112 protein-coding genes, 1 tRNA gene and 2 pseudogenes are annotated in these 112,983 nt (G+C 69.9%); 54 read left to right on the top strand and 61 right to left on the bottom strand.

The annotated features are described in order from the left end of the window. The first annotated feature begins 27 nt into the window (after window positions 1–27). Both F9C11_RS15630 and F9C11_RS15625 read left to right on the top strand, forming a co-directional pair. Window positions 28–852 (top strand): class I SAM-dependent methyltransferase, encoded by an 825-nt coding sequence (locus F9C11_RS15630; protein ID WP_409185586.1) that lies wholly within the window; start codon window positions 28–30, stop codon window positions 850–852. Between the two features lie 79 nt (window positions 853–931). Continuing rightward, window positions 932–2,407: an alpha/beta hydrolase gene (locus F9C11_RS15625; RefSeq protein WP_409185585.1), complete on the top strand. Its 1,476-nt coding sequence runs from the start codon at window positions 932–934 to the stop codon at window positions 2,405–2,407. 60 nt (window positions 2,408–2,467) lie between these two features. Here F9C11_RS15625 and F9C11_RS15620 read toward each other — a convergent pair whose 3' ends face one another. The 3 genes from F9C11_RS15620 to F9C11_RS15610 form a co-directional block, all read right to left on the bottom strand. Further along, window positions 2,468–2,875: a hypothetical protein gene (locus tag F9C11_RS15620; RefSeq protein WP_409185584.1), complete on the bottom strand. Its 408-nt coding sequence runs from the start codon at window positions 2,873–2,875 to the stop codon at window positions 2,468–2,470. Between the two features lie 66 nt (window positions 2,876–2,941). Then, window positions 2,942–4,324: an aspartate aminotransferase family protein gene (locus F9C11_RS15615; protein WP_409185583.1), complete on the bottom strand. Its 1,383-nt coding sequence runs from the start codon at window positions 4,322–4,324 to the stop codon at window positions 2,942–2,944. 168 nt (window positions 4,325–4,492) lie between these two features. Next, window positions 4,493–4,978 (bottom strand): Lrp/AsnC family transcriptional regulator, encoded by a 486-nt coding sequence (locus F9C11_RS15610; RefSeq protein WP_409185582.1) that lies wholly within the window; start codon window positions 4,976–4,978, stop codon window positions 4,493–4,495. Between the two features lie 188 nt (window positions 4,979–5,166). On the opposite strand from F9C11_RS15610, the gene F9C11_RS15605 reads away from it, so the two are divergent. Continuing rightward, complete coding sequence (locus tag F9C11_RS15605) at window positions 5,167–6,537, top strand: APC family permease (protein ID WP_409185581.1); 1,371 nt, start codon at window positions 5,167–5,169, stop codon at window positions 6,535–6,537. A gap of 125 nt (window positions 6,538–6,662) precedes the next feature. Here the strand turns inward: F9C11_RS15605 and rho are convergent, their stop codons facing one another. The 4 genes from rho to F9C11_RS15585 form a co-directional block, all read right to left on the bottom strand. Next, a complete protein-coding gene (gene rho / locus F9C11_RS15600; protein WP_409185580.1) occupies window positions 6,663–7,730 on the bottom strand; it encodes a transcription termination factor Rho in 1,068 nt (355 codons plus the stop codon). A gap of 296 nt (window positions 7,731–8,026) precedes the next feature. Continuing rightward, window positions 8,027–8,791 carry an ArsR/SmtB family transcription factor gene (locus tag F9C11_RS15595; protein WP_409185579.1) on the bottom strand — a complete coding sequence of 255 codons (765 nt, stop codon included), beginning with the start codon at window positions 8,789–8,791 and terminating at the stop codon, window positions 8,027–8,029. A 107-nt stretch (window positions 8,792–8,898) separates the two neighbouring features. After that, window positions 8,899–10,353, bottom strand: a complete 1,455-nt coding sequence (locus F9C11_RS15590; RefSeq protein ID WP_409185578.1) for a M81 family metallopeptidase — start codon at window positions 10,351–10,353, stop codon at window positions 8,899–8,901. Next, on the bottom strand, window positions 10,350–11,495 hold the full coding sequence (locus F9C11_RS15585; protein WP_409185577.1) for an ROK family protein: 1,146 nt from the start codon (window positions 11,493–11,495) through the stop codon (window positions 10,350–10,352). Before F9C11_RS15585 ends, F9C11_RS15590 begins: the two co-directional genes overlap by 4 nt. Before the next feature lie 150 nt (window positions 11,496–11,645). Here F9C11_RS15585 and F9C11_RS15580 point away from each other — a divergent pair, with 150 nt between their 5' ends. The 6 genes from F9C11_RS15580 (at window position 11,646) to F9C11_RS15555 (ending at window position 18,943) form a co-directional block, all read left to right on the top strand. Beyond that, window positions 11,646–13,445, top strand: a complete 1,800-nt coding sequence (locus tag F9C11_RS15580) for a peptide ABC transporter substrate-binding protein (protein ID WP_409185576.1) — start codon at window positions 11,646–11,648, stop codon at window positions 13,443–13,445. A 4-nt stretch (window positions 13,446–13,449) separates the two neighbouring features. After that, window positions 13,450–14,409 (top strand): ABC transporter permease, encoded by a 960-nt coding sequence (locus F9C11_RS15575; RefSeq protein WP_409185575.1) that lies wholly within the window; start codon window positions 13,450–13,452, stop codon window positions 14,407–14,409. After that, entirely contained in the window at window positions 14,406–15,236 is an 831-nt protein-coding gene (locus F9C11_RS15570; RefSeq protein WP_409185574.1) for an ABC transporter permease, read from the top strand. Before F9C11_RS15575 ends, F9C11_RS15570 begins: the two co-directional genes overlap by 4 nt. Next, window positions 15,233–16,858, top strand: a complete 1,626-nt coding sequence (locus F9C11_RS15565) for a dipeptide ABC transporter ATP-binding protein (protein WP_409185573.1) — start codon at window positions 15,233–15,235, stop codon at window positions 16,856–16,858. The genes F9C11_RS15570 and F9C11_RS15565 overlap by 4 nt, the downstream gene beginning before the upstream one ends. Then, the gene (locus F9C11_RS15560; protein ID WP_409185572.1) at window positions 16,855–17,772 is read left to right on the top strand and encodes an ROK family protein; all 918 of its coding nucleotides are present in this window, start codon (window positions 16,855–16,857) and stop codon (window positions 17,770–17,772) included. Before F9C11_RS15565 ends, F9C11_RS15560 begins: the two co-directional genes overlap by 4 nt. Before the next feature lie 226 nt (window positions 17,773–17,998). Then, complete coding sequence (locus tag F9C11_RS15555) at window positions 17,999–18,943, top strand: MBL fold metallo-hydrolase (RefSeq protein WP_409185571.1); 945 nt, start codon at window positions 17,999–18,001, stop codon at window positions 18,941–18,943. A gap of 172 nt (window positions 18,944–19,115) precedes the next feature. Here the strand turns inward: F9C11_RS15555 and F9C11_RS15550 are convergent, their stop codons facing one another. The 4 genes from F9C11_RS15550 to F9C11_RS15535 form a co-directional block, all read right to left on the bottom strand. Continuing rightward, a complete protein-coding gene (locus F9C11_RS15550; RefSeq protein ID WP_009082354.1) occupies window positions 19,116–19,517 on the bottom strand; it encodes an Lsr2 family protein in 402 nt (133 codons plus the stop codon). Between the two features lie 287 nt (window positions 19,518–19,804). Beyond that, window positions 19,805–21,430, bottom strand: coding sequence for a phospholipase C (locus F9C11_RS15545; RefSeq protein ID WP_409185570.1), 1,626 nt, complete (start codon window positions 21,428–21,430; stop codon window positions 19,805–19,807). Between the two features lie 44 nt (window positions 21,431–21,474). Continuing rightward, window positions 21,475–22,671, bottom strand: coding sequence for a Dyp-type peroxidase (locus F9C11_RS15540; protein ID WP_409185569.1), 1,197 nt, complete (start codon window positions 22,669–22,671; stop codon window positions 21,475–21,477). Then, window positions 22,668–23,780 (bottom strand): EfeM/EfeO family lipoprotein, encoded by a 1,113-nt coding sequence (locus tag F9C11_RS15535; RefSeq protein WP_409185568.1) that lies wholly within the window; start codon window positions 23,778–23,780, stop codon window positions 22,668–22,670. The genes F9C11_RS15540 and F9C11_RS15535 overlap by 4 nt, the downstream gene beginning before the upstream one ends. Before the next feature lie 361 nt (window positions 23,781–24,141). On the opposite strand from F9C11_RS15535, the gene F9C11_RS15530 reads away from it, so the two are divergent. From F9C11_RS15530 to F9C11_RS15510, 5 genes are all read left to right on the top strand, one after another. Continuing rightward, window positions 24,142–24,945, top strand: a complete 804-nt coding sequence (locus tag F9C11_RS15530; protein ID WP_409185567.1) for an SDR family oxidoreductase — start codon at window positions 24,142–24,144, stop codon at window positions 24,943–24,945. A gap of 85 nt (window positions 24,946–25,030) precedes the next feature. Then, on the top strand, window positions 25,031–25,903 hold the full coding sequence (locus F9C11_RS15525; RefSeq protein WP_409185566.1) for a helix-turn-helix domain-containing protein: 873 nt from the start codon (window positions 25,031–25,033) through the stop codon (window positions 25,901–25,903). 92 nt (window positions 25,904–25,995) lie between these two features. Further along, complete coding sequence (locus F9C11_RS15520) at window positions 25,996–26,703, top strand: RraA family protein (protein WP_409185565.1); 708 nt, start codon at window positions 25,996–25,998, stop codon at window positions 26,701–26,703. Window positions 26,704–26,713: 10 nt separating this feature from the next. Then, window positions 26,714–27,394 (top strand): SDR family oxidoreductase, encoded by a 681-nt coding sequence (locus F9C11_RS15515; RefSeq protein ID WP_409185564.1) that lies wholly within the window; start codon window positions 26,714–26,716, stop codon window positions 27,392–27,394. A gap of 60 nt (window positions 27,395–27,454) precedes the next feature. Continuing rightward, on the top strand, window positions 27,455–27,784 hold the full coding sequence (locus tag F9C11_RS15510; RefSeq protein ID WP_409185563.1) for an NUDIX hydrolase: 330 nt from the start codon (window positions 27,455–27,457) through the stop codon (window positions 27,782–27,784). Here F9C11_RS15510 and F9C11_RS15505 read toward each other — a convergent pair. From F9C11_RS15505 to pucL, 5 genes are all read right to left on the bottom strand, one after another. Further along, the gene (locus tag F9C11_RS15505) at window positions 27,762–28,862 is read right to left on the bottom strand and encodes a glycerate kinase (protein WP_409185562.1); all 1,101 of its coding nucleotides are present in this window, start codon (window positions 28,860–28,862) and stop codon (window positions 27,762–27,764) included. The two genes, F9C11_RS15510 and F9C11_RS15505, sit on opposite strands and share 23 nt — an antisense overlap. Continuing rightward, window positions 28,859–29,236, bottom strand: coding sequence for a gamma-glutamylcyclotransferase (locus F9C11_RS15500; protein WP_409185561.1), 378 nt, complete (start codon window positions 29,234–29,236; stop codon window positions 28,859–28,861). Before F9C11_RS15500 ends, F9C11_RS15505 begins: the two co-directional genes overlap by 4 nt. Window positions 29,237–29,306: 70 nt before the next feature. Then, entirely contained in the window at window positions 29,307–30,749 is a 1,443-nt protein-coding gene (locus F9C11_RS15495; protein ID WP_409185560.1) for an NCS2 family permease, read from the bottom strand. A gap of 124 nt (window positions 30,750–30,873) precedes the next feature. Then, the gene (locus F9C11_RS15490; protein WP_409185559.1) at window positions 30,874–31,362 is read right to left on the bottom strand and encodes a nucleoside deaminase; all 489 of its coding nucleotides are present in this window, start codon (window positions 31,360–31,362) and stop codon (window positions 30,874–30,876) included. A gap of 37 nt (window positions 31,363–31,399) precedes the next feature. Beyond that, on the bottom strand, window positions 31,400–32,272 hold the full coding sequence (gene pucL / locus F9C11_RS15485; RefSeq protein ID WP_409185558.1) for a factor-independent urate hydroxylase: 873 nt from the start codon (window positions 32,270–32,272) through the stop codon (window positions 31,400–31,402). A gap of 161 nt (window positions 32,273–32,433) precedes the next feature. On the opposite strand from pucL, the gene F9C11_RS15480 reads away from it, so the two are divergent. The 6 genes and pseudogenes from F9C11_RS15480 (at window position 32,434) to F9C11_RS15455 (ending at window position 37,327) form a co-directional block, all read left to right on the top strand. Then, complete coding sequence (locus F9C11_RS15480) at window positions 32,434–33,954, top strand: PucR family transcriptional regulator (protein WP_409185557.1); 1,521 nt, start codon at window positions 32,434–32,436, stop codon at window positions 33,952–33,954. Between the two features lie 180 nt (window positions 33,955–34,134). Beyond that, on the top strand, window positions 34,135–34,434 hold the full coding sequence (locus F9C11_RS15475; protein ID WP_409185556.1) for a YciI family protein: 300 nt from the start codon (window positions 34,135–34,137) through the stop codon (window positions 34,432–34,434). Window positions 34,435–34,574: 140 nt separating this feature from the next. Further along, a complete protein-coding gene (gene folP / locus F9C11_RS15470; protein WP_409185555.1) occupies window positions 34,575–35,444 on the top strand; it encodes a dihydropteroate synthase in 870 nt (289 codons plus the stop codon). Beyond that, complete coding sequence (locus F9C11_RS15465; RefSeq protein ID WP_409185554.1) at window positions 35,444–36,256, top strand: dihydrofolate reductase family protein; 813 nt, start codon at window positions 35,444–35,446, stop codon at window positions 36,254–36,256. The genes folP and F9C11_RS15465 overlap by 1 nt, the downstream gene beginning before the upstream one ends. Window positions 36,257–36,270: 14 nt before the next feature. After that, window positions 36,271–36,999, top strand: a pseudogene (locus F9C11_RS15460) (amidohydrolase family protein); the annotation flags it as partial. Between the two features lie 145 nt (window positions 37,000–37,144). Further along, window positions 37,145–37,327, top strand: coding sequence for an amidohydrolase family protein (locus F9C11_RS15455; protein WP_409186914.1), 183 nt, complete (start codon window positions 37,145–37,147; stop codon window positions 37,325–37,327). Between the two features lie 316 nt (window positions 37,328–37,643). Here the strand turns inward: F9C11_RS15455 and F9C11_RS15450 are convergent, their stop codons facing one another. Then, window positions 37,644–38,399: a hypothetical protein gene (locus F9C11_RS15450; RefSeq protein ID WP_409185553.1), complete on the bottom strand. Its 756-nt coding sequence runs from the start codon at window positions 38,397–38,399 to the stop codon at window positions 37,644–37,646. A gap of 93 nt (window positions 38,400–38,492) precedes the next feature. On the opposite strand from F9C11_RS15450, the gene F9C11_RS15445 reads away from it, so the two are divergent. Both F9C11_RS15445 and F9C11_RS15440 read left to right on the top strand, forming a co-directional pair. Then, entirely contained in the window at window positions 38,493–39,311 is an 819-nt protein-coding gene (locus tag F9C11_RS15445) for a LuxR C-terminal-related transcriptional regulator (protein ID WP_409185552.1), read from the top strand. Window positions 39,312–39,466: 155 nt separating this feature from the next. Further along, window positions 39,467–40,993: an AMP-binding protein gene (locus F9C11_RS15440; protein ID WP_409185551.1), complete on the top strand. Its 1,527-nt coding sequence runs from the start codon at window positions 39,467–39,469 to the stop codon at window positions 40,991–40,993. An 84-nt stretch (window positions 40,994–41,077) separates the two neighbouring features. Here F9C11_RS15440 and F9C11_RS15435 read toward each other — a convergent pair whose 3' ends face one another. From F9C11_RS15435 to F9C11_RS15415, 5 genes are all read right to left on the bottom strand, one after another. Then, window positions 41,078–41,623, bottom strand: a complete 546-nt coding sequence (locus tag F9C11_RS15435; protein ID WP_409185550.1) for a dihydrofolate reductase family protein — start codon at window positions 41,621–41,623, stop codon at window positions 41,078–41,080. An 86-nt stretch (window positions 41,624–41,709) separates the two neighbouring features. Next, entirely contained in the window at window positions 41,710–42,747 is a 1,038-nt protein-coding gene (locus F9C11_RS15430; protein WP_409186913.1) for an LLM class flavin-dependent oxidoreductase, read from the bottom strand. Beyond that, window positions 42,747–43,259 carry an SRPBCC family protein gene (locus F9C11_RS15425; protein ID WP_409185549.1) on the bottom strand — a complete coding sequence of 171 codons (513 nt, stop codon included), beginning with the start codon at window positions 43,257–43,259 and terminating at the stop codon, window positions 42,747–42,749. The genes F9C11_RS15430 and F9C11_RS15425 overlap by 1 nt, the downstream gene beginning before the upstream one ends. Before the next feature lie 96 nt (window positions 43,260–43,355). Next, window positions 43,356–43,859: a winged helix-turn-helix transcriptional regulator gene (locus F9C11_RS15420; RefSeq protein WP_409185548.1), complete on the bottom strand. Its 504-nt coding sequence runs from the start codon at window positions 43,857–43,859 to the stop codon at window positions 43,356–43,358. Window positions 43,860–43,899: 40 nt separating this feature from the next. Then, a complete protein-coding gene (locus F9C11_RS15415; RefSeq protein WP_409185547.1) occupies window positions 43,900–44,289 on the bottom strand; it encodes a cupin domain-containing protein in 390 nt (129 codons plus the stop codon). Between the two features lie 51 nt (window positions 44,290–44,340). Between F9C11_RS15415 and F9C11_RS15410 the strand changes: the two genes are divergently transcribed. From F9C11_RS15410 to F9C11_RS15400, 3 genes are all read left to right on the top strand, one after another. Then, complete coding sequence (locus F9C11_RS15410; RefSeq protein ID WP_409185546.1) at window positions 44,341–45,306, top strand: helix-turn-helix domain-containing protein; 966 nt, start codon at window positions 44,341–44,343, stop codon at window positions 45,304–45,306. Between the two features lie 218 nt (window positions 45,307–45,524). Next, a complete protein-coding gene (locus tag F9C11_RS15405; RefSeq protein ID WP_409185545.1) occupies window positions 45,525–46,694 on the top strand; it encodes a lytic murein transglycosylase in 1,170 nt (389 codons plus the stop codon). A 51-nt stretch (window positions 46,695–46,745) separates the two neighbouring features. Beyond that, window positions 46,746–47,660 carry an SDR family NAD(P)-dependent oxidoreductase gene (locus F9C11_RS15400; RefSeq protein ID WP_409185544.1) on the top strand — a complete coding sequence of 305 codons (915 nt, stop codon included), beginning with the start codon at window positions 46,746–46,748 and terminating at the stop codon, window positions 47,658–47,660. Window positions 47,661–47,670: 10 nt separating this feature from the next. Here the strand turns inward: F9C11_RS15400 and F9C11_RS15395 are convergent, their stop codons facing one another. Next, window positions 47,671–48,465 carry a TetR/AcrR family transcriptional regulator gene (locus tag F9C11_RS15395; protein WP_409185543.1) on the bottom strand — a complete coding sequence of 265 codons (795 nt, stop codon included), beginning with the start codon at window positions 48,463–48,465 and terminating at the stop codon, window positions 47,671–47,673. 118 nt (window positions 48,466–48,583) lie between these two features. Between F9C11_RS15395 and F9C11_RS15390 the strand changes: the two genes are divergently transcribed. From F9C11_RS15390 to F9C11_RS15375, 4 genes are all read left to right on the top strand, one after another. Next, the gene (locus tag F9C11_RS15390; protein ID WP_409185542.1) at window positions 48,584–48,997 is read left to right on the top strand and encodes a DUF1992 domain-containing protein; all 414 of its coding nucleotides are present in this window, start codon (window positions 48,584–48,586) and stop codon (window positions 48,995–48,997) included. A gap of 554 nt (window positions 48,998–49,551) precedes the next feature. Then, complete coding sequence (locus F9C11_RS15385) at window positions 49,552–50,682, top strand: metallophosphoesterase (RefSeq protein WP_409185541.1); 1,131 nt, start codon at window positions 49,552–49,554, stop codon at window positions 50,680–50,682. Between the two features lie 122 nt (window positions 50,683–50,804). Further along, window positions 50,805–51,605: an alpha/beta fold hydrolase gene (locus F9C11_RS15380; RefSeq protein WP_409185540.1), complete on the top strand. Its 801-nt coding sequence runs from the start codon at window positions 50,805–50,807 to the stop codon at window positions 51,603–51,605. Window positions 51,606–51,641: 36 nt separating this feature from the next. Further along, entirely contained in the window at window positions 51,642–52,298 is a 657-nt protein-coding gene (locus F9C11_RS15375) for an HAD family hydrolase (protein WP_409185539.1), read from the top strand. A gap of 209 nt (window positions 52,299–52,507) precedes the next feature. Here the strand turns inward: F9C11_RS15375 and F9C11_RS15370 are convergent, their stop codons facing one another. Beyond that, a complete protein-coding gene (locus F9C11_RS15370) occupies window positions 52,508–52,963 on the bottom strand; it encodes an NUDIX domain-containing protein (protein ID WP_409185538.1) in 456 nt (151 codons plus the stop codon). A gap of 135 nt (window positions 52,964–53,098) precedes the next feature. On the opposite strand from F9C11_RS15370, the gene F9C11_RS15365 reads away from it, so the two are divergent. Beyond that, complete coding sequence (locus F9C11_RS15365) at window positions 53,099–53,557, top strand: DoxX family protein (protein ID WP_409185537.1); 459 nt, start codon at window positions 53,099–53,101, stop codon at window positions 53,555–53,557. A gap of 32 nt (window positions 53,558–53,589) precedes the next feature. Here F9C11_RS15365 and F9C11_RS15360 read toward each other — a convergent pair whose 3' ends face one another. From F9C11_RS15360 to kynU, 6 genes are all read right to left on the bottom strand, one after another. Then, a complete protein-coding gene (locus F9C11_RS15360) occupies window positions 53,590–54,189 on the bottom strand; it encodes a GTP-binding protein (protein WP_409185536.1) in 600 nt (199 codons plus the stop codon). Further along, a complete protein-coding gene (locus F9C11_RS15355; RefSeq protein WP_409185535.1) occupies window positions 54,170–54,544 on the bottom strand; it encodes a DUF742 domain-containing protein in 375 nt (124 codons plus the stop codon). Before F9C11_RS15355 ends, F9C11_RS15360 begins: the two co-directional genes overlap by 20 nt. After that, on the bottom strand, window positions 54,541–54,957 hold the full coding sequence (locus F9C11_RS15350) for a roadblock/LC7 domain-containing protein (RefSeq protein WP_409185534.1): 417 nt from the start codon (window positions 54,955–54,957) through the stop codon (window positions 54,541–54,543). The genes F9C11_RS15355 and F9C11_RS15350 overlap by 4 nt, the downstream gene beginning before the upstream one ends. Continuing rightward, entirely contained in the window at window positions 54,957–57,452 is a 2,496-nt protein-coding gene (locus F9C11_RS15345) for a nitrate- and nitrite sensing domain-containing protein (RefSeq protein ID WP_409185533.1), read from the bottom strand. Before F9C11_RS15345 ends, F9C11_RS15350 begins: the two co-directional genes overlap by 1 nt. A 377-nt stretch (window positions 57,453–57,829) precedes the next feature. After that, the gene (locus F9C11_RS15340) at window positions 57,830–58,120 is read right to left on the bottom strand and encodes a hypothetical protein (protein ID WP_409185532.1); all 291 of its coding nucleotides are present in this window, start codon (window positions 58,118–58,120) and stop codon (window positions 57,830–57,832) included. Between the two features lie 212 nt (window positions 58,121–58,332). Continuing rightward, a complete protein-coding gene (gene kynU / locus F9C11_RS15335; protein ID WP_409185531.1) occupies window positions 58,333–59,523 on the bottom strand; it encodes a kynureninase in 1,191 nt (396 codons plus the stop codon). 145 nt (window positions 59,524–59,668) lie between these two features. Here kynU and F9C11_RS15330 point away from each other — a divergent pair, with 145 nt between their 5' ends. After that, complete coding sequence (locus F9C11_RS15330) at window positions 59,669–61,492, top strand: AMP-dependent synthetase/ligase (RefSeq protein WP_409185530.1); 1,824 nt, start codon at window positions 59,669–59,671, stop codon at window positions 61,490–61,492. Window positions 61,493–61,566: 74 nt separating this feature from the next. Here F9C11_RS15330 and F9C11_RS15325 read toward each other — a convergent pair whose 3' ends face one another. Then, window positions 61,567–62,463 carry an SDR family NAD(P)-dependent oxidoreductase gene (locus F9C11_RS15325; RefSeq protein ID WP_409185529.1) on the bottom strand — a complete coding sequence of 299 codons (897 nt, stop codon included), beginning with the start codon at window positions 62,461–62,463 and terminating at the stop codon, window positions 61,567–61,569. A 352-nt stretch (window positions 62,464–62,815) separates the two neighbouring features. On the opposite strand from F9C11_RS15325, the gene F9C11_RS15320 reads away from it, so the two are divergent. The 5 genes from F9C11_RS15320 (at window position 62,816) to F9C11_RS15300 (ending at window position 71,090) form a co-directional block, all read left to right on the top strand. Then, complete coding sequence (locus F9C11_RS15320; protein WP_409185528.1) at window positions 62,816–64,024, top strand: MFS transporter; 1,209 nt, start codon at window positions 62,816–62,818, stop codon at window positions 64,022–64,024. 461 nt (window positions 64,025–64,485) lie between these two features. Then, window positions 64,486–65,850 carry a GGDEF domain-containing protein gene (locus tag F9C11_RS15315; RefSeq protein WP_409185527.1) on the top strand — a complete coding sequence of 455 codons (1,365 nt, stop codon included), beginning with the start codon at window positions 64,486–64,488 and terminating at the stop codon, window positions 65,848–65,850. A 518-nt stretch (window positions 65,851–66,368) separates the two neighbouring features. Next, window positions 66,369–68,546 carry a phospholipase A2 gene (locus F9C11_RS15310; protein ID WP_409185526.1) on the top strand — a complete coding sequence of 726 codons (2,178 nt, stop codon included), beginning with the start codon at window positions 66,369–66,371 and terminating at the stop codon, window positions 68,544–68,546. Between the two features lie 401 nt (window positions 68,547–68,947). Beyond that, entirely contained in the window at window positions 68,948–70,393 is a 1,446-nt protein-coding gene (locus F9C11_RS15305; RefSeq protein ID WP_409186912.1) for an LCP family protein, read from the top strand. Between the two features lie 124 nt (window positions 70,394–70,517). Then, window positions 70,518–71,090, top strand: coding sequence for a helix-turn-helix domain-containing protein (locus F9C11_RS15300; protein WP_409185525.1), 573 nt, complete (start codon window positions 70,518–70,520; stop codon window positions 71,088–71,090). An 877-nt stretch (window positions 71,091–71,967) separates the two neighbouring features. Here the strand turns inward: F9C11_RS15300 and F9C11_RS15295 are convergent. Further along, on the bottom strand, window positions 71,968–73,428 hold the full coding sequence (locus tag F9C11_RS15295) for a flavin-containing monooxygenase (RefSeq protein WP_409185524.1): 1,461 nt from the start codon (window positions 73,426–73,428) through the stop codon (window positions 71,968–71,970). A gap of 72 nt (window positions 73,429–73,500) precedes the next feature. Between F9C11_RS15295 and F9C11_RS15290 the strand changes: the two genes are divergently transcribed. Next, window positions 73,501–74,100 (top strand): TetR/AcrR family transcriptional regulator, encoded by a 600-nt coding sequence (locus F9C11_RS15290; RefSeq protein WP_409185523.1) that lies wholly within the window; start codon window positions 73,501–73,503, stop codon window positions 74,098–74,100. 220 nt (window positions 74,101–74,320) lie between these two features. Beyond that, window positions 74,321–74,806 carry a hypothetical protein gene (locus F9C11_RS15285; protein WP_409185522.1) on the top strand — a complete coding sequence of 162 codons (486 nt, stop codon included), beginning with the start codon at window positions 74,321–74,323 and terminating at the stop codon, window positions 74,804–74,806. Window positions 74,807–75,294: 488 nt separating this feature from the next. On the opposite strand, the gene F9C11_RS15280 is transcribed toward F9C11_RS15285, so the two are convergent. Further along, on the bottom strand, window positions 75,295–75,516 hold the full coding sequence (locus tag F9C11_RS15280; RefSeq protein WP_037358573.1) for a DUF3618 domain-containing protein: 222 nt from the start codon (window positions 75,514–75,516) through the stop codon (window positions 75,295–75,297). 124 nt (window positions 75,517–75,640) lie between these two features. Here F9C11_RS15280 and F9C11_RS15275 point away from each other — a divergent pair. Together F9C11_RS15275 and cutA are read left to right on the top strand one after the other, a co-directional pair. Then, window positions 75,641–75,714: transfer RNA gene (locus tag F9C11_RS15275), tRNA-Leu, on the top strand. A gap of 171 nt (window positions 75,715–75,885) precedes the next feature. Beyond that, window positions 75,886–76,029: pseudogene (gene cutA, locus F9C11_RS15270) on the top strand (divalent cation tolerance protein CutA); the annotation flags it as partial. 39 nt (window positions 76,030–76,068) lie between these two features. On the opposite strand, the gene F9C11_RS15265 reads toward cutA, so the two are convergent. The 5 genes from F9C11_RS15265 to F9C11_RS15245 all read right to left on the bottom strand — a co-directional run bounded on the left by F9C11_RS15265 (window position 76,069) and on the right by F9C11_RS15245 (window position 79,916). Beyond that, window positions 76,069–76,434 carry a MerR family transcriptional regulator gene (locus tag F9C11_RS15265; RefSeq protein WP_409185521.1) on the bottom strand — a complete coding sequence of 122 codons (366 nt, stop codon included), beginning with the start codon at window positions 76,432–76,434 and terminating at the stop codon, window positions 76,069–76,071. A gap of 18 nt (window positions 76,435–76,452) precedes the next feature. Further along, the gene (locus F9C11_RS15260; protein WP_409185520.1) at window positions 76,453–77,214 is read right to left on the bottom strand and encodes an SDR family NAD(P)-dependent oxidoreductase; all 762 of its coding nucleotides are present in this window, start codon (window positions 77,212–77,214) and stop codon (window positions 76,453–76,455) included. Between the two features lie 44 nt (window positions 77,215–77,258). Further along, window positions 77,259–77,849 (bottom strand): dihydrofolate reductase family protein, encoded by a 591-nt coding sequence (locus F9C11_RS15255; RefSeq protein WP_409185519.1) that lies wholly within the window; start codon window positions 77,847–77,849, stop codon window positions 77,259–77,261. After that, a complete protein-coding gene (locus F9C11_RS15250; RefSeq protein ID WP_409185518.1) occupies window positions 77,846–78,655 on the bottom strand; it encodes a metalloregulator ArsR/SmtB family transcription factor in 810 nt (269 codons plus the stop codon). Before F9C11_RS15250 ends, F9C11_RS15255 begins: the two co-directional genes overlap by 4 nt. A 361-nt stretch (window positions 78,656–79,016) precedes the next feature. Beyond that, window positions 79,017–79,916, bottom strand: a complete 900-nt coding sequence (locus F9C11_RS15245) for an MBL fold metallo-hydrolase (RefSeq protein WP_409185517.1) — start codon at window positions 79,914–79,916, stop codon at window positions 79,017–79,019. 115 nt (window positions 79,917–80,031) lie between these two features. Here F9C11_RS15245 and F9C11_RS15240 point away from each other — a divergent pair, with 115 nt between their 5' ends. From F9C11_RS15240 to bcp, 4 genes are all read left to right on the top strand, one after another. Continuing rightward, window positions 80,032–80,907, top strand: coding sequence for a LysR family transcriptional regulator (locus F9C11_RS15240; protein ID WP_409185516.1), 876 nt, complete (start codon window positions 80,032–80,034; stop codon window positions 80,905–80,907). A 33-nt stretch (window positions 80,908–80,940) separates the two neighbouring features. Next, a complete protein-coding gene (locus F9C11_RS15235) occupies window positions 80,941–81,123 on the top strand; it encodes a hypothetical protein (protein ID WP_037358542.1) in 183 nt (60 codons plus the stop codon). A 197-nt stretch (window positions 81,124–81,320) separates the two neighbouring features. Then, entirely contained in the window at window positions 81,321–81,860 is a 540-nt protein-coding gene (locus F9C11_RS15230) for a DUF4352 domain-containing protein (protein ID WP_409185515.1), read from the top strand. 15 nt (window positions 81,861–81,875) lie between these two features. Beyond that, window positions 81,876–82,352 (top strand): thioredoxin-dependent thiol peroxidase, encoded by a 477-nt coding sequence (gene bcp, locus F9C11_RS15225; RefSeq protein ID WP_409185514.1) that lies wholly within the window; start codon window positions 81,876–81,878, stop codon window positions 82,350–82,352. A 45-nt stretch (window positions 82,353–82,397) separates the two neighbouring features. Here bcp and F9C11_RS15220 read toward each other — a convergent pair whose 3' ends face one another. The 10 genes from F9C11_RS15220 to F9C11_RS15175 form a co-directional block, all read right to left on the bottom strand. After that, the gene (locus tag F9C11_RS15220) at window positions 82,398–82,976 is read right to left on the bottom strand and encodes a dihydrofolate reductase family protein (RefSeq protein WP_409185513.1); all 579 of its coding nucleotides are present in this window, start codon (window positions 82,974–82,976) and stop codon (window positions 82,398–82,400) included. Between the two features lie 65 nt (window positions 82,977–83,041). Further along, a complete protein-coding gene (locus F9C11_RS15215; protein WP_409185512.1) occupies window positions 83,042–83,881 on the bottom strand; it encodes a helix-turn-helix domain-containing protein in 840 nt (279 codons plus the stop codon). Between the two features lie 33 nt (window positions 83,882–83,914). Beyond that, window positions 83,915–85,660 (bottom strand): sensor histidine kinase, encoded by a 1,746-nt coding sequence (locus F9C11_RS15210; protein ID WP_409185511.1) that lies wholly within the window; start codon window positions 85,658–85,660, stop codon window positions 83,915–83,917. Next, on the bottom strand, window positions 85,650–86,339 hold the full coding sequence (locus F9C11_RS15205) for a response regulator transcription factor (protein WP_409185510.1): 690 nt from the start codon (window positions 86,337–86,339) through the stop codon (window positions 85,650–85,652). The genes F9C11_RS15210 and F9C11_RS15205 overlap by 11 nt, the downstream gene beginning before the upstream one ends. Window positions 86,340–86,394: 55 nt before the next feature. Next, window positions 86,395–87,003: an RdgB/HAM1 family non-canonical purine NTP pyrophosphatase gene (gene rdgB, locus F9C11_RS15200; protein ID WP_409185509.1), complete on the bottom strand. Its 609-nt coding sequence runs from the start codon at window positions 87,001–87,003 to the stop codon at window positions 86,395–86,397. Further along, window positions 87,000–87,776: a ribonuclease PH gene (rph, locus tag F9C11_RS15195; RefSeq protein ID WP_037358517.1), complete on the bottom strand. Its 777-nt coding sequence runs from the start codon at window positions 87,774–87,776 to the stop codon at window positions 87,000–87,002. The genes rdgB and rph overlap by 4 nt, the downstream gene beginning before the upstream one ends. A 38-nt stretch (window positions 87,777–87,814) precedes the next feature. After that, window positions 87,815–88,582 carry an MBL fold metallo-hydrolase gene (locus F9C11_RS15190; protein WP_409185508.1) on the bottom strand — a complete coding sequence of 256 codons (768 nt, stop codon included), beginning with the start codon at window positions 88,580–88,582 and terminating at the stop codon, window positions 87,815–87,817. 36 nt (window positions 88,583–88,618) lie between these two features. Next, a complete protein-coding gene (gene murI, locus F9C11_RS15185) occupies window positions 88,619–89,419 on the bottom strand; it encodes a glutamate racemase (RefSeq protein ID WP_409185507.1) in 801 nt (266 codons plus the stop codon). Continuing rightward, window positions 89,416–90,099, bottom strand: a complete 684-nt coding sequence (locus F9C11_RS15180) for a rhomboid family intramembrane serine protease (RefSeq protein WP_409185506.1) — start codon at window positions 90,097–90,099, stop codon at window positions 89,416–89,418. Before F9C11_RS15180 ends, murI begins: the two co-directional genes overlap by 4 nt. Window positions 90,100–90,171: 72 nt before the next feature. Continuing rightward, complete coding sequence (locus F9C11_RS15175) at window positions 90,172–91,494, bottom strand: MFS transporter (protein WP_409185505.1); 1,323 nt, start codon at window positions 91,492–91,494, stop codon at window positions 90,172–90,174. Between the two features lie 22 nt (window positions 91,495–91,516). On the opposite strand from F9C11_RS15175, the gene F9C11_RS15170 reads away from it, so the two are divergent. After that, window positions 91,517–92,161, top strand: coding sequence for a TetR/AcrR family transcriptional regulator (locus tag F9C11_RS15170; RefSeq protein WP_409185504.1), 645 nt, complete (start codon window positions 91,517–91,519; stop codon window positions 92,159–92,161). 40 nt (window positions 92,162–92,201) lie between these two features. On the opposite strand, the gene F9C11_RS15165 is transcribed toward F9C11_RS15170, so the two are convergent. The 3 genes from F9C11_RS15165 to F9C11_RS15155 form a co-directional block, all read right to left on the bottom strand. After that, on the bottom strand, window positions 92,202–93,152 hold the full coding sequence (locus F9C11_RS15165) for a PLP-dependent cysteine synthase family protein (RefSeq protein ID WP_009082493.1): 951 nt from the start codon (window positions 93,150–93,152) through the stop codon (window positions 92,202–92,204). Between the two features lie 4 nt (window positions 93,153–93,156). Beyond that, on the bottom strand, window positions 93,157–93,435 hold the full coding sequence (locus tag F9C11_RS15160) for a MoaD/ThiS family protein (protein ID WP_009082495.1): 279 nt from the start codon (window positions 93,433–93,435) through the stop codon (window positions 93,157–93,159). 65 nt (window positions 93,436–93,500) lie between these two features. Next, window positions 93,501–93,908 carry a Mov34/MPN/PAD-1 family protein gene (locus F9C11_RS15155; RefSeq protein WP_409185503.1) on the bottom strand — a complete coding sequence of 136 codons (408 nt, stop codon included), beginning with the start codon at window positions 93,906–93,908 and terminating at the stop codon, window positions 93,501–93,503. Between the two features lie 81 nt (window positions 93,909–93,989). Between F9C11_RS15155 and F9C11_RS15150 the strand changes: the two genes are divergently transcribed. Beyond that, the gene (locus F9C11_RS15150) at window positions 93,990–94,361 is read left to right on the top strand and encodes a hypothetical protein (protein ID WP_409185502.1); all 372 of its coding nucleotides are present in this window, start codon (window positions 93,990–93,992) and stop codon (window positions 94,359–94,361) included. On the opposite strand, the gene F9C11_RS15145 is transcribed toward F9C11_RS15150, so the two are convergent. From F9C11_RS15145 to clpS, 3 genes are read right to left on the bottom strand one after another with little or no spacing between them, the layout of a single operon-like run. Further along, window positions 94,345–95,397 (bottom strand): P1 family peptidase, encoded by a 1,053-nt coding sequence (locus F9C11_RS15145; RefSeq protein ID WP_409185501.1) that lies wholly within the window; start codon window positions 95,395–95,397, stop codon window positions 94,345–94,347. The genes F9C11_RS15150 and F9C11_RS15145 overlap by 17 nt on opposite strands. Beyond that, window positions 95,358–95,915 (bottom strand): DUF2017 domain-containing protein, encoded by a 558-nt coding sequence (locus F9C11_RS15140; RefSeq protein WP_037715369.1) that lies wholly within the window; start codon window positions 95,913–95,915, stop codon window positions 95,358–95,360. Before F9C11_RS15140 ends, F9C11_RS15145 begins: the two co-directional genes overlap by 40 nt. Next, window positions 95,912–96,211: an ATP-dependent Clp protease adapter ClpS gene (gene clpS, locus F9C11_RS15135; RefSeq protein ID WP_037718267.1), complete on the bottom strand. Its 300-nt coding sequence runs from the start codon at window positions 96,209–96,211 to the stop codon at window positions 95,912–95,914. The genes F9C11_RS15140 and clpS overlap by 4 nt, the downstream gene beginning before the upstream one ends. A gap of 74 nt (window positions 96,212–96,285) precedes the next feature. Here clpS and F9C11_RS15130 point away from each other — a divergent pair, with 74 nt between their 5' ends. Both F9C11_RS15130 and F9C11_RS15125 read left to right on the top strand, forming a co-directional pair. Then, entirely contained in the window at window positions 96,286–97,590 is a 1,305-nt protein-coding gene (locus F9C11_RS15130) for a nicotinate phosphoribosyltransferase (protein WP_409185500.1), read from the top strand. Between the two features lie 10 nt (window positions 97,591–97,600). Then, window positions 97,601–98,176, top strand: coding sequence for an isochorismatase family protein (locus tag F9C11_RS15125; protein WP_409185499.1), 576 nt, complete (start codon window positions 97,601–97,603; stop codon window positions 98,174–98,176). A 32-nt stretch (window positions 98,177–98,208) separates the two neighbouring features. On the opposite strand, the gene F9C11_RS15120 is transcribed toward F9C11_RS15125, so the two are convergent. Further along, window positions 98,209–98,865: a choice-of-anchor P family protein gene (locus F9C11_RS15120; RefSeq protein WP_409185498.1), complete on the bottom strand. Its 657-nt coding sequence runs from the start codon at window positions 98,863–98,865 to the stop codon at window positions 98,209–98,211. Window positions 98,866–99,052: 187 nt separating this feature from the next. Here F9C11_RS15120 and F9C11_RS15115 point away from each other — a divergent pair, with 187 nt between their 5' ends. The 3 genes from F9C11_RS15115 (at window position 99,053) to F9C11_RS15105 (ending at window position 102,176) form a co-directional block, all read left to right on the top strand. Next, window positions 99,053–99,643 (top strand): biotin transporter BioY, encoded by a 591-nt coding sequence (locus F9C11_RS15115; protein ID WP_409185497.1) that lies wholly within the window; start codon window positions 99,053–99,055, stop codon window positions 99,641–99,643. 91 nt (window positions 99,644–99,734) lie between these two features. Further along, the gene (locus tag F9C11_RS15110) at window positions 99,735–101,786 is read left to right on the top strand and encodes an ATP-dependent DNA helicase (protein ID WP_409185496.1); all 2,052 of its coding nucleotides are present in this window, start codon (window positions 99,735–99,737) and stop codon (window positions 101,784–101,786) included. Window positions 101,787–101,843: 57 nt separating this feature from the next. Next, entirely contained in the window at window positions 101,844–102,176 is a 333-nt protein-coding gene (locus F9C11_RS15105; protein ID WP_037815281.1) for a hypothetical protein, read from the top strand. Window positions 102,177–102,655: 479 nt separating this feature from the next. Here the strand turns inward: F9C11_RS15105 and F9C11_RS15100 are convergent, their stop codons facing one another. The 3 genes from F9C11_RS15100 to serB are packed head-to-tail and all read right to left on the bottom strand — an operon-like array spanning window position 102,656 to window position 105,111. Continuing rightward, entirely contained in the window at window positions 102,656–103,060 is a 405-nt protein-coding gene (locus F9C11_RS15100; protein WP_409185495.1) for an OsmC family protein, read from the bottom strand. A 51-nt stretch (window positions 103,061–103,111) separates the two neighbouring features. After that, complete coding sequence (locus F9C11_RS15095) at window positions 103,112–103,885, bottom strand: peptidyl-tRNA hydrolase (RefSeq protein ID WP_409185494.1); 774 nt, start codon at window positions 103,883–103,885, stop codon at window positions 103,112–103,114. Next, the gene (gene serB, locus F9C11_RS15090) at window positions 103,882–105,111 is read right to left on the bottom strand and encodes a phosphoserine phosphatase SerB (RefSeq protein ID WP_409185493.1); all 1,230 of its coding nucleotides are present in this window, start codon (window positions 105,109–105,111) and stop codon (window positions 103,882–103,884) included. The genes F9C11_RS15095 and serB overlap by 4 nt, the downstream gene beginning before the upstream one ends. Window positions 105,112–105,345: 234 nt before the next feature. Here serB and F9C11_RS15085 point away from each other — a divergent pair, with 234 nt between their 5' ends. Continuing rightward, complete coding sequence (locus F9C11_RS15085) at window positions 105,346–106,539, top strand: cytochrome P450 (protein ID WP_409185492.1); 1,194 nt, start codon at window positions 105,346–105,348, stop codon at window positions 106,537–106,539. Between the two features lie 256 nt (window positions 106,540–106,795). On the opposite strand, the gene ctaD is transcribed toward F9C11_RS15085, so the two are convergent. Beyond that, on the bottom strand, window positions 106,796–108,568 hold the full coding sequence (gene ctaD, locus F9C11_RS15080) for a cytochrome c oxidase subunit I (RefSeq protein WP_182891010.1): 1,773 nt from the start codon (window positions 108,566–108,568) through the stop codon (window positions 106,796–106,798). A gap of 135 nt (window positions 108,569–108,703) precedes the next feature. Here ctaD and F9C11_RS15075 point away from each other — a divergent pair, with 135 nt between their 5' ends. After that, entirely contained in the window at window positions 108,704–109,534 is an 831-nt protein-coding gene (locus tag F9C11_RS15075) for a phosphotransferase enzyme family protein (RefSeq protein WP_409185491.1), read from the top strand. Here F9C11_RS15075 and F9C11_RS15070 read toward each other — a convergent pair. Beyond that, window positions 109,527–110,264 carry an alpha/beta fold hydrolase gene (locus F9C11_RS15070; RefSeq protein ID WP_409185490.1) on the bottom strand — a complete coding sequence of 246 codons (738 nt, stop codon included), beginning with the start codon at window positions 110,262–110,264 and terminating at the stop codon, window positions 109,527–109,529. The genes F9C11_RS15075 and F9C11_RS15070 overlap by 8 nt on opposite strands. 64 nt (window positions 110,265–110,328) lie before the next feature. Here F9C11_RS15070 and F9C11_RS15065 point away from each other — a divergent pair, with 64 nt between their 5' ends. Then, window positions 110,329–110,841: a GNAT family N-acetyltransferase gene (locus tag F9C11_RS15065; RefSeq protein WP_409185489.1), complete on the top strand. Its 513-nt coding sequence runs from the start codon at window positions 110,329–110,331 to the stop codon at window positions 110,839–110,841. 699 nt (window positions 110,842–111,540) lie between these two features. Here F9C11_RS15065 and F9C11_RS15060 read toward each other — a convergent pair. Further along, window positions 111,541–112,947: an MFS transporter gene (locus F9C11_RS15060; protein WP_409185488.1), complete on the bottom strand. Its 1,407-nt coding sequence runs from the start codon at window positions 112,945–112,947 to the stop codon at window positions 111,541–111,543. Window positions 112,948–112,983 lie beyond the last annotated feature (36 nt).

Genomic DNA, 112,983 nt, shown 5'->3' with positions numbered 1-112,983 from the left:
TTTCGCGTCGGTGCGTAAGTTGGGAGAGTGACCAGGTCCGCGCAAGAAACCTTCTTTCGTGCCTTCCACGCGAGCCATCCGGCGGCTACGTCGCGAATCTTCAGCGGCGGTCAGAACACCGGCGGGCGATCGAGCTACGAGCTTCTCCGGGACGAGATCGCCGGTGCGGGACGCGTGCTCGACCTCGCCTGCGGCGACGGATTTCTGCTCGACCTCCTTGCCGCGGCGGGACATCAGGCCGTCGGGCTCGACCTGTCCAGTACCGATCTGGCCCTCGCCAAACAGCGTTCGGCGACAGTGGTGGAGGGGCGGGCGCAGCAACTGCCGTTCGCGGACCACGCTTTCGATGCCGGTGTCTCGCACATGGCGTTCATGCTGATGACTGACATCGACCAGGTGGCCGCGGAACTGGCTCGCGTACTGCGGCCGGGCGGGCAGCTCTCGCTTGTCCTCAGCGGCACCAGCGGCACCGCGGACAGAGGCGAAGCGCGCACGCTGTTCGGCAAGCTGTTGCGGGAAACCCTCTCCGAAGTCCCGGCTGAACAGCGGTTGTCTCCGCTCGGCGACAAGCGCACGAGGACGCGGGCCGGGCTGGACGAAATCCTCGGGGCGGCCGGGTTCGGCCCCGTTCAGTGGCGCACCGAGGAGATCGATTTCAGCGGTTCGCTCGATCAGGTCTGGGATTTCGTCTCGTCCGTCTACAACCTCTTCCCGCTGAGCGCAGCGGCTTCCAGCGCGCTGAAAACCGCCTTCTACACCGAAGCACCAGCACTGGCCCGGCCCGACGGACGAATTCCGCTTGTCTTCCCAATACATCTCGCCAGCACCCGAACAGTCCACAAAGGACAATGACCCGCCCTAGTGGCACCGGTCACCTTCTGGCAAGATCGAGGGCTCTGACGTCTCCAGTTCACGCCGAAGGGGCAGGGCATTGGGTCTGGGCAGGAAACTGGCCGTCGCCGCCGTCGCGGCGGTCACGTTGTTCACCGCGGCGCCGGCGAGCGCCGCGCCCGCCGCCATCGACTGGAAGCCGTGTCCTACCGCGCCGGGGGTCGAGTGCGGCAAGCTCACCGTGCCGCTCGACTGGGACCGTCCCGGCGACGGCACGATTCAGCTCGCGCTCGCGCGGCGCAAGGCCACCGATCCCGCGCACCGGATCGGTTCGGTGCTCATGGATCCCGGCGGGCCGGGCGGCGCGGGTGCGGGCGAGGTGCAGAGCGGCTGGTCGCTGTCGCCGAAGGTCGCCGCGCGGTTCGACACGGTCGGGTTCGATCCGCGCGGGGTCGGGGAAAGCACCGCGATCCAGTGCGGGCTCGACGAGATCACCGCGAAAAACCCGGTGCTGCCGAAGGATTCCGGCGAATTCCAGCAGCTGCTCGCGTACAACCGCGCGCTCGGCCGCAGCTGCGACCGGATCACCGGGCCGCTCGCCAGCCGCTCCGACACGCGCAGCGTGGTGCGCGACATGGACGCGATCCGCGCCGCGCTCGGCGACCAGAAGCTCACCTACTACGGCGTTTCCTACGGCACGCTGATGGGCCAGCAGTACGCCGAGGCGTATCCGGACCGGGTGCGCGCGCTGGTGCTCGACAGCAACATGGACCACTCCATCCGCGGCACCTGGGAATTCCTGCGGGCGGAAACCCAGGCCACGCAAGAGTTGTTCGAGCAGTTCACCGGCTGGTGCGACCGGACGACGTCGTGCGCGCTGCACGGCCAGAACGTCCGCGCGGTGGTGGCGGACCTGTACGCCCGCGCCGAACGCGGCGAACTCGGCACCCCGGACGACCGGCTCGACCCGATGGCGTTCGTCGGCCTCGTCTCGCGGAACTTCTACGGTCCTACCTGGGACAAGCTCGCGAAGAGCCTGGTCGACCTGCGCGCCGGGAAACCGGCCGCGGCGGCCTTCGCCAAGGACGACCTCCCCATCCCGGACCCGTTCGCCAGCATCTTCTGCTCCGACTGGCGGCTGCCGATCGACAGCTACTCGCAGCTCGAGCACTACCGGCGCGCGCTCTCCCGGGTCTCGCCCGACCTGCACTTCTCGCCGCTGGGCTGGACCGCGGCGGCCGGATGCGCCGGCTGGCCGAGCCCGGTGCGCAACCCGCAGCACCCGCTGTCGATCCGGCCGGGCGTGCCGATGCTGATCCTGAACAGCCGCTACGACCCGGCCACGCCGTACAGCTGGGCGGTGCGCGCGGCGCAGCAGTCCGGCGCGCCGCTGCTCACCTACGAGGGCTGGGGCCACGGCGCGTACTTCAAGAAGAGCCAGTGCGTCACCGACGCCGCGGACGCGTTCCTGATGGACGCCGCGTTCCCGGGCCGCGGCAAGCATTGCCCGGCGGTCGAGCCGGAAGTCCAGTCCAGGATGGACGGTGTGCGGCCGCCGATTACGCAGCTGTACTGAGCCGGCGGCAAGCGGGGCCCTGATCGGATCAGGGCCCCGCTTGTTCGCCGTTCCGCCAGCTCAGTAGTCGTCACGCCCGGTGAACTGCTGTTCCAGCAGCTCGGCCGAACCGGCGACGAGTTCGAGCGGATCGGTGAACTCGTTGAGGTCGAGGTTCAGCAGCGGCAGCGAATGCCGCAGCACGAGGTGCTCGCCCATCACCACGAGCCCGCCGACCACCAGCGTCTGGCCTACCTCGGTGAGCACGGTGAGCAGATCCACCTCGTCCACGCGGGCGAACGGGGTCGCGATCTGCACCCAGTCCTCGCGCTGGTCGAAAATCTCCCTGGCGATCACCACGACCTGCGCGCGTCCCGTCGTCTCCGCGTCGTCGCCGAACAGGACCCGGATCCGGATTTCGCCCGGGTCGTCCCGGATCACCCGGTAGGTCTGCCTGATGTAGGCGACCAGGTCATTCCACTCCGCCACGCGCTTTCCTCCCGTTGGTAGGCAACGAAGATCAGCGTAGCGGGACAACCCGCGCGGCAGCGGGCGTCAGAGCAACTTCCACGCTCCGGTGAGCGCCTCGCGCAGAATCTGCTCCATCTCGTCGAACTGCGGCTGGTCGCAGATCAACGGCGGCGACAGCTGGACCACTGGCTCGGCGCGGTCGTCGGCACGGCAGTAGAGACCGCCCTCGAACAGTGCGTTCGAGAGATAACCGCGCAGAATGCGTTCCGATTCCTCGGCGGTGAAGGTCTCCTTGGTCGATTTGTCCTTGACGAGTTCGATGCCGTAGAAGAAACCGGTGCCGCGGACGTCGCCGACGATCGGCAGATCGGCCAACCGGTCGAGGGTCGCCCGGAAGGCGGTTTCCTTTTCCAGCACATGGCCGTAAAGGTTTTCGCGCTCGATCAGGTCGAGGTTGGCCAGTGCGACCGCGCACGAAACCGGATGGCCGCCGTAGGTCGAGCCGTGCATGAAGGTCGCCTCGCCGCCGGCGAACGGCTCCATCAGCTTCTCGCTCGCCAGCACCGCGCCGAGCGGCGTGTAACCCGAGGTCAGCCCCTTGGCGGTGGTGATGAGGTCCGGCTGGTAGCCGTACCGTTTGGCCGCGAAATCGTAGCCGATCCGGCCGAACGCGCAGATCACCTCGTCGGAGACCAGCAGCACGTCGTGTTTGTCGCAGATCTCGCGGACTCGTTCGAAATACCCGGGCGGCGGGACAAAGCAGCCACCGGTGTTTTGCACGGGTTCGAGGAATACCGCGGCGACCGTGTCCGCGCCCTCGAATTCGATGGCCTGTTCGATTTGGTCGGCAGCCCAGCGGCCGTAAGCCTCGTAATCGTCGGCGTGCTCGGGTGCGCGATAGAAGTTCGTGTTCGGCACGCGCAGAGTGCTCGGCACGAGCGGTTCGAAATCGGCCTTCGCGCCCGGAATTCCGGTGATGGACAACGCGCCCTGCGAGGTGCCGTGATACGCCAGCGCGCGGCTGATCACCTTGTGCTTAGTGGGTTTTCCGGTCAGCTTGAAGTACTGCTTGGCGAGTTTCCACGCCGTTTCCACGGATTCGCCGCCGCTGACGGTGAAGAACACGCGGTTGAGGTCGCCCGGCGACGCGGCGGCCAGGCGTTCGGCCAGTTCGAGCGCGGGCGGATGCGCGTGCCCCCAGAGCGGGAAGTACGCGAGCTGTTTCGTTTGGCGCGCGGCGGCTTCGGCCAGTTCCTCGCGGCCGTGGCCGACCTGCACCGCGAACAGCCCGGCGAGACCGTCGAGGTAGCGCTTGCCGGTGTCGTCCCAGACGTAGGCGCCCTCGCCGCGCACGATCACCGGGAAGTGCTCGGCCTGGCTGTGCCGGGTGAAGTGCAGCCAGAGGTGGTCGGATGCGGCGGCGCCCTGGACGGTGGCGATCCCGGCGGGTTCGGCGGTCGTGGTCATGGCTCCTCGAAACGGGCCTCGAAGCTGCCGGCACGCACCATGGCGTACCGGCCGGACTTCTCGGTTATCGCACGAGCCGCCGCTGCTTGGCAAGCGGATCAGTCGTCGCTACCACCCACAACGACTAATTTCAGCAGTCTCATCGGGACAGACCTTCGGATTTCGTCGTCACCGCCGGTGCGTGCCCCACTGGTACGACTGTTTCCGCAGCTTGAGGTACACGAGCGTCTCCGCGGTGCGCACTCCGGGCAGCGTCCGGATGCGGTTGGAGATCACGTCGAGCAGCGCCTCGTCGTCGGCGCAGAGCACCTCGCACAGCACGTCGAAGCGGCCGGCGCAGAGCACGACGTAGTCGATCTCGTCCATTTCGGCCAGTGCGTCGGCGACCGGATCGAGCGGGCCGTCGACGGTGATCGCGACCATCGCCTGGCGGAAAAGCCCGACCTGCAAGGGATCCGACACCGCGACGATCTGGATGACGCCCGAATCGGACAGCCGCTGCACCCGCTGGCGGACCGCCGCCTCGGACAGTCCGACGGCCTTGCCGATCGTCGCGTACGGCCGCCGTCCGTCCTCTTGCAACTGGGCGATGATCTGCTTCGAGATGTCGTCGACCACCGGCGGCGCGGGCCGGTTCGGGTCCTGGCTCTGCATCCCGGGATCATCTCGGGTCGGCCCCCTCGCGGGCAACCGGGGGCGTGGCAGATCGTCGCGCTGAGTGTCCAGATGGGCCGTCTGCCCGCGGGTCCGACAACGGATTTCGTCGTCTTTCCGGCGTTGACAACGGCAAATCCGTCCTGTTCCATCCGTCGAACTCAAGCGCCGCCGACGGAGGGATCCCCATGCCGCCTCATCCGGTCCCCGTCCAGACCGACACTGCCGCCGGTTCGCCCGCGCGCCGCTCGCTGACCAGATCAATCGGGGTCGGCGGCGGAACTCTGCTGACGCTCAGCTGCGTGACCCCGGCGTCGTCGCTGTTCGTCCTCGTCCCGCCGTTGTTCGGCTCGCTCGGCACCGGCACCGCGCTGGCCATCGGGCTCGCCGTGCTGCTGTGCGTGGGAATCGCGTTCTGCTATTCCGAACTCGGCACGCTGGTCCCCAGTTCGGGCGGCGAGTACGCCATGGTGTCCACAGTGGTCAGCCGGTTCGCCGGGTGGATCACCTTCATGCTGTCGTTCATCGTGATCCTGGTGGTGCCGCCGATCATCGCGATTGGCGTCGCCGACTACCTGGCCGTGCTCGTGCACGTCGATCCGTCGGTGGCGGGAGCGCTGGTGATGCTGGCGTCCACCGGGATGGGCCTGGTGAACCTGCGCTCGAACGCCTGGCTGACCGGGATATTCCTGGTGATCGAGATCGTCGCGATCGTCGTGGTGTCGGTGCTCGGATTCGCGCACACGGACCGCCCGGCCGCGGTGCTCGTGCGGCCCAGCATGGACGGCGTGCACCCGATCGCGCTGGTCTCGGTGATCGCCGGGCTGGCGGTGGCGTTGTTCGTGGTGCAGGGGTTCTCGACCGCGGTGTATCTCGCGGAGGAAATGCGGGAGCCGCACAAGACGGTCTCGCGGACTGTGTTCTGGACGCTCGGGGTCAGCGCGGTGGTCATCCTGGTGCCGGTCGTGGCGATCACGCTGGGCGTGCCGGATCTGGCGACGCTCGGGAACCTCGATCTGACCGCGCTCGTGGTGAGCTGGAGCAGTTCGACGTTCGGCACGATCGTCAGCCTGTGCATCGCGGCGGCGATCGTGAACGCGGTGATCGTGATGGTGATCCAGAATTCGCGCGTGCTGTACGCGTCGGGCCGGGATCACGCCTGGCCGGAACCGGTGAATCGCGCGTTGAGCGTGGTGAGCCCGCGATTCGGCGCGCCGTGGGTGGCGACGCTCGTGGTCGGCGTTTCGGAAGCGGTGCTGTGTTTCGTGCCGGTGGAAACGCTGAGCGGCGTGACCGGGGTGGCTGTGGTGGCGCTGTACCTGGCGATCGCGGTGAGCGTGCTGTGGGCGCGGCGGCCGGCCCACCGACGTCCACACGTGTGGCGAATGCCCGGGTGGCCCGTGGTGCCGGTGGTCGTGGTGCTGGCGCTGGGGTACGTGCTGGTTTCGCAGAGCCTGCTCGACCTGGCGATCACGGCCGGGGTGCTGGTGGCTTCGGCGGGGTACTGGTGGGGGTACCTGCGTCGGCGGTCGGATCGGTGGCTGGTGACGGTTCCCTGATCCGAGGACGGACAGTTCGGTCGGGTGCCTTGAGGTCGAATCCGGCTCGGCCGAGGTGGTCGGTCAGCGCTGGGTCTTCCTCGAGATTGACCGCGACGAACGGGGTCCTGGTGCAGGCGTTCGCCTCAGGCGGCTTCGGCCGTCGGGACCGCCAGCGAAGCGTTCAGCCGGGCGATGAATTCCGCATTGGACTTCGTCGTGCGGACCTGTTCCAGGAACTGTTCCGCGGCCCGCTTAGGGTCCTGTGTGGACAGTGCGCGGCGGACCTCGTTCATCACCGCCAGCTCCTGCGGCGGGACGAGCAGCTCGTCGCGGCGGGTGCCGGAGCCGAAGAAATCTATTGCCGGGAACACGCGGTGGTCGGCGAGCATTCGGTCGAGGCGGAGCTCCGAGTTGCCGGTGCTTTTCAGTTCCTCGAAGAACACCGTGTCCGCCAGCGAGCCCGTGCCGACCAGTGCGGTGGCGATGATGGTGAGCGAGCCGCCGTCCTCGATGTTCCTTGCCGCGCCTAGGATTTTCTTCATCGGGTGCAGTGCGCTGGCGTCGACGCCGCCGGACAGGATGCGGCCGGAGGTGCGGGCGGCGAGGTTGTACGCGCGGCCGAGGCGGGTCAGGGAATCCAGCAGCAGCACGACGTCTCGGCCGGTTTCGACCAGGCGTTTCGCGCGTTCCAAGGCGAGTTCGGCGACGGCGGTGTGCTCGGCCGGTTTGCGGTCGAAAGTGGACGCGACTACCTCGCCGTGCACCGAGCGGGTCATGTCCGTGACTTCTTCGGGGCGTTCGTCGGCGAGCAGCACCATGAGGTGCGCCTCCGGGTGGTTGACCGCTACTGCTTGCGCGATCGCTTGCAGCACAGTGGTTTTCCCGGTGCGCGGCGGGGCGACGATCAGGGCGCGCTGGCCCTTGCCCAGCGGTGCCACGAGGTCGAGGACGCGCGTGGTGAGCTGGTGGCGGCTGGTTTCGAGGACCAGTCGCTGGTTCGGGTGAACAGGGGTGAGCTGGTCGAAATCGGGACGCTTTTCTCCGGGCGGGCGGCCGTTGACCGAGACGAGTTCGCCGTCGTCGAGGACGAGTTCGTCGCCGCGGCGCAGGCCGTGCGTGCGGATCAGGGACTGTGGCACGGACGGGCCGCCGGGGGCGTATCCCAAGGTGGCGGTCTTGCCGTGGAGGTCGAGAATTCCTTGCTGTGTCATGGTTTGGGCTCCTTGAGCGGGGACAGTCGACGCGGAACGCGGACCGCCGGATGAGACGAAGCGGGTCAGGCGACGAGCTTCGGGAAAGACGCCAATCCTCGTCGCGTGAACTCACGCTGGCGGAGGGGCGGAACCCCGGGGCGGCGGGGCCGACTTCCTGGGGTATGCGGTGAGAGTAGCGCATCGGTTCCGGCCGCACAAGCGAAAGGGGCCTCGTGAGCGTTTACGCCGGTGGGAACCGGCATCGCCACTCACAAGACCCCAACGCGCCCTGCCGCTGATCTATTCCGCGGCGGTCACAGCATCTCCCACGGAGCCTGCGGCAGCACGTGCCCGGTCTCCAGCAGCGACTTCAGGTTCGACAGCACCGCCGCCCAGCCGCCGGACACGTCCTGGTGCGCCTTCTCGTCCGGCAGGTCCTCGTGCGTCACCGTCAGCCGGACGATGCCCTCGTGCTGCTCGATGTCGAACGTCGCGCGGGACGGCTCCCGGCCCTTCGGGCCGTTCGGTTCGTGCCAAGTGGTGACCAGGCGCTTCGGCGGGACCGCCTCGAGCACCTCCCCCTCGACGTCGGCCACCCCGGACCCGTCGGCCCGCACGTGCGCCCACCGCGAACCCTTCTGCCAGTCGGATTCGTTGCGGTGGCCCCAGTACTGGGCGGTCAGCTCGGGGTCGGTGAGCGCCTGCCACACCTTCTCCGGCGTGCTCTCGATGTAGGTCACATACACAAAACTCGGCTTCATGGCTTCCTCTGCTCGACGTTTGACGGCACTGAGCATCCGCAGCCGCGGCTGCTCGAACCGGTTCACCCACCGCTCCTGCATTTCGTGCAGCGGCACCGGATTCAGGTAGTGCAGCTTTTCCCGGCCGCGGCGCACGCTGCTCACCAGATTCGCCGCCTCCAGCACGGCGAGGTGCTGGGTCGCGGACTGCCGCGTCATCTCCAGCCGGCGGCACAGCTCGCCCAGCGTCTGCCCGTTGTCCTCGCGCAGCTGGTCGAGCAGGTACCGGCGGGTCGGATCCGCCAGCGCCTTGAACACTTTGTCCAGGTCAGGTTGCACACATACAGTAAGGCAGGCAAATACCTGCCTGTCAAGCCAGCATCCTCGAAAGCAGGTCAGCGCCGAGGCGGGTTACGGACTGGCCCGACGCTGACTACTCAGAGTGCTCAGAAGATCTCGGGGATGAGCGAAGGAGCCGCCATGTCGGGGTCGAACGGGAACATCGGCCGGACGATGCCGGAGTGGCCCAGCCGGAGCAGGTCCTGGTCGACGCCGCCGGGGGTGAGGGCCAGCAGCCAGTCCTCGGCCATGTCGTACAGCTCCGGCTCGAGGTAGCCGATCTTCACGATCACCACGTCCGCCTCGCGCGGGCGCAGGCCGAGCGCGTGGAAGTCGGATTCGAGGTGATACGGCTTGCGCCGTGCGGTCACGATCACCCGCAGGCCGCCGACGGCTAGCACCACCGCGGTTCCGGCCACCGGATCGTCGGCGTCGATCGCCTCCACCCGCGCGGTGAGCGCGACCGGACCGTGCGGCCCGGAGTCGACCTTTCCGCCCAGTGCCACGGAAATCGTCGCCCCGACTCCGGCTTCCACGGCCGCCGCGACGGCTTCGGGGTCCACAATGGCCGCGTACAAAGTGGTCAGTGAAGAGTCCACAATGGCCGGTGTGTTGAGCAGGACGTCAAGGCTCCACGACGTGTCCCCGGCACCGCCAGCGGTCGGGTTGTCGCCGGAATCGCTGATGAAGAACGGCCTCGAGGCCGAAGCCACCGCCTGGGCAAGACATTCCGGCAGAGTGCCGGTCGGGGCGACGAAGGCGAAATCGTGCCGAGCGTCCCAATAGGACTGTGCGAGCCGCTCGGCTTCCTTGGTGATCAGCGGAACGTCGTCGCCCATCACCACCACCGCGGCCTGACAGCGCGGTTCGTCCGCCCACGCGTAGCCGACCCAGATCGCCGCGTCCAGCACTCCGTCCAGCGCTTCCACGGAATCCACTGCCGCGTAAACGCTCTTCGCCGGTTCGAGCCGGGTGCTGGTCTTCTCCCCCGGCAGCAGAACCGGAACCTGCACCCACGCCTTCTTCGGCCGGCCGCCGGACCGCAGCCGCGACACGAGATTCCGCGCGGCCCGCTCGCGGGTCTCCCACGCGTCCTCGTGCGGGGCCATCCGATAGCAGGTGATCAGGTCCAGCGCGGTGACCAGTTCCCGCGAAACGTTGCCGTGCAAGTCCATCGACGCCGACACCAGGACGTCCGGGCCGACAATGGACCGGATCTCCTGCGCGAGCGAAGCCTCCACATCGGACCGTCCGACGACGCTCATCGCACCGTGGATGTCGAAGAACAACCCGTCCAGCTCGCCCGCCGAACGCAGCCGGTCCAGGATTTCCCCGGACAGCTCGGCGTAAGCCTCCTCGGTGACCGCGCCGCCGGGAAGCGACCGAGCGTCGACCAGCGGCACCCACTCGACATCGCGCGCCCAGTCCGCGTCGAGAAAGTCGTAGCGGGCAAGCAAAGCGGAACCGCGCAGCACCCGGAAGTCGTCCACAGTGGACCGATGCGGCGAGAAGGTACTCGATTCGATGGCGATTCCGGTGATCCCGACCCGCAGCTTCTTCATCGTCCACTCCGTTTGATCGCTTGCTCGAACACCGCGTCCAGCGCGAGCGCGCCCGCGCCGTAAAGTCCCGCGTCCGCACCGAAGCGCACCCGGTCGATCCGCAGTTCCCGGGTAGCCAAGGGAAGACACCGTTCGTACAGCGCGCCGCGTACGGCCGCGACGAACGCTTCCGAACCGGACAACGCACCGCCGAGCAGCACTTCGTCCGGGTTGCTGAAGTTGACCACCGTGGCCAGCACCTCGCCGAGCCGCAGCCCGGCGCGTCGCACGGCCGTGGTCGCCTCGGGATGTCCGTCCTCGGCGGTGGCCATCACCTGCGCGGTGGTTTCCAGCTTCAATCCCTGCGCCCGCAGCTGTTCGACGAGCGCGGCGCCGCTGGCCACCACTTCCAGACAGCCGCGATTCCCGCAGGTGCACGGCTGGTCCTCGGCCGCGGGCACGCGGACATGGCTGATGTCGCCCGCGACCCCGGCCCGGCCGCGGTAAAGCTCGCCGCCCAGCACGATTCCCGACCCGATGCCGGTACCGGCCTTCACCACCAGCAACGTCCGGCCGGGCGCGCCGGAGACGGATTCGCCCAGCGCCAGCATGTTCGCGTCGTTGTCCACGACCACCGGCAGCTCGAAATGCCCGGCGAGCGCTTCCCGCACCGCGAAACCACGCCAGCCGGGCATCCGCGACGGCAGCGTGATGGTGCCCGCGTCGACGTCCACCGGACCGGGGAACGCGACGCCGAGACCGAGCGCGCGGCCCGGGCAATCCGCGCCTGCCATCACATCGCGCACCGCGGCCGCGAGCCCGGCGACCAGTTCGCGCGGCTCCTGGCTGATGTCCAGCGGCCGCTCGTGCACCTCGAGCAGGTGGCCCGCGATGTCGAGCGCGCCGATCCGCACGTGCCGCGAACCGACGTCGGCGGCCCAGACGTGGCCGAACTCCGCGTTGACCGACAGCAGCTTCGGCCGCCGCCCGCCCGCGGACCGGCCCTCGCCGGACTCGGTCAGCACCCCGGCGGACAGCAGCGCCTGCGTGCGCACCGACACCGTCGATTGCGGCAGCCCGAGCGCTCGCGCCAGGTCCATGCGCGACGTCGCGTGGCCGTGCGCGACCAGCCACAACAGCCGCAGCGGTCCGGCCGGATCCACCGCGTCACCTCTTTCATCAGGACTGATGTAACAAAACTGTGCGACCGGACTCTTGGCAATTCCCGTCTCTCATGCGAGATTACCCGACAGCCAGGACACCGCATAGCACCTGGCACTGGTCTTTCATCAGAGTTGTTGGAAGTGATGCGAATGGCTCGACGCCCGTGGCGCGCCGCGCTCGGGGTCACGCTCGCCGCCGCGCTGGCGCTGTCCGGCTGCGCGGCGGGCCGGGAACCGCACGGCGGCGGTTCCGGCACCCCGAAAACCGGCGGGACCGTGCGGTTCGCGATGCCCCCGTCGGCGACGCCGAACTGGATCATGCCGTTCTCGATTCCCGGCTACAGCGGGTCGTACAACGGCATGATCCGGTCCACCATGTACGTGCCCCTGTACAGCTACGACGCCAGTTCCGGCTCGGTCACCCTCGACGACGCCGCGAGCGCCGCGAACGCGCCGAGCTACTCCCCCGACGGCAAGACCGTGACCATCACGCTCAAGCCGCTGACCTGGTCCACCGGCGAGCCGATGACCAGCCGCGACGTCGAGTTCTGGCTCAACCTCGCCCGCGCGGGCAAGGACAACTGGAGCAAGTATTCGAAGGGCCTGATCCCGGACAGCATCACCGGCTTCCGCGCCGTGGACGACCGCACGTTCACGTTCACCCTGGACAAGGCGTACAACCCGGACTGGTTCACCGCCAACCAGCTCAGCCTGATCGTCCCGATGCCGCACGCGTGGGACCGCACCAGCGCCGCGGGCCCGGTCGGCGACCACGACCGCACGCCCGGCGGCGCGAAGAAGGTCTTCGATTTCCTGGTGAGCCAAGCGAAACAGCTCGGCACCTACGCGACTAATCCACTGTGGAGAGTCGGGAACGGACCGTTCACGCTGGCCGGGTTCACCACGTCCGGCGAGGTGACGCTGCGGAAGAACCCGAAGTACACCGGCCCGGACCCGGCGAAGATCGACACCGTCCGGTTCCTGACCTTCACCAGCTCCTCGGCGGAGTACAACGTGCTGCGCGCGGGCGGCGTCGATTACGGCTACCTGCCGACGTCGAACCTCGGCCAGCGTTCGAAGCTGGAGCAGCAGGGCTACCGGGTCGAACCGTGGAACGGCTGGTCCATCACGTATTCGCCGTACAACTTCAACAATCCGAAGCTGGGCAAGGTGTTCTCCCAGCTGTATGTCCGGCAGGCGATCCAGCACGCGGTCGACCAGGACGCCATCACCTCGGTGATCTGGCGCGGCGCCGCGCGCGTCGGCTACGGCCCGGTCCCGCAGGACAACGACACGAAGTACCTGTCGCCCAAGCAAAAAACCAATCCGTACCCGTTCGACCTGGACAAGTCGAGGCAGCTGCTCGCCGACCACGGCTGGAAACCCGGCTCGGACGGCGTCCTGCTCTGCGCGGACCCGGCGAAATGCGGTGAGGGCATCGCCCAAGGCACCCGCCTGTCGTTGACCATGCTGACCGAATCCGGTTCCGACGAGACCGACGGCACCATGCAGGAGCTGCGCTCGGAGCTGTCGAAGATCGGCATCGAGATGAAGATCAACGCGCAGCCGCTGAACACCGTGCTGGCCAACGGAACCACGTGCGAAGCGAAGGACCCGTCGTGCAGCTGGCAGCTGTCCTACTTCGGCACTCAGGGCAGCTGGTACTTCTCGGCGAACCCGAGCGGCGAGGAGCTGTTCGCGACCGGCGCGGGCACGAACTTCGGCGGCTACACCGATCCCAAGGCGGACAAGCTGATCGCGGCCACCAACCTGGCGTCGGACAACGGGGCGATGCTCGAGTACAGCGCTTACCTGGCCGAGCAGCTCCCGGTGCTGTGGCTGCCGAATCCGCCGTACCAGGTTTCGGCGATCGACACCGCGCTGCACGGCGTTTCCCAGGACCCGCTGGCCGGCCAGCTGCTTCCGCAACGCTGGTTCTGGACGAGGTGAGGACATGACGCGCTACATCCTCCGCCGGCTCGCGCTGGCCGTGGTGGTCGTGCTGCTGGTCACCGTGGTGACGTTCGTGCTGCTGCATTTGCTGCCCGGCGGCCCGGCCCGCGGCGTTCTCGGGGTGAAGGCCACCGAGGCGCAGATCGCCGCGTTCAACCACGCGCAAGGCTTCGACCAGCCGCTTCCGGTGCAGTACTGGGATTACCTGCTGCGCTTGCTGCGAGGCGACCTCGGCGAGTCGTACACGCAGAACTCGCCGGTCAGCACCCTGCTGGCCGAGCGGATGCCGAAAACCTTGCTGCTCACCGTCGTGTCCACCGCGCTCGCGATCCTCGTCGCGCTCCCGCTCGGGGTCTGGCAAGCGGTTCGCCGCGGCCGTACCGCGGATGTGCTCACCACGGCGATCACCTTCGTGCTCTACGCGACGCCGGTGTTTTTCCTGTCGCTAGTGCTGATCATCCTGTTCGCGCAGGTCTTGCCGTGGTTCCCGGCGCAGGCCGCGCAGGGCGAAACGATCGGCGAACTGCTGTCCCAACCAGGCGCGCTGGTCCTTCCAGTGCTCGCCGGGACCGGGGCCGCGCTCGCCGCGTTCAGCCGGTACATGCGGGCTTCCACTCTGGACAGTCTCGCTGAGGACTTCGTGCGCACCGCGCGAGCCAAGGGAACGCCGGAGCGCACGATCATCTGGCGGCACGTCTGGCCGAACTCGCTGACCTCGGTGGTTTCCATGCTCGGCTACTACGTGCCGGTGGTGTTCGGCGGTTCGCTGGTCGTCGAATCGATGTTCAACTACCCCGGCATCGGCCTGCTGTTCTGGACCGCGACCCGCACCGCCGATTTCCCGGTGCTGCTGGGCGTCGTGCTCGTGATCGCCGTGGCGACCGTGCTCGGCTCCCTGCTCGCGGACCTGATCCAGCTGGCGATCGACCCGCGGGTGCGGGTGAAGGGAGCGCGGTCGTGACTGTCCTTTCGCGGCTGGTTGCCCGCAAATCCGCCGTCGTCGGAGCGATCCTGCTGCTGCTCGTGGTGGCGTTCTGTTTCCTCGGGCCGGTGTTCTACGGCACCGACCAGTCCCACACCGACCTCGCCTCGGCCCGCCTCGGGCCGGGCGGTGGGCATCCGCTCGGCACCGACGACCTCGGCTACGACGTCCTCGGCAGGCTGATGGTCGCCGGCCGGACGTCGCTGGTCATCGGCGTGCTCGCCGGGCTCATCGCGACCGCGATCGGCGCGGTGTGGGGCGCGGTCGCCGGGTACACCGGCGGCTGGCTCGACACCGTGCTGATGCGGATCGTCGACACCGGCGTCGCGATCCCGGCGCTGTTCCTGCTGCTGGTGGCCGCGACGCTGGTCACCCCGAGCGTCGGCGTGCTGGCCCTGCTGATCGGCGCGGTGTCGTGGCTGGTGCCCGCGCGGCTGATGCGCGCGGAAACGGTGAGCCTGCGCGAACGCGACTACATCCGCGCGATCACCGTGCTCGGCGCGAGCCGCACGCGCGTGGTGTTCCGGCACATCATTCCGAATGCGATCGGCACCGTGGTGGTGAACGCGACGTTCCAGATCGCCGACGCGATCCTGCTCGTGGCGTACGTCAGTTTCCTCGGCCTCGGCGTGCCCGCCCCCAATACCGACTGGGGAGCGATGCTGTCCAAAGGAATTACCTACACCTTCGACGGCGCGTGGTGGCTGATTCTGCCGCCGGGCATCGCGATCGTCCTCGTGGTGTGCGCGATCAACTTCCTCGGCGACGGGCTGCGCGACGCGTTCGCGGTGAAGGGGCGACGATGAGCGAAGCAGTGCTGGACATTCGTGACCTGCGGGTGTCCTATTCCGACGGCGCGACGGCGGTCGACGGGCTGAGCCTGTCGGTCGCGCCCGGCGAGATCGTGGCGGTGGTCGGCGAGTCCGGCTCCGGCAAGAGCACGGCCGCGCTCGCGGTGCTCGGGCTGCTGCCGGGCTCCGCGCGGGTCGCCGGGTCGATCGAGCTGGCCGGGCAGAACGTGCTCGACCTGCGCGGCGAAGACCTGCGGAAACTGCGCGGGCCCGGTGCCGGGATGGTGTTCCAGGAGCCGATGACCGCGCTGAACCCGTTGCGGACCATCGGGTTCCAGCTCGCCGAGGCGATCCGCAACCACGACCCGGAGAAGCTGCGCCACCGCCGGTACTACGACCGGTGCGCCGAACTGCTCGACCGCGTCGGCGTGCCGGAACCGGCCGCGCGGCTCAAGCAGTACCCGCACGAGCTGTCCGGCGGGCTGCGGCAGCGCGTGATGATCGCGATCGCGCTCGCCGCCGGACCGAAGCTGATCATCGCGGACGAGCCGACCACCGCGCTCGACGTCACGGTGCAGCAGCAGATTCTCGACCTGCTGCGCGATATCCGCGACCGCGAAGGCACCGCGACGCTGCTGATCACGCACAACATGGGCGTGGTCGCCGATGTCGCGGACCGCGTCGCGGTGCTGCGGAACGGCAAGCTCGTCGAAGAAGCTCCGGCGGCAGAACTGTTCGAGGCGCCGAAGGCCGAATACACCCGGGAACTGCTGGCCGCGGTTCCGCAACTGGGTTCGTTCTCGCACGAACCGGCGGGCGAAGAAACCCGGAAGCCGGTGCTGGCGCTGTCGAAGGTGGTGGTCGAGTACGGCGGACGGCGGGTGGTGAACGACGTTTCCCTGTCCGTCTCACCCGGTGAGATCGTCGGGCTCGTCGGCGAATCCGGTTCGGGGAAAACCACGCTCGGGAACTGCGCGCTGGGCCTGGTCACACCGAAATCCGGCGCCGTCGAAGTGCTCGGCGGGCCGCTGCCGAAAGGCACCGGCCGTTCCGCGCGGGCGGTCCGGCGGCAGATCGGCGCGGTGTTCCAGGACCCGGCGTCGTCGCTCGACCCGCGGATGACGGTCGCGCAGACCGTCGCCGAACCGCTGGTGGTGCACACCTCGGCCGGCCGCGGCGAGCGCCGGCGGCGGGTGCGGGAACTCCTCGACGCGGTGGAGCTGCCGGAAAGCCTGCTCGACCGGTACGGGCACGAGCTGTCCGGCGGGCAGCGGCAGCGCGTGAGCCTCGCCCGCGCCCTGGTGCTGGGCCCGAAGCTGCTGATCGCCGACGAACCGACGAGCGCGCTGGACGTGTCGGTGCAGGCAGCGGTGCTGGAGGTGTTCCGGCGGCTGCACCGCGAGTTCGGCTTCGGCTGCCTGTTCGTCAGTCACGACCTGGCGGTGGTCGACAGCCTGTGCGACCGGGTGGCCGTGCTGCGCGCGGGCGAACTGGTGGAGGAAGGGCCGGCGGACACGGTGTTGCGCACTCCGGAACACCCATACACGCAGGCGTTGCTGCTTTCCTCGCCGGTGCCGGATCCGCAGCTGCAGCGAAGCCGGCGCGAGGCGCTGGCCGGCGCGGACCCCGCGGCGTGACGGGGTTGCGGGCCGGAGTCGACATCGGCGGGACGAAAACCCTGGTGGTGGTGTGCGACGAGGAAGGCAGGGAACTCGGGTCGGCGTCCGCGCCCTCGGAAGCGCACCGGGGCGGCGCGGCGATCCTCGACCGCGCGGCGGAGCTGGTCAGCTCGCTGGTGCCGGACCGCGCGGCGCTCGCCGGGGTCGGCGTCGGCGCGGCGGGCGTCGTCGACCCGGTGACCGGAACAGTGCTGGTCACCGGGGATTCGTTCACCGGATGGGCGGGCACGCCGGTCAACGCCGAGCTGTCCGCGCGGCTCGGCGGGGTGCCGGTGCGCACCGTCAACGACGTCGACGGCTTCCTGCTCGGCGAGCTGCTGCCGGGCGAGCGGAACGTGCTCGGCGTAGCGGTCGGGACCGGCGTCGGCGGCGCGTTGTTCGTGGACGGGCGGCTGCTGTACGGCGGCGCGACCGGGGCAGGCGAGATCGGGCACGTCGGCCGCTACGGGGAGGAACGCTGCACTTGCGGGCAGATCGGACACCTCGAGGCGTACGCGGCCGGACGGGCGTTGTCCCGCCGCTACGCCGAAGCGACCGGTCGAACCCGTCCCGCGGAGTCCGTCGCCGCGGAAGCGCTCGCCGGGGACCAGGCCGCGCAAGCGGTCTTCGCCGACGCGGGCCGGTTCCTCGGCCAGGCGATCGCGCACGCGGCCGGGCTGCTCGGCCTCTCGACCTGCGTGCTCGGCGGTTCGGTGGTCAAGTCCTGGGCCCTGCTGGAGAAACCGGTACGGGAAGCGCTGCGGGAACGGCCGCTGCTGTCCGGGGAACCGGTGTCGATCCGGCTCGCCCGGCACGGGGCGAAATCCGTGGCGCTGGGCGCGGCCGGCCTCACTGATGGTATCCGGCGGTCACCGGACGTGAGCAACCCCTAAACCAGTCCTCTGTGGACCATCGAGAAAACCGCGGCCTCGGGGTATACGCTGTCGGGCACCGACGGAGCCGGGGGCAACGATGCGCGCGAAGCTGGGCGGAACGGGACAGGCGAGAACTGCGCGGGACCACGCGCGTGAGCATGGTCTCCACCCCGCTGACAGCAGGTGACTTGGTCTATACCATTCCGGTGATCATTTCCCGTCCGGTGGCCAACGAGGGGATCCCATGCCCGTCATCAGGCGCAATATCGTCCCGCTCCGGTATTCCGACCCGAGCGTCGTGGCCTACGTGCGCAGCCCGAGCGACTGGATGGTGTCCAACTGCGGGTGGATCCGGGGCAGGGAAGGGGTTCTGCTCGTCGACACCTGCGGCACCGAACGCGACACGCTCGACCTGGTCAGCGACGTCCGCAAGTACTCGACCCGCGAAATGCCGCTCACGCTCGTGCTGACCCACGCGCACGGCACCCACCACAACGGAGCCGGGGTCGCGCTGCGCAACGGCGGCCGGATCCTGGCCGCGCCCGCCGCGGTGCCGATCATCCGCTCCGGACCGCAGTGCCACGAGGAGATCTTCGCCTGCGCGAACTGGGGCAAGCTCGAGGCGCCGCCGGCCGACGCGGTGCACGCGGTGATTGAACCGGTCGAGGTGGACCTCGGCGGAGTCGTCGTGGAGGTCGTCCCATTCCCCGGGACCGCGCACACCGACGGCGACCTCGTGCTGTTCGAACCGCGCACCGGCACGCTCTTCACCGGCGACCTGCTGTCGGTCGGGTCCACGCCGTTCGCCGTGCACGGCTCGATCCCGGGCTGGCTGACCGCATTGGACTGGCTCGACAAAATGTTCCCGGACGTCCGCACCTTCGTGCCCGGGCACGGCGGGCTCAGCCATCCGGGCAGTTTCCCGGTCGCGGTGCTGCGCACTTATCTGCACTGGCTGCTCGACGCGACCGCGGGCCCGGGCACGCCGGACTTTTCCGCGCTCGCCGCGATCGCCCGCCGCCGCTGGCCCACATGGACGGTTCCGGAACGGCATATCGGGAATCTGCTGCGCGCGCACGCCGACCAGCACGGGGAACAACTCTCGTCCGCCGACGCGATGCGCGCGATCCGCGACGCCGCCGGCGGCAAGATCGACCTGGACGCACTGCTCGGACTCGGCAAGTCTTAACCGCGGGAAATCGATTCCCCGGCCCGCCGCCACGCGCTTCCGGCACGGCCGCGCGGCGGGGAAACCGCTATTTCCCCCTGGCAGCCAGAAGGGCGCCGCCGGGAATCCCGGCGGCGCCCGCACCGCTGATCACTAGCCGCGGCCCCCGCGGCACAGCTGCCGAAAAGAACGCTCAGGCGCTGGCCTTCTTGCGCGTCGCGCGCTTGCGAGCCGGCTTGGCCGGAGCCTCGGTGTCGCGCTCCTCGTAGGCCTTCACGATCTCCGCCGGGAGCCGGCCCCGGTCGGACACGGTGAAACCGTTGGCCTCGGCCCACTCGCGCATCGCCTTGTTGCGCTCGCGGTCCGCGGCGGTCGAAGCCGGCCGCGGGGACTGCCCGGCGGCCATCCGGACCTTGCGGCCGCCGACCCGGCGCGAGGCGGCGACGTAACGGGCCAGCTCTTCCCGCAGTGCGGCAGCGTTCTCTTCGGACAGATCGATCTCGTAGCTCACGCCGTCGAGACTGAACGGGACGGTCTGCTCGGCGATGCTGCCGTCGATGTCGTCCACCATCTCGACATGGACTTTTTGCGCCATGATTCGCGTTCCTTCACCTTCTACAGGATGTGCCTGCGATTACCCTATCGTGTCGAGTGACGGACCGCGCAGCGCGACTCCATTCTTGTCCCGGATCCCGTCCTTTCCCGGGCGCCTTCGGCGCCCAATCCGCGACTGCGCGCACAGTTCCCGCGCACTGGAAAATTTCCAGCATCGCGGTATTCGCACGTCGTTTCCCGCTGAGCGGACGGGAGACCGGCCCGGAAACGGCCGAAGGCCACCGGGTCGAAACCCGATGGCCTTCGGTGCGCGAGGCGAAACGCGAGCTAGTGCCGCCCGGCCGGAGCCCCGGTCTCCGGGTCGAGCGGGAGCTTGCCCGCCTGCGGCCGCCAGAAGTTGAACATGTTCCAGAGTCCGCCCGCGCGAGTGTCGAACGAGCCGTTCCCGACCCGGCCGGAGAACCAGTTGTCCTCGATGAACCGAAGCACCGAGGTCTGGTCGGTCCGGGTGTGGTCGACGTAGTTCACCTTGCTGTAGGGCGAGACGACCAGCAGCGGCAGCCGCGGGCCGTAGCCGCAGCGGTCGGCGTGCCCGCCGAGCCCGGCCGGCTTACCGGTGCACACGGCCTGGTCCTGCGACGCGTCCTGCGAACCGTTGACGATCTTGGAGTTCTCGTGGTCGTACCAGCCGTCGGAGTCGTCGTAGGCGAGCACGATCGCCGTCGAACGCCACTCCGGCGACTGCTGGATCTTGTTGATCTCGTCCACGACGAACCGCTGCTCGTCGAGCGGGTCGGAATAGCCCGCGTGCCCGTCCTGGTACTCCGGGGCCTTGAGGAAGCTCACCGCGGGCATCGAACCGGCCTTGAGCGCGTCGTCGAAGTCGCTCGTGTCGTACTGGTGGTTGGCCCGGTCGGTCTGCCCGATCGCCCGCACCGACGACGGAGGCAGGTGGTGCGGGTTCGAAGTGGACTTGTAGTACTGGAAGGGCTGGTGGTGCGGGCTGTAGTCCACGGAGGACTGATTGCCGATGTTCGCGTGCTTCTGCCCGCAGACCGCGTAGCCGTTATCGGTGCCGGTCGGCTTGAAGCCGCCCTGGAACCAGCCCCACGTGACGTGCCGGTCGTTCAGCAGGTCGCCGATGTTGCGGCCCCGCATCGCGCCGAGGTTGTCCTTCGCGGTGTGGTTCTTGTCCGAGCAGTCGTCCCACGCCGGGTCCGGGTCGTTGATCACGGTGCCGACGCCGTTCTCGTCCGGCGACGCGACGACGTAGGAGTCGCTCTTCGGCTCGTGCGTGACCGGGTCGACCGCCTGGATCCCGTGCGTCTGGCCGGAGATCAGGTTGATCGCGCCCGGGGTGGACGGGCCGAAGACGGTGTTGAACGAGTTGTCGCTCAGCGCGTAGTGCTGCGCGTAGTTCCACATGCCGGTGACGGTGTTGCCGTCGTAGTAGTCCATGACCAGGCCCGGCTCGCCGAACAGGACCGGCTGGCCCTTGCACTTGTCGGTCTCGGTCTTCTCGACGAACTTGTCCATCTTGCCGCCGTCGAACGCGGCCTGCTCGGCGCCGTAGCTGTGGTTCTGGTCGCAGGTGAGCGCCTGGTCCGGCCCGAGCCGCTTCGGGTTGTAGGCGTTCGGATTCCGGGTGAGCAGCTTGTCGTCGAGGCCGTTCACCTTCGGCGTGTTCTTCGCCGCCTGGAACGGGGTGCCGTTCTCGTTGGTGGCGTTCGGGTACGTGCCGAAGTAGTGGTCGAACGAGATGTTCTCGCCGAAGATCACCACGACGTGCTTGATCGGGGTGAGCGTGGGCAGCCATGACGCCGGCAGCGGGTGCAGCGGCTGGGCCTGCGCGGACGACGCCGCGGACCCGGTGACGATCGCGAGCACGGCCGCCGAGGCGAGCGCGCCCGCGCCGAGCAGGCGACGGCGCCGCCTGCCGAATGCTGTGTCCACTGAGGATTCCTCCTGGTTTCGCGGGGTGGGGATCGGGACGCGCCTCAGGCGAGGAGCGCCCGGCCGAAGTGGTCGCTGGGACCGGTGACGCCGGGCAGCGCGAAGAAGTAGCCGCCGCCGAACGGGGAGAGGTAGTCGACGAGCGGTTCGTCGATCAGCCGCTTCTGCACGGTTTCGAACTGCCGCTCGAGATCCTGCTGGTAACAGGTGAAGACGAGACCCATGTCGAGGTTGCCGTTGGCGTCCACCCCGCGGTCGTAGTTGACCGAGCGGCGCAGGATCCGCTCTCCGTCGGTTTGCGGGGTGCGCGGGTTGGCCTTGCGGATGTGGCTGGTGAGCGGGATGACGGTGCCGATCGGATCGTCGGCGTACCGCGGTTCGTCCTGTTCGGACGCCCCGTCCAGCGGTGCGCCGGTGTCGCGGCGGCGGCCGAACATGTTCTCCTGCTCGGCGATCGACACCCGGTCCCAGAACTCCACCAGCATCCGGATCAGCCGGATCACCTGGTAACTGCCGCCGGTCGTCCACGCCGGCTCGCCCGCTCCGGACACCCACACCAGCCGGTCCATTTCGGACTCGCCCGGATTCGCGGTGCCGTCCTTGAACCCCATCAGGTTGCGCGGGGTGCCGGACGGCCGGGACGGAGAGCTGAAGCCGTTGATCTTCCAGCGCACCTGCATCCCGCCGCGGGTCGCCCGGGTCAGGTCGCGCAACGCGTGCAGCACGGTGTCGGTGTCGCTCGCGGACAACGTGAGCGACAGATCGCCGTGGCACTGCGCGGCGTCGAGCGCGTCGTTGGGGAACATGGTCATCGGCTTGAGCTTCTGGGGCTTGCGGTCGGCCAGCCCGTACCGTCCGTCGAAAAGGGACGATCCGACGCCGACGATCACGCCGAGGTCGCTGTGCGGCACCACCGGCCCGAGCACGCCGGAATCCGCGGGCGGGGCGGTAATGCCGAGCGAGGCCGGAGCACCGCCGTTCGCGAGAAACCGCGCGCGGTCGGTGATCTCCTGGAACAACTGGGTCAATTCGGCACGGTTCTCAGCGACCACGTCGAAGGACGCGACGATGCTCTGCGCGGGTGGCTGGCGGAGAATCGCTGCTTGCTTGGGCCCGTGGAACGGAACCGTGTTCTGGCTTTCGCTCGCGCTAGCAGTCACCCCGATCCCAGCCGCCGCGGTGATGCCCGCGCCGACGACGGTCCGGCGCAGGAAGGAGCGGCGAGAGGATTCCGTCGTCACGAGGTCCTCCTCGGCTCCGCGATCGCGGCGATCGGCGCGAGCAGCTCGGTCAATTCGCTGACGTCGGCATTGAGCTTCTGCCGCTGCGCCGCGGACAACTGCCGCACCGGCGTCCACGAGTTGTCCGGCTTCTTGGCGCTGTCGAGGGCAGCTTTGGTGCGCTCCATCCACTTGTCCACCTTGGACAGTGCCGGATAGCGCGGAGCGAGCACCGGACGCAGCACGTCGAGGACCGCCTGTGTCCCCTCGAGATTCGCGCGAGCGGTGGCGAGATTGGTGCCGCTGCCGTAATCGGTGCGAGCGGTCAGTTCGAATTGCAGGGTGTTCTCCACGATCTCGTGCGCGCGCAAGCCAAGGTCGTTCGGATCGACCTGACTGTCCGCAAAGGACTTGCAGAGCTTCTGCACGTCGCTGTCCAACTGCTCAGCCACCGGAACAAGGGCGGCGAGGTCTTCGTTGTGCCACAGCCCGGATTCGAGCCGATGAAACCCGGTGAACTCCGAACTCTTGACCCCGTCCGGCTTACCGTCAGCGGTCCCGTTGATGGCTTTGTCCGAGTCGCCGAAGGCGTTGTATGCCGCACCGAGCCGTTCGTAGTCAAGATGCGCCACGAGCCAAGCACCTTGACTCGCACCACGATCGTTGCCGCGAATGGCTTCCTTCACCTTGCCGACGTCAGCAGCCAACTGCTCGAGCCCGTGCGTCACCTGTGCTTGATAGGACTTCAACGGCCCGAGCAGATCATTCTGCGTCACCGGCGCGACCCCCGGCCCGCGCTCAGCCCCGCCGCTCACCGTGACCGCAGGCCCGACAATCGCCGCCGAATCCTCAGGAAGGCAACGGAATGCGTAGGACCCATTGCCAAGCGTCACCTGCAATGGCCGGATAGTCCCGCTTCCCAGCCCCTCGACCTCGCCGTAAACAACCCCGGTCGCCGGATCGATCAGATCCACCTCGGCGGTGACGGTCCCGGTGTTGTGCAGGCGAAAAGTCTGCACGCCCGGCCGCGGATCCGCCCAGCCCTGCCCGCACGCAGAACGGGAAATCTGAATCTCCGGATCCTGCGCCGAAGCCCCTTCGGGCCACACCGCGACCGCGACCCCCGTCACGACCGCGATCGCGATCCCACCGCCGACCAAGCGGGCACGCACAGACCCCGGCACTCTTTTTCCTTCCGGCACACGTTCGGGCTACCGGCCGGAATTATGCGTGCGGAAAGTGAAGAAACCCTGGTCGAGAACATCGCCTACCCGGGAATTCACCAGGACTTCAACCAAACAACGGAAGAAATCGGATATAGCCGCCAAAGCGTATGGCCATGAGCTGCCCGGTTCGCCGGGTATGACACTTTCGCTCGGCGGCCGGACAAGGGAGGTCTCCCAGTACCGGTATCACCAGGATCTCCCGCCGGTCCAGCGATCCCGGCAACCTGGGCGAGCACCTGCTTCCCCGGCGAAGGAACGAAGACCCATGACGGACAGCCAGTTCACCACTCACTCCGGCCTTTTCGACCTGAGCGGAAAACACGCGCTTGTCACCGGCGGCACCAGGGGAATCGGGATGATGATCGCGCGCGGCCTTCTGCGGGCGGGCGCCCGCGTGATCGTCAGCTCGCGCACGGCGGACGCGTGCGCGGAGGCACAGCGGCTGCTGTCCGAATTCGGCGACGTGCAAGCAATCCCCGCCGACCTGTCCAGGCACGACGAATGCCAGCGCCTCGCCGAGCTGGTCCAGACCGGTTCGGAACGCCTGGACATCCTCGTCAACAACGCCGGAGCGATGCGGCGCGCACCGCTGGAGACGTTCCCGGCGCAGGACTGGGACGACGTGCTCGACCTCAACCTCAAATCGCCGTTCTGGCTGGTGCAGGCGCTGCTCCCGGCTCTGCGCAGGGCGGGGACCGCCGCCGATCCCGCCCGGATCGTCAACATCGGCAGCATCGCCGCCGTCCACGTCGCCGAGGCCCCCAACTACTCGTACGCCGCCAGCAAAGCGGCACTCCATCAGCTCACCAGGGTGCTCGCCAGGGAACTGGGCCCGCAGCACATCACGGTTAACGCGGTGGCCCCGGGAGTGTTCCCGTCTCAGATGATGGCGGCCACGATCGACGCCATCGGCGACACGATCGCGGCGAAGACCCCGCTGCGTCGGCTCGGCCGCGCCGACGACATGGCGGGCGTCGCCGTGTTCCTCGCCAGCCGGGCCGGGTCTTACCTGACCGGCGCCATCGTCCCGGTCGACGGCGGCATCGCCACGACCGCCTCGGGCAGCTAGCCGTCACGGGCGCCGCACGGGTGCGCGGCCATCGGGGTACCGGCAGGGCCTCCCTCCGCGTTCGGGCAGGGCTTACCGTGAGGGGGTGGCCACGCTCGATCCGCGCACCGAGATCAAGGAGTTCCTGAGCTCCCGTCGCGCGAGGATCACGCCTGAGCAGGCCGGGCTGCCCGCTTACGGCGGCCACCGCCGGGTCAAAGGTCTGCGACGCGAAGAAGTCGCGCTGCTGGCCGGAGTGTCGGTCGACTACTACGTGCGCATGGAGCGCGGCAGCCTCGCCGGGGCCTCCGACGGAGTGCTCGACGCGGTGGCCGCCGCCCTGCACCTCACCGAGGCCGAGCGCGAGCACCTGTTCCAGCTCGCGCGCCGCTCGAGGACACCCGGCAGTCCCCGCCGCCGACCCGCCGCGACGGTGCGCCCGGCGCTGCGCCAAGTGCTCGCCGCCATCACCGACGCCCCGGCCTGGATCTGCAACGGCCGCTACGACGTACTGGCCACGAACCCCCTCGCCCGCGCACTGTATTCCCCAATGCTGACCGGCTCGCGGCAATCGGCGAACACCGCGCGATTCCTCTACCTGGAACCCGACGCGGCGAGAACGTTCTTCGTGGACTACGACCGCGTCACCTCCGACGTAGCCGCGAAACTGCGCATGGAAGCCGGCCGCGACCCGCACGACCAAGACCTGATCGCCCTGGTCGGCGAACTGTCCACCCGCAGCGAACTGTTCCGGCGGCAGTGGGCGTCCCAGAACGTCCGGCTCCACCGGTCCGGCCGCAAACGCCTGCACCACCCGGTCGTCGGCCGGCTCGACCTGGACGTCGAATCGATGGACCTGCCCACCGACCCCGGCCTGCTCCTGAACGTCTACACCGCACCCGCCGGCACCGCCGCCGCGGACAGCCTCGCCCTCCTGGCGTCCTGGGCGGCCGGCCGGGAGACTCAAGCGCTCAGCTGACCTTCCACCGGCGCGGCGGCGAGCCGAAAACCGGTGCCCCCGCAGCACGGATTCCGGCTAGCGTGAAGCAGTTCGCACGAAGGGCGGGAAGCATGAACCACACCGAACTGACCGACCGTTTCGCCACCCTGACCACCGCACACCTGGCCGACGGCTGCCTGCGCGCCCGCCTGACCGTCCGCTGCGCCCCAGCCGGAACCCGGGCAGTCATCCCAGGTCAGAAGCTCTGCGGCAGGGTCCTCCCCGCCCGGCACGCGGGCAGCGTCGACGTCTTCCTGGAAGCCCTCACCGCCGCGCAGCCGGGCGATGTCCTCGTAGTCGACAACCGAGGACGCCTCGACGAGAGCTGTGTCGGCGATCTCATCACCGCCGAAACAGCGGCGGCCGGCCTCAGCGGCATAGTGATCTGGGGCCTGCACCGAGACACCGCCGAACTACGCGAAATCGGCTTCCCGGTGTACAGCCTGGGCTCGCTGTCCACCGGTCCGCTGCACCTCTACGACCGCGCCGCCGACGCGCTGGAAGCCGCCACCGTCGGCGAGTGGACCGTGACCACCGACGACCTCGTGTTCGGCGACGACGACGGCGTGCTTTTCGTCCCCGCCGCGCAAGCCGCCGAGGTATTCCGGCTCGCCGAGTCCATTCGCGACACCGAACACCGGCAGGCGGCGAAAATCCGCGACGGCGTCACCCTCCGCGAGCAGGTCCGGTTCACCGAGTTCCTGACCCGCCGGGAAAGCGATCCGTCCTATACGTTCCGGCAGCACCTCCGCACGAAAGACAGCGCCATTGAAGAATAAGAAAACGGCCTTGATCACCGGGGTCGGCAGGCAAGCTGGAATCGGAGCCGCGATCGCCGCCCGGATGCGAGAAGACGGCTGGAACGTCATCACGACGCACTGGTCCGACTACGACCGCCGAATGCCCTGGGGAGCCGACGAAACCGTCCAGGGCATCGAAGCCGACCTAGCCGACCCGGGAACACCGGCGAGACTGTTCGACCAGATCGACGGTGACGTCCAGGCATTAGTGCTCGCGCATTGCGAGTCCGTGGATTCCAGCCTGCTCGACACCACAGTGGACAGTTTCGACCGGCACTTCGCGGTGAACGCCCGCGCGAGCTGGCTGTTGATCCGCGAGTTCGCGCAGCGCTACCGCGGACCGCACGGCGCTGGCCGGATCGTGGCACTCACCAGCGACGCCGTGGTGCACAACCTGCCGTACGGGGCAAGCAAAGGCGCACTCGACCGCATCATTCTCGCCGCAGCCGGGGAACTCGGTCGCCTCGGCATCACAGCGAACGCGGTAAACCCGGGCGCGACCGACACCGGCTGGATCCCCGACGCCCACCGAGAAGCCTTCGCACAGCACAATCCGCTAGGCCGGATCGGCACCCCACGCGACTGCGCCGGCCTAGTAGCGTTCCTGTGCGGCCCGGAAGGCGGCTGGGTGAACGGTCAGATCCTCGTCTCCAATGGAGGTGCGCCATAACCGACAAACATCTCGCCTACGTCCTGCTCCCCCGCGGCGAAACCGTGCTGCTGATCCGCCGTGCGCCGGACACTTTCCTCGGCGGGCATTGGGGATTTCCCCGGCGGCACAGTCGAACCCGGCGAAGCCCCGGAGGCCACCGCGGTACGGGAAGTCGCCGAGGAAACCGGGCTGCGCGTGCGGCTCGCCGGGGAACGGGCCCGCCAATCCTGGCCGGACCGCACCGGCAAGCCGTTCACCGTGCATGCCGCCTACTACGACGCGCATCCGGAATTCCTCGGCGACCTTCAGCTCAACCCGGCCGAACACGACGACCACCGCTGGCTGACTCCCGCCGACGCGGCCGGACTCCCCCTGTCCGACCACGTCAGGCAGGTACTGCTCGGCTGAAATCCCGCGCGAGCTGCACAGCCCGGTCCCGCAACAACGCACGGGCCTCCGCTACGCACCGGTGTTCGTCCGGTTCCACATCGGTCAGCGCGTACACCCCGGCGAAACCTGCTTCCCGCCACTCCGGCGCGGAAAGCAGGCATCGCCCGGCCAAGGCGACCACTGGCGTGCCGCCCGCGGCCCGGAGCACGCCCATCGGTGCTTTCCCGTGCAGTGACTGGGTATCCAGCGAACCCTCGCCGGTGATGACAAGCCGGGCATCGCGGGCGGCGGCCGGGAAACCCAGCAGCTCCAGCAACACCTCGATACCGGGCCGAAGGCGAGCGCCGAGTCCGGTGAGGACACCGAACCCGACGCCGCCTGCCGCGCCGGCGCCCGGGGTGGTGGCGTGCGCGGAGCCCACAACTTCGGCCCACCGAGCAAGTCCGCGTTCCAGCACCGCGACCTCGGCGGGACCAGCGCCCTTCTGCGGCCCGTAGACCGCGGCCGCGCCATCCACCCCCAGCAGCGGGTTGTCCACATCGGACGCCAGGACAATGTCCACTTCGGGCAGTCCAGACAGCTCCACTGTGGACAACTCCGTCAGCGCCGCACCGCCCGGTGGAAGCGGTTCGCCGGAAGCGTCGAGCAGTCGCGCGCCCAAGGCAGTCAGCAACCCAGCCCCGCCATCAGTGCAGGCGCTGCCGCCGACGCCGAGCACGATCTGCGTCGCCCCGGCGGCACGGGCGGCCGCGATCAGCTCGCCCGTGCCGTAGCTCGACGCTCTCAGCGGCTCCGGCCGGCCGCCGGGCAAGCGGTGGAGGCCGGACGCCTCCGCCAGCTCGACCACGGCGACCGTCCCGCGCAGCGCGTAGTACGCGGTGATCCGGCGGCCGGTCGGACCGGAAACCCGCACCGGAATCCGCCGGAACCCGGCGGCGACCGCGGCGGCGACCGTGCCGTCGCCGCCGTCCGCCACCGGCAGCTGCCGCACCGGCTCGCCCGGCGCGACCTCGGCGAACGCCGCGGCCACCACCTCCGCGACCTCCGCCGCGGTGAGCGAGCCCTTGAACTTGTCCGGGGCGACCAGAACCGTCACGCCGCGGCCTTGAACGCGCGCCAGTCGCCGATTTCCGTGATGTCCCGCAGCTGCACGTGCGAGGTCTGCGGCCGCCGCAGCAGCATCGCGAACGCCGAACTGCCGTCGGCCAGTTCGACCACGCCCAGCTCCAGCTCCGGCGGTTCGGACGGGAGCACCCGGTCGCGCAACTGGTCCAGCGTGAGGTCGTAGACCTCGCCGGAGATCGCCGCGCCGCCGTGCGCTACCGGGACCAGCGCCGGGCATTGCCCGCCCACCGAATAGAACCGGTACTTCGGGGCGGTGGTCGTTTCGGCCACCAGTGGAGCGCCGTCGAGCAGATGGTGCAGGGGTTCGCCGCGCATCGCGCCGCCGTTGAGGAACATCAGAGGCATTGTGGAATCCTTTCCGCGCGGCGCAGCCGCTCCGTTGAGGGTGGTGGTGGGGCGGTAGCCGGGCTTTCTGTCAGAGGATCGCCTTCACCACGTCGATTCCGAAATAGACGGTGAACACGAGCGCGAGCACGGTGAGGATCCAGCCTGCTTCACGCCACTTCCCGCGGAAGGTCTTGATCAGCACGAATGCGATGAGGCCCGCGCCGACGCCGTTGGTGATGGAGTAGGTGAACGGAATGAGCGCGACCGTCAGGAACACCGGAATCGTGTAATCCGGGTCGTTCCACGGGATATTGCGGCATTGCGCCACCATCATCCCGCCGATCACCACGAGCGCGGGCGCGGCGGCCTGCGCCGGGACAATGCCCGCGATCGGGGTGAACAGCAGCGTCGCCCCGAACAAGAGTCCCGTCACGACACTCGCCAGCCCGGTCCGCGCGCCCTCCCCGACGCCGGCCGCGGACTCCAGGAACACGGTGTTCGGCGACGAGCCGGACACCCCGCCCGCGATCGCCCCGGCCCCGTCCACGAACAGGATCCGGCCCATCCTCGGCACCCGGCCGTTCTTCGACAGCCCCGCCTCGGCCGACACGCTGGTGATCGTGCCCATCGCGTCGAAAAATCCGGACAGCACCAGGGTGAACAGGAAGATCGTCGCGGTCAGCGCGCCCGCCCTGGCGAATCCGCCGAACAGGTCGACGTGCCCGAGCAGCCCGAAATCAGGAGCCGCCACCACGGAATTCGGCAGCGTCGGCGTCGTCAACCCCCATTCGCCGACGCCGAATCCGTCGTGCAGCACCACCGCGAGCACGGTCGCCGCGGCGATGCTGATCAGCACCGCACCCGGCACCTTCCGCGACATCAGCACGGTCATCAGCAACAAGCCGAAGCAGAACACCGCGATCGGCCAGCCGTCGAGATGCCCGTCGAGCCCGAGTCGCACCGGGACAGTCGAATGCGCGGCGTCCGGGGTCCGCGTGACGAACCCCGCGCTCACCAGGCCGACGAGCGCGATATACAGCCCGATGCCGACGGTGATCGCGGTTTTCAACGGCCCGGGAATCGCGTTCATAATGCGTTCCCGGACCCCGCTGACCGCCATCAGCACAATGCAGACGCCTTCCAGCACCACGAGCCCGAAGGCCTGCGCCCACGTCATCGCCGGGGCCATCTGGAACGCGACGATGCCGTTGATGCCGAGTCCGGCGGCGAGCGCGAGCGGCGCGTTGCCGACGAGTCCCATGAGGACAGTCATCACCGCGGCGGCGAGCGCGGTCGCGGTGGTCACTTGCGCGGCACTGAGTTTCGCGCCGGTGATGTCGGCGGAAGCGCCGAGGATGAGCGGGTTGAGCAAAACGATGTAGGCCATCGCGACGAAGGTGGTCAAGCCGCCGCGTACTTCCCGGCCCACGGTAGTGTCGCGAGCGCGTATTTCGAACAGTCGCTCCACAATGGACTTGCGCTGCGGTCCGGGAGCCGAGGTCACCGCTTCGTCGAGGCGTACCTGGGTCATGCGTCCTCCCCTTGCCGGTGGGTGTGCCGAACCGCACCCCTGGCACAGGCAACGGGCGGCGCGGCGGGACGGTGGGTCGTGAGTGGCGATCCCGGTTAGAACCGGGATCGCCGCTCACGACGGCTCAGTACTCGATCCGGTCGGACCGGTTGAGCCAGGCGGAGAACGGGGCGAAAGCGTCCGGTGTGGACACTCGCGAAACCGGGGTCTGCCACGTTTCGCGCGGGTGTTCGAAAAGCTCGTAGAAGGCCCGGTCGTCGAAACCGGCGCGGGCGGCGTCGTCCCGGTCGGCCGCGTACAGCACGCGGTCCACGCGCGCCCACAGCGACGACGCGAGGCACATCGGGCACGGCTCGCACGAGGAGACGAGCACGCAGCCGGCCAGGCTGAACGTGCCGAGCGCCTGGCAGGCGGCGCGGATCGCGACCACCTCGGCGTGCGCGGTCGGGTCCAGCGACGGGGTGACACGGTTGACGCCGGTCGCGACGATCTCGCCGTCCTTCACCACGAGCGCGCCGAACGGGCCGCCGCCGTCGGCGACGTTCTTCTCGGCGATCCGCACGCATTCGGCGAGCCAGGCGCGTTCGACGTCGGCATCGATGGACACGGTCATGACAGTAGCGCTCCCAACAGCTCGGGTTTCGGTGTGCTCAGGACCAGGCCGGGCCGGCCGGCGGGGCGTCGTCGCGCAGGACGGTGCCCTCGATCAGCCCGTAGGGCCGGTCGGCGGCGTAGAAGACCTCGCCGGGGTTGTCGAGGCCGAACGGCTCGAGGTCGACGAGGAAATGGTGCTTGTTCGGCAGCGAGAACCGGATCTCCGCGATCTCCGGGACGGCCTCCAGCACCGCCTGGCCCATCGCGTACAGGGTCTGCTGCAGGGAGAGGCTGTGCGTGCCGCCGAACGCGTCGAGCAGCGTGGCGACCGCGGTTTCGTGCGCGTGCGCCCAGTCGGTCTCCTCGACGGAGAACCGCCAGGTCGCGGAGACCGCGGTGGCGAGAATCCGGTCCTTGACCTCGGCCAGCGTCGTGTATTCGTCGCGCGGGAAGCCCCAGAATTCCGATCCGGTGGAGTTGAGCACGGTCAGGTCCTCCACCCCGCCGAGCACCCAGGCCCGCTCGCCGTCGTAGGTGACGCGGGCGGTGCGCGTGCCCGCGCCGGAACGCACGAACGAATGGTGCGCCGGACGGCCGCCGACCCGCAGCCGCTCCCACGGATGGGCCACGATCCCGACGCGGGCGAGGTGGATGCTCTCCTGGCTGGACACGAAGTGCCGGGCCAGCCGCAGCGCGAAGTCCTCGATCTCGCCGATGCCGTCGCGGGCGAAGGCGAACACGGTGTTCTTCTGCGTGTCGGTGGCCAGCACCTTGTCGTTGGCCCCGGTCAGGTGGGTGTCGCTCAGGTCGCCCGACAGCGACACGCTCACGGTGAGGTCGGTGAGCCGGTGCTCGTCTCCGGCACGGTCGACGCGGACCAGCCGGTTCTCGGCCTTCCCGTAGCGGTTGTCGCCAAGAACGATCGCCATTGGTCATCCCTTCTCGTTCGCTCGCCGAGTGAGTACACCTGCCGCGGCGTGGCCCGGGCCACGGCAGATCCGCCGAAAGCGGCGGCGGCGAACGGCCGGTTTTTCGTAGTTTCCGCCAAACCCCTCTGGTGTGCGGTACTGATGGGCGGAAGGAGGCGCGCATGCGGCTGGGTGCACTGCTCGACACCCCGGAGCTGGGGTTGCGGCTGCTGGCGGGCGAGAAGGCGCGCGACCGGGAGTTCGGCCGCGTCTTCCAGGCGACCCTGCAGGATCCGACGCGGTATCTCGACGGCGGCGAGATCGTGCTGTGCGGCCTGCGCTGGCTGCCCGGTCCGGCGGACGCGGACGCGTTCGTCGGCAAACTCGCCGCGGCGGGCGTGACCGCGCTCGGGGCGGGCACCGCCGAGGTCGGCGGCCCGGTGCCGGACTACCTCGTGGCCGCCTGCGAACGCGTCGGCCTGCCGTTGTTCGAGGTGCCGGTGTCGGTTTCGTTCGCGACCGTGGCCGAACGGGTCATCCTGGGCCTGGCCGCGGAACGCTCGGCTCCCGCCCGCGATTCGCACCGGCGGCTGGTGGCCGCGGTGACCTCCGGCCACGGACTGTCCGCGCTGGTCAAGGCCGGCGAGGAGGAGCTGGGCGCCGGCTGTCTCGTGCTGAGCGCGACCGGGCGGCAGCTGGCCGGCGGACCCGAACTGCCCGCCGCGCGCCGCACCGCGCTGGCCCGGAAGTTCCTGCGCGCCGAACGGCTGCCGTGCCAGGACGGCCCGGTCACGCTGCTCGGCGCGGCCGGCCGCTCCGGGCACCGGATCGCGAGCTGGTTCCTGGTGGTGGACGGCGATCCGGCGCAGTGGCCGTCCGCGCGCCGGGAGCTGGCACTGGAACTCGCGGCGCTGGTCGGGCTCGAACGGTCCCGGGTCGACGAGGCCCGGCGGATCGAGAACCGGGCGGCCGAACCGCTGCTGCGGCTGGTGCTCTCCGACGACGCCGCGCCGGGCGAGCTGACGTCGCGGCTGGCCGCCGCCGGGTTCGCGCCGCAGGAACCGGTGACGACGCTGTCCGCCGAGGTCCGCGGCGGCGGGCCCGGGCTCGCGCAGGTGCTGGTGGAGGAACTGCTTTCGGCCACCGGACAGCCGATGCTGGTGGCGACCGTCGACGGCGAGACGTTCGGCCTCTTCTCCTCGCGCGACACCGAGGCGCTGCGGGAAGCGGTGCACACGATCGAGCCCGCGCTCGGGTCCGCGCGATTGACGCTCGGCCTCAGCCGGGCCGCGGACGCCGCCGGTCTCCGCGCCGGCGTGCAGGAGGCCCGGCACGCGCGCACCCTGGCCGCGCTGACCCCGGGCCGCGCGACGGTGCTGTCCGGCGACGAAGTGGCGTCGCATCTGCTGCTGCTCGCCGCCGTGCCGGAGGACTTGCGCCGGACATTCGGCGAAAAAGTACTGGGTCCGGTACTCGCGTACGACGCGGCACACGGTTCCGAATTGATAACGACGCTCAAGGCGTTCCTGGAACATTCGGGATCTTGGACGCGGACTTCGGCCACTCTGCACTTGCACGTGAACACTCTGCGATACCGGATCACCCGGATCGGCGAACTCACCGGACGCGATCCGAGCCGGTTCGCCGACCGCGTGGATCTTTATCTGGCCGGCTGCTTCACGCAGAACTGGGGGTGGTCTTGACCATCCGCCCGAAATGTCCTGCGGAAACGCCGGGCGGCAGCATTTTCCGTACCCGGCAACGGAAATCCCGGCAGTACGGTTATCCGTAAAGAGTTATTGGGAATACTTGACCATTCGATGAAGCTCGCCGGCACTCGGGAGGAGGATGCACCATCCGACCGAGCGTCCTACCCTGAGGCCATGTACATCGCATTGCTGTCCTACACAGCGCCTCGAAACGAAGTCGACTACGCGCTCGCGGAACACGCGGAGTGGCTGCGAAGCCAGTTCGCGCACGGATTGTTCCTCGTTTCCGGAAAAGGAAACGAGGACGCCGACCAGGTCATCATCACCCGCCCGTGCGCGCGCGGCAAGCTCGACGCCGTGCTCGCCACCGACCCGCTCGTGCTGCAACGGCTCGCGCGCTACCGCGTGATCGAATTCTCCGCCACCCGCACCGCCGACGAGTTCCTGACCGTCAACGAGGCGCTCGTCTCCTGATCGCACCGCTGTCCGCAGCTCGACCGAACGCCCGGACGCAGGTGGCCTCCGGACCTCTCCGCCCGCCACCTGCCGGACGTACTCCCGCCGCGAACTCGCCTATGATCACGCGAGATCTTCGTTCCGGCCCGGGAGACCGCATGCACACGCCCGACCTCGTGTTCCGAGGCCGTCGCCTCACCAGTGACCGCGCCCTGGTGATGGCCATCATCAACCGCACCCCCGACTCCTTCTACGACAACGGCGCGACCTTCGAAGAAGCACCCGCGCAGGCCGCCATCCGCCGCGCGCACGCCGAGGGAGCCGACCTGATCGACATCGGCGGCGTGCCCGCGGGCAAGGGCCCCGAGGTCACCGCGGCCGAGGAGATCCGGCGGGTGGTGCCGACCGTCGAATGGGCTCGCGAGAACTTCCCCGAGCTGGTGATCAGCGTGGACACCTACCGCGCCGAGGTCGCCGACGCCGTCTGCCGCGCGGGCGCGGACCTGGTCAACGACAACTGGGCCGCGGTGGAGCCGGAAATCCTCGACGTCGCCGCCGAACACGGCGCGGGCTACATCTGCTCGCACACCAACGGTCTCGTGCCGCGCACCGAAGCGCTCCGGCCGGTGTACGACGACGTGGTGGCCGCGGTGGTCGAAGGAACCACCGAGCTGGCCGAGCGCGCGCTCGCCGCGGGCGTGCCGCGCGAGGGCATCATGATCGACCCCTGCATCGACTTCGGGAAGAACTCCTACCAGTCGCTCGAGCTGCTGCGGCACGTCGACGTGCTGGTCGCGACCGGCTGGCCGGTGCTGATGGCGCTGTCGAACAAGGATGTGATCGGCGAAACGCTGGACCTCCCGGTCGGCGAACGAGTGATCGGCACGCTGGCCGCCACGGCGGTCTCCGCGATGCACGGCGCGGCGATGTTCCGCGCGCACCAGGTCCGCGAGACGCGGCAGGTCGCGGAGATGGTGGCGAGCATCGTCGGCACCCGGCCGCCGGCGAACGTTGTACGGTCGGTCTGATGCGCGAGATCTTTCCCGGAAACTCAGACCGCACCGAGGCCGACGTCGAGCGGCTGTACAGCTATCCGGACGTGCCGAAGTGGCTCGCGGTGAACTTCGTGTCGAGCGCCGACGGCGGGATCACCATCGACGGCCGCTCCGGCGGGCTGTCGACCCCCGCGGACCGGATCGTCTACCGGCTGGGCAACGACCTCGCCGACGTCCTGCTGGTCGGCGCGGGCACCGCGCTGGCCGAGGGATTCGAGGGCCTGCGCCCGGACGAGAAGACCGCGGAACGGCGGCGCAGGCACGGGCTGGCCCCGATCGCGCCGATCGCCGTGGTCAGCACCGGCCGTTCGCTGCCGCCGGACGCCCCGGTGATCACCAAGGCGCTGGTGCCGACGATCGTCATCACCAGCGCGGCGACCGACCCGGAGCTGCGCGCCGCGTGGGCGTCGGCCGGGGCGGACGTCCTGATCGCCGGGACCGGCGACCCAACGTTGCACGAAGCCACCGGCGACCCGGCCCTGCACGCGGACCCGGACGACCAGCGCCCGCGCCCCCGGCACGGCGACGTCGACCTGCGGGCCGCGGTGGAGGAGCTGGCCCGGCGAGGCCTCCGCCGGATCGACTGCGAGGGCGGACCACACCTGTTCGCGTCGCTGCTGGCCGCGGGCGTGGTGGACGAACTGCGCCTGACCGTCGCCCCGATGCTGATCGCCGGGGACGCACCCCGCGTCGCGATGGGCGCGGCCATCGACCCGCGGCAGCTTGAACTGCTTTCCGCACTGGTGGACGACAACTCAGTACTCTTGCGGTATCGCGTCCACTGACCCGGGGAGGGATCGTGGCCAAGACCGCTCTGCGCAACGCGCGCGTCTTCGACGGGCGAGGGCTCACCGAGCCGCGCACCGTCGTGATCGACGGGGCAGTGCTCGGCACCGATCCGGCCGGGGCCAGGGAAATCGACGCGGCCGGGGCGACGCTGCTGCCCGGGTTCATCGACTCGCACGTGCACCTGACCGAGCCCGCGCAGCTGGCCTCGCTCGCCGAGTGGGGGATCACGACCGGCCTGGACATGGCGTGTTTCCCCGCTTCTCGGGTGGCCGCTCTGCGCTCGGCGGGCCCGGCGGATTTCCGTAGCGCCGGCACGCCCGCGATCGGGCCCGGCGGCATGCACGTCCGGATCCCGGGGATGCCCGCTTCCGCCGTCGTGACGTCCGAGGAGGAGGCGGTCCGGTTCGTCGAGGAGCGGGTCGCGGACGGGGTCGACTACGTCAAGGGCGTCGCGGAGGCTCCCGGCGACGGCGGGCCGCCCGCCGAGGCGTTGCGGGCGCTGGTCGACACGGCGCGGAAACGCGGTCTGGACACCGTTCTGCACGCGGCGACTCCCGGCGCGTACCACCTGGCGGTGGCGACCGGCGCGCGGTTCGTGACGCATGTGCCGGTGCTCGGCCGGATCGCCCCCGAGGACGTCGCGGCGATGAAAGCCGCTGGGCAGACGGCGATTCCGACGCTCACCATGATGGAGGCTGCGCTGCCCTATTTCGCTGGCGCTGCCGGGGATTTCGTGGCCAACGTGGCGGCGCTGCGCGCGGCCGGGGTCGAGATCCTCGCCGGCACCGACAGCAACGCCGACCCCGGCGCCCCGGCCGCCGTCCCGCACGGATCGAGCCTGCACCACGAGTTCGAACTGCTGGCCGAGGCCGGGCTGACCACGGTTGGAGATCCTGCGTGCCGCCACGGTCGACCCGGCCCAGGCGTTCGGGCTGACCGACCGCGGCGAGATCCGGCCCGGGCTGCGGGCCGACCTGGTCTTGGTCGACGGCGATCCGGTGGCGGACCTGTCGGCGACGCGGGCGATTCGCGCGGTGTGGTGCGCGGGAACGGAAATCGCCCGGTAGCCGAGGGCTGCCCCGCCGCTCGCACCGTGAGGGGAACCGCCGGGAATCAGCTGGGGTTCTGGTGGTTGGTGCGACACCGGAGTTGTGTCGGGGTTGCAGTGTTCGAGGCTGGCGGCGGAATGCCGCCGGTATTTTGATCGGCCGAGCCGGGCGGGACGGCCCCGGCGAACTGCGCCGCACAACTCAACCGCCGCCCCCGCACAACACTCGACTGGGACACCCCAGCCGAACGCCTCGCCCACATCAAATAACCACCCGCGTTGCAACCACTCCTCGAATGCCCTCAGGGTTCCCCTCCCGGACGTTCGGGCCCGCCTCAAGACCGCTGGACGGCGTCGTCGGCTTCCTCGAAGGTCTTCTGCGCCTTGGCCAGTTCGTCGGCCGCCCGGGCGGCGCGGCGCTCCGCGTCGGCGAGCCGTTCCCGCAATTCGGTCACCCGGTCGTCGGCCTGCTCGGCCGTCCGTTCCGCGCGCTGCAGATTCCGTTCGGCCTCCGCCCGCGCCCGCACCGCCTGCCGCCGTTCCAGTGCGCGGACCCGGGCTTCCTCCTCGGCCTTCCGGTCCTTTTCGGACTGCCGGGTCTTCTTGGCGGGCGCGGGATTCGTCGGCAGCGACAGCCAGCGGTCGGCGTCCTGGCGGGCCTTCGACGTCAGCCGTCCGGCCAGGGCCAGCCGGGCGAGGTCGGCGTCCGCGACGATCGCCTCCAGCGTCTCCTCCACCTCGCGCTCGACGGTATCGCTCAGGCCGGTCGCGTCCCGGATGATCCGCTGCACCAGCTCGGCCCGCTGGTGCGCCAGTTCCCGCAGCCGGGAGCCGTCGAACTTCTCGTGCGCTTCGCGCAGTTTGTCGCCGAGCGAAGCCAGCTCGGCCAGCGGAGCGGACCCGTCGCGCGCCAGGCGGTTGACGTACGCCGCGGCCGCGGTCGGCTTGCGCAGCGCGCGGATCCGGCGCGCCAGCTCGACGTCGCCCGCTTCCTTCGCCGCGCGGGCGGCCGCGGTGCGCTCCGCGACGAAGTCGGCCGGTTCGCCCGCGTAGAGCCGGTCGGCGACGGTATCGAAATCCGAGGTTGCCACGTGTGCCACCGAACCACACGAGTAGTCCGAACGCGACGCAACGCGTAACGTGGACGTCCACCCCTCAAGGTCGAGTGAAGCGGGACGGTGCCCATGACGCCTCCGGGCCGGCTCGCGCTGACGGCCAGCCCCCTGGTCGCCGGCGCGCTCAAAGCACTGCAAATCGCCACTGAGCTGCCGGTGGCGATGGGCGGACCGGTCTCGACGGCTTCCCGTTCGCACGTGATCGACCAGCTGCGCGGCACCGACACCCGGTCGATGCAGCACCTTCGGGTGGACACCGGAGCCGGGCTCGGCGGCAAGGCGGTGGCGCTGGCGCGGCCGTCGACGGTGGTCGACTACCTGAGCGCGCAGGGCATCACGCACAAATACGACCACGCGGTGGCCCCCGAACGGCTGCGCGCGATGGTCGCGCTGCCGGTGCGCGTCGGCGAGACCACGCGCGCGGTGCTGTACGCGGCGTCCCGGGATTCGATCACGTTCGGCGACCGGCTGCTGCACGCGGCGACCGCGGTGGCGACGCGGCTGGGACGCGACATCGAGGTCGAAGAGGAAGTACAGCGCCGGCTGGCCGCGCCGGCGGTCGTCCCCGCCGCTGAACGCGGCGACCTGCACGCCGAACTGACCGCCATCGCCGGTTCGATCAACGACGAGAGCGCCCGGCAACGGCTGCTGGCCGTGTGCGAGCGGCTGCGTCCGGAGCTGGACCTGCCGGGCGTCGCGCTGACCCCGCGCGAGGTCGACGTGCTGCGGCTGGTCAGCGAGGGCTGCACGAACGACGAGATCTCCGACCGGCTCGGCCTGCTGCCGAACACCGTGAAGTCGTATCTGAAGCACGCGATGCGGAAGCTCGCGGTGTCCAACCGGATACAGGCGGTGAACCGGGCTCGGGCCGCCGGGCTGCTGCGGTAGGACTTGGCGACGGCCGATGCGGAGAAGTCCCGCCGCGGCGAGCCAGCGTCCAGCCCGCCTCGGAGCACCCTCCATGTGGGGTGGCTGGATGTGGTCCGCCGAGCGAAAATCACCCGCGCGGGCAGTGCGGCCCGCTGACGCGAAGGGATCGGCACGTGTTCTATGACCTCAGTGTCCGCGATTTCCTCGACCGCGCCGAAACGGTGTATCCGGACCGGATCGCGGTGGTGGACGAGCCCGCCCAGCCCGCGCAGTCCTGGGGCGAGGTGACCTACCGCGAACTCGCCCGCCGCGCCCGCGCGCAGGCGGCGAATCTCGACGCGCTCGGCGTTCCCGCCGGCGGCCGGGTCGCCATCGTCTCGCACAACTCCGCGCGGCTGCTGACGTCGTTTTTCGGCGTTTCCGCCTGGGGCCGCATCCTGGTGCCGGTGAACTTCCGCCTCGCGCCCGCCGAGGTGCGCTACATCGTCGAGCATTCCGGCGCCGAGGTCCTGCTGCTCGACCCCGAGCTGAAACCGTTGCTGGACAGCGTGACCGCGAAGCACGTGTTCGTCCTCGGCGAGGACGACGACAAGATCTGGGGCGGCGACGGCGAACCGCGGCCGTGGTCCGCCGACGAATCCGCGACCGCCACGATCAACTACACCTCCGGCACCACCGCGCGGCCGAAGGGCGTCCAGCTCACCCACCGCAATTTGTGGCTCAACGCCACCACTTTCGGCCTGCACACCACGCTCAGCGACAACGACGTCCTGCTCCACACACTGCCGATGTTCCACGCGAACGGCTGGGGCATGCCGTACGCGGTCACCGGTCTCGGCGGACGGCACATCGTGCTGCGCAAGGTGGACGGCACCGAGATCCTGCGCCGCGTGCAGGAACACGGCGTGACGATCATGTGCGCCGCCCCCGCCGTGGTCACCGCCGCGCTGGACGGCGCCGCCGCCTGGGACGGCGAAATCCCCGGCCGCGACCGGGTCCGCATCGTGGTGGCCGGCGCGCCGCCGCCGACCCGCACCATCGAACGCGTGCGCGCGGAACTCGGCTGGGAGTTCATCCAGATCTACGGCCTGACCGAGACCTCGCCGCTGGTCACGGTCAACCGCTTCCGCAGCGAATGGGCCGGCCTCGACCCGCACGAGCAGGCGAAGCTCCTCGGCCGCGCCGGCGCTCCCGCGCTGGGCGTCCGGGTCGCGATCGACGCGGACGGCGAGGTCCTCACCCAGAGCAACCACAACCTCGACGGCTACTGGGAAAACCCGGAGGAGACCGCACGGGTCCAGGAAGGCAACTGGTTCCACACCGGCGACGGCGGCACCTTCGCCGACGGCTACCTGACCATCGCCGACCGCAAGAAGGACGTCATCATCACCGGCGGCGAGAACGTGTCGTCGATCGAGGTGGAGGACGCGCTGAACTCGCATCCGGCCGTCCGGGAAGCCGCGGTCATCGGCATCCCGGACGAGAAATGGGGCGAGCTGGTCACGGCGCTGGTGGTGACGGACGGGACCGAGGTGACAGCGGACGACCTGATCACGCACTGCCGCCAGCACCTGGCCGGGTACAAATGCCCGAAGCGGGTGGAATTCCTCGCCGAACTGCCGCGGACGGCTACCGGGAAGATCCAGAAGTTCAAGCTGCGCCAGCCGTTCTGGGAGGGGCAGGAACGGCAGGTGAACTGAGGTCCGGGCGGGGAACCCCGAGGGACTCAGCGTCCCGGAGGGTTCCCCTCGCGAACCGCTGCGAAAGCCGGGGTTCGCAGCGGCCTAGTCGTCCGAAGGCTGATACACCAGCCGCAGCACGCCGTTGCGGAACGCCGTGGTCTCCGCCAGCCGGAAGTCCAGCTGTGGCCCGTCCGCCGGGAACAACCGCCGTCCCTTCCCGACGACCACCGGGTACTGCAGCAGGGTCAGCTCGTCCACCAGCCCGTGCGACAGGAGCCACCGCACCAGCGTCGTGCTCCCGCTGGTCATGATGTCGCCGCCCGCGCCGGATTTCAGGTCCGCGATCGCCTCGCCCAAGTCGCCGCGCAGCAGGGTCGTGTTGTGCCAGTCCGCCGCGGTCAGGGTGGTGGACGCGACGTACTTCGGCACGCTGTTCATGAATTCCGCGCCCGGGTCGTCCGTGCGGCCGGGCCAGGCCTCGGCGAACCCTTCGTAGGTCACGCGGCCCAGCAACATCGCGTCGGCGTCCGCCATGCCGTCGCCCACCGCGTGTTCCAGCTCGTCGTTCCAGTACGAGAGCGACCACTGGTCCGGTGCCTCGACCACGCCGTCAAGCGAAACGAACAACGTGGACACGATCTTGCGCATCGAGCGACTCCTTGCGGTTCGGGATCGCCGACACTATGGCGCAGCCGGACCCGCCGACGCAGCCGGTTGGCCCAATACTCGGTCTCTCAGGGCACTTCCGTTACCAACTCGAGTGCCCGGCCGAGCGTGGCCAGCCGCTTGTCCAGGGTGTCGCCCGCCGGATACAGCCGGACCGTGTCGACCCCAGCGGCGCGCCACACTTTCAGCCGCGCGCGGACCATGTCCTCGGTGCCGATCAGCGTCGTGGCGAGCACCATCTCGTCGGTCACCAGCCCGGCCGCGCCGTCGCGATCGCCGGACTGCCAGCGTTCCCGCACCTGCCCGGCGACCTCGGCCCAGCCTTGCCTGCGGTAGGCGTCGTGGTAGAAGTTCGTGCTCGCCGAACCCATGCCGCCCAGCGAAAACGCCAGTTCCTTCTTGCGCCCGGCGACCATGGTGCGCAGCTCGTCCTCATCGGACGCGAACGCGACCTCCGCGCCTTGGCACACCACGAGATCGGCGCGGCTGCGACCGGCTTTCGCGAGCCCGGCGTCGAGGTGGCGGAAGTAGGCTTCGGCCCCTTCCGGGACGAAGCTCGTGCCCAGCCAGCCGTCGGCGAGTTCGCCGGTAAGTTCCAGCATGCGCGGCGACAGCGTGGCCAGGTAGATCGGGATGTCCTCGTTCGGCGTCGCCGACAGCCGCATCGGACGGGATTCGCCGGGCAACGGAATCTTAAAAGCCTTGCCAGCAAAGGAAATCTTCTCGCCGGCGAACGCGCTGCGGATGATCTGCACCGTCTCGCGCATCCGCGTCAGCGGCCGCGCGAACGGCACCCCGTGCAGCCCCTCGATCACCTGCGGACCGGACGGTCCGAGCCCCAGCGAGAACCGTCCGCCGGACATCTCGGCGAGGGTGAGCGCGGCCTGCGCGGCCGCGACCGGTGTGCGCACGCCGAGCTGCATGATCCCGGAGCCGAGCCGGATCCGGTTCGTGCGCGCGGCGAGATAGCCGAGCACCGAAGGCCCGTCCGACCCCCACGCCTCGGCCACCCAGCATTCGCCGAGGCCCAGTTTTTCCGCCTCCAGCACGAAATCCCGGGTTTCCGGCCAGCCGGACGACGCCTCGACGGTGGTGGCCGTGCGCATCATCCGGCGACCTCCACGCGCTCCTTGATCGCGCCGAGCGTGGCGGCCATCGCGGCCTCGAACTCGGTCAGCCGGACGTGCACGATCTTCTGTTCCTTCTCCGGCATCCGCGCGATCACCTCGGTCACCCCGGACGGCCCCGGCCCCATCTGCGCCCACTGCGTGAGCCGCGTGCCGCCGTTCTCCGGGGCGAGGGTGAACCGCCAGACCGCCGTCGGATTGGCCGGATCGCCGACCGCCCAGGCGAAGACGCGCGGTTCCTCGCACTCGACGATGGAGGAGGTGGTTTCCCAGTCGCCGCGCAACTTGTGGTAATTGCGCCCGACGAAAGACCGGCCGAGCGCCGGCCCCGAACCCTCGTCGCACCACCGGACCGACTGCAGTTCACCGCTCAGCTCCGGCATGAGCGCGACGTCGGAGGCGAACCGCCAGACCTGCTCGGGCGAGCCGTCGATCCACTCGTCCACCTGCACGGTCGGGGCGTCCGCGTACCGCGCGCCGGTCCACTCCATCGCGAGTCCTCCTCCATTGGCGTCTCGACCAGCATAGTTGCGTAACTAGACTGACGCTGTCAATCGCCACCGGCCGCCCGGAAGCCGGGAGGACAGCTACTCCTGCGGAGCGAACCTCGCCTGCACGTCCGGCCGCTGCGCGAGCCGCTCCGGAAAGCCCGGCCCGCGCCGCATCCGGGTGTCGTCCGCGGACAACGGCTCGCCGCAATCCGCGCATACGACGGCCGCGGTCGTGTCGTGCCCGCAGGCGTCGTGGTGCAGCACGATCGGCGGGCCCGCCTCGGTGGCCAGCCATCGGTCGCCCCAGGCCGTCATCGCGGCCAGCACACCCCAGAAATCGCGGCCTTTCTCGGTGAGCACGTAGTCGTAGCGCACCGGTTCGGCCTGGTAGGCGCGCTTTTCCAGCAGACCCTCGTCGACCAGCCTGCGCAGCCGGTCGGCGAGGGTGTTGCGCGCGATGCCGAGCGCCTGCTGGAACTCGTCGAAGCGGCGGACGCCGTAGAAGGCGTCCCGCAGCACCAGCGGCGTCCACCAGTCCCCGAGCAGGTCCATGGTCCGGGCGATCGAGCACGGCCACTGCGCGAAGGAAGTGCGTTTCATGACGGCGAGGATACGCCGTCCCACAGTGCAACCCAGCAGGTCAGACGCGATGCCCGACGGTCACGTCGACAAGGTCGGGCACTTCTTCGTGCTCGTCGCCGACCGAAAGCGTGCCGGTCGGCTCCACGAGCAGCACCACCGCGCCCTCCTTCGAGGACGGCTTGTGGAACGTGCCGCGCGGGACCACGAACCCCTGCTCGCGGGTCAGCGTCACGGTCCGTTCGCCGTCGGCTTCGCGCAGGCCGAGTTCGATGCTGCCGTCGAGGACGAGGAAGAACTCGTCGGTGTTGTCGTGCTTGTGCCACACGTGTTCGCCGAGGAATCGCGCGAGGCGGATGTCGTAGTCGTTGACGTTCGCGACGATCCGCGGGCTCCACGGAGCGTCGAAACCGGCGAGCACGGCCCGCAGGTCAAGGGGCTGAGTTGGCATAGGTCGATCTTGAGCCTGGTCTCGCGCGACCGGGAGTGCTAGGAATCTCATATGTCGAAAGGATCCTCGCATCGCGTCGTGATGATCGTCGGCGACGGCTCGAATCCGTTCGAGATGGGGGTCGCGACGGAGTTGTTCGGCCTGCGCCGTCCGGAACTGCGGCGGCCGTGGTACGACTTCGCGCTCGCTGCCCCCGGCGGGCAAGCGCGGATGCACCTCGGCTTCTTCACCCTCGCCGACGTCGCCGGCCTCGACGCGGTGGACCGCGCGGACACGGTGATCGTCCCCAACCGGCCGGATCCGCACACTCCCGCCGACCCGGAAATCCTCGCCGCGATCCAGCGCGCGGACGCCCGCGGCGCGCGGTTGATGAGCTTCTGCACCGGCGCGTTCACCCTGGCCGAGGCGGGCGTGCTGGACAATCGCCGGGCCACCACGCACTGGCGATGGGCCGAGGCGTTCACCGCGCGCTATCCGGAGGTTCGACTGGAGCCGGACGTGCTGTTCGTCGAGGACGGCACAGTTTTCACCGCCGCCGGAAGCGCGGCCGCACTCGATTTGTCGCTGCACGTGATCCAACGCGACCACGGCGCGGAAATCGCCAACGCGGTCAGCCGCCGCCTCGTTTTCACCGGACATCGCGAAGGCGGCCAGCAGCAGTTCGTGGAACGCCCGATGCCGGAGATTCCCGACGCTTCGCTCGCCCCGGTACTGGAATGGGCCCGCCAGCGTCTTGACCAGCCGCTCACGGTCACCGACCTCGCCGCCCGCGCGTCGACCAGCGCCGCCACCCTGCACCGCCGGTTCCGCGCCGAACTCGGCACGACGCCGCTCGCCTGGCTCACCGCCGAGCGCGTGACGCTGGCCCGCAGGCTCATCGAACGCGGCGAAGCTGGTCTGGACCGCATCGCCGCCCGCAGCGGGCTCGGCACCGGCGCGAATCTCCGGCTGCAGCTGCGCAGGCACACCGGCCTGTCGCCGTCCGAATACCGCAAACGATTCGGCCCGGCGGCGTAATTCGGCTCGGGGTCCACTGTGGACCCGACGAAGAGATTGCTCCATTCGGCCTAATCGGCGAAGTTCCGGTTAAGCCCTGATGACCGGAACCCGCCAAAGGTTTTATGCCAGACGAACGAAAGTTGGCCGGAACGGACAGAATTCCGCCGAGCCCTCACCGGATCGCGGACGGATCCGCTAGCTTGGCCGCAGACGGCAGAACGAACGGGGAGACGAGCATGGCCAGACGCCGCCCGCAGGGACGGAACGCCCGGAGCCGGGCTTTCGCCGCCCTCGCCGGAGGCGCGCTCGTGGTGCTGCCGACGGTGACGTCGTCCGGCATCCCGGTGGCGTTGCGCGCCGCTGAGCCGCCGTCGGCCGCCCAGGCCGCGCCCAGCGTCCCCGGACTGCCCCCGGGCATCACGCTCCCGCCGATCGGCGTGGACGGCAGCCTCCCGCAGCCGCCGGTCCCGCAGGCGCTCGGCGTCCCCGGCTACCCGAACGGCCCCGGTTCGGCGACCACCGCCGGTCCGCTGGGCATCCCGGACAGCATGCTGCGCGCCTACCGCAACGCGGCCGACATCATGGCCCGCGAACAGCCCGGCTGCCACGTCGACTGGGCGCTGATCGCGGCCATCGGACGGGTCGAGTCGAACCACGCGCGCGGCGGCTACGTCGACGCCCGCGGCAACACCCTCGAACGCATTCTCGGCCCGGTCCTCGACGGTTCCGGCGCCTTCGCCGCGATCCGCGACACCGACCACGGCCGCTACGACGGCGACCCGGTGTGGGACCGCGCGGTCGGCGCGACCCAGTTCATCCCGTCGACCTGGGCGTCCTACGCCTCCGACGGCAACGGCGACGGCGTCTCCGACCCGAACAACGTCTACGACGAGACCCTCGCCACCGCGCGCTACCTGTGCTCGGGAGGTCTGGACCTCTCCAGCGACGCCAACCAGCGCCTCGCGGTGCGCCGGTACAACAACTCGCAGTCCTATGTGGACACCGTAATGGCCTACGCGTACGGCTACCGCAACGGCGTCTCGAAGCTGCCGGACAGCCAGGTCCCGATCGGGGCCCCGCCCGGCCCGGGCGCGGTCGAAGCCGCCGCGGGCAGCCCGGCGGGCGACGTCGCCCCGCCCCCGCCGCCGGTCGCCCCGGCCCCGCCGAGCCAGCAGCCCGGCACCCCGACGCAGCTTCCCGGCAGCAGCACCGCGCCGAGCAGCAGCTCCTCCCCGAAGCCGACCAGCACCACGCCGACCACCCCGTCGACGCCTTCCACGCCGACGAGCACCAGCCCCACCCCGACGACGAGCACGCCCCCGTCGTCCAGCTCCGCCCCGGCGAACCCGACCACCTCCAGCACCACGACTTCCAGCACCACCACCGGGGCCGCGCCGACGCACTGACCGCCGCGTTCGTATAGTCCGAACCGACAGCGGACTAGGCGGGGAGCGATCATGGCGTGGAATCCGCGAAACCTGCCTGACCTCACCGGCCGGTGCTACGCGGTGACCGGCGGAAACGCCGGAATCGGCTACTTCGTCACCGAGCAACTGGCCGCCGCCGGAGCCCACGTCGCGCTGCTGGGCCGCGATCCGTCCCGGCTGCGCGCGGCGGTCGAGATGGTGCGCACGCACGTCGGTTCGGCTTCGCTGAGCACGATCCCGCTGGACCTCGCCGACCTGGACTCGGTCCCGGCGGCCGTCGAGGCGCTGGGACGGCTGGACCGTGTGGACGCGTTGATCGAAAACGCGGGCATCACCGGGCCCGGCCCCGTGCGCCGAACCACGAAACAGGGCTTGGAACTGGCGGTCGGCACCAACCACTTCGGCCACTTCGCTCTCACCGCGCTGGCGATGCCGGTACTGACCGCCTCGGCCGCGCGCATGGTGTTGGCGGGCAGCCTGATCACCCGGATGTACCCGTACGACCTCGACGATCTGCAGAGTTCGCGCAAGTATTCGGACTTTCGCGCGTATGCGCTTTCGAAGCACGCCGTGCAATCGTTCGCGATGGAACTGGACCGACGCCTGCGCGCAGCGGGCTCCCCGGTGCAGGCGATCCTCGCGCATCCGGGGTTCAGTCTCGAACGCACCAGCCCCGCCCGGCCGGGAATCACCCAGCCGGTGCCGATAATGCGGCTGCTCGCGCCCGGCACCCAGGGCAAGGATCACGGCGCGTGGCCCATGGTCCGTGCCGCCGTCGATCCGGCTGCGACCGGCGGTTCCTGCTACGGCCCGGCCTTCGGCTCGGTGGGCCGCCCCCGGCCGGGCACGGTGCCGGGCGCTTCCCGGGATCCTTCCCGGGGCCGTCGATTGTGGACGCTTTCCGAGGAAGCCACCGGAATCGAGTTCTCCCTCGGGAATTCCTGACCGCCGGACCCTACTGACCGATCCGGGCCGCGATCCCGTCGAGAAGCCGGTCCAAGCCGAACTCCGACGCGTCCGACGCCTGCTCCGCGGAAGGCTTTTCGAATCCGCCGGCGAGCCAGGTCCGGTTTATCGCCGGATGTGATTCGACGTCGAAATACGTGTACCAGAACGAAGAACGCTGCCCCCACCAAGCGTCGTTGGACTGTCCGGTCGTCCGTTCCAAGTGGACACTCTCCGCCTCGGCCGCCGCGTTCGCGTCCACATAGCCCGCGACCGCGTTGGCCGCCGCGGCGACCTCGCGCGCGGGCAGGCCCAGACTCTCCATAATGGACAGAAGATATTCCTGCCCGGCCAGCTGCCCCGGACCGAGCGCGGGCCGGACCCGCGACCTCTCGCGCAGCCACGGATGCCTGCGGTAGATGTCGCGCGTCCGGTCGGCGTAAATCCGCACCTGCGCACGCCAGTCCTCCGGACGCGGCTCGCCGGGTCCGGGAAGATTCCGTTCGAGGAGAACGGTGTCGACCATGAGGTCGATCAGCTCGGTTTTGCCGGGAACGTAGGTATAGAGCGTCATCGTGCCCGCGCCGAGTTCCTTCGCGACGCGGTGCATCGACGTCGCGACAAGTCCTTCGGCGTCGGCCACCGCGATGGCGGCCACGATGATCCGTTCGATCGTGAGCGTCGGCCGCCTGCCCCGGGCGGAGGGTTCCGGGGCTCCCGCGCAGTCGCGCCACAGCAGCGCGAGCGTGCGCTCGACCTCCTCGCGCGCGGCCTCGGGACCGTCGCCCTCGTGCTCGACGATCATCGTGTCCCCTCCCGGCCGCGTACCGTCAGCGTGGGATCTTACCTGCCGTTTCAGGACCTTCGTCCCCTCCGCGCGGGCTGATCGGCCGCTACGCTGGGCAGTGAGGGAGGTGGTTCCGGTGACGGAGCGCAAACCACCGGGCGTGTCGTTCGGCACCTGGATCGACCGGCAAATCGCCTTCGCCGAAGCCCGCGGAGACTTCGAAGACCTTCCCGGAGCGGGAAAACCGCTGCCGCCCCCGACCGGCCGCGACGCCGCGACCGACTGGGCGCTCCGCCGCGCCCGGGAAGGCGACCTGGACGCGACCGCGTTCCTGCCGCCGTCGCTCGCCCTGCCGCGGGAAATCCAGGACCTGCCGGGAAAACTGGCGAAGGTCCGTTCGGAGGCGAAGGTGCGGGAGATCGTCGAGGACCTGAACGCCCGCATCCGCAAGGCACACGCACTTCCCCAGGACGGCCCGGTGCTGCGCGCCCGGCCACTGGACGTGGAGGAAACGGTGGCCAGCTGGCGAGCGGGGCGGGGAGAGTCCTGAACCAGGCGAGCTGATCCCGGGCTGCCCCGGCTCTGCTGCATCGGAACAGCCACGCGCGGCTCGGGCCGCCGTTGGCATCCTCGCGCCCGCCTCGCCGAACCTGGCCGCGCCGCCCCACGGCCGTCCCTTCACGCGCCAATCGCGCCGCCCCCGGACGCAGCTCCGGTCCACCGGCCGCCACCGGGATCCGCGCGCCCACACCGAACCCGACCACGTCACCCACTCGCAGGACCCTCCCCTCACGGGCCAACCCCGCCGCCCGCTCCACCGATCGCCGCCAGCACCTCACGCCCCCCACCAAACCCGACCGCGTCACCCACACGCGGAACTCCGCCCGACCGCTCCGCACACAACCGTCCCCGCACGCGCCAACCCGACCGCCCCGGACGCAGCTCCGCTCACCCCAGCCGCCGGGAACCGCATGCCCCACCCGTGCCGAATACCGCTCCACCCCCGCTGAAGCTCCGCGCACCATCCCGACGCGACCACACCACCCCTCCACGCTCCCCGGCTGCGGCTACGCTGGGTAGCACCTGGGCGAAGGGAAGAGAACCGTGGTCGGAGTTCGTCGGGCTGCCTTCGTGGTCGCCGCGGTGCTCTTGTTGTTCGGCGAGCCGTGGTCGGTGCTCGTGGTGCTGCCGGGCTGGCCGGTCGCCGTCACCGTCGTGAGCACGGTCGTTTTCGCCGGTGCCGCGCTGAGTTTTCCGGTGCTCATGGCGCTCGGGCACGGTCCGAAACAGAGCGACGCCGCCGCGCGGGTCGGGGACGTCACGCTCGGCATCGTCTGGGTGCTGTTCACCTGGAGCGTCCTCACGCAGCTGCTGCGGCTGGTCCTGCTGGTGTCCGGAGTGGACGATCCCGCGCGGCCACGGATCGTAGCCGCGGTCACGCTCGCGGTCTCGGCGGTGCTGCTCGTCAGCGGGAACCGGATCGCGATGCGGGTGCCGCCGGTGAAGCCGGTCGACGTCGTGCTGCCGAAGCTCGGTCCCGGGCTCGACGGGTTGCGCGTCGCGGTCGTCACCGACACCCACTACGGCCCGCTCGATCGCACCCGCTGGTCCGAGCAGCTGGTCGCGGAACTGAACCGGCTGCGGCCCGACGTCGTCTGCCACGCCGGGGACCTCGCCGACGGGCCGGTCGCCAAGCGGCGCAAGCAGGTCGACCCGCTCGGCGGCGTGCAGGCCCCGCTCGGCCGGTTCTACATCACCGGCAACCACGAGTACTTCGGCGAGGCCCAGGCGTGGCTGGACCACATGGCGAGCCTCGGCTGGGACACCCTGCACAACCGCTCGACCCTCCTCGAACGCGACGGCGCCCGCGTGCTCTTCGCCGGCATCGACGACCCCACCGGCGCCGCCTCCGGACTGCCCGGCCACGGCCCCGACCTGGCCGCCGCACTCGACGGCTCCGATCCGGACGTCCCCGTCGTCCTGCTCGCCCACCAGCCGAAACAGGTCGCTCAGGCCCGCGAGGAAAACGTCGACCTGCAGATCTCCGGCCACACCCACGGCGGTCAGATCTGGCCGTTCCACCTCCTCGTCCGCCTCGACCAGCCGACCCTCTCCGGCCTCACCCGGCACGGCCCGACCCAGCTGTACACCAGCCGCGGCTCCGGCTTCTGGGGCCCGCCGTTCCGGGTGTTCGCCCCCAACGAGATCGCCCTGCTGACCCTGCGCAGCGCCTGAACCCCCAGCCTCCCGCCCGCGGCCCACCGCCCGCCCTACCGAATAATTTTTTTGTCTTGACAACTCCGCTCGTCGGATGCGAAAGTTCTCCCCAACGGCACCACCCCTTCGAGGAGAACTCCATGCCCACCGTCACGTCCGCCGACGGCACCCAGATCGCCTACTCCCGCCTCGGCTCCGGCCCCGCTCTCGTCCTCGTCGACGGCGCGCTCTGCTACCGCACCTCGACGCCCAACGACGATCTCGCCAAGGCCCTCTCCGACCGCTTCACCGTCTACACGTTCGACCGCCGAGGCCGAGGCGAAAGCGGCGACACCGCCCCGTACGACGTCGAACGCGAGATCGAAGACATCACCGCACTGGCCAAGGAAGCCGGCGGCGAGATCGGCCTGTACGGCATCTCCTCCGGCGCCGCCCTGGTACTGGAGGCCGCCCACCGAGGCGTGCCAGTCAAGAAGGTCGCGGTATACGAACCGCCCTTCGTCGTCGACAACACCCGCAAGCGCGTGCCAGCCGACTATCAGGCGAAACTCGAAGCCGCCATCGCCGCCGGAAAACCAGGCGACGCGATCAAGACGTTCATGGTCGAAGGCGTCGGACTGCCGTCGCTGATGGTCACGATGATGCGCCTGATGCCCGCGTGGCCGCGCATGAAGCGGGTCGCCCCCACCCTCGCCTACGACGCCCAGATCATGGACGACAACCAGGCCGGCCGCCCGCTGCCGGAAAACCGCTGGTCCGGAATCACCGCCCCCACCCTCATCCTCGACGGAGGCAAGAGCCCGGAGTGGATGCGCAACGGCGTCGCAGCGGCCGCGGCCCAGCTCCCGAACGCCGAATACCGCACCCTGCCCGGCCAGACCCACCTGGTGAAAACCGCCGCCCTCGCCCCAGTCCTGGCGGAGTTTTTCGCCACGAACTGACCCCGCCGCCGGACCTGGTGAGGCAAGCTGCCGGACGTGGCCACGCGAGCATTGATCTTCGACTTCGACGGCACCCTGGCCGACACCGAAGCAGCGGTACTGCGTTCCTGGCAGGAAATGTTCGCCGAACACGGAGCAAAACTGCCGTTGGATGTCTGGCACACCGTCATCGGCACCCAGAACACCGCGACGACGATGTTCAAACTCCTGGCCGAACAAGCAGAAAACGTCGACCCGGAATCGCTGCGCCCAGCAATGCGCGCCCGAGTACACGAACTCCTAGCCGAAGACGGCCCCCGCGAAGGCGTACTCGCTTATCTGGAGGAAGCCGCCCACCACGGCCTGGCACTGGGCATCGCCTCCAGCTCCTCCAGCACCTGGGTACACGGCCAACTAGCCCGGCTAGGACTGGCCCACCACTTCACCGCGGTAGAAACCGGCGACCGGCACAACCCAAAACCAGACCCAGACACCTACCTGGCAGCCCTGCGCACCCTAGGCGTACCCGCGGAAGAAGCCCTGGCCTTCGAAGACTCCCCCCACGGAGTCAGCGCGGCAAAAGCAGCCGGAATCCCCACCATCGCAATCCCCAACCCCATCACCGCACCCCTGGACTTCGCCAAAGCAGACTTAGTCCTCCCCTCCTTCACCACCACAACGCTAACCAAGCTCCTGCAACACTTCAGCCAATAACAACCCGCAACCAGCGCACCCAACGAGCGAGGCACCCAGCCCCTCCCCCACACCCCGATACGAAGCCGCCCTGCGGTTCGGGGGTGCTTGTCAAGGCATCTTTCCCGCCTTGACAAGCACCCCCGAACCGTCAGCACAATCAAGCTTCGGGGTGCCCCACGCAACCCAAGACACGGCAATGTCGCCCGCCAGGGCGACGAGCCGAAACCTCACAACTCCGCAACCCGATCCAAAAACCCCCGCTGCCCCTTGACCAGCTTCTCCCGGGCGACCTCCAAGGAAAACCACTCCACCCGATCCACCTCAGGAAACTCCCGCATCACCCCAGACCGAGGCGGCCACTCCATCTCGAACACCCCCGGCACCACCTCCGCCGGATCAAGCTCCCCCTCCACCGCCCAAGCAGTCACGACCTTCCCCGACTGCCGGACCTCCCCCAGCGCCACCCATTCCCCGTCAGGCACCGGCACCCCCAGCTCCTCCGCGAACTCCCGCCGAGCAGCCACCTCAGCCGACTCCCCCTCCTCCACCTCCCCCTTGGGCAACGACCAAGCCGCCAAGTCCTTCTTGGCCCAAAACGGCCCGCCCATGTGCGCGAGCAACACCTCGACCCCACCCGCGCCCCGACGGAAAACCAACACCCCAGCACTACGCCTGACCACCATCCCCCCACCCTGCCAGCCCCGCTGACCAGCCCAAACACCACCCCGAAAAAACTTCCCGGCACTGTGTCGATCCAAGCCGGCGCCGTTCGACGCATCAGCAGAAGGCACCCCACAGCCACCCGGGAGGGACCCAAGATGACCACCGCCACCGCCCCCAAGACCAAGACCAAGACCAAGACCAAGACGACCGAAGCGGCCAAGTCCCTGGCAGACCGAGCCCGCCCCACCGTCCTGGCCCTCTTCCGCGCCGTGACGTCGTTCCTCTTCCTCTGCCACGGCCTGATGGGCTTCGGCCTCTTCGGCGGAATCGACAACGCGGGCGGCGCGGTCCCCTTCGGCCAGTGGCCCGGCTACTGGGCCAGCCTGATCGAGGTCGTCGGCGCGATCCTCGTCTTCGCCGGACTCTTCACCCGCGTCTCCGCGACCGTGCTGTCCGGCGTCATGGCCTACGCCTACTTCACCGTGCACGCCCCGGAAGGCCTGCTCCCCCTGCACAACATGGGCGAACCCGCCGCGCTGTACGCCTGGATCTTCCTCACCATCGCGGTAGTCGGCCCGGGCGCGGCCTCCCTGGACCAGCTGCGCCGCCGCTAAAACAACCGCGGAGAGCGGCAATCCCGGGAGAACTACCCGGGGTTGCCGCTCACCAGCATGGCCCGCCCGAGCGCGTGCTCCATCAACACCGTCAGCACCTGCTTGGTCGAATCCCGCTCCCGCGCGTCGCACAGCAGCAACGGCACCTGCGGATCCAGATCCAGCGCCGCGCGCACTTCCTCGGTCCCGTACCGGTAAGCGTCGTCGAAGCAGTTCACCCCGACCACGAACGGCAACCCGCGCTGCTCGAAGAAATCGACCGCGGGGAAACAGGATTCGAGCCGCCGCGTGTCCGCGAGCACCACCGCGCCGAGCGCGCCCTCGGCCAGTTCGTCCCACATGAACCAGAACCGGTCCTGTCCCGGCGTGCCGAACAGGTACAGGATCAGCTCCGGGTTGATGGTGATCCGGCCGAAGTCGAGCGCGACCGTCGTGGTGGTCTTGCCCTCGACGCCGGACAGGTCGTCCACGCCCTCGGACGCGGCGGTGATCACCTCTTCGGTGCGCAGCGGCGGCACCTCGCTGACCGAGCCGACCAGGGTCGTCTTGCCGACCCCGAAGCCTCCCGCGACGAGCACCTTCACCGCTTGCGCGGTGAGCGACCGGCGGGGCTCAGAGTTTCCGGATGCCATCGAGAACCGCCTGGAGTACGTGGGGGCTGGGGGCGTCGGTCACCGGCGTCGCGGTGCGGAACAGCACGAGATTGCGCTCTATCAAATCGCTCAGCAGCACCTTGACCACCGGCAGCGGCAGATCCACCCGCGCGGCCACCTCGGCCACCGAAACCGGGCGCTGGCACAGGGAAAGGATGCGCGAGTACTCCGGTTCGAGGTCGGGCGTCTCGCTCGCCGTGCGCAGCGCGACGACGAGCGTGATGAGGTCGAGCCCGCGGGTGTCGGAGCGGGTGCGCCCGCCGGTGACGGCGTAGGACCGCACCAGCGGACCGGCCTCGTCCTCGTACCAGGATTCGCGGCCCCGCACCGTCATGGCGAAGTCCGCTGGACCGCTCCGGCCCGCGGCGCCGCGGTGAGCACCGCGCCGACCCGCTTGACCATCAGGTTCATCTCGTAGGCGACGAGCCCCATGTCCGCGTCGACCCCGGCCAGCAGCGCGAGGCAGGCGCCTCGGCCGGCCCCGGTGACGAACAGGAACGCGTGGTCCATCTCGACCATCGTCTGCCGCACGTTGCCGCCGCCGAAATGCCGTCCGGTGCCGCGGGCGAGGCTCTGGAACGCCGACGCGACCGCGGACAGGTGCTCCGCGTCCGCCTCGGACAGATTGCCCGACCGGCCGATCAGCAAGCCGTCCGCGGACAGCACCACCGCGCGGTCCGCGCCGGCGACCCGCTGCACGAGGTCGTCGAGCAGCCAGTCGAGCTCGTTGACGCCGTTGTTCGCCATCAGTCGCGATCTCCGTACCTGTTGTCGTGCCCGGGATCGGCCTCGCGGGCCCGCCGGGTGCCCTGCTGGAACGCGCTGAGCCGGGAGCGGGCCTGCTCCGGCGAATCCTCGCGGACGTCCTCGGGTTCCGGCGCCGTCCGGTCGCCGCGCAACTGCGGAACCAGGTTCTGCTGCCGGCGCCGCTGCGGCAGCGGCGGACGCCCGGGCGGACGCGGCGGCGCGGCCCGGCCGTTCTCCACCGCCGGACGCGGCGCGCGGGCATTGTCCGCGGGCGGACGCGGCTCGCGGTTCTGCGGCGGACGCGGCGCACGCGGGGCCTCGGCCGCCGGACGCATCGCGCGACGCGTCGGCAACTCCGGCCGCTGCTGCTCCGGCGCGACCCGCGGTTCCGGCGCGACCCGCGACGGCTGCGGCAGTTCCGCCTGCTGCGGTTCCGGCCGTGTCTGCTTCCGCTGCGGCAATTCCGGTCGCTGCTCAGCCCGCTGCGGTTCCGGCGCGGGCCGCGAAGGCTCCACCGCGAGCCGGGAAAGCTGCGGCACGTCCGGCTCCGGACCGGCGTCCGCGTCCGAAGGCTCCGTCTCGCTGATCGGCGCGAGCAAATCCTTGCGCACCAGCACGATCGCCCGGGTGCCGCCGTACGCGGAGTCGCGCAGGTGCACCGAAATCCCGTGCCGGGAAGCCAGCCGCGCGACCACGAACAGCCCCAGCCGCGGTTCGTCGGACAGCGCCATGATCCCGAAGTCCGGCGGGTCGGCGAGCATCGCGTTGAACTCGTCGGCCTGGTCCTGCTCGATGCCGAGGCCCTGGTCCTCGACCTCGATCACGACACCCTTGCCGACCACGTTGCCGCGCAGTTCGACGCGCGATTCCGGCGGCGAGAACGACGTCGCGTTGTCGATCAGCTCGGCGAGCAGGTGCACGAGGTCGCCGACGACCGGCCCGCGCACGGCGACGTCGGGCAGCTTCGCCGTCTTCACCCGCGCGAAGTGCTCGGTTTCCGCCGCCGCGCCGCGGACGAGTTCCACCAGCGACACCGGATTGCGCCACTGCCGCCCGGGCTGGCCGCCGCCGAGGATGATCAGGTTCTCCGCGTTGCGCCGGGCGCGGGTGGAGAGGTGGTCGAGGCGGAACAGCGTGTCGAGCTGGTCCGGGTCCTCCTGCTTGCGCTCGGCCGCGTCGAGCACCTTCAGCTGCCGGTGCACGATCACCTGGCTGCGGTGCGCGATGTTGAGGAACACCGCCTTCGTGCCCTGCCGCGTCTTGGCCTCTTCGACGGCGGCGGCGATCGCGGACTGCTGTGCGAGGTTGAACGCCTCGGCCACCTCGCCGATCTCGTCCGTGCCGTGGTCGAGCAGGTGCCCGCCCGCGTCGAGGTCGACCGGTTCGCCGTCGCGCAGCCGGTCCATGAGCTCCGGCAGCCGCACCTCGGCCGCGTCGAGGGTGTCCTCGCGCAGCCGGGCGAGCCGGGCGATGAACCGGTTGGACAGCCGCAGCGCGACCAGCACCACGGCGAGCGCGAAGAGCACCGCCGCCGCGCCCGCGATGATCGAATTCCGCAGCGTGTCGTCCGCGTCGGCGATCGCCGCGTTGGTCGCGTGCGCGCTCTGCGCGGCGAACATCGTCATCAGCGTGGTGGCGACCTGTTTGGCGTCGGCGCGCCACTGTTCCAGCGGCACCGGAAGCTGTTTCGCGCCGGACAGCAACGCGTTCTCGACCTGCGTCACGGTCGTCCACGCGGGACTCGAGACGAGCTTGTCGTAGTTCGCCCGCACCTCGGGCACCATCTGCGGCACCGACTGTTCGAGCTGCGCGTGGTACGCGCCGATCTGGCCGAGGTACGCGCGCTGCTCGTCGCCGGACAGCCCGCCGGCGGCGAGACCGGCCGACGCCAGCGCGTCGCTGCGCTGCATTTCCTCGGCAGCGTTGAAAATCGGGATCGCGGACAGCCGGGCGTAGGCGTTGTCCGCGCCGCGCGCGGCCTGCGCGAGCCCGGCGACGCCCTGGGTGAACTGGTCGATGATCTGGTTGTAGAAGGAAAAAACCTCGAGCCGCGGCGCCTGCCCGGCGTCGACCCGCTGGCGCAGCTGCGGCAGTTTCGCTTCCAGCGCGGCGAACGTGGCGATGTTCTGCTTGACGCTCGCGGGCACGTTCGAGTCGGTGGCGAAGTTTTCCTGCAGCACCGAGGTGATCTGCGCGGCGGACGCGTCCGTCTTCGGCCGGGTGGCCAGCAGCGCGGCGCGCGCGGCGTCCTGTCCGGCGAGCACGCTCATCGACAGCTGCCGCTCTTGTTCGGCGGCGAGCAGGAACGGAATGCCGGGGCCTTCCGAACCGCGAATCTTCTGCGCGTAACCGCGCGCCTGCGCGGCGTCGAAAATCAGGTATCCGGCGAGCGCGATACCGACCACCAGCAACGCCACGCTCGGAATCAATGCGATCGCGAGCACGCGAGAGCGAATAGACGACCCGCGGCCGTTGCGCCCGGAATTCTGCTTCACCGTGATCCGTTTTCCTTCCGGCCCTGCCATGGTATTCGGGTCCGCGGTGTTTTCCTCGCACCGGTCCGACCAGCCGGATCACAGTTCACCGTGGTCTGCGTTGCCCGCGACGACGGTAAGCAACCTTCACGGGCGAGTCAAGTCCGGACCCGGGTTGCCGTCATCCTCTTGTTACCTGCTAGTAACCCGCTGTGGTGCTTGGAAAACTGATCACCACCGGACGTGACCTTGGTCGCACCGGCCCGGTCGTTGCCCGCCGGGCGCCCGCGCGTGAGGTCCGTCACGACCTCGCGCGCGCGAAAACTCGCCGGAAACTCATGCGCATTTCCGCATCGGCGGCGGAATCGCACGGCGGAACCGAGATCGATTTCCGGAATTCAGCGCCGGACGCCATTCGGCGGACGGTGCGCGGAAAGCCGCGGCCCGGGAGCCGTCCCGGTTTCCTCCGGAACGGCCGGGCGGTCGCGGCGGAGCAGGTCGTGCAGCATCTCCCGGCACGCCCAGGCGAGCACCGCCACGGACGCGACCAGCACCGCCACCAGCGCCGATTCGACCGGATAGCGCGCGACCACCCCGCCGAAACGCGCGAGCACGAAGCCGATCGCCACGCCGACGAGCAGGGTCACGACATACGAGAGCGGCACTTCCCGACCGCGGTTCTCGATCATTTCGGCCCCTTCCGCCCCGGATTCGCGTGGCGAGGCCGCTCCCCGATCAGCTTCGGTCCGCGAAAAAACAGGCACCGAGCATACCCGCCGGGCAGTGCGCGGCGCCCCCGTCGATCACCCGAAGGGGCGAGCAGGACACCGATTGTTCACCCAGGACCGGCGAATCCGGCCCCGGTCCGCGCGAATCCTCGCGGATATTGCGCGAATTCTTTTCAGCGCACCTCGCGCAGCACGGTGACCGCCCGCAGCACCTCGGCGTAAGTCGTGTACAGCGGGGCCAGCCCGAAACGCAGCACGTCCGGCGGCCGGAAATCCCCGAGCACCCCGCGTTCGTGCAGCGCGTTCATCGTCTGCTGCCCGCCCGCGTCGCGCACCGAAACCTGGTGTCCGCGGGTGTGCTCGCGCGGCGTCGGAATGTCGGCTCCCGGCAGCAGTTCGTCCGCACACCGGAAAAAGAAATCGCCCAGTGCCAAGCCTTTCGCGCGCAGCACGGAAAGGTCGACGCCGTCCCACACGTCCAGCGCGGCGTCGAGCGCCAGCATCGACAGGATGTCCGGCGTTCCGGCGCGGGCGCGCGCGATCCCCGCGCTGCCGCGGTATCCCGGTTCCATTCCGAACGGATCCGCGTGCCCGGCCCATCCGGCGAGCGGCTGATCGAATTCCGCCTGATGGCGTTGTGCCACATAGACGAACGCGGGCGAACCCGGTCCGCCGTTGAGGAATTTGTACGTACAGCCCACCGCGAAGTCGACGCCGCACGCGTCCAGCTGAACCGGGATCGCGCCGACGCTGTGGCAGAGGTCCCACACCGCGAGCGCGCCGGTCGCGTGCACCGCCTCGGTGACCGACGGCATGTCGTGCAGCCGCCCGCTGACGTAGTCGACGTGGTTCACGAGCACCGCGGCGGTCCGTTCGCTCACCGCGCCGGGCAGCTCCGCCACCGGCACGCGCCGCACGGTGTGCCCGGTGAGCCGGGCCGCCTGGTCGGCCACGTAGCCGTCGGTCGGGAAGGTTCCCGCGTCGACCAGGACCTCGTCGCGGCCGGGATTCGCCCGCACCGCCGCGACGAGCACCTTGAACAGGTCCACACTGGTCGAATCCGCCACCACGACCTGTCCGGCCGCGGCCCCGACCAGCGGCGCGATCCGCTCCCCGACCCGCTGCGGCGCTTCCCACCAGCCCTCGGTCCACGACCGGATCAGCCGCCGCCCCCACTGCTGCCGCACCGCCTGGCTCAGCCGCTCCGCGACGTGTTTCGGCGGCGCGCCAAGGGAATTCCCGTCGAAGTACGCGACTTCCGGGTCAAGGTCGAACTCCGCGCGTTTCGCGGCGAGCGGGTCGGCGGCGTCGAGTGCGGCGGCCTCGTCGGCAAGGCTCGCGCGGCGCACGGCGGATTCGGTCATCGACGCTCCTCAGGTCCTGGTCCGCCCCATTCATAACAGGCCCCGGGCGGTCTTATCGAGCACCGAGGCTGGCCGGGATTCTCTATCGAAGGCCGCTTCGACGACCTACAGTGACCTGACCAGGCACCACCGGAGGAGGTCAGCGTTGACCCAGTCGATCGCCGAACAGGCCGAGGGCCAAACCATCCCGCTGCTGCTGCGGCGCAACGCCGTCGAGTACGGGGACCGGCCAGCGCTCACCTCGCTCGATCTCGAGGGCAGGCCGACGCTCACCTGGAGCGAGTTCCGGACCGCGATCGCCGAGGTGTCCCGGGGGCTCGCCGGGCTCGGCCTCGCCGCGGGCGACCGGATGCTGATCATGGCCCCCAGTTCGCCGGACCACCTCGTCGCCGACCTCGCCGCGGTGCACCTGGCGGCCATCCCGTGCACGGCGTACGCGACGCTCAGCCCGGAGCAGATCCGCTACGTCGCCCGGCACAGCGCCGCCCCGGTCGTCGTCCTCGCCGGCGCCGACGAGCTGTCCCGCTGGCTGCCGGTGCTCGACGACCTGCCCGCGCTGCGCCGCGTCGTGGTGATGGACGAATCCGCGATCCCAGACGGCGACGACCGGTTCGTCGCGTACTCCGCGGTGCGCGAATCCGGCCGCGCCGCGCTCGCCGCCGACCCCGAGGCGTTCGACCGGGCGTGGCAGGCGATCCGCCCGGACGACCCGCTCGCGATGATCTACACCTCCGGCACCACCGGCGACCCCAAGGGCGTCGTGCTTTCCCACCGCAACGCGATCCACGAGGGCATCGCCGTGCACACGCTGCACAAGGCCCCGATGCACCCCACGAACATCGCGTACCTGCCGCTGGCGCACATCGCCGAACGCGAGTTGTCGATTTATCTGCCGATCGTCGCGGCGGGCCACGTGCACACGGTCGCCGATCCGTCCGGCGTCGTCGCGGCGCTCGGCCAGGTGCGTCCGCAGAGCTTCTTCGGCGTGCCGCGGGTGTGGGAAAAGATGGTGGCGGGCCTGAAGAACATGCTCGCCGGCGTGCCCGAGGACCGGCGCGAAGCGCTCCTCTCGGCCAACGAACTCCTGCAGGAGGGCTACAAACTCCGCAGCGCGGGCAAGGAGGTCCCGGCCGATCTCGCCGAGCGCATCGCGAAGACCGACGAGACCGTGCTCGCGCCGGTACGCGGGCTGCTCGGGCTCGACCAGCTGCACATCGCCTCCAGCGGCGCGGCCGCGTTGCCGCTGGAAGTGCTGTACTTCCTCGCCGGGCTGGGCGTGGAGCTCCGCGAGGTCTGGGGCCTGTCGGAGACCACCGGCGCGGCGACCGCGAACAGCGCCGACGCGTTCCGCGCGGGCACCGTCGGGCGGCCGATCGACGGCGTCGAGGTGAAGACCGGCGAGGACGGCGAACTGCTCGTCCGCGGTCCGATCGTGTTCCTCGGCTACCTGCAGCCGGACGGCACGATCGAACCGGCCACCGACGCCGACGGCTGGTTCGCCACCGGCGACATCGGCACGATCGACGACGACGGCTACGTCACGATCACCGACCGCAAGAAGGAACTGATCATCACCTCGAGCGGCAAGAACATCGCGCCGACCCGAATCGAGGGCTTGCTGAAAGAGCACCCGCTGATCGGCCAGGCGGTAGCGATCGGCGACGCGCGGCCGTACGTGACCGCGCTGATCGTGCTCGACGACGAAAGCGCCCCCGGCTGGGCAGCGGCGAACGGCATCGAAGCGGCCGGGATCGAAGCGCTCGCCGCGCACGAGGCGGTCCAGGCGGAGATCGCCCGAGCCGTCGAATCGGCCAACAGCAGGCTCGCGCGGGCCGAGCAAATCAAGAAGTACCACGTGATCACCACCGCGTGGACGCCCGAAACCGGCGAACTGACCCCCACACTCAAGCTCAAGCGCCGGGTGATCAACGACCGCTACGGCACCGACATCGCCGCCCTCTACGCCTGAAATCGGTGCGGCCGGGCGAATCCCGGCCGCACCGTTCTCTTACGCGCGACCGACCTGCCCCGCTGACCCCAGGGTCACGACGCCCGGATCGAGTTCTCCGTCCACTTGCGCAGCCGCGGCGGCACGCGCTTCTCCAGTCCGTAGTTCTCCAGGTGGGCGGAGAACACCTCGTCGAACGCCTGCTGCACGGTCTCGGTGTCCCAGTCCGGCCGCTCCAGGATCGGCTGCTTCAAGTACGGCTGCCCCATCACGTGCAGCTGCGGGCCGTTGCACCGGATCAGCTGCCCGGTGATCCCGTGCGAGCCCTCGCCGAGCAGGAACAGCACGAGCGGCGCGATCTTCGCCGGCGTGCGCTCCGGCGGGCAGGCGCGCAGCGCGCGTTCGGATTTCCAGACCATCCGGGTGTGCGCCACCGGGCACACCGCGTTCACCCTGATCCCGGAGTCCTCGAGGTCCAGCGCCCACGAATAGGTCAGCGACGCGACCGCGCCCTTGCTCGCCGAGTACACCCCGAGCTTGCGCTGCCCGAGCGACGCGCCCGAGGAGATGTTCACGATCGACCCGCCGCCGCCCGCGCCGACCATCGCCCGGATCGCGGCCAGCCCGGTGTACATCACGCCGAGCACGTTCACCTCGACCAGCTGGCGGGCCTGCTCCGCGTCGTCCTCCCAGGGGAGTGCCTCGTAGTTGAGCCCCGCGTTGTTGACCAGGCCGTCGATCCGGCCGAACTCGGCGACGCACTGGTCGACGATCGCCTGCGCCTGCCCCGGATCGGCCACGCTGTGTCCGTTCGCGACGGCGCGCCCGCCGTGGCCGCGGATCGTCGCGGCGGTGCGCTCGGCCAGTTCGGCGTCCACGTCGTTGACCACCACCGCGCCGCCCGCCCGCGCGACGTGCACGGCGAACGCCTCCCCGAGCCCGCGCCCGGCCCCGGTCACGACCACGGCCTTGTCCTGCAACAGTCTGTCCACGCTCACTCCCCGCTGGTGCGCCCGGCGCGAGGACGGCCGCTCCGCCGGGTCTCTCCCAGTGTTGGACCGTTCGGCCCAGTCGCACCGGACGATGGCGACGAACGGTGGTCGCGCTGCGCCGAACGAGGAAAGCTGATCAGTGCTACGGGTACCCCGCGGCAGGTCAGTCCGAACGGCTTCGCGTTCCGGCCACCGGATTCTTCCCGACTGTTCACCCTGGTGTGATCAGCGGCATACTGAACGTGCATGCCCTGGCCGGAGTAGTGACACTCGGGGCCAGGAGCGCATCAGGCGAAGGCACAATGCGGAGCACCCGCATTCACTCGATCGGGGAGGGGGCAGTGGTCATCTCGTGACGACCGAAGCGACCTCTCGGCTTACGGCGCCGCTGCGGAATGTCGAATACCGCGTGCTCTGGGCGGCGGAGGCCATCTCGAGCGCGGGCGACCAGCTGGCGAAGGTGGCGCTGTCCATCCTCGTCTACCACCGCACCGGTTCCGCGCTCTGGGCCGCGGTCGTCTACGCGCTGACCTTCCTGCCCGCGCTCGCCGGCGGGCTCGGGCTGTCCTTCCTCGCCGACCGCTACCCGCGCCGCGCCGTGCTGAGCGTGAGCGCCGCGGCGCAGGCGGTGCTGGTCGGGCTGATGAGCCTGCCCGGGATGCCGCTGGCCGCGCTGTGCCTGCTGCTGGTCGCGGTGCAACTGGCCGCGTCGCCGGCGAACGCGGCGCAGAACGCGATCACCCGCGAGGTGTTCACCGACGACCACCTGTACCTGCGCAGCCAGGACCTGCGCGGGATCACCACCAACACGGTGCAGCTGCTCGGCCTGGCCGGCGGCGGCGTGCTGGTGACCGCCGTGGGCACCTCGTGGGCGCTGGCGATCGACGCGGTGAGCTTCGCGGCGGCCTCGGTGCTCGTGCGGGTGTGGGTGCGCGACCGGCCCGCCGCCGGGGGCGAGCACAGCACCTGGTTCTCCGCCACGCGCTGGGTGTTCGGGCAGCGCAAACTGCGCGTGCTGATCGCGTTGTCGTGGCTCGTGGGGCTGGCCGTGGTGCCCGAAGGGCTGGCCGCGCCGCTGGCCCAGCAGCTGAACGCGCCGTCCGCGGCGGTCGGCTGGCTGCTCGCCGCCGACCCGCTCGGCTTCGTCGCCGGGGCCTATCTGCTGTCGAAATTCGCGTCCGCCGAGGTCCGGCAGCGGCTGCTCGGCGTGCTCGCGACGACCTCGCTGGCCCTGCTCGCGCTCTTCCTGCTGCGGCCGAATCTGGTCGTCGCGCTGGTGCTGCTCGCGCTCGCCGGTGCGATGGGCGCCTACATCATCACCGTGACCGCGACGTTCTCCACCTGGGTGCCGAACGAACTGCGCGGCGGCGCCGGCGGGCTCTACCGCACGGGACTGCGCGTCGCGCAGGGCATCGGGGTGGCTCTCGGCGGGGTGGTCGCACAGGCGACCGGGTCCGCGGTCACCGCCATCGCGCTGGCCGGGCTGGCCGGCGTGGCGCTGGCGATCCCCACCGCGTTCTCGTGGACCCGGGTGCGGCACGCGGTCGCGGCCGGGGCCTGATCGTGGGTTGCCGGAGGGAACGGCGGCCGGGGTCGAGGCACCGGCCGAATGGGTCCGGATACGCCGGACGGGAAGTCGTTTCACGCTTCACGGTCACGCACGGAACACACCTCCGTTCGCATTGTCACGAATCCGCTGTCGATCGGTCACGGAACTCACGCTTCACGGTCACGCACAGCTGTCCACCTCCGCTCGCTGACAATTCATCGGAAAATGACAACAGCTCGATTCACGCTTCGCGGTCGCGCACGGGAAAACACCTCACTCGGGGGGACGTCGGGGGCTCTCCTCCGCAATTTACTTCATGGATGCAGCAGTTGTCGCGGAAGGCGTCTCCGGGTTCGGAGACTACCGAATACAGCGTTCGAAGTCGGTGAGTGAGATGATACCGGCAACTGATAACGGCGCAGAACCGGGAACCGTCCGGGAACCGCATCCGACACCGGAGGAGGCACGGCCCGATGCCCGGAACCGAACCGGCGCGCGGTGAACGCCGCGGCCCCGGGGAGGAACCGCCCGCCGCGACGGGCTTCGCCGGACGGCTGCGCGCCGTGCTCGCCGCGAACCCCGTTTCCTCGTGGGATCTCTGGACGAAACCGCGCCGGATGGTCGCGTTCCTGCTCGCCTGGGACGCGATCGCGGCGGCGCTGCTGACCTTCGGCGTGATCGCGTCGCCGAGCCCGGATCTCGTGGACTGGGGCCGGTTCGCGATCCTCGCCGGGTGCGCGACGGTGCACATCCAGCTCACCCGGCGGCAGGAGGAACGGCGGCGCAACCGGGTCACCGCCGTCCACATCGACCTGACCGGCATCTGGGTGTTCCCGGCCGCGCTGCTGCTGCCGATCCCGCTGACGCTGCTGCTGATCGCGCTCCTGCGCGTGCAGCGGTGGTTCAACTCCCGGCGACCGCCGCACAAGTTCGTGTTCACCTCGTTCACGCATGCGGTGTCGGCACTGCTGGCACACCACCTGTACCAGACTTTCGCGTCCGCCGAACTGGCCCGGCTTTCGCCCGCGAACTCGTTGCAGGTCTTCGGGATCCTGATGCTCGTCGGCTTCAGCTACGCGGCGCTGCAGGCGATCGTGATCGGCGGCCTGCTCGCGCTCGGCGGCACGTCCGCGCCCACGCTGCGCAACGTGTTGGGCACCAAGGACGACAACCTGCTGGAGCTGTCGACGATCAGCCTCGGGACCATCGCGACGATCCTGCTGGTGAACATCCCGCCGGCGATCGTGATCCTCGTGCTGATCACGGTGCTCGGGAACCGGCTGGCGGAAATCAACCAACTGCAGTCCGAAGCGCGCACCGATCCGAAAACCGGGATCTTCAACGTGCGCGGGTGGTCGGAGTCCGCGGAACGCGCGCTGGCGCGGGCCGCGCGCGGCGGGGAAACCCTGGCACTGCTGATGATCGACCTCGACCACTTCAAGTGGATCAACGACACGTACGGCCATCCGGCGGGCGACGACGTGCTCCGCACGGTGGCGCAAACTCTCGACGAGATCACGCGCCCCAAGGACATCATCGGCCGCTTCGGCGGCGAGGAGTTCCTGATCCTGCTGCCCGATGTGGACAGTACGGCGGCGAAGGTGACCGCGGAACGGATCCGTACCGCAATCGCCGATCAGCGCATCGTGACGACCGACAAACGCGGCGGTTCCGCATTGATCACCGGCCGTACCGCTTCGATCGGCGTCGCATTGCTCGGCGTGAACGGAACGGAACTGGAACAGTTGCTGCAAGCCGCCGACGCGGCCGTCTACACCGCGAAGGAAGGCGGCCGGAACCAGGTGCGGTTCGCGGACGCGAATCTGCCGTCCGAGTGATCCACAATTCCGATCACCGGCACTGTTCGCGATTAATCGCGAAACCGATTCAGCAACTGTCCGCGACGACCGGTTCCCCGTTCCGCCGCCGGATTGAGCCGCCGGGTTAATTGTCGGCCGGACCGCTAACCGCACCGGCCGGTTTTCGGGACGGATCGACCGCCGCGAGGATTGCCGGACCCGGATGGCCGAGGACGGAAATCCCGTCCCGGCTCCCGCGGACTCGACCGCCGGGCCCGGATCGCCCAGCCCGCCGACGCACCCGGCGCACGAGGCCGAGGTCCGTGAGGGAGCCCGTCACGGACTCTGATTCCCTCAGGACCAGCTGCTGTCCGGAAGGGGACGGCGCCCGCACGGACTTCCCGCGAGAGCCGTCCGGCCCAGCCGGTGCACCCGAGGCGACTGCCGGGGCGCCCAGCGCGACCCGCCCAGGTCAGACCCTCTGGGGGTTATCCCCCACGGAGGTGAGGGGGACAGCCGCCTCCCGGATCGCGCGCCGGGCTGGCACCCTGGTGCGCATGCCAGCCACCGACGACCGTGCCCCGGCCGCCGTTCGCCTTCGCCGACCCTGGTCGACGTCCGGCTGGCTGCTGCTCGTCCTGCTCGTGGTGTTCGGGTTCGGCCTGATCGCCTCCCGGCCCGCGTCTCCGCCCGACCAGGGCCCGCCGACCGGCGGCGTGCTCGCGGCGCGGAACGCGGTCGACGCGCTCGCCCACCCGGACGGGCAAGCCACCGCGCTCGCGCTCCTGCCCAAGGACTTCACCGCGGTCACCGGCGTGAAGCCCGGCGCGCTGCCCGCCCGCGACGGCACCGTCCGCGCGGCGCATCTCGACGGCGGCTGCTCCGCCCCGTGGGGCGACGACAACACGAAGTGGGACTTCTCCGTCCCGTGCAAGGCCCACGACCTCGGCTACGACCTGCTCCGCTACGCCAACGACAAGGGCCATCCGCTCGACCAGTCCGCCCGGGCCGCGCTCGACGACCGGCTCGAGCAGGACATGCACCGCACCTGCGAGCTGAACCCGATGAACTCCGAGCGCACCTGCCAGCTGGTCGCGTCGGTGTTCACCGGCGGGCTGGTGGTCAACTCGTGGCATCAGCGCTGGGGTCCGCCGGTCGGCGACCCGATCGGCCCGATGGTCGCCGGGGTCCTGGTGATCGGCTGCCTGCTCGTGATGCGGCTGCGCGGCTGGCACACCGCCCGCCGCACGGCCCCGCGTCCGCGCCTGCCCCGCGGCGTCCCCCGGCCCTGGGCGGTGCTCGGCATCGCCGGAGCGGTGCTGCTCATGGTCGGCGAATCGGCGACCGCGCTGGCCGACTGGGCGGGCGCGCCGGAACCGACCTGGTGGCCGCTGACCTGGCTGGCGCAGCTCACCCCGCTGCTGTTCTTCGCCGGCGGGCTCGCCAACGCGGCGGGCTGGCGGGCCGAACGCGACCGCGGCTACCGGCATTACCTCGCCGAACGGTCCAGCCCGCTGCTGCGCCCGGCGCTGATCTTCGCCGTGGTCGCCCTCATCGTCCCGCTGGCACTGGAGCTGCTGGGCATCCCGGCCGGGACCAACGCCACCGTCATGCGGATCGCGCTGCACCCGCTGTGGCTGCTGGGCGTCTACCTGCTGACTGTCGTCGGCGCACCGCTGCTGCTCGCGCTCTACCGCCGTACGCGGCTGTGGTCGGTCGCGGCGCTGACCGCCGTCGTCGTAGCCGGTGAACTCGCCGCTAGCTGGACAGACGTGTCCTGGCCGCGCTACGCCGCCACGCTCGGCCTAGCGCTCCTCGCGCAACAAGTGGCGTTCGCGTACGCGGATGGAGTCCGGCTTCGCCGCCCAGTGCTCGCCGTCGCGGCCGTAAGCGGCGTCGCGGCCCTCGCGGTCGCAGTGTTCGCCTTCGACGCTTCGCCAGTACTACTGGGCAACCCGGGCGCGCCTGCTGCACTGTCCGCGCGGCCGTGGACCGTACTGCTGCTGGGCGTGTCGCAGCTCGGCCTCGTCGGGCTCCTCGCGACACCGCTGCGTCGCTGGGCCGCCCGCGACCGCGTCACCCGTACCGCCGCACTCATGCTGCGCGCGCCGATGAGCCTGTACCTAGCGTTCCTCGCCGCGATGCTGCTGCTCGTCGCCGTGGTCTACCTGCCCGGTCCGATCGCGGACGGCCTGAGCTGGCTGCTGCGGCCGCGGATGCTCGCCGCGGTGGCGCTGCTGCTCGTGCCCGCGGCGCTGGTGTTCTGGTGGTTCGAGCGGCACCCGGGCAAGTCCGCCAAGGCCGCCGAAGCACCCGTCGCCCCGCTTCCGCACCCTCCGACCGGCCGCCGTCAGGTGCTGCTCACGCAGGCCGCCGCCGCACTGGGCATCGGCTACGCGACGCTCGGCGTGTTCGGTCTCGCGCTGGCCCGCTTCGGAGCCGAAGCCGCGGACGCCGACGTGCTCGGCTTGCGGCTGGACCCGGTCCAGAGCCTCGTGCACCTGCTCCTCGGCGTCCTGCTGCTGCACGCGGTCCGCACCGGCGGCGCGGCGACCTCGGCCGCGACGTGGTTCGCCGCCGCGCTGACCTGCGTCCCGTCGCTGGTGGCCGCCGCGGGCGACGAGGCCCACGGTGCGGCGATCGTCGTCCTGCACCTCCTCACCGCGGTGTTCGCGCTGGCCGGAGCCGGTTCGTGCTTGGTGCCGGCGAAGCGGGCGGCCACCGCGGCGCCCTGACCGGCGACACGCGTACCGCCGACCGGGCGAAATTGCTTCGGATAACGGAATATGGGTGGTGCACACCACACCGCCCGGGGGAGGTGCGAATCCTTCGCAACCCCCGCCCGGCACCATGCGTCTCCAGAAGCGGACGACCAGAACGACGAGAAGGAGCCGGCCCCGTGGACTACCCGCCTCGGAACGGGCAAGGCGATCGCCGCCCCGCCCGCTCGTGGCAGGACCAGCCCGGCCGGGGACCGGCGCGGCGGCCCGGACCGCCGCCCCGCTCGCGACGCGAACCGCCTGCCCCGGGTCCGCCCCGGCGTTCCGGACCGCCCCCGCGCCGTCCGTACCGGGGGTCCCGCCGCGGCGGCCTGCGCGGCGCCAAAATCGCCCTCACCGTGGTGTCCCTGCTGGTCATGGGGCTCACCGGATACGCGTGGGCGTCGCTGCAGGGCCTGGTCAACGGGCTGAACTACTCCGACGTGATCGGCGAGGGCGGGGGCGGCGACAAGCCCGCCGACGGCGCCCGCGACATCCTTCTGGTCGGCCTCGACAGCCGCACCGACGCCCAGGGCAACCCGCTCTCCCCGGAACTGCTCGCCCAGCTGCGCGCGGGCGAATCGGACGGCGAGCTGAACACCGACACGCTGATCCTGGTGCACATCCCGAACGACGGCAGCAAGGCCGTCGCGCTCTCGCTGCCGCGCGATTCGTACGTGGACATCCCCGGCTACGGCAAGCACAAGATCAACTCGGCGTACGCCAGGGCGATGCTGCAGGCGCGCAAGGACCTGCAGGCCCAAGGCGTCACCGACCCGAAGGAACTCGACGTCAAGGCCAACCAGGCCGGGGCGCGGCTGCTGATCGCGACGATCCAGGAGCTGACCGGGTCCACGATCGACAACTACGCGGCGATCAACCTGCTCGGCTTCAGCGACATCACGAAGGCCGTCGGCGGCGTGGACGTCTGCCTGAAGAACAACGTCGACGACGAGTACTCCGGCGCGAACTTCACCAAGGGCCAGCACACCATCTCCGGGGTCGAGGCGCTGGAATTCGTCCGGCAGCGGCACGGCCTGCCGCGCGGCGACCTCGACCGGGTGGTACGCCAGCAGGTGTTCATGGCGGGCATGGCGCGCAAGGTCCTCTCCGCGGGAACGCTGACCGACCCGGGCAAGCTCAACGCTCTGGTGGACGCCATCAAGAAGTCCGTGGTGCTGAACCAGAACTGGGACATCTTCAACTTCGCCCAGCAGATGAAGGGCCTCACCGGCGGGCAGCTGGAGTTCCGCACCATCCCGGTCGACAACGTCGAGTACCGCACGCCGACCGACGGCGTCGCGGTGAAGGTCGACCCGGCGAAGGTGAAGGCGTTCGTGCAGAGCCTCGCCGGCCCGCAGGCCGGGGCCGACGGCGCACCGGCGCAGCAGCAGCCGCCCAAGCCGGACGAGTCGCATAAGGACACGACAGTCGACGTGCGCAACGCCTCGGACCGCACGGGTCTCGCGGCGAGCGTGTCCAAGCAGCTGGTGGAAAAGGGCTTCACCGCGGGCGACACGGACAACGCGTCTTCGCGCAAGACGACTGTGATCTGGGTCCCAACCGGCGGCGAGGCGGCCGGGCAGGCGGTCGCCGACGCGCTCGGCACCAAGGCGACGGTGCAGGAGGACAAGAGCGTGCCCAAGGGCCACGTGCGGGTCTTCCTCGGCGCGGACTACGAGCCGTCCGCCGGCGCGTCGAGCGGAACCGGTGCGGCACAAGCCCCTCCGGCGCAGCAGCAGGCCGCGCCCCCGTCGACGCCCACCGGTCCGGGCAGCGACGACCAGCCGATCACCGCCGACGGCGTGCCGTGCGTCAACTGACGCGTTGCTCCATTCGGGGCAAGTAGAAATTTCTCCCGAAACCCGCGTAATGAGCGGCCGCTTCGGCACTTTCACCACCGGGACGCAAGCCCGCGTCCGCGAAGTTGGTTGAGGGGCAGGGGCCGTGATCGACGCTGAGCACTACCAGCGGGTGCTGGGAGACGAGCTGCGCAAGCTCAGGCGTGGCCGGGGATGGACGCGCAAAGAGCTGAACGCGCATCTGCAGAGCGAAATCTCGCTGCAGACACTGGCGACGTACGAACTGGGCACGCGGCAGTGTTCCGTGGTGCGCCTGGTCGAACTGTGCGTGGCGATGGACGAGCTTCCGCAGGATCTGCTGGCGAAAGTGCACAGCCGGGTCTTCACCGAGGAACCAGGACGGGTCCGCGTGGACCTGCGCCGAGTCGTCGCGGAGGCCGGCCCGGAACTGACGCCGCTGCGGCGCTGGGCAGAAGGAAGGTTGCGGCAGAACGGAGTCGCGATGCCAGCCTCGCCCGCCCGGGCGAACGCTGCCGCTCCGGCACCCGGATCCGCAAGCACGCCAACCCCTTCCGCACCCGCGAGCCAACCCGCTTCGGCGACCGCCTCGGCCGACGAGGTGTCGTTCGACTTCGCGGCACTGGAACGAATGGCCGAACTGTGCGGCCTTCCGACCGCGGAGCTGGTTTCACACCTGCGCAAGCTCGCTCCGGCCTGACCCGCACCCACAGACCACGAGGGGGACCTTCGCGACTCCTCCCCTGCCGCGAAAGTCCCCCTCGTACTGCTTCACCGCCGCGCGTCCTTGGCGGGTGAGGTTCCGCTCGACCTTGGGGCGGACTGGTTCGGCGAAGTTCCTTCCGTTCGTCCGCAACGCGACCTCGGCTGCCGAAGTTTCTTCCGCCTGACCGTCGCTCGACCTCGCCCAGCGAAGTTTCTTCCACTCAACCGCAACACGACCTCGGCGGGTGAGGTTTCTTTCGCCGGACCACCACGCGACCTCGGCGGGCGAAGTTCCTTCCGCTCGCCCGCAACGCGACCTCGTCCACCGAAGCCCCTTTCGCCCGACCGCAACACGACCCCGGCTGGCGAAGCTTCCTCCGCCCGACCACCACCCGACCTCGACCGGCGAAGCTCCTTCCGCCCGACCACCACGCGACCTCGTCCAGCGAAATTCCTTCCGCTCAACCGCAACCCGACCTCGTCTGCCGAAGTTTCTCCGCCTGGCCACCGCTCAACCTCGTCCAGCGAAGGTCCTTCCGCCCGACCGCAACGCCACCTGGTCCGCCGAAGCTTCTTCGGCCCAACCACCGCACGACCCCGGCCGCCGAAGCCCCTTCCACCCAACCACCGCACAACCCCGACCACCCAAATCACCTTCCGCCCGACCGAAACCCCGCCCCCGCAGCGTCCACTGTGGAGCGACCCGCTCCGCGCCGAACGCCGCCCGCGCACTACGAGGGGAACCTTCGCGACTCCTCCCCTGCCGCGAAAGTCCCCCTCGTACTTGGCAGTCCACTGTGGACTGCCACACGGACCACGAGGGGGCCTTCGCGGCTCCATCCCCCGCCGCGAAAGTCCCCCTCGTGCCGGGGTCACCCGAGCAGTTCGTAGTCCTCCCGCCGGACCGTCCGGGTGTCGAGCCAGTACCGCCAGGTGAAGCCCGGCCACAGCGTCCGGTTCACGCCCTTCGCGTCCAGATACCAGCTCTTGCAGCCGCCTTGGGTCCAGATGCCCTTCTCCAGTTTCCGCTGCACCTGCGCGTTGAACCGCTCCTGCACGTCCTCGCGCGGGTCCAGCGCCCGGCCGCCGGCGAGCCGCAGTGCCTGCGCGATATAGGAAATCTGCGCCTCGATCATGAAGACCACCGAGTTGTGGCCCAGCCCGGTGTTCGGCCCGAGGAGGAAGAACAGGTTCGGGAAGCCGTTGACGGTGATCCCGAGGTGCGTCCGCATCCCCTCGCTCGCCCACTCCTTCGAGAGGTTCCGGCCGTCGCGGCCGACGATCTCCAGGCTGTCGAACGCGTCGGTCACGTGGAACCCGGTGCCGTAGACGATCGCGTCCACCTCGTGTTCGACGCCTGCCCGGTCGACGATGCTGTGCTCGCGCACCTCGGCGACGCCGTCGGTGACCACGTCGACGTTGTCGCGGGCCAGCGCCGGGTAGTAGTCGTTGGAGATGAGCACGCGTTTGCAGCCCATGGTGTAGTCCGGGGTCAGCTTGGCGCGCAGCTCCGGATCCTTCACCGCGCGGTCGATGTTGGCCTTCGCGAGCCGCTGCCCGATCTTCATGATCCACGGCTGGCCGTTGAAGCCGATCGCGCGCGCTTCCAGGGTCCAGTAAAGGAAATTCCGGTACAGCCGCTGCACCGGCGGCACCGCGCGGAACAGTCCGCGCAGCCAGCCTGGCATGTCGCGGTCGGCCTTCGGCATCACCCACGGCGGCGTGCGCTGGAACAGCGTCAGCTCGGCCACCTCCGGCGCGATCTTCGGCACGAACTGGACCGCGCTGGCCCCGGTGCCGACCACGGCGACGCGTTTGCCGGCGAAGTCGAAGTCGTGGTCCCACTCGGCGGAGTGGAAGGCGCGGCCCTGGAACCGCTCGATGCCCGGCAGATCGGGGATCATCGGCCGGTGCAGCGCGCCGACGCCCGCGACCAGCGCCGGAGCCACGAACTCGGCGCCGCCGCGGGTGCTGACGTGCCAGCGGTTCTCCTCGGCGTCCCAGCGCGCGCCGGTCATCTCCTGGCCGAAGCGGATGAAGCGGCGCAGGTCGTACTTGTCCGCGACCCCGCGCATGTACTCGTAAATCTCCGGCTGCGGCGAGTACGCGCGCGACCAGCCGGGGTTCTGCTCGAAGGAGAAGGAGTACATGTGCGACGGGATGTCGCACGCGCAACCGGGGTAGCTGTTGTCGCGCCAGGTCCCCCCGACGTCGTGCGCCTTCTCGAGCACCACGAAGTCGTCGCGGCCGTCCTTGCGCAGCTGGATCGCCATGCCGAGCCCGGAGAACCCGGTGCCGACCACGATCACGCCGGTCTCGGTGCGGTTGCCCATGCGTCCTCCCGTTTAACTGTTACCCGAAGTCCAGCTTACTCGGAGTAGGTTACTGGCGGTAGAGTGTGCGCCATGACCACCGCCAAGCGCAAGCGCATGCCCCGAGCCGAGCGGGAACGGCAGATGATCGAGGTCGCCGAGCAGGTCTTCGGCGAGCGCGGCTACGCGATGGCGTCGATGGACGAGATCGCCGAGCTGGTCGGCGTGTCCAAGCCGATGCTGTACGAGTACTTCAACTCGAAAGAGGGCCTGCTGCTGGCGTGCATCCGGCAGTCGCGCTCGGCGTTGCAGGAGGCCACCGAGCAGTCGATCGTCGGCGCGGAGTCCGCGCAGGAGGCGCTGCGCCGCGGGTTGCTGGCGTTCTTCGTCTTCATCCGCGAGCGCCGCCAGGCCTGGTCGCTGCTGCGGCACGAGATGGCGCTGATCGGCACCCCCGCCGCGGACGAGATCGAGGAAACCCGCCGCCAGCAGACCGACCTGATCACCGCGTTGATGAGCGGCTACTTCGACAACGAGGACACCCTGCGCGCCGAAGCGTCGGCCGAGTTCGTGGTCGGCGCCTGCGAGCGGCTGGCGATCTGGTGCGAGCGCTTCCCCGAGGTGACTCCGGAGAAGGCCACCGAGTACGCGATGGATCTGCTCTGGGCCGGGTTGTCACAGCGCGCGATCTAGTGTGCACGTGAAGACGACCGTGCATTAGGCCATTCGGTCGTCACTCAGCGCACATCTCGTCCCGTTACTTGTGACACAGAGTTTTCTTACGGTATCGATGACACGGTAGAAAGACACACTGAGTGTCGCGCCAGCGGCCGGCAGGCAGGAATCGCGTCATGAGTTTGCGGTGGCCGGGTCTCGACCTGTGACGCATGCTGATGACGAGAGGGGTGAGGCAGTGGTGGAAACGATCACGGCGACGTACAAGCACGACAACGACGACTGGACGATCACCGTCAGCGGCCGCGGCAAGGAGCTGACCGGCAAGGCGCCGGGCATCATCGCCGCCCGCGACCGGGCCGACCAGCTCGTGGAGAAGCTCGCCCCGAACGAGCGACCCACGGTCGTGCACCTGCTGAACGGCAACGCACTGGAGTTCACCAGCGCGTACATGGCCGCCCGCCTGACGCTGCCGGAGATCGAGCCGCTGGAAATCCCGCCGTCGGGCGGTGCCAAGGCGGCCAAGGACGCTTCCGCGGAGGCCAGCAAGGCTGAGCCGCCCGCGTCCGCCGCCGCCGCTGCGGAGAAGGACAAGGCCGCCAAGCCGGCGCTGCCGCCGAGCAAGCAGCTGCCGAAAGAGGTCGAGGACCGCAAGCCTGAAGAGCCGAACCGCCCCGGCGTGACGGCGGGCGCGTCGGCTACTCCGCCGGTCGCTCGGGCCTGACCCTTACTTGCGTTAGTTCCGCACCCGCTTCGCGGGCTGAGTCGCCCTGTGCGCGTCCCTGCTTGAGCGCGCCCTTTTGCCGCTTCGCGCACCCTCGCCCCGCGCGCATTGCTGCTTGAAGGTGACCTTTTCCGGCTGCCGTTGCCGCCTTGCGCGCCACTCGCCCCGTGCACATCGCTGCTGGAACGCGGCCTATTTCGGCTGTCTGCGCCGCGTTGCGCGCCGCTCGCGTGTTCACGCCTGCCGACACGTGGCCACGGCGGAAGAAACCGCCTCGTCACCCTCAAGGGGTAGCCCGATTCGGCGAACGTGATGCCCCCGACCGACCCAGATGAGCGACCACCAAACAGGTGACCCCTGGTTCAGTGGCACTTCTCACGAAGTTCACTTGGCGTAACGATCAGGGCAGGCCATCCGCCATCCAGGACGGAGCCGGCGAAGGGGCGCGGCAGCACCCGGCGTAACCGCGACGGCCCTTCAGCGAACCGTCAGCGGAACAGCTTCCGCACCAGCAGCACGGCCACCAGCACGCCAGCCCCGATGAGCGGGTACTTGACCTTCGGGTTGTCGAGCTTCGCGCGCACGCCGTCCTTCGCCTGCTCGGCGAGTTTCTGCGGATTGGCTTTCGTGCCCAGCTGGTCGAGGGTCGCCGCCAAAGCGGTCCTCGCCTGCTCGATCTCACGCTCGATGGTCTCGGGGTCGCGAGCCACGTGCCCTCCTCGCCGCAGTCGGACTGTAGGCGGTCCACGGTAGAGGACAACCCCCGCGCGACCGCGACTGGCCACGCCGAGCAGACCCGAACGTGGCGCGCGCTACGATCATCCCTGGTTCCTGGGGGCCGTAGCCCAATTGGCAGAGGCACACGGTTTAGGTCCGTGCCAGTGAGAGTTCGAGTCTCTCCGGCCCCACGCTTCCCACGCTGACCAGCGGCGCGGGAAGACGGGCCGAGGGTCCGCATCGACCGCGTGCAGCAGAAATGCAGCAAGGCGAAGGCCGAGCCGCGGCAGCCGTGACTGATCACCTGCTCGTCATGACGACCACCCGGATCGGGCCTCAGCCGCGCGGCTCGCCGTGACGACGAGCTTGAGGCACGCCTCATCGCCGAGCATCCATGGGACAACCCGGAAGTGACCGGCATCGACCTGGCACGCGGGTCCGCGGCCTACCTCGCCTGGCTGGACACCGCGACCGCGCCGGAAGGACTCACGCGCGGGCCAGGTTGAGGACCGCGGCGTCCGCAGCGGTGTCGCGGCACCAGCGCGTTACTCGCCAGCGACCCCGCCCCGCGAAGCAGCCGCCCGCGAGGACAGTTTCTCCCGGGCCCGGGTCAGCGCCTCGATCCGCTCGTCCAGCACCGCCAGCCGGCGGTCCACCAGGGCCACCGCGCTCGACGACAAGCGGCGGGAGGGCAAGTCGCCCTGCAGGCAGGAGCCCAGTGGGCGGATGTCGTCCATCGTGAGGCCCGAATCGAGCAGGTAGCGGATGTTCGCCACCCGCTCGATCGCGGACTCGTCGTAGTGCCGGTATCCGTTGTGGGAGCGGGCCGCGGTCAGCAAACCCTGCTCCTCGTAGAACCTCAGCGCCCTGGTCGTCACGCCGGTGGCTTTCGCCAGCTCTCCGATCCGCACCGACCCGAGGGTACGCCGTTAAGCGATCACTGCGCCGCCGTCGACGGGCAGCACCACGCCGGTCAGGTACTCGGCGCCAGCACCCGCCAGCTGGACGATCCAGTGCGCGACCTCCTCCGGCCGGGCCAGCCGCCGCAGGGGCACCATTTCCTGCAGGGCTTCGTGCTGGGCCTTGCCTTGTTCGGGGGTCAGGCCTTCGCGCGCGTAGATCTCGGTGGCGACCGGGCCGGGCGCGACGGCGGCGACTCGGATGCCGCGCGGGGCGAGTTGCACTGCCCAGCTTCGGGTCAGCGAGTCGAGTGCGGCTTTCGTCGCCGCGTAGAACTCGCGGCCCGGCATCGGCCAGCCGCGCTGCCCGATCGCGGTCGTCACGTTGACCACCGCGCCCTCGGTTTCGCTCAGGTGCGGCAGCGCGGCCTGCACGAGGTAGACCGGCGCGAGCAGGTTCGTCGCGACCACGGCGTCGAACGCACCGGGCTTGATCTCGCCGAGCGCGGCCGGTCCGACGATGCCCGCGTTGTTCACCAGCACGTCGATCCGGCCGAATTCGGCAAGCGCCGCGGCGACGATCTCCTCCGCGGCGCCCGCCTCGGTGAGGTCGGCGGCGAACGGGCGGATCCGCGGGAAGCCCTCCGCGGTTTCGGCGAGCCGCTCCGCCGTCCGGCCGGCCACGAGCACGTTCGCGCCTTGACTGGCGAACTCGCGTGCGGTGACCTGTCCGATGCCCGTTCCGCCGCCGGTGACGATCACGGCCTTGCCTGCGAACTGTCCTTCACTCATGTCCTCGACGCTAAAGATTGCCGTATGGGTGAAGGTCAAGCCGCTCAGCGCACGCGGTCGTAAACCAGGGCCACTTCGCCGAGATCGCCGGTCTCCTGGTGCGCGACTGTCCACTTGCTACCCGGCAGGCCGTCGTCGAACAACCGGGGTCCGCCGCCGGCGATTTGCGGGCAGATGGTCAGGTACAGCCGGTCGATCAGGTCCTCGGCGAGCAGCGCCTTGATCACGCTGACGCTGCTGTTGACCAGGATGTCGCCCTCGCCGTCGGCCTTGAGCGAGGCGACGACCTCGGCGGCGGGCGCGTTCACGATGCGCGTGCGCTCCCACGGCGATTCGGAGAGCGTGCTCGACAAGACCACCTTTTCCGTGTCCACCAGCCATTTCGCGTAGCCGCGGTCGCGCGGGTCGGCGTTCTCGTCGTTGGCGACGTTCGGCCAGAAACCGAGGAAGCCCTCCGCGTTGCGGCGGCCGAGCAGCGCGGTCGTCGCGTTCTCCCAGATGCGGGTCATCTGGTTGCGCGCGGTTTCGGTGGTCACGTACGGGATGATCGCGCTCATGTCGCCGGGGCCTTCCGGACCGTGGTAGCGGCCGTCGAGGGTGAGGGCGAGGTTGGCGGTGACACGACGCTCGGTCATGACTGGATGTCCTTTCGGGTGATGACTTCGGTGAGGTGGTCGAGGACCTGTCCCCAGCCGGTTTCGATTCCGGCGATGGCGGACACGGCCTCGACTGTCGTTGCGCTGATTTCCAGACCCAGCCGCAGCCGGGTGCCGCCGTTCGCCGCGGCGGCGAGGGCGAGGTCGTAGTGGCCGCTGAACGCGACGGCTCCGGCCGCGTCCAGCACCGACAGGTCGAACACGAGCCGCTCGGTTTCCTGAGCGGTCCGGACCTGCCCTTCCGAGCGGTACGTGCCCTCGGCGTCGCGGTAGGCGAGAACGACTCGCCCGCCCGGCTCCGGTTCGAGGACACACTCGGTGACAGTCAGGGACGGCGGGACCCACCACGACGCCAGCAGCCCGGCGTCCGTCCAGTACCGCCAGACCGTTTCCGGCGGCACCGGCAGCACGCGCTCGAAGGAGAACGCGCGGCCGTCGGCCCAGCGATCCCGGTCCGCCGCCGCGGTATCGGCTTCGATCGCGGCGCGGTAGCGGTCGAGCACGTCGCGCTCCCCCGCGTGCGCCTCGATCGTCGCGGCCAGCTGGTGGAGCTGATCCGCGAACTCCCGCAGCGGAGCCGCTTCGGCCGCGTAGACCCGCCGCTGCCCCAGCGGGGCCATGGTGACCAGGCCGGCGCGAGCGAGGGTCTGCAGATGCTTGGTGGTCTGCGGCTGCCGCAGCCCGGTCAGCTCAGCCAGCTCGCCGACCGACCGCGGCCGCTCCGCGAGCAGTGCGACCAGCTGCCACCTGGTGGTGTCTGCGAGTGCTGAGGCGATCCCGTCCATGCCTCGAAGTATTCACTACCGAGAATATTCGTGTCAAGGAATTCTTTTCGGTCGATCTCACCCGGGGAGCAACCGGGGCGGATCGACCGCGGCGAAGAACACGTCGTCCGCCGCCTCGAAGCGGACCAGCAACTCCGGGACCCGCCAGCCGAGACCGCGGTGAGCGGTGGGCACGATTTCCTTGCCCGGCCCGGGATTCTGCGCGCGGAAGTCCACGACAGTCGGTCGGAAACCGTTGCGCGCCAACCAGAACGCCCGACCGTGCTCGCCGCCCTCGCGAACCGTGTCCTTTCAGATCATCGGCAAGCTGACCCGCACGAAGCGACCCGACTGGCCATCCTGACGACGCCCGCGCCGCTGCTCAGGCGGGACTGACGTGCTCCGCGCACAGGCACGCCACCGCGGTGTCGATCCACTCGCGGCCTTCCCACTCCGGATGCCGCTTGATCAGCTCGGCCCGCACTTCCGCGGTCACGGTCGCCTCGTCCATCCCCGAATCGCGACGCCGCCAGGTCTCGTCGCGCAGCAGTTCGAGGTAGGCGCGCAGGTCGTCGAGCAGTTCCGGACCGCTGAGGTCGCCGTGGCCGGGCACGACGATTTCCGGCCGCTGTTCCGCGAGTTTCCGCATGACCTCGATCCAGCGGATCCCGGACACGTCGGTGTCGTGCGGCGGGAACCACGGGAAGATCGCGAACTGGCCGGTCTCGGCGAGGTCGCCGGTGAACAGGACGCCCGCGTCCGGGACGGTGACGACCTGGTCGCCCTTGCTGTGCGCGCGGCCGGTCGCCCGTAGCCGCACTACGCGACCGCCGAGGTCGAGGTCGTGCGACGAGTCGTAGACGACGTCTGGGGTCGCCAGTTCGACGCCCTCCAGCTGCCGCGCGACTGGCTCTCCCAGTCCGCGGAACATCCGCAGGTAGCCAGGGCCTTTCGCGGAGAGGTCGGTCGCCTGCGCGCGGTTGACCAGGTAGGTCGCGGCTCCGGCGAAGGTCTGCGCGCCGAACGCGTGCTCGGGGTGGAAATGCGTGGTGGTCAAGTAAATCCGGCGGCCGCGCGCGTACTCGGTGGCGAAGTTCAGCACGGTTTCCGCGTTGCGCGGCCCCATGCCGGTCTCGACGACGAGCACGGAATGCGACCCGCCGACGACGCCGACGTTCGGCACCAGCTGCACGCCCTGGTTCGGGAGCACGACGAGGTCGCGGGCGAGTTCGCGCGCCTGCGAGGTCTGCACGACGGGATCGGGATACGGGTAGTCGGCCATCGCCGGGGGCTCCTCAACGCGCGGAATCGGGGACCGTTCCAGTCCAGCGCCGGGCCCGCGCGGTGTCCAAGACCGATCCGCTTTTCCCGATACCGCACGGGTATCGTCGCTGGTCGTGGATCTCCGTTCGCTCCGGTACTTCGTCGCGGTCGCCGAGGAACGCCACTTCGGCCGGGCGGCGGCGCGGCTGCACATGACCCAGCCGCCGCTGAGCCGTGCGATCAAGCAGCTCGAAACCGACCTCGGCGCGACGCTGCTGGACCGCTCGCCGTCCGGAGTCACGCTCACCGCGGCCGGAAGCGCGCTTTACGACGAAGCCCGCACCCTGCTCGCGGGCGCGGACCAGGCGCGCGCGAGGGTCGCCGCGGCTGCCGGGCCGGGGACGCTCACGCTCGGCACTCTCGCCGACAGTTCGGAGCCGGTCGGAATCCGGCTCGCCAGCGAGTTCCGCGAGCGGCATCCGGGCGTGCGGATCACCGTCCGCGAGGCCGATCTCACCGACCCGACGACCGGTCTGCGCGCCGGGCTCGTGGACGTCGCGCTCACCCGGATTCCGTTCGACACCACCGGAATCCGCACGCACGTGCTGCGCTCCGACCCGATGGGCGTCGTCCTGCGCGCGGACGATCCGCTGGCCGGACGCGCCGAGGTGCGCCGGGAGGAACTCGCCGACCGGACGTGGTTCCGGTTCCCCGACGGCACCGATCCGCAATGGCAGGCCTTCTGGAGCGGCGGCACCGTGGGCGGCCCGGTCGTGCGGACGGTCCACGAATGCCTGCAAGCCGTGCTGTGGAACGGAACCGTCGGGCTCGCCCCACTCACGCACCCGTTTCCCGACGGCATCGCGACAGTCCCCCTGACCGGCTACCCGCCGAGCCAGCTCGTGGTCGCCTGGCGCGAAGACTCGACACCGCCGCTCGTCCGCTCCTTCGCCGAACTCGCCGTCCGCATCGCCGAGCTCGACCACCGCGAAACCTCCGCGAACCCGTAGGCTGGACCCCGGGACATCGGGGAGGTGCGAGCGGTGCCGGAACGCAATCCGCTGCGGATCCTGCGCAAATGCGCGGACTGGTTCGAAAACCGCGGCGTGTACATCCCCGGCGAGGAAAGCCGCGCGGTCGACCCGGTGCGCGACTTCGGCTGGCTCATGGTCGCCTGGGGCGCGGGCGTCGCGGTGTTCATCCTGTTGTTCGCGTTCGCGGTCTGAATCCCGACCGACGGCCGTTGACATCGGGGTGACGACTGTCACCCGGTGTGCTCTTTCGATCACGGATCGGCCACGGGTGTACACCAGGTCCGCGTCTTCCGCACCGTGACGGCAATAGTGCCGCCAGAGTGGAGCGGGTCCGCCCGGCAACTACGCCGAACGGCACACCGCCCCACCCCGACTGGAGTACCCCCGCGATGGCGCCCGCGCGCACCCCGAAACTGCTGTTGACCGCCTGCCTGCTGTTCTCCGCGGCAGCCTGCGGCGGCGTCAACGCTCGGGAAGGCTCCGCCGCGATGGGCGTCGGCAACCCGGCGGCGCAGCCCGCGGCCGCACAGGCCTCCGGCGACCTGCAGTTCGGCGCCAACCACCGCTTCGCCAGCGGGATCACGGTCTCGCTGTCCGCACCGCAGTCGTTCCAGCCGAGCCCGGCGGCGTACCCGCGCAGCGCCCGCGCGGCGGCGTTCTACATCCAGGTCACGAACAACGGCACCGACCCGTACCGGGTTTCCGGCCTCTCGGTCACCGCGACGGTCGACGGGAAACAGGCCAAGCAGGTCGTGGATGCCACGCAGGGCCTGGGCGGGGTCTCCGACGCGGGCCGGGATTTGCTGCCGGGCCGGTCCACGCAGGTCACGCTCGCGTTCGCGGTGCCCGCCGACAGCGCCCGGATGGCGGTGCAGGTGCGGCCGAGCACGGGCGAGCCCGCCGTCGTCACGTATTGCGGCGACGCCTGAATTACTCTCGTCCCCATGACCGACCAGCGACTTGCCGTGGGCGACGAAGCGCCCGAATTCACCCTGCCGGACAGCACCGGCAAGAACGTCTCGCTCAGCGACTTCCGCGGCCAGGCCGTGGTGGTGTACTTCTACCCGGCCGCGGGCACGCCGGGGTGCACCAAGCAGGCCTGCGACTTCCGGGACAATCTCGCGGAGCTGAACGACGCGGGGTACCAGGTGCTGGGGATTTCCCCGGACAAGCCGGAGAAGCTGGCCAAGTTCGTCGAGGCGGAGAAGCTGACCTTCCCGTTGCTGTCCGATGTGGACAAGACCGTGCTGACCGAATGGGGCGCGTTCGGGGAGAAGAAGAATTACGGGCGGATCGTGCAGGGCGTGATCCGGTCGACGTTCATCGTGGACGCGGAGGGGAAGATCGCCAAGGCCGCCTACAACGTGCGGGCGACCGGGCATGTGGCCAAGCTGATCCGGGATTTGGGGATCGCTTCCTGACTTGCCCCGGAGCGCGGAGAGGCGGCCGGGCCTCTCCGCGCTCGGTCAGCGCCGCACCTGATAACGCAGGTGAAGCACCCGATCGCCCTGGACCACGTCGGGGTTCTCCAGCAAGTGCGGTGCGTCGACTGAGCCGAAGTAGCGTTTGCCGGAGCCGAAGACAGCCGGGACGACGTCCATCCGCACCTCGTCTACCAGGCCTGCGGCGAAAATCTGGCCGCCGACGTCGCCAGCCGCGACCTCCACGACACGGTCGCCCGCCAGCTCCTGCGCCTTCGCCACGGCGGCCTGGACGCCGTCGACGAAGTGGAACGGCGCCTCGGGATTCCAGCCCTCGGGCGCGGGACGGTGGGTCACGACGACCACGTGGTCGATTCCGCTCGGCGGCGTTCCGTCCCAGCCGTCTGTCAGGTCGAAGACGTGGCGGCCGACGATGGTCACCCCGATCTGGTCCCAGTACGCCCGGGTGTAGTCGTAGGACGCCTGCGACACCTTCAACGCGCCACTTTCGTCCAGCGGGACCTCGCCGCTGGACAGCCAGTCGAACAGGGGGCCGGGCTGGTCGTCGTGGTCGGCGATGAAGCCGTCCGCCGACACCGAGCTGTACATGACGACCTTGCCCACGAGGCTCTCCTCTGCTTCCGATGGGCCCAAGTTAGCGGGTTGGGCGCGGTCGCTCTTGTAAGAAATCAATCGGCGGGCAGCGACCAGCCGTCCAGGGTGTGGCCGGGATGTTCGCGCAGGAATCGGCGCCGGACTTCGAGGTACTGGGTCGGCGTGCAGCCGGTGAAAGCCCGGAACTCGTGGCCGAAGTGGGCCTGGTCGAAATAGCCCGCGCGGGCGGCGAGGGCGGCCCAGTCGACCGGTCCGGCGGGGTCGATCCCGAGCACGGTGGCGGTGAAGCGGTGGGTGCGGGCCAACCGCTTCGGCGTGACGCCGACGAGGGTCTTGAACCGCTGTGCCAGATGGGTGCTGCTGACCCCGGCCGCCTCGCTCAGTTCGCCGATCGCCACCGAGCCGCGGGTCGCCGCGATGACGCTGCTCGCGTGGCGGACCAGGCCCAGGCCGGTGGTTTCGCGCAGCCGTCGCCGCAGCTCTTTCTCGAGCAGCGTCAGCATCTGGTGCGGGGCTGCGGCGGTGGCCAAGCGGTCTCGCAGTTCGGCGACGGCGGGTCGGCCCCAGACCTGCTCGATCGTCACCGGCCGGTCGCATAGTTCGGCGGCGGGCATCGGCAGGAACGGCGCCAAGCCCCATGGTTTGAAGTGGACGCCGACGGACCGGGTCCGGGGCGGGTAGCCGAAGTCGTACGCGCGGGTGGGCGTGGTGATCACGCAGCCGTCGGCGTACTCCGCCGTTGCGCGGTCGGTGCCGCCGCGGATGCGGAACGGCGGCCCGAGGTTGACGATGAGCAGCGCCGACGGTGCCGGCGGCAACGTCAACCGGGCGTACGGCGACGGACCCGCCAGGTAGTAAAGGTCGTCGATCAGCTCGTCCAGCGGCGGCCGCGGCGCTCTGGACACATACTCCACGTCCCCAGCATCGCCGATGCGCGCCAGCGAGCGCTACTGCGCGGGAAAACGCAGGGTGAAGGTGGTGCCTTCGCCGAGAGTGCTGGCGGCGGTGACTTCTCCGCCGTGGGCTTCGGCCAATTTGCGGACGATCGCCAAGCCCAAGCCGCTCCCGCCGGAGGTTCGGCTTCGCGACGGGTCGGCGCGCCAGAAACGGTCGAACACGCGGGGCAGGTCTTCGGGCGCGATGCCGGTTCCGGTGTCGGTTACTTCGAAGACCGCGTCGTTTTCGCGCCGGCTCGCGGCGACGGTGACCGAACCGCCGGGCGGGGTGTGCCGGATCGCGTTCGAGACCAGGTTGTCCAGGGCTTGGCGCAGGCGCACCGGATCCGCGGTGATGGCCGGGTTTTCCATGGGCGGGACGGAAAGGCGGACGCCGGCGGATTCCGCGCGCGGAGCGTGCGCGGCGGCCAGGTGGGCCAGCAGGATGTTGGCGTCGACGGGTTCGGGGTGGACGCGCAGCGCACCGGCGTCGGCCAGGGCCAGGTCCTGCAGGTCGTCCACGATGTGCTGCAGGTGGACCGCTTCTTCCAGCAGGGAGGCGACGAGGTCGTCGTCGAGCTGGCTGATGCCGTCCTGAGCCGCTTCCAGCCAGCCTCGGATGGTGGCCAGCGGGGTGCGCAGTTCGTGCGCGACGTCGCTGACCATGGCCTTGCGGGCGTTCTCCAGTTCTTCCCGCGCCCGCGCCATTTCGTTGAACGCGGTGGCCAGGCGGGCGATTTCGTCCTTGCCTTTGACGCGGACCCGGGCGCCAGTCTCGCCTGCTTTCAGGCGTTGCGCCGCACCGGTCAACGCGCGGAGGGGGCGGATCAGGCGGATCGACGCCAGCCCGGTGACGACGACGGTCAGCAGGAGGATGGCGGCGGTGACGGCGATGAGTTTCGTGCGGTTTTCCGCGGAGAGGGTGAAGCCGGTCGGGGGCTGGTCGGTGCCCTTTTCGGTGATGTAGAGCCAGGCCGCCGGGGCCACGTAAGGGGTCAGCTGCTCTTTGCGGGCCGACGTGACGCAGTTGGTGATGGTCTGGTCGGTGGCCTGCGCGACCGGGCCGTCGAAGGTCCAGGACAGGGCCAGTTTGGCGACCGGGACGGTGCTGTCGTTCCGGCCGAGGCAGGCGTCGATCAGACCGGACAGCTTGTCCAGGGCGGCTCGTTCGGTCGCGGTGGGGCGTTCCAGGAGGCCGGTGCCGCATTGGGCGGTGCCGGCCGGGGCGATCACCCTGGGGTGGCCGCTCGGGGAGATTTCCAGGCTGCCCAACCCGGTTCTGCGCTGGGTGCAGGACAGGACCTTGTCGGCTATTTCCTGAAGCTCTTCGCGTTCTTCCGGGGGAAGGCGGTAGGGGCCGACCGCGTCGGGGTCGATCCGGTCCGGGGTGGATTTGACGCCCAGCCGGGCGTCGACCGCCAGCGGGTCGATCACCGCGGACGGCTGGGGCGGCAGTTTTCCCGGGTTTTCCTCCGAGCTGGCGATCAGCTTGCCCTGCGGGGTGGTCAGGACGATTTTGCGGCCGGTTTTCTCCGCGTAGTCGTCGATGGTTCTGGTCGCGCCGGACCACGTCGGATGGGTCGCCGCGTACGAAAGCAGGGCCTGGTAAATCGTGCCGTCGTCGGCGAAGAGCTGGCCCTGTTCCCGTTCGATGGCACCGGAAGTGGTCCGGGAGGCCAGCCACGCGGTCGCGGCGATGGCGCACACCGCGATGGCCGCGGTGACCGCGAAAAGGCGGAAGAGAAGGCTACGGGGCATCGGACTTCGCGGTCAGTTTGTAGCCGACGCCGTACACCGTCAGCAGTTTCGCCGGTTTTCTGGGATTTGTTTCGATTTTCTTCCGGAGATTCATGATGTGCACGTCAATGGCGCGCTGAGTGATGTAGCGGTCGAAGCCGTGCAGGTGTTCCAGAAGCTGCGCCCTGGTGAAAACCTGGTCCGGCCGCGCGGCCATCACCTCCAGGATGCGGAATTCCCCGGGGGTCGTTTCTATCGGGTTTCCGCTTACCGTGACCTCGTGTTTTTCCTTGTCGACGGTCAGCGTGCCGACTTTGCGGGGACCGTCTTTGGCCGCTTTCGTCCTCCGGAGGAGGGTCCGCACCCGCGCCATGAGTTCCCGCGGGCTGTAGGGCTTGGTGACGTAGTCGTCCGCGCCCAGGTCGAGGCCCTGGAGCAGGTCGTCCTCGGTCGAGCGGGCCGTGAGCATGAGGATCGGCAGGTCGGAGGAGGCCCGGACGGTCCGGCAGACGGTCAGGCCGTTCATGCCGGGGAGCATGACGTCCAGGATCAGGAGATCGGGTTCCGCGGTGCGAAGATGCGCCAGCGCGGCCTCGCCGGTGGACGCGACGGTGACGGTGTGCTGTTCGTGTTCCAGATAGCGGCGGACCAGTTCCGCTTGTTTCGGATCGTCTTCGGCCAGGACGATATTGGCGCACATGCCTGCCGAGACTAGCCGCCGGCCTGCCCCGGAGCCACCAGGGCAGGCCGCGACGTTATCCGTCGGCCAGTTTTCGCAAGGCCGGCAGAAGTGCGCGCAGGGCCTTGCCGCGGTGGGAAGCGGCGTCTTTTTCCGCCGGGCTCAGTTCCGCGCTGGTTTTCGTTTCGTTTTCCGGCACGAAGATCGGGTCGTAGCCGAAACCGTTCGTTCCGCGCTTTTCCCGCGTCAGCGTGCCACGCCATTCGGCCCGGACCGTGGTGGTCTCGCCGGACGGGAGAGCCAGCACGGCGGCGCAGACGAACGCCGCTCCCCGGCGCTCGTCCGGGGTGTCCGTCAGCTGGGCCAGCACGAGGTTCAGGTTCGCTTCGTCGTCGCCGTGTTTGCCGGACCAGCGGGCCGACAGGACGCCCGGCATGCCGTTCAGCGCGTCGACGGACAGCCCCGAATCGTCTGCGATGGCGGGCAATCCGGTGGCGGCCACCGCGTCCCGGGCCTTGGCCGCGGCGTTGCCTTCGAAGTCGGGGGCGGTTTCCGGGGCCTCTGGGAACTCCTCGACGTCGTTCAGGCCGAGCACCTCGACGCCCTGGATGCCTTCCGCCTCCAGGATCCGGCGCAGTTCGCCCAGTTTCTTCGCGTTCCGGGTGGCCAGCAGCAGTTTGGTCACTTCTGGCCCTTCTTCTTGTCCGGACGCGGTTCCGGCAGCTCGCCCGGATACGGCAGCGCCAGCGCTTCGTTCTGCAGCCGCGTCAGTTCCGCGCAGCCGGCCAGCGCCAGGTCCAGCATGGTGTCCAAAGTGGACCTCGCGAAGGTGGCTCCTTCGCCGGTGCCCTGCACCTCGATGAGGGTTCCGGCGTCGGTGGCGACCACGTTCATGTCGACCTCGGCGCGCGAGTCCTCCTCGTACGGCAGGTCGAGGCGCACCCGGCCGTCCACGACGCCGACGCTCACCGCGGCCACCGAGGACGACAGCGGCTGCGGGTCGTTGAGCCGGTTCGCCGCGCCCAGCCAGGTGATCGCGTCCGCCAGCGCCACGTAGCCGCCGGTGACCGCGGCGGTGCGGGTGCCGCCGTCGGCCTGGAGCACGTCGCAGTCGATGACGATGGTGTTCTCGCCGAGCGCGGCCAGGTCGATGCAGGCGCGCAGGGAGCGGCCGATCAACCGGGAGATCTCGTGCGTGCGGCCGCCGATCCGGCCCTTGACCGCTTCCCGGTCGCTGCGGGTGTTGGTCGCGGACGGGAGCATCGCGTACTCCGCGGTCACCCAGCCGAGACCGGACCCGGCACGCCAGCGCGGCACGCCCTCGGTCACGCTCGCCGCGCACAGCACCCTGGTGTTGCCGAACTCGACGAGCACCGACCCGGCAGGCCACTTCTGGAACCCGCGGGTGAGCTTCACTTCGCGGAGCTGGTCGTCGTTCCTGCCATCTTTTCTAGCCACGGGAAGCACTCTAGGACGTCACCCTGACACTTTCGCGATCAGAGGTCGTACACCGCGCCCTGCGTCACCAGCTCGGCGTCCGGGAACACCGCTTTGGCCTCGGCCAGGACCGCGTTCCGGTCCGTCCACGGCGCGACATGGGTCAGCAGCAGACGGCCGACCCCGGCGTCCTTGGCCAGTTCACCTGCTTCTTTCCCGGAGAGATGCACGCCTTGCGGACGGTCGGCGGCGTCGGTCCACGAAGCTTCGGAAAGCAGCACATCGACACCGTCGGCCAGTTCGCCGAGGCCGCGGCACAACCCCGTGTCGCCGGTGTACGCGAGGATGGTGCCGCCGTACGCGATGCGCAGGCCGAAAGCGGGCGTCGGGTGGTACACGGCGACGGCGGTCACGTCGAAGGGCCCGATCTGGACTGTCTCTTCGCGCAGCTCGTGGAACTCGTACACGTCCGACAGATCCGCGCCAGCGCGCTCCGCCGCGTCGGCTGCGTACGCGTGCGCAAGGCGCGAAGGAGCTTCCGCTGGCGCGTACAGCGGCAACCGTCGCGGGCGCGCGGGATACGGCGGCGCGGGGTGGTAGCGACGAAGCACGGTCAGGGAGTTGACGTCGGCGCAGTGGTCGGCGTGCAGGTGCGAAAGAACCAGCGCGTCCAGGTCGAACGGGTCCAGCACGGTCTGCAATTGGGCGAACGTGCCGGTGCCCAGCTCGAGCCCGAGCCGATAGCCTTCCGCCTCCAGGAGATATCCGGACGCGGCGGCGTTCGGCCCGGGGATGCTGCCCGAACACCCGAGGATCGTCAGTCGCACCCGGTAACCCTAACTCTGCTCCGCGCCGCCGCAGTGTCACGCACTGACCGGAGCCAGCGCACCCGGCGCGAAGCCCATGAACCGCTGCGCCAAGCGGGCGAACGGCTCCGGCGAACCAGTGGCGAGGAACTCGTGCCGCGGCGGCTCGTCGCGCTCGGCGAGCAGGTCGAGTTCGGTCAGCACGCGGTAAAGGTCCTTGGCGGTTTCGTCGGCGCTGGAGACGAGCGTGACGTCCTGTCCCATCACAATCTGCAGGACACCGGACAGCAGCGGATAGTGCGTGCAGCCGAGGATGAGCGTGTCGACGTCAGCTTCGAGCAACGGCTGCAGATACCCCTGTGCCAGACCGAGAATCTGTCGGCCGGTCGTGATGCCGCGCTCCACGAAGTCCACGAAGCGCGGGCAGGCGACGCTAGTGAGGCGTACGTCGGGCGCGGCGGCGAAGGCGTCGTCGTACGCCCTCGAACGCACAGTGCCCTCAGTGCCGATCAGACCGACCCGCCCGCTGTGCGTTGCGACCGCGGCCCGGCGCGCGGCCGGAAGGACCACTTCGATCACAGGCACGTCGTAGCGTTCGCGCGCGTCGCGAAGGCAGGCTGCGGACGCTGTGTTGCACGCGATCACCAACGCCTTCACCCCGCTCTCGACCATGTCGTCGAGAGCGGCCAACGCGTACTCGCGGGCAGTGGCGATGGGCAGCGGGCCGTACGGGTTGCGCGCGGTGTCGCCTACGTAGCGCAGCTGCTCGGCAGGAAGCAGTTCGAGAATCGAGCGTGCGACGGTGAGCCCGCCGACGCCGGAATCGAAGACACCGATGGGCGCGTCAGGAGAACTCACAAGCCGAGGTTACCCGGGGCCTGCGGAGCGATCTTCGGGGATTTGACGCGTTCGCCCCGTGAGGTCAGCCACGCGGCGAGGATGCCGGCCAGCGCGCCGAAGAGGTGGCCCTGCCAGGAGATCCCGGGGTTGCCGGGCAGCAGGCCCCAGAGCATCCCGCTCCAGATGCCGAGCAGCACGACGGCGACCGCGATCTGCGCGAGCGACCGGTGGAACAGGCCGCGCACCAGCAGGTACGCGAGCCAGCCGAAGGCCAGCCCGGAAGCGCCCACGGTGTAGGCGTTCGCCGGTCCGACCAGCCACACGCCGAGCCCGGAAACCAGCCAGATGATCCCGGTGACCACGGCGAACCGGCCGATGCCCGCCGCCATCGCGAGGAAGGAGAAGACCAGCACCGGCACCGTGTTGGAGAACAGGTGCGACCAGCCCGCGTGCAGCAGCGGCGCCCAGAGGATGCCGTCGAGGCTGGACGCCTCCCGCGACAGGATCCCGCCGTGGGTGAACTCGCCCGGCAGGATCACGTCGAGCAGTTCCACGAGGTACAGCACCGCCACGAACCCCAGCGCGACGAACGCCGCGGCCTTGGGATGGGGCGGCAGGATGCGCTTCGCGGCGTCGACCGGCTTGCCGCTGCCAGCAGGCGGCGGCGACGTCGGCGGGAGGGGAGGCAGTGTGCTCACGCCCTCAGGCTACGTCGGGGCCGGGCGAGCGGCCTCGGGAGAAATCCCTGAACTTCGCCTCCGGGTGAGCGGTCAGGCCATCGCGGGCTTCCGGAGCAAGTTTCCGTAGCCGGCGGCGAACACCGCCGACAGCAGCGCGGCCACCGCCGCCACCACGAAGCTCCATCCCGGACCGCCGGCCGACAACACCACCGCGCCAACGGCTCCGGCAAGGCTGCTGCCCACCACGCGAACCAGCGCGTTGATCCCGCCAGCCGCGGCCGTTTTCGCGGGTTCGACATGCTCGACCGCCATCGTCCCCAACGCGGCGTATCCCAGCCCGATCCCCAGCCCCAGCACAGCCGCGACGGCGTAAAGCGCAAGCCCGTCCCCCGGCAACGCTGTCAGCCACAACGCGGCCGCCAGGACCACCACCGAACCGCCTGCGACCAGCGCGGGCGCGCTGAACCGGCGCATCAACGAACCGGCCAGCACCGAAACCACCAGCATCAGGATCGTCGTCGGCAGAAGGTAAAGCCCCACCTGCAAAACCGACGCCCCGAGCACGCCCTGCGCATACGCCGACAGCGTCATGATCGTGGAGAACAACGCGAAGCCCAGCAGGAACGACGCCACCGTCGCGCCGACCGTTTTTCGGTGCAGCAGCATCGGAATCTCGATCAACGGCGTTTTCGCGCGCCGCGCCGTCACCACCCACGCCGCCGCCAGCACCACGGCCGCGGCCAGCAACCCGACGGTCGCCCAGCCCCATTCGGCCCCCTTGCTGATCGCCAGCAGCAGGCAGATCAGCCAGCCCGACACCAGCACCGCGCCCAGCAGGTCCGGCGAACCGCTCCGCACCGCCGCCGTCCGGTCCTCCCGAACCGCCGCGACCAGCGCGAACGCCACCACGCCGAGCGCCGCCAGCACCCAGAACACCAGCCGATGGTCACCGCCGGCGAGTCCGGCCAGGATCATCCCGCCGCCGCTGCCCGCCCCGATCGTCGCGCTCAGCACCCCGATCGCGGTCGGCAACGACCGGGGCGGCACCACGTTCCTGGCCTGGCCGATCGCGAGCGGCAGCAACGGCGCGGCCGTGCCCTGCAGGATCCGGCCGGCGACCAGCAACGGCAGCGAATCCGCCACCGCCGCCAGCACCGATCCCCCGACCAGCAACCCGAGCACGACCAGCGACATCGTGCGCCGGCCGTAGAGGTCGCCCAGCTGCGCGACCAGCGGAATCGCGACCGCGCCCGCCAGCAGCCCGGCGGTCAGCGCCCACGACACCGAACTGAGCGGCACCCCGAGCTTGAGCTGCAGCCGCGGCAGCAACGGCACCACCACGGTCATCTGCAAGGTCCCGACCGCCACCGCGAACGCCAGCGCGGCGACCGTCCCCCAGTAGTTTTTGTACATGTATAAAAAGTAGCATGGCGACATGCCAGCGCGCACCGGCCGGCCGCCGAAGATCTCCAAGGCCGACATCGTGGCCGCCGCCCACCGGGTCATCGATTCCGAAGGCGTCGACGCGTTGACCATGCGCAGGCTCGCCCGGGAGGTCGGCAGCACGGCGATGGCGCTCTACCACCACGTGCGCGACAAAGAGGGGCTGCTGCTTCTGCTGCTGGACGACTACGCGCACCGCGAAATGCCTCGGCCGGAGAACCTCCCCGAGGAACCGGAAGACCGGATCGTGGCGGTCGCGAAGGCGATGCGGGACGGGCTGGCGGGCTGCCCGTGGATCGTGGAGGTACTGCGCTCGGACGACCTGCTGTCGGTCGGAGGGCTGTGGTACCCGGAGAAAATCGTTGCCGCGGCGGGAAAAGCCGGTCTGCCGCTGGAAGCGGCGGTGGAGGTCTACCGAGCGGTGTGGCACTACACGCTCGGCGAGATCAGCTCACGCGCGGCGGCCGCGCGGCGACGGGACCAGGGCGGCGACACCTACCGCGAGCGAGTCTTCGCGGACCTGGACGCGACGGAATTCCCCACGCTCGCCGAGATCGGGCCGCGCTGGGAAAGCCTTACCGCACAAGACAGTTACGAACGAGGCGTACGCGCACTCGTCAAGGGATTGCTGCCGTGAGGGGAACCCGGCCGGATTCCCCTCACGAGCGAGCGTCCGGTCAGGCCCAGAGCTGACCGTCGAGCCGTTCTGCCGCTTCGTCCAGCGACCCGGAATACGCGCCGGTCGACAGGTACTTCCAGCCGGCGTCCGCGACCACGAAAGCCACGTCCGCCTTCTCGCCGCGAGCCGCGGCCTTCTCCGCGACCCCGAGCGCGGCGTGCAGCACCGCGCCCGTGGAGATCCCGGCGAAGATGCCCTCGTGCTCCAGCAACTCCCGCGTCCGCCGAAGAGCGTCGTACGCCCCCACCGAATAGCGTCCGTTGAGCACGCTCTCGTCGTACAGCTCGGGAACGAATCCCTCGTCGAGGTTCCGCAGGCCGTACACCAGCTCGCCGTACCGGGGCTCCGCCGCGATGACCTGGACGTCCGGCTTGTGCTCGTGCAGGTACCGGCCCACGCCCACCAGCGTCCCGGTCGTCCCGAGCCCGCCGACGAAATGCGTCAGCGTCGGCAGGTCCTTCAGCAGCTCCGGTCCGGTCCCGCGGTAGTGCGCGTCCGCGTTGGCCGGGTTGCCGTACTGGTAGAGCATCACCCAGTCCGGGTTCTGCTTCGCCAGCTCCTTGGCCCGCCGCACGGCCTCGTTCGAGCCGCCCGCGGCCGGCGAGAACACGATCCGCGCGCCGTAGGCCTGCAGCAGCTGCTTGCGTTCGGCGGAGGTGTTCTCCGGCATCACGCACACCAGGCCGTAGCCCTTCAGCTTCGCGGCCATGGCCAGCGAGATCCCGGTGTTGCCCGAGGTCGGTTCGAGGATCGTGGACCCGCGGCGCAGGATGCCGTCCCGCTCCGCCGCCTCGATCATGGCCAGCGCGGGCCGGTCCTTGATCGAGCCGGTCGGATTGCGGTCCTCGAGCTTCGCCCACAGCCGCACCTCGTCGGTCGGCGACAGCCGGGGCAGGCCGACCAGCGGGGTGCCGCCGAGCGCGTCGAGGAGGGACTCGTAGCGAGCCATCGGCTCAGCGCGCGCCGCCCGCGACGGCGGGCAGGATGGTGAGGGTGTCGCCGTCCTTGACCTCGGCGTCGAGCCCGCCGGAGAAGCGCACGTCCTCGTCGTTGACGTAGACGTTGATGAAGCGGTGCAGCTTCTCCTCCTTGACCAGGCGGGCCTTCAGCCCGGCGTGCCGCGACTCGACGTCGTCGATGATCTCGAGGACAGTCTTGCCCGACGCCTCGACGGACTTCTCGCCGCCGGTGTGGGTGCGCAGGATGGTCGGGATGGACACGGTCACGGCCATGGTTTTCTACCTCCGGGTGGGTTCCTACACGCTGACGTATCGGACGCCGCGCTTTATTCCGGCAGTCAGTCGATGATCTCGACCGGCTCCTCGGTGATCTCGGCGTCCACGATCCGGTACGAGCGGAACTCGTGCGAATCGGGCTCTCTGGTCGAGACGAGCACGTAGTGCGCGTCGGGTTCGGCGGCGATGTTCGCGTCGGTGCGCGACGGGTAGGCCTCGGTCGCAGTGTGCGAGTGGTAGATGACCACCGGGACCTCGTCGTTCGCTTCCATCTCGCGGTAGAGCTTGAGCAGGTCGCCCGAGTCGAACTCGTAGAACGTCGGCGAGCGGGCCGCGTTCAGCATCGGGATGAACCGCTCGGGGCGGTCCGAGCCGGCAGGACCGGCCACCACCCCGCACGCTTCGTCGGGGTGGTCGCGGCGGGCGTGGGCGACGATCTCGTCGACGAGTTCACGGCGGATCCGGAGCACACGGACATCTTAGTTCGTGGACCGAACGAGTCCACACTGTGAGAGCTACCGCTCAACCGCAGGTCAGGGCACAATTACCGGATGCCGGTGTCCTCGAAGATCCGCGAACGCTGCCGTGGCCTGCTGGCCGAAGGGGACGTCGTCCAGTACGTGTTCCCCGCCACATCGCTGATGGTCACGATGATGGCCGCGCACCGGAACTTCCTCGTCGTGGTCACCGACCGGCACGTCACCGTGCTCGCCTGCAGCGCTTTCCGCCGGTGGAAGCCGGTTTCGGTGTGGGCGCAGCTGCCGCGTTCCACCGAGCTGGGCCCGGTGGAGACCCATCCCTCGCTCGGGCCGACCGTGTCGTTCGGCGACCTGGTGCTGGAGATCGACGAGGAGTACGTGGCCGTCGTGCGCGCCGCCGACCTCGAGCGGAGCGAGGACTGCCTGCCTAAGGACCCGTTCTGACCTCCAGCGCCTCCGGCCACACGTCGCGATAAGCCGGGACGCCGGCCGCGGAGGTCGCGGACAGCAGCCCGTGCACCATCGCCCGCGCGAACACCCGCGCCGCCGCCGCGCAGAGCGCGTCCAGCGCACCCGCTCGCGCCGCCAGCGCGAACGACCCGGGCTCCCCCGGCAGCTGCTGCGCGCCCGTCGCCAGCGCGAACACGGTGTCGCCGTCGAACATCGAGTGCGCCGGACGCACCGCGCGCGCCAGCCCGTCCTGCGCGGCCACCGTCAACCGGCGTGCCTCGGCCTTCGTCAGCGCCGCGTCGCAAGCCACTACGCCAATCGTGGTGTTCAGGTCGGTCCGCTGGCTCGGCGCCTCGCCGGGGCGATCCGGCCAGCGGACACCGAACTCGCCGTCGACTTCGTGATCAGCGGCGAACGCCCGTCCGGTCGCGAAATCCACCGCCTGGCCGGCCGCGTTCACCGCGGCGATCGCGCCGACGGTCACGTCTCCGACGACCTCGCTCGCCGTTCCGATGCCGCCCTTCAGCGACCCGACCACCGCGCCCGAGCCCGCGCCGACGGTGCCCATCGCGACGGCTTCCCCGGCTGCTTCGCAAGCGGCGTAACCGAAATCGGCATCCGGCCGATTGCCCCACGCGCTGCGCGGCAGGTCGAACAGCACCGCGGCGGGCACGATCGGCACCACCTCATACGGCTGCGCGCCAACGGGAAACCCGTAGTTCCGCTCGGAAAGCCACCGCATCACGCCGTCCGCCGCCGCGAGCCCGTACGCGCTTCCGCCGGAAAGACAGACCGCATTCACCTGCTGCACCAGGTTTTCCGGCTCCAGCAGGTTGGTTTCGCGCGTGCCGGGCGCGCCGCCCCGCTGATCGACCGCGCCGGTCGCGCCGTCGGGGACGAGCACGACAGTGGTTCCGGAAGCCCAGCCGTCGCCGAGCCGTTGGTGATGGCCCACGAGCACGCCGGGGACGTCGGTGATTTTCCCGCCGGTCAGCCGGTCAGCGCCTGGATCAGCGTCTCCTGCACCCATGTCAGCCAATGGTAGACGCCGAGATGGGGTGCGCGGGGGTCGTCTTCCGGCAGCTCGTCGGGCATGTCCTCGGTGACGTCGAGCGCGGTGCCGAGCGCCAGCCGGACGTCGTTCAGCGCGCCGAGCCAGGCGTCGGCCTGCTCGAAGGTCAGCTTCACCGAACCGCCGTCGCGCGGGAGCGTGTCGAGCACGATCTTCGCGACGCCGACCTTCTTCTCCAGCAGCTCCGGCTCGTGCAGCGACCGCATCGCCGCCGCCGAATCGAGGTCCTCGCGGCTCGGGTTGTCCGGGTCGAGCCGGTGGAAGTCCGGCAGCAGCCGCGACAGCACCGGGTCGTCCGGCGATTCGGCGGGCCCGGTGCGGATCCCGGTCAGCTCGGCCAGTTCGTCCTGCGGGGCCTCCTCGGCCCGGGCGGTGAGCATGTCCTCGAGCTGCCCGACCAGCCCGCGCAGCACCGCGGCCTCCTGCTGCTCGAACCCGGCGAGGATGGCGTCCCCCTTGCGCCGCCAGGCCTTCACGAGGGCTGTTCCATGGTCGCCCACAGGCCCGCCGCGTGCAGCTTCGCCACGTCGGTCTCCACCTTCTCCTTCGAACCGGACGACACGATCGCCCTGCCCTTGTTGTGCACGTCGAGCATCAGCTTCGTGGCGTGGTCCCGGCTGTAGCCGAACAGCTTCTGGAAGACGTACGTCACGTACGACATCAGGTTGACCGGATCGTTCCAGACGATCGTCCGCCAGGGCTGGTCGGATTCGGCCAGCTCGGCCCCGAGTGGATCGACCTGCGTCTGTTCGGATGCGACAGGCGTGGACATGCACCCCATGGTGTCACGGGGCCATCCCGGTACGCCGCGCCAGGTCCGTCCATGTGAGTGAATAGGCTGCTCCCATGGGTTCCCCCGAGCCGGTCACCAGCGCCAGCACGGCGCTGCTCACCGACCACTACGAGCTGACCATGCTGGCGAGCGCGCTCGCGGACGGGACGGCCGACCGGCCGTGCGTGTTCGAAGTCTTCGCGCGCCGGCTTCCCGACGGCCGCCGCTACGGCGTCGTCGCGGGCACCGCGCGCGTGCTCGACGCGATCGCCGACTTCCGGTTCACCGACGCCGAACTGGCCATGCTGGAGCAGACCGCGGTCGTCGACCCGGAAACGCTGGCGTGGCTGGCGGACTACGAATTCCGCGGCGACATCGACGGCTACCGCGAAGGCGACCTGTACTTCCCCGGTTCGCCGATCCTCACCGTGACCGGCAGTTTCGCCGAAGCGGTGGTGCTGGAGACGGTGGTGCTGTCGATCCTCAACCACGACAGCGCGATCGCGTCCGCGGCGGCGCGGATGTCCGGCGCGGCGCACGGCAGGCCGATCATCGAGATGGGCGGACGGCGCACGCACGAGTACGCCGCGGTCGCCGCCGCGCGCGCCGCCTACCTGGCAGGATTCGCCACCACGTCGAATCTCGAAGCGGGCCGCCGCTACGGGATCCCGACCCGCGGCACGGTCGCGCACGCGTTCATGCTGCTGCACGACAGCGAGGAAGCCGCGTTCCGCGCCCAGGTCAGCAAAATGGGTGCGGATACCACTCTCCTGGTGGACACCTACGACATCACCGCGGGCATCGAGGCGGCGGTGCGCGTCGCCGGACCGGAGCTGGGCGCGATCCGGATCGACTCCGGCGACGTCGGCCCGCTCGCCCGCAAGGCCCGCGACCAGCTCGACGCGCTCGGCGCGAAGGACACCCGGATCGTGGTGTCCGGCGACCTCGACGAGCACGCGATCGCGGCGCTGCGCGCGGAGCCGGTGGACGCCTACGGCGTCGGCACCTCGGTGGTCACCGGTTCCGGCGCGCCGACCGCCGGGATGGTGTACAAGCTGGTCGAGGTCGACGGACGGCCGGTCGCGAAACGCAGTGCGCACAAGGAATCCCGCGGCGGGCGCAAGCACGCGCTGCGCCGGCACCGGAGCACCGGCACGGCGGTCGAGGAAGTGGTCTGGACCGCCGCCGGCGGCCGCCCGGAGCCCGGCGAGAACGATCTCGAGCTGCAGATCCCCCTGGTGCGCGGCGGCGTGCCGGTGGATGATCTGCCCACGCTGGACGACGCGCGCGCCCGCTTGCGGCGCGCGCAGGTGAGCCTGCCGTGGGAGGGCCTCAAGCTCTCGCACGGCGAGCCCGCGATACCGACGACTTTTTTGTAGGGAGCCGACCATGACAACCGCGCTGATCGTGGTGGATGTGCAGAACGACTTCTGCGAGGGAGGCTCGCTCGGCCTGCCGGGCGGGGCGGCCGCCGCGGCCGCCATCTCGCGGCGGATGGCCGAGGGCGGCTACGCGCACGTCGTCGCCACCCGCGACCACCACATCGACCCGGGCGACCACTTCAGCGACACGCCCGACTTCAACACCAGCTGGCCGCCGCACTGCGTCGCGGGCACGGCGGGCGCGTCCTTCCACGACGCGCTGGACGTGGTGCCGGTCGAGGCGGTGTTCTCGAAGGGCGAGTACAGCGCGGCGTACTCCGGTTTCGAGGGCAAGTCCGGCGACGGCAAGACGCTCGAGGAGTGGCTTCGCGCGCACGAGGTGACCGACGTCGACGTGGTCGGCATCGCGACCGACTTCTGCGTGCGCGCGACCGCCCTCGACGCCGCGCGGGCCGGGTTCAACGTGCAGGTGCTGCTGGACCTGACCGTCGGCGGTTCGCAGCCGACGGTGGACGCGACGCTGAAGGACTTCGACGAGGCGGGGGTGCGCTACACCGGCACGCCCGCCCTGCCGCCCTCGTGAGTGTTAATCCCGGTTAGAACCGGCATTGCCGCTCACGAGGCCGGCGCGCCGCCCTTGCCGTACGGATCGCACGCCGCGGTGCCGAGGTAGATGTCCCCGCTCGCCGGACCGCCCTGCGGGAACAGCTTCACGTGCACCGCGTGCGTGACCAGGCTGCCGTCGGCGGGCTGCGGCGTCACGGTCTCGTTCAGCGTGATCGTGGCCAGCGCGGTGCCCGCCGCGCCGCCGGGGATGGTGATCCGGTAGTTCGCCGGGATCGACGACGGCACGGTGAAGCCGGAGACCTCGCCGATCGACATCGATCCGGTGCTGCCCGAATCCGTCGTGGTGGCGCAGCCTGCCGAGTACGTGCGGACCTTCAGCTCCGGCCCGCCGTACCGGGTGAGCAGGTCGGATTCGAACCGCTGCCCGCCGGTCTGCACCTTGGCGACCGGGCCGTTCCGCTCGCAGGTGGCTCCGCCGAAGCCGAACATCGCGACCTCGCCCGCCGCGCCGCCGGCGGTGCGCGCGGAAGCCGGGCCGTCGGCGTCGCAACGCGCCAGTTCCCCGGTGACCACGTGCTCGTTGTCCACCATGACGTCGAGGCTGCCCGCGGAACCCCAGCCGGTGGACGTCGGCGGATCGGCGTGCGCCGCCGTCGGAGCCGCAGCCAGGAAAACCCCGGTGACCAGCAGGATCCGTCCGCGCATTCGACCTGTCTCCCTTCGCCCGTGCTTCGACATCGGCGCCGCGGCGGGGGTCCCAAACGTCGACGGTCGCAGCTCACCCGGACGTGTGGCGGGAGACAGGGGTGGTGAGGAACGCAACTTGTCTCGTTCCGTCCGGTCCCTCGGCGATAACCTGCCCGGACGTCCGTTTTCCGTGGTTGGAGGTCCCGTGTCGTCACTGTCTCTCCCGGCCCGCCGTCAGGTGCTGGCCGACCTCGTGCCCGGCACCCTGGTGCGCGACCTGGCGCTGGCCGCCGGCGGCGCCGTGCTCACCGGCGCGGCCGCGCAGCTGATCATCCCGATTCCGGGCACGCCGGTTCCGATGACCGGCCAGACTTTCGCCGCGCTGCTCGTCGGCGCGACGCTCGGCATGCGCCGCGGCGCCGCCTCGCTGCTGCTGTACTTGCTCGTCGGCGCGGCCGGCGTGCCGTGGTTCCAGGGCGGCACCTCCGGGCTGTCCGGCGCCTCGGCGGGTTACATCGTCGGGTTCGTGGCCGCCGGCGCGGTCGTGGGCGCGCTCGCCCGCCGCGGCGGCGACCGCACTCCGCTGCGCACGGCGGGGACCATGGTGCTCGGCAATGTCGTGATCTACGCCTTCGGCGTGCCGTGGCTGATGGCCGCCACCGGATTCGATCTCGCCACCGCGTTCGACAAGGGCGTCACGCCGTTTCTCGTCGGCGACGTGCTGAAGACCGTGGTCGCGGCCGGGGTGCTGCCGCTCGCGTGGGCCGCGGTTTCGCGGTTCCGCAAGGAAGACTGAGCCGGATTTCCGGGATCTTCGGTCCGGCGCGAGGGGTCCGTTCGCGCCGGATCGAAGATCCTGTCGTACCTGGCGGCTATCGTGTCTCGCTGTGCCCGCCCGAACCGATTTCCCCGGCGTCCTCGAACTCCTCACCCACGCGGTGGAGTCCGTCGGCGGCGCTGAACGCCCCGGCCAGGTGAAGATGGCCGATGCCGTCGGCCACGCCATCCGCACCGGCGAACACCTCGCCGTGCAAGCGGGAACGGGCACCGGCAAATCGCTGGCGTACCTGGTGCCCGCGATCCGGCACGCGGTGGAGAAAGACACCACCGTCGTCGTCTCCACGGCCACCATCGCGTTGCAGCGCCAGCTGGTCGACCGCGATCTCCCGCGCCTGGCGAAGGCGCTCAAGAAGCCGCTCGGGCGCGAACCGACCTTCGCGATCCTCAAGGGCCGCCGCAACTACCTGTGCCTGCACCGGCTCGACACCGGTCCGGCCGACGAGCCCGAGGACGCGCAGCTGTTCGACCCGTTCGCGGTGTCCCGCCTCGGCAAGGAAGTCACGCGGCTGCACGAGTGGGTGTCGGACACCGAAACCGGCGACCGCGACGAGCTGGTGCCCGGCGTGTCCGATCAGGCGTGGCGGCAGGTTTCGGTCACCGCGAGGGAATGCCTCGGGGCCGCGAAGTGCCCGGTCGGCACCGATTGTTTCGCCGAACGCGCGCGAGCCGAGGCCGGCAAAGCCGACGTCGTGGTCACCAACCACGCGCTGCTGGCCATCGACGCGCTGCAGGGCTATCAGGTGCTGCCGGACCACGACCTGGTGATCATCGACGAGGCGCACGACCTGGTCGACCGGGTCACCTCGGTCGCGACCGGCGAACTCACCAGCGCCATGGTGTCGGCCGCCGCGCGCCGCTGCGGCAAGCTGATCGACGCGGGAATCGCGGACCGGCTGCTGGAGTCGTCGGACGGGCTCGCGCTGATCCTCGACGACATCCCGGCCGGAAGGCTCGACGCGCTGCCCCGTCCGTTGCAGGGCGCGATCCCGGCGGTGCGCGACGCGGCGAAGGAATGCCTCACCGCGCTGGGGTCGGATCGCAAGGAAGACGTCGGCGAAGCCACCGCGCGCAAGCTGGCGCGGTCGCTGCTCGAGGAAGTGCACGACACCGCGGTTCGGCTGCTCGACGCGTACGACGAGGATCTGGCGCACCAGCGCGACGTCGTCTGGGTGACCGGAGACAAGTACTCGGCGAACCCGCGCCCGCCCGCGTTGAAGGTCGCTCCGCTCGGTGTCGCCGGGTTGTTGCGGGAGCGCGTGTTCAACCAGCACACCACCGTGCTGACCTCCGCGACGCTCACCCTCGGCGGCGAATTCGACACCATGGCACGGCAATGGGGCCTCCCGCCGAGCGGCGCGCGCGTGGTGAAGTCGCCGGGCACGGCCACCGACAAGGAAGCGCCGTCGGACGAGGAGACCGGCCCGAAGTGGACCGGCTTGGACGTCGGTTCGCCGTTCGACCATCGCCGCAACGGCATCCTCTACCTCGCCAAACACCTGCCGCCGCCGGGCCGCGACGGGCTCGCCGAGTCCACAATGGACGAACTGGCCGAACTGGTCGAAGCCGCGGGCGGCCGGACGCTGGGCCTGTTCTCCTCGATGCGCGCGGCGAAACAGGCCGCGGAAGCCATGCGGGAACGGCTCGATTACCCGATCCTCTGCCAGGGCGACGACGCGACACCGTTGCTGGTGCGGCAGTTCGCCGAAGACGCGCGCACCTGCCTGTTCGGCACGCTGACGCTGTGGCAGGGCGTGGACGTGCCCGGGCCGTCGCTGCAGCTCGTGGTGGTGGACCGGATCCCGTTCCCCCGCCCGGACGACCCGGTGTCGTCGGCTCGCCAACGCGCGGTGGAAGCCCGGGGCGGCAACGGATTCCTCACCGTCGCCGCGACCCACGCGGCGTTGTTGCTGGCCCAGGGCACCGGCCGCCTGCACCGCTCAGTCACCGACCGCGGCGTAGTGGCGGTGCTGGACTCCCGCCTGGCCACCGCCCGCTACGGCGGTTTCCTGCGCGCGTCGCTGCCGCCGTTCTGGCCGACCACAGATCCGCAAGTCGCCCGCGCCGCGCTGAAGCGACTCGACGCCGCCGCGCCCGCCTGACCGAGCGAACCGGACAGGCGGGTACGGTGAGTGGAACGAACACGACAGGGAGCACCGTTGACCCAGGATTCGTCCAGCGCCCAATCCCGGACCGTCAGTGTTGACGACACCGGGGTCCGGCGCCGGCTCGCCGATGGCAGCGAAGAAGCTGTGACGTGGTCGGACCTGCAATCGGTCATGGTGAGAGTCATCCCGGACGGCCCCTGGAACGAAGACGTCTTCTTCATGCTGGTCGGCAACGACGGCAAAGGCACCGCAGTCCCCAGCGGCGACCCGGCCGCGGACGCCCTCATCGAACGCCTGCAGACCTTGCCGGGGTTCGACAACGAGAAGTTCATCGAGGCGATGACCACGGACGCCGACCAGGCGTACGTGGTGTGGCAAAGCTGAGCCGGGCTCGTTCGACAGTGCCGGGTCGCTGACCACTATCCGGCTGGAAAGCCTTGGCGGACAAGGGTTCGCGGACGCGCGCTGCTGTTCGGTTCGATGGGGGCGAGTTGGCAGCGGCGTGGGGTGCCCGCCGGTCTCGTTCGGCGCGGTCTGGCGACCGCTTCACAAGTCCGCTACGCGGCTCCGCTTGCGAGAGACCCCGGCAACCCGGCAACCGACGATGAAACGCCCGCCACCGCAAGAACCACCCGCCGCCATTGCCGCTCCGCAGCCCCGCCGCTAACGTCGCCCGCCGACTGGATCGGCGGCCCGCGCACCACCTCGCACCGCAGCCTGGCAGCCCGGCGACGGAACAGCCGCCACAGCGACTCCGCCACCGCCGCGCAGCAGCCCTACCGCACACCGAGGCCGCCGCTCCGCAGCTTCACCACAAACCGCCCCCGGCCCCGGATCGGCGGCTCGCACCCCGCAGCGAGAACTCAAGCGGTCGGGAAGGTCTCCGTAACCGGAATGCCCTTCTTCAGCGTCCGGCTCACCGTGCACAGCCGCTCGATCGCCCGGTCCACCGCGCCCGCCAGGGCTTCTCGCTGGTCCTCGTCCAGGGCCGAGACGTCGACGTCGAACGCGACGTGCACCGCGTCCAGTTCCGATGCTCCCTCGCGCCGGTCGGCGGTCACCGCGACCCGGAATTTCGAATCCTCGCCCACCCGGCGCGTGATCAGCTGCTCCGCCGTCACCGCGGAGCAGCCCGCCGCCGCGATCTGCAGGAGTTCCGCCGGGGAGAACGCGCCCTCCGCGCCGGCCCGGCCCAATCGCACCTCCGCGCCGCGCTCGTTGCGGCCCACGAAACTGTGCGTGCCTTCGCGCTGTACTTCCAAGGTCATCCGAGACGCCTTTCCGCCCGTCGGGTCACTGCATTGGCCCAACCGCGCGGGTCACGCCGATGTTCCGGGCTGCTGTGCCAGCACGGTGATCGTGCCGGGGTCGACCTCGGTGAATCCCGCATCGCGGACAGCGATGACTCGGTTGTCCCGCCAGCCCGCCTCCGGGTCGTCGACCGGGCACAGCTCCTTCCACCGGGCCGGGCTGGGCGTGCGGACCGCGACTCGGTAGTCCTTCGCCGCCCACGCCGCCAGTTCGTCGTCCGGCAGCAGCGACGCGAGGATCATCGTGGCGTGCCCGACCTGCGCGGACGCCTTGCCGACGGTCATCGGGACGTCCGGGTTCAGCATCAGCAGCGGAACGTCCGCCGGGGCCGGGCCGGGGGTGTCGGCGGGCAGTTCGCTGCCGGAGATCTGCAACCGCGAGACCTCTTTCGGAGCCTCCTTGACCAGCCCGGGCACGAGCGCCCGCGCCTGCGCGCCGTCGACCTCGACAGTGATTCCCGGCTGGTCGAGCACCGCCTGCCAGTGCGCGCCGCGAGCCCGGCGCGCGACCTTCCGGATGCGGTTGTCGAGCCACGCGTGCACCGGTTCGGCCCATTCGCCGCCGGGCTCGGCGCGTTCGTCAAGACACACCGCCAGCGCCGCCGCGGCCGCCGCTTCGAGCAGCGTGGTGCGGCCGGGCGGTTCGGCTCGTTCGATGCGCAGGATGACCGGCATCGCGCGGACCTCGTCCGGGTTCTCGTCGGACGTGTCCGAGGTGTCCTCGGCGGGCAGACCGAGCCACGAGGCGTAACGACTGCGCAGGGGTTCGAGCAGCGGGTTCACGGGCGGGCCAGTTCTAGTCCGTCGGCGGCGTCGGCTGCCTCGACCTCGGCGCGCGTGACGCCGAGGACGAACAGCACCGCGTCCAGGTACGGGTGGGACAGGGCGGTGTCGGCGACCTCGCGCAGAGCGGGCTTCGCGTTGAACGCGACGCCCATGCCCGCCGCGGCCAGCATGTCGATGTCGTTGGCCCCGTCGCCGACCGCGACGCACGCGCCCAGCGGGATCCCGTACTCCCCGGCGAACCGGCGCAGCGCGGTCGCCTTGCCCGCACGGTCCACGATGTCGCCGACCACGCGGCCGGTGAGCTTGCCGTCGACGACTTCCAGTTCGTTGGCCGCCGCGAAGTCGAGGCCGAGGTCGTCCACGAGATGGTCGATGACCTGGGTGAATCCGCCGGAGACGACACCGCAGCGGAACCCCATCCGCTTCAGCGTGCGGACGGTCGTGCGGGCCCCGGGGGTCAGCTCCAGCTTCGCCGCGACCTCGTCCATCACGCTCGCGGGCAGCCCGGCCAGCAGCGAAACGCGCCGCTCCAGCGACTCGGCGAAGTTCAGCTCGCCGCGCATCGCCGCCTCGGTGATCTCGCGGACCTGCTCCTCGACCCCGGCGTACGCGCCGAGCATCTCGATGACCTCGCCCTGCACGAGCGTCGAATCGACGTCGAAGACCACCAACCGCTTCGCCCGGCGCGTGATGCCCGCGCGCTCGACGGCGACGTCGACGTTGGCCTCGGACGCCGCGTCGGCCAGCATGGACCGGAGTTCGGCGTCTGTCTCGTCGGTGTCTTCGCGGACCGAGACGTACAGTTCGAGCCCGGTCACCGGGTAGTCGGCGACGCTGCGGATCGAGTCGATGTTCGCCCCGACGCCCGCCAGCCGCCGCGCGATCTCGGAGAACGCCCGCGCGGTCACCGGACGCCCCAGCAAGACGAGCACGTGCGACGAATCGCGCCGGCCGAGCGCGAACGGATCCGCGCCGATCGCGTCGCCGATCCGCACCTCGACCTCCATGCCGACGGTCGCCATCGCCTGCTCGACGGACTCCTGGAGCCCCTCCGGATCGCGGTACACGCCGGCGAGCACGCCGAGCACGAGCTGCCCTCGGATGACCACCTGCTCGATGTCGAGCACGTCCACGTCGTGCCGCGTGAGCACGGCGAACAGCACGGACGAGACCCCGGGCTTGTCCGGACCGGTCGTGGTGATGAGGACGGGAGTCTGGCTCACTGGTTCGGTATCCCTCGTTCGTCTCGGCACCGACGCTTAGGCCACGGCGAGTCGGCACGCCCAGTCTGGCCTCCTGCGGCGGCGGGCAGAACGCCCCCGTGCCGCGCTTCACACCGCCGGTGCCACGAACGGGCGACGAGAGCCCTCGCCGGTCGACGTCCCGCGCGCTGTCGACCCCGCCCCGACGTCCGGTTAGGGGTGCTCTCCTCCCAACTGTCTCGATACACACGAAGGATGACCAGCAACTTGCAGATCGAACCCGTCAGCTATCCCTTCGGCTCGGCCGAGGGAGTCGCCCTCCACCCGGCCTACGAGGAGGCGCGCGACGCTCCAGGGATGATCCGGATCAAGCTGCCCTACGGCGAGCCGGCGTGGCTGGCCGCTCGCTACGACGACGTTCGCCTGGTCTTCGGCGACCAGCGGTTCAGCCGGGCCATGGCCCTCGACGCCGACGTGCCGAGGATGACGCCGCACAAGCTGGACGGCGGGATCATCATGATGGATCCGCCGGAACACAGCCGGCTGCGCAAGCTCGTGGCCAAAGCCTTCACCCAGAACAGAGTGCAGCAGTTGCGCGGACGGGTCAGACAGCTGGCCGAGGACCTCGTAGACGCGATGGTGGCCGGCGGCAGACCGGCGGACCTGGTGGAACATCTCGCGTTGCCGCTGCCGGTGGCGGTGATCTGCGAGCTGCTCGGCGTGCCCGTGGCCGACTGGCCGAAGTTCCGGGTCTGGAGCGACCGGCTCCTGTCCACGAGCGAGACCACCGCTCAGGAGTACGAGGCCAACGAAGCGGAACTCCAGGAGTACATGAGCGGGCTCATCGCCGCCCGGCGCGCGGAGCCCGCCGACGACCTGATGACCGCGTTGGTCGAGTCCCGCAACGAGCACGACAGGCTCTCCGAGGCGGAGCTGATCGATTTGTGCGACGGGCTTCTGGTGGCCGGCCACGAAACCTCCGCGTCCCTGATCGCCAGCTCGGTCTTCGTCCTCCTGGAGCACCCCGAACGGCTGGCCGAGCTGCGGGCCGACCTCAGCCTGATGCCGGCCGCGGTCGAGGAGCTGACGCGGTTCATCCCGCTGAGCCACTGGCAGGGCTTTCCTCGCTATGCGACGGAGGACGTCGAGGTGGGTGGTTCGCTGGTGCGCGCGGGCGAGCCGGTGGTGTCCGACTTCGCCTCGGCCAACCGGGATCCCCGGCAGTTCGAGAATCCCGATGTGCTGCGCTTCGACCGGAAGGGAGCCTCGCACCTGGGTTTCGGGCACGGAGTGCATCACTGCCTCGGCGCGAACCTCGCCAGGGTCGAGCTGCAGGAAAGCCTGCGCGCGCTGCTGAGCAAGCTGCCGGGACTGCGGATCGCCGGAGAGATCGAGTGGAAGGTCAACATGCCGGTACGCGGGCCGCGCCGGATGCCGGTTAGCTGGTGACGGGCAGGGTTCTCGCTCCGGAGCAGCCGCGGAGTTGGCCGCCGGCGGAGGGTGCGCCGAGCTGATTCGAGGTGCCTCGGCCGTAGTGACCCATCAGGCTGGCGACGGGACCTTCCCGCCCCGGACTCCGGATCTTCGGATTCTTCGCCGACAGCTTCGGGTCGCGGATCTCCTCGCTCCAGGCGCGAAAACGGCGCGTGCCCGGCCGAGAGAAACCTCGACCGGGCACGCGCCGGGAAAATCTTCGAGCGGCTGGTTACTGCTCGCTCGCGTTGTCCTTGCTGTGGTCGCCCGGCATGGTCGCGTCCACCAGCTTCTGCGACGGGGCCCCGACGTGCTTGGCCTTGCCGAAGAAGCCGATCTCGCCTTCCGCGTGGAGGCGTTCGACCATGTGCGGGTAGTGCAGCTCGAACGCCGGACGCTCGGAGCGGATCCGGGGCAGTTCGGTGAAGTTGTGCCGCGGCGGCGGGCAGGACGTGGCCCACTCGAGCGAGTTGCCGTAGCCCCACGGGTCGTCGACCGTGACGATCTCGCCGTACCGGTAGCTCTTGAACACGTTCCAGATGAACGGCAGCGTGGACGCGCCGAGGATGTACGCGCCGATCGTGGAGATCGTGTTCAGCGTGGTGAACCCGTCGCTGGCCAGGTAGTCCGCGTAGCGCCGCGGCATGCCTTCCGCGCCCAGCCAGTGCTGCACCAGGAACGTGGTGTGGAAGCCGATGAACGTGGTCCAGAAGTGCCACTTCCCGAGCTTCTCGTCCATCATCCGGCCGGTGATCTTCGGGAACCAGAAGTAGATCCCGGCGAAGGTCGCGAACACGATCGTGCCGTAGAGGACGTAGTGGAAGTGCGCCACCACGAAGTAGCTGTCCGACACGTGGAAGTCGATCGCCGGAGCGGCCAGCATGATGCCGGTCAGACCGCCGAAGAGGAACGTGACGATGAAGCCCATCGAGAAGATCATCGGCGTCTCGAAGGACAGCTGGCCCTTCCACATCGTGCCGATCCAGTTGAAGAACTTCACGCCGGTCGGGACCGCGATGAGGAACGTCATGAAGGAGAAGAACGGCAGCAGGACCGCGCCGGTCGCGTACATGTGATGCGCCCACACCGCCACCGACAGCGCCGCGATCGACAGCGTCGCGAACACCAGGCCCTTGTAGCCGAACACCGGCTTGCGGCTGAAGACCGGGAAGATCTCCGACACGATCCCGAAGAACGGCAGCGCGACGATGTAGACCTCTGGGTGGCCGAAGAACCAGAACAGGTGCTGCCACAGGATCACCCCGCCGTTGGCCGGGTCGAACACGTGGGCGCCGAGGTGCCGGTCCGCCATCAGGCCGAACAGGGCCGCGGTGAGGATCGGGAACGCGAGCAGGATCAGGATGCTCGTGATCAGGATGTTCCAGGTGAAGATCGGCATCCGGTACATCGTCATGCCCGGCGCGCGCAGGCAGACCACCGTGGTGATCATGTTGACCGCGCCGAGGATGGTGCCGAGACCGGACACCGCCAGGCCGGCGATCCACAGGTCGGCTCCGACGCCGGGCGAGTGGATGGCGTCCGAGAGCGGCGTGTAGGCGAACCAGCCGAAGTCGGCGGCCCCGCCGGGCGTCAGGAAGCCGGACAGCACGATCAGGCTGCCGAACAGGAACAGCCAGTAGGAGAACGCGTTCAGCCGCGGGAACGCCACGTCGGGCGAGCCGATCTGCAGCGGCAGGATGAAGTTCGCGAACCCGAACAGGCTCGGCGTCGCGTACAGCAGCAGCATCACCGTGCCGTGCATGGTGAACAGCTGGTTGTACTGCTCCTGCGACAGGAACTGCTGCCCCGGCTGGGCGAGCTCCGTCCGGATGAGCATGGCCATCGCGCCGCCGATCATGAAGAAGGCGAACGACGAGACCAGATACATGATCCCGATCTGCTTGTGGTCCGTCGTGCGGAACAACCGCAGCAGGTACGAACCCTTTGCCGTCTCGCGCGCGGGATACGGGCGCGTTGCGATCGGCTTGGGGGCTACGGCCGTCACTCCTGCCTCCAACACTGCAGCCTTGTGGTGGTCAACTTCGGGGCGCTCGGGCTCAGGCGGGCCTGATCCGGGCGGATAGGGGGATCGTAGCCCTCGGTACCGACAGTCGCTCGCACCGGCTGCTTAGATCACCGCATGACCGACCCGTACCGCGCCGCGGCGGTCTCGTCCGCGCTCGCCGTCGGCTGCCGGTTCGGCCTCGCGACCGGCTCGGCCGAGGTGCTGCACGAGCGGTCGAACGTGCTGGTGAGGATGGGTCCGGTCGTGGCGAGGGTCCCGGCCACCACCCGGTTGCTGCGGCCGGACGCGACCGGGTGGCTGGAGCGCGACGTCGCCCTTTCGGCCTACCTCGCCGAACGTGGTGTGCGCGTCGTCTCACCGGCCTCGGATCCCCCGGCCGGACCGCATTTCGCCGGGGGATTGCCGGTCACGCTCTGGCACTGGACCCCGCACGATCCGGACCATCGGCACGGGCCGGACGAGACCGCCCGCTCCCTCGCCCGCGTCCACGCCGCGTTGCGCGACTACCCCGGCGAGCTGCCGTCTCGCGGCCCGGTCGGCGAACTGCTGGACACCGTCGCCCGCAGCGGTTCGCTGCTGGACGGCTTCGCCGGCCGGATCCGCGCGGAAACCGAACGGCTCGCCGCGCTGTTGCCGTCCGGCCCGGTCCAGGCCCTGCACGGCGACGCGCATCCGGGCAACCTCATCGAGACCGCCGACGGCCCGTGCTGGCTCGATTTCGAGGACACCTGGCGCGGACCGCTCGAATGGGACCTGGCGATCCTCGCGCGACAGGGCGGTCCGGAGTTCCTCGCCGCGTATCCGGGCGAAGCGGACGAAGCCGTCCTTAAGACGTGTACGCAGCTTCGCTCGCTCTTCGCGGTGGCGTGGCGGTTCCTGATCGCACAGCGCTTCCCGCACCGACTGGCGGAAGCGCGCGCCGCAGCGGCCGAGTACTTCAGCTGACCCAGCCGAGGATCGCTTCGACCACGCCTGCCGGGTCTTCCAGCGGCGTCAGGTGCCCGACGTCCGGGAGCACCGCGAGAGTCGCGTCGGGCAATGCCTCGACCATGGTGTTGGCGGCGTCGAGCGGCGTGAGCGCGTCGCGCTCCCCCACGATGACGAGCGCCGGGACGTCGATTTTGCGCAGCAGGTCAACGGAATCGGGCCGGTTGCGGATAGCCCGCGCGGCCCACGCGACCCCGGACGGCGGCTGCGCGTCGATCAATTCGCGCACGCGCGCACGAACGTCGGCGGACGCGGTGTCGGCGAGAAGGTTCGGCAGGTTCCCGTCGGCCAGCCAGCCTTTGACGCCCTCGGTTTCGGTGCGGTTCGCGACGTCGAGCCGGGTCTGCGCGGCTTCGGGAGTGTCCGCGGTGGCCTTGGTGTCGATGAGGATCAGCCCGCCGACGCGTTCGGATGCCTGCCGCAGGAGGGCCATCGCGAGGTAGCCGCCCATCGAACAGCCGCCGAGAATCACCTGATCGAGTTCGAGCTTGTCGAGGAGCGCGACGACGTCCCGGGCGGCGTCGGCCAGATCCGGCTCGGCGTCGGCTTCCGGCAGCGGGCTCCGGCCGAGGCCGCGCTGGTCGGGCGTGATGACCCGGAAGCGTTCCGCGAGCGGCGCGCGGACCGGGTCCCACATGCGGGCGTCGAGCGGGAAGGCGTGCAGGAGCACCAACGGCAGTTCGGTCATGGCGGAGATTGTCGCTGTCTTTTCGCCGCGTTTTTTGTCGGACCCCGTCGTTATGGTCGGGGGCGTGACAGAGATCGTGACGGAAAGGCTGGTGCTGCGGGACTTCGTGGAGACCGATCGGCAGGCGGTGGTGGAGATCGAGACCGACCCGGAGACGAACCGGCACACCTCGCGCCCGTCGGACGCCGCGACCGTCCACGTGACGTTCGACAGCTGGCTCGAGCACTGGGCAAGGTTCGGCTACGGCTACCTGGCGGTGCGGGAGCGCGGGCCGGATTCCGCCGCCGGGGCGGACGTGATCGGCATGACCGGAGTGCGCAACCGGGAGTTCCGGGGCGAGAAGGTGCTGAACCTGGCGTACCGGTTCCGCCCGTCGGCGTGGGGGAAGGGCTACGCGATCGAGGCCGCGCGAGCGGCGCTGCGGTGGGCGGAACGGGAGATTCCGGCGATTCCGGTGCTGATCAGCGTGTCGGCGACGAACGCGCCGTCGCTGCGGGTGGTGGAGAAGCTGGGGTTCGAGGACTACGTGGAGGAGGTGGGCGAGGACGGGACGGTTTCGCGGCATTTTCGGCGGTGAGGGGCTGGGTAGGTGGCGTGGTGGGCTGGCTGGCGGGCTGGATTGAGCGGTTGAGGAGGCGGATGGGGGTGAGTGTGGTGGGTTAGCCGGGGGGGTTGGCGGGTTGATTGCTTGCGGGCTGCTGGGCTGGGGGCGTGTGAACGCCTGGGACGACCGGGGGTGAACACGGCGGTTGCTGGAAGTGCTGCGGGCTGGACGACCGGCGGGTTGGTTGCGCGCAGGTGCGTTGCGGGCTGGACGATCGGCGGATCGGCCGTGCGCAGGTGCGCCGCGGGCCGGACGACCGGCGGACCGGCCGCGCGGATGCGCCGCGGGCTGGACGACCGGCGGACCGGCCGCGCACAGGTGCGCCGCGGGCTGGACAACCGGCGAACCAACTGCACGCAAATTCGCGCGCGCCGAACAACCCGCGAACCAGCCGCACGCAGATGCACTGCGCGCCGAACAACCGCGAACCAGCCGCACGCAAATCCGCTGCGCGCCGAACAACCCGCGAACCGGCCGCACGCAGATCCACTGCGGACCGGACAACCCGCGGACCGGCCGTGCGCAGGTGCGCTGCTAGCCGGACAACCGGCGAACCGGCCGCGCGCAGATGCGCTGCGGTGAGTTCCCCTTGGCGGGAAAGCGTGTTCCGGTGTCCCGGTCGGACGTTGTCGGAATGCCCTGCGGGCAGACGAGGCACTGTCGTCCTGCGAGTCAGCCTTGGCTCAGGCGATGAGCGTTGTCCCGCAACAACCATCCGCCGACAACGCCGCTCGCTACCGCGATCGCGCCGCACAGCAGCAGCACCAGCAGCACGCCGTGCGTCGCGCCGGGGCTTCCTTCTCCGCGGGTTGCGTAGACCGCTCCGGAGACCGCGATTCCGAGTGCCAAACCGAGTTGCCGGGAGCTGTTCGCGGCCGCTCCCGCGGTGCCGCCGTATTCCGCGGGCACTGAGGCGATCGCTACCGCCGGGAAGACCGGCGACACGATTCCCGCGCCGATTCCGGTCAGGAGCAACGCGGGCAGCAACGCCGGCCAGGTCGGGCTGAGCAGCACCGTGACCGCGGTCAGGCAGCCGACGCCGAGCAGGACCGTCGCGCCGCCTAGGACTCGGCTTGGCGAGCTGGTGTGCAGGCGTCCGCTGATCAACGCGGAGACCACGACGAACACCACCACTTGCAGCGCCAGTACCGCCGACGTCGCCGCCGAGCTGAGGCCGGTCGCGTTCTGCAGCCACAGCGAAATCACCGGCAGCGCACCGAATCCGGCGAAGTAGTAGCTGAACGCGATGAGCAGGACGCCGAGGAAGCGACGGGTCGCGAACAGGCCGGTCGGCACCATCGGTGCGCTGCTGCGGCGTTCCGCCACCACGAACGCCGCGACGGCCGCCGCCGTGACCAGGTAGCCGAGCATCGCGCCGGTGGACGACCAGCCGCGGTCGCCGCCGGTGATGACGGAATAGGTGAGGCCCGTCGCGGCGAGCGAGAACGTGGCGATGCCCGGGTAGTCGACGCGGCGTCCGCGCGCTCGCGGGCCCTCCTTCAGCGACGTCGCCGCCATGATGATCGCGACGGCGCAAACGGGCAGGGCGGCGAAGAAAATCCAGCGCCAGCCGAGCAATTGCGCGATCACCCCGCCGGAGAACGTGCCCACCGCGCTGGCCACCCCCGCCACCGTTCCCCAGACCGCGAACGCCCGGGCCCGGTCGCGGCCCTCGTAGGTCAACCCGACCAGGGGCAGGATCGTCGCGAACATCGCCGCGCCCGCGACGCCCTGCCCGGCCCGCGCGGCGATCAGCTCGCCGGGCGTTCCGGCCAGGCCGCAAACGAGTGTCGCGAGGGAGAACAAAACCAGTCCGGCGAGGTAGACGCGCTTGCGGCCGAGCAAGTCGCTCAGCGAGCCGAAGCCCAGCAGCAGTCCGGCGAGCGCTACCGTGAAGACGTCCACGATCCATTGCAGCTGGCCGTATCCCGCGCCGAGCTCGGCCCCGATCGCGGGCAGCGCGACGGTGACGATGCTGGTGTAGATCAGCAGCAGGAACGTGCCGACGCACGCGGCGGCCAACGGAACCCAGGACGGCGCGGCGACCGCGGACCCGGCGCGGCTCGGCGAATCAGGCATGCCCAAGATCGTGCTGTAATAGGCTTATGCCGCATA

The sequence above is a fragment of the Amycolatopsis sp. VS8301801F10 genome, assembly GCF_046195355.1.
Taxonomy (GTDB): domain Bacteria; phylum Actinomycetota; class Actinomycetes; order Mycobacteriales; family Pseudonocardiaceae; genus Amycolatopsis.
This window is presented reverse-complemented; position numbering and strand designations above follow the sequence as displayed.

Coding starts and splice junctions, on each gene's coding strand:
- F9C11_RS15615 (WP_409185583.1), bottom strand. CDS start 4,324: ATGACCACGACCGCCGAACCCGCCGGGATCGCCACCGTCCAGGGCGCC.
- F9C11_RS15610 (WP_409185582.1), bottom strand. CDS start 4,978: ATGCAGAGCCAGGACCCGAACCGGCCCGCGCCGCCGGTGGTCGACGAC.
- F9C11_RS15605 (WP_409185581.1), top strand. CDS start 5,167: ATGCCGCCTCATCCGGTCCCCGTCCAGACCGACACTGCCGCCGGTTCG.
- rho (WP_409185580.1), bottom strand. CDS start 7,730: ATGACACAGCAAGGAATTCTCGACCTCCACGGCAAGACCGCCACCTTG.
- F9C11_RS15590 (WP_409185578.1), bottom strand. CDS start 10,353: ATGAAGAAGCTGCGGGTCGGGATCACCGGAATCGCCATCGAATCGAGT.
- F9C11_RS15580 (WP_409185576.1), top strand. CDS start 11,646: ATGGCTCGACGCCCGTGGCGCGCCGCGCTCGGGGTCACGCTCGCCGCC.
- F9C11_RS15575 (WP_409185575.1), top strand. CDS start 13,450: ATGACGCGCTACATCCTCCGCCGGCTCGCGCTGGCCGTGGTGGTCGTG.
- F9C11_RS15565 (WP_409185573.1), top strand. CDS start 15,233: ATGAGCGAAGCAGTGCTGGACATTCGTGACCTGCGGGTGTCCTATTCC.
- F9C11_RS15555 (WP_409185571.1), top strand. CDS start 17,999: ATGCCCGTCATCAGGCGCAATATCGTCCCGCTCCGGTATTCCGACCCG.
- F9C11_RS15550 (WP_009082354.1), bottom strand. CDS start 19,517: ATGGCGCAAAAAGTCCATGTCGAGATGGTGGACGACATCGACGGCAGC.
- F9C11_RS15530 (WP_409185567.1), top strand. CDS start 24,142: ATGACGGACAGCCAGTTCACCACTCACTCCGGCCTTTTCGACCTGAGC.
- F9C11_RS15520 (WP_409185565.1), top strand. CDS start 25,996: ATGAACCACACCGAACTGACCGACCGTTTCGCCACCCTGACCACCGCA.
- F9C11_RS15500 (WP_409185561.1), bottom strand. CDS start 29,236: ATGCCTCTGATGTTCCTCAACGGCGGCGCGATGCGCGGCGAACCCCTG.
- F9C11_RS15495 (WP_409185560.1), bottom strand. CDS start 30,749: ATGACCCAGGTACGCCTCGACGAAGCGGTGACCTCGGCTCCCGGACCG.
- F9C11_RS15490 (WP_409185559.1), bottom strand. CDS start 31,362: ATGACCGTGTCCATCGATGCCGACGTCGAACGCGCCTGGCTCGCCGAA.
- pucL (WP_409185558.1), bottom strand. CDS start 32,272: ATGGCGATCGTTCTTGGCGACAACCGCTACGGGAAGGCCGAGAACCGG.
- F9C11_RS15480 (WP_409185557.1), top strand. CDS start 32,434: ATGCGGCTGGGTGCACTGCTCGACACCCCGGAGCTGGGGTTGCGGCTG.
- F9C11_RS15475 (WP_409185556.1), top strand. CDS start 34,135: ATGTACATCGCATTGCTGTCCTACACAGCGCCTCGAAACGAAGTCGAC.
- folP (WP_409185555.1), top strand. CDS start 34,575: ATGCACACGCCCGACCTCGTGTTCCGAGGCCGTCGCCTCACCAGTGAC.
- F9C11_RS15465 (WP_409185554.1), top strand. CDS start 35,444: ATGCGCGAGATCTTTCCCGGAAACTCAGACCGCACCGAGGCCGACGTC.
- F9C11_RS15445 (WP_409185552.1), top strand. CDS start 38,493: ATGACGCCTCCGGGCCGGCTCGCGCTGACGGCCAGCCCCCTGGTCGCC.
- F9C11_RS15435 (WP_409185550.1), bottom strand. CDS start 41,623: ATGCGCAAGATCGTGTCCACGTTGTTCGTTTCGCTTGACGGCGTGGTC.
- F9C11_RS15430 (WP_409186913.1), bottom strand. CDS start 42,747: ATGCGCACGGCCACCACCGTCGAGGCGTCGTCCGGCTGGCCGGAAACC.
- F9C11_RS15425 (WP_409185549.1), bottom strand. CDS start 43,259: ATGGAGTGGACCGGCGCGCGGTACGCGGACGCCCCGACCGTGCAGGTG.
- F9C11_RS15420 (WP_409185548.1), bottom strand. CDS start 43,859: ATGAAACGCACTTCCTTCGCGCAGTGGCCGTGCTCGATCGCCCGGACC.
- F9C11_RS15415 (WP_409185547.1), bottom strand. CDS start 44,289: ATGCCAACTCAGCCCCTTGACCTGCGGGCCGTGCTCGCCGGTTTCGAC.
- F9C11_RS15410 (WP_409185546.1), top strand. CDS start 44,341: ATGTCGAAAGGATCCTCGCATCGCGTCGTGATGATCGTCGGCGACGGC.
- F9C11_RS15405 (WP_409185545.1), top strand. CDS start 45,525: ATGGCCAGACGCCGCCCGCAGGGACGGAACGCCCGGAGCCGGGCTTTC.
- F9C11_RS15400 (WP_409185544.1), top strand. CDS start 46,746: ATGGCGTGGAATCCGCGAAACCTGCCTGACCTCACCGGCCGGTGCTAC.
- F9C11_RS15395 (WP_409185543.1), bottom strand. CDS start 48,465: ATGATCGTCGAGCACGAGGGCGACGGTCCCGAGGCCGCGCGCGAGGAG.
- F9C11_RS15380 (WP_409185540.1), top strand. CDS start 50,805: ATGCCCACCGTCACGTCCGCCGACGGCACCCAGATCGCCTACTCCCGC.
- F9C11_RS15370 (WP_409185538.1), bottom strand. CDS start 52,963: ATGGTGGTCAGGCGTAGTGCTGGGGTGTTGGTTTTCCGTCGGGGCGCG.
- F9C11_RS15365 (WP_409185537.1), top strand. CDS start 53,099: ATGACCACCGCCACCGCCCCCAAGACCAAGACCAAGACCAAGACCAAG.
- F9C11_RS15360 (WP_409185536.1), bottom strand. CDS start 54,189: ATGGCATCCGGAAACTCTGAGCCCCGCCGGTCGCTCACCGCGCAAGCG.
- F9C11_RS15355 (WP_409185535.1), bottom strand. CDS start 54,544: ATGACGGTGCGGGGCCGCGAATCCTGGTACGAGGACGAGGCCGGTCCG.
- F9C11_RS15350 (WP_409185534.1), bottom strand. CDS start 54,957: ATGGCGAACAACGGCGTCAACGAGCTCGACTGGCTGCTCGACGACCTC.
- F9C11_RS15340 (WP_409185532.1), bottom strand. CDS start 58,120: ATGATCGAGAACCGCGGTCGGGAAGTGCCGCTCTCGTATGTCGTGACC.
- kynU (WP_409185531.1), bottom strand. CDS start 59,523: ATGACCGAATCCGCCGTGCGCCGCGCGAGCCTTGCCGACGAGGCCGCC.
- F9C11_RS15315 (WP_409185527.1), top strand. CDS start 64,486: ATGCCCGGAACCGAACCGGCGCGCGGTGAACGCCGCGGCCCCGGGGAG.
- F9C11_RS15310 (WP_409185526.1), top strand. CDS start 66,369: ATGCCAGCCACCGACGACCGTGCCCCGGCCGCCGTTCGCCTTCGCCGA.
- F9C11_RS15305 (WP_409186912.1), top strand. CDS start 68,948: ATGGGGCTCACCGGATACGCGTGGGCGTCGCTGCAGGGCCTGGTCAAC.
- F9C11_RS15295 (WP_409185524.1), bottom strand. CDS start 73,428: ATGGGCAACCGCACCGAGACCGGCGTGATCGTGGTCGGCACCGGGTTC.
- F9C11_RS15290 (WP_409185523.1), top strand. CDS start 73,501: ATGACCACCGCCAAGCGCAAGCGCATGCCCCGAGCCGAGCGGGAACGG.
- F9C11_RS15260 (WP_409185520.1), bottom strand. CDS start 77,214: ATGAGTGAAGGACAGTTCGCAGGCAAGGCCGTGATCGTCACCGGCGGC.
- F9C11_RS15255 (WP_409185519.1), bottom strand. CDS start 77,849: ATGACCGAGCGTCGTGTCACCGCCAACCTCGCCCTCACCCTCGACGGC.
- F9C11_RS15250 (WP_409185518.1), bottom strand. CDS start 78,655: ATGGACGGGATCGCCTCAGCACTCGCAGACACCACCAGGTGGCAGCTG.
- F9C11_RS15245 (WP_409185517.1), bottom strand. CDS start 79,916: ATGGCCGACTACCCGTATCCCGATCCCGTCGTGCAGACCTCGCAGGCG.
- F9C11_RS15230 (WP_409185515.1), top strand. CDS start 81,321: ATGGCGCCCGCGCGCACCCCGAAACTGCTGTTGACCGCCTGCCTGCTG.
- bcp (WP_409185514.1), top strand. CDS start 81,876: ATGACCGACCAGCGACTTGCCGTGGGCGACGAAGCGCCCGAATTCACC.
- F9C11_RS15210 (WP_409185511.1), bottom strand. CDS start 85,660: ATGCCCCGTAGCCTTCTCTTCCGCCTTTTCGCGGTCACCGCGGCCATC.
- F9C11_RS15205 (WP_409185510.1), bottom strand. CDS start 86,339: ATGTGCGCCAATATCGTCCTGGCCGAAGACGATCCGAAACAAGCGGAA.
- F9C11_RS15175 (WP_409185505.1), bottom strand. CDS start 91,494: ATGTACAAAAACTACTGGGGGACGGTCGCCGCGCTGGCGTTCGCGGTG.
- F9C11_RS15170 (WP_409185504.1), top strand. CDS start 91,517: ATGCCAGCGCGCACCGGCCGGCCGCCGAAGATCTCCAAGGCCGACATC.
- F9C11_RS15165 (WP_009082493.1), bottom strand. CDS start 93,152: ATGGCTCGCTACGAGTCCCTCCTCGACGCGCTCGGCGGCACCCCGCTG.
- F9C11_RS15160 (WP_009082495.1), bottom strand. CDS start 93,435: ATGGCCGTGACCGTGTCCATCCCGACCATCCTGCGCACCCACACCGGC.
- F9C11_RS15150 (WP_409185502.1), top strand. CDS start 93,990: ATGCCGGTGTCCTCGAAGATCCGCGAACGCTGCCGTGGCCTGCTGGCC.
- F9C11_RS15145 (WP_409185501.1), bottom strand. CDS start 95,397: ATGGGTGCAGGAGACGCTGATCCAGGCGCTGACCGGCTGACCGGCGGG.
- clpS (WP_037718267.1), bottom strand. CDS start 96,211: ATGTCCACGCCTGTCGCATCCGAACAGACGCAGGTCGATCCACTCGGG.
- F9C11_RS15130 (WP_409185500.1), top strand. CDS start 96,286: ATGGGTTCCCCCGAGCCGGTCACCAGCGCCAGCACGGCGCTGCTCACC.
- F9C11_RS15125 (WP_409185499.1), top strand. CDS start 97,601: ATGACAACCGCGCTGATCGTGGTGGATGTGCAGAACGACTTCTGCGAG.
- F9C11_RS15120 (WP_409185498.1), bottom strand. CDS start 98,865: ATGCGCGGACGGATCCTGCTGGTCACCGGGGTTTTCCTGGCTGCGGCT.
- F9C11_RS15100 (WP_409185495.1), bottom strand. CDS start 103,060: ATGACCTTGGAAGTACAGCGCGAAGGCACGCACAGTTTCGTGGGCCGC.
- F9C11_RS15085 (WP_409185492.1), top strand. CDS start 105,346: ATGACCAGCAACTTGCAGATCGAACCCGTCAGCTATCCCTTCGGCTCG.
- F9C11_RS15075 (WP_409185491.1), top strand. CDS start 108,704: ATGACCGACCCGTACCGCGCCGCGGCGGTCTCGTCCGCGCTCGCCGTC.
- F9C11_RS15070 (WP_409185490.1), bottom strand. CDS start 110,264: ATGACCGAACTGCCGTTGGTGCTCCTGCACGCCTTCCCGCTCGACGCC.
- F9C11_RS15060 (WP_409185488.1), bottom strand. CDS start 112,947: ATGCCTGATTCGCCGAGCCGCGCCGGGTCCGCGGTCGCCGCGCCGTCC.